This is a genomic window from Streptomyces sp. SirexAA-E (assembly GCF_000177195.2).
Lineage (GTDB): Bacteria > Actinomycetota > Actinomycetes > Streptomycetales > Streptomycetaceae > Streptomyces > Streptomyces flavovirens.
This window is the reverse complement of sequence record NC_015953.1, coordinates 5,251,463-5,364,869: the sequence shown is the minus strand read 5'-3', so window position 1 is coordinate 5,364,869 and position 113,407 is coordinate 5,251,463. Positions and strand designations below refer to the sequence as shown.

The window sequence follows — 113,407 nt, the reverse complement described above, 5'->3', positions numbered from 1 at the left end:
CGGGTGCGCGAGATCTGCGACCGGCACGACGTCCTGCTCGTGTCCGACGAGGTCATCTGCGCCTTCGGCCGGCTGGGCACCATGTTCGCCTGCGACAAGTTCGACTACGTACCGGACATGATCACCTGCGCCAAGGGCATGACCTCGGGGTACTCCCCCATCGGGGCCTGCGTCGTCTCCGACCGGCTGGCGGAGCCCTTCTACCAGGGCGACAACACCTTCCTGCACGGCTACACCTTCGGCGGGCACCCGGTCTCCGCCGCGGTCGCCCTGGCCAACCTCGACATCTTCGAGCGCGAGGGTCTCAACCAGCATGTCCTGGACAACGAGAACGCGTTCCTCACCACGCTGCAGAAGCTCCACGACCTGCCGATCGTCGGAGACGTCCGCGGCAACGGCTTCTTCTACGGCATCGAGCTGGTGAAGGACAAGACGACCAAGGAGACGTTCGACGCCGAGGAGACCGAGCGCGTCCTGTACGGCTTCCTCTCCAAGGCGCTGTACGACAACGGCCTGTACTGCCGGGCCGACGACCGCGGTGACCCGGTCGTCCAGCTCGCGCCGCCGCTGATCTCGGACCGGTCGACGTTCGAGGAGATCGAGGGCATCCTGCGGGGCGTCCTGACGGAGGCCTGGGCGAAACTCTGATCCCGTCGCGGGCGCCGCCCGCGCCGTACCCTACGGTCCACAAAGGTCCGGGCCTCACCCGTTCGAGTGAGAAGGGAGGCGTCCGGGCCGCGTGCTGTCCCGTCACCCCGGCCCGGCTGCCTAGCGTGCCGAGTGACCGATCGGCCATGTCTTCGTTCCCCCGAACGGGGGATGGGAAATCTGATCCGAACCGAGGTGTACGCCATGGTGGTCCCGCCCGACAACGACGTGATCTGGGCCCGTTCCCTGCACCACTCCCACAACGGTTCTCCGGGGCTCGGCGGTGTCTCCCTCGGTGTCCGCGACGGCGAGGTCCTCGCCGTGACCGGCCCGCGCGGCAGCGGCAAGTCGACGCTGCTGCACTGCCTCTCGGGGCAGTTGGTGCCGCAGGAGGGGGAGGTCTGGTTCAACAGTGTCCCCGTGCACACCATGGGCCCCCGGCTGCGCGAACAGCTGCGCCGCGACCGGTTCGGCTGGATCGGCGCCGAGCCGGAGCTGGTACCGGAGCTCACCACCTGGGAGAACGCGGCGCTCCCGCTGCTGCTGCGGGGCGTCTCGCACCGGGCGGCCAAGAAGGCAGCGACCGAGTGGCTGGACCGGCTGGACATCGGCCCGCTCGCCAAGAAGCGGCCGCACTCCCTGCTCCAGTCGCAGCGCCAGCGGATCTCGGTGGCCCGCGCGCTGGCCGCCTCCCCCGCCGTGATCTTCGCCGACGAGCCGACCGCGACGCTGCACCGGGCCGAACGCTCCCAGCTGCTGCGGACGCTGACCACGGCGGCCCGCTCCCACGGCATCACCGTCGTGCTCGCCACCCATGACGCGGAGGTCGCCGCCCTCGCCGACCGCACGGTCTGCCTGCTGGACGGCCGGCGCGTGAACACCGTCGCCCTGCCCGCCGCGCCCGATACGGAAGGCGCCTCGGCGTGCTCGCTCTCCGTCTGACCCGTGGTTCGCACCCCCTGGTCCTGGTGCGGCGGCTGCTGCTCGCCGCCGCGTCGGCCGGGGTGGGCTTCCTCCTCCTGTGCACCCTCGGGTATGCCTCGGGCCACCCGGCGCACGCGTCGAGTTCGGTGCTGCGGCTGCTGTGGTGTGCCGTCCCCCTGGCCGCGACCGTCCAGTTGGCGGTCGCGGTCGCGCGCACCGACCCGAGCACCCGGCCGCGCCCCGGGCTCTTCGCGGCCGGGGTGGGCCCTGCCCGGCTGGGCGCGCTGGCGGCCGTCTCCACGGCGGTGTCCACCACGCTGGGTTCGGTGGTGGCACTGCTCTTCTTCCTCCATCTGCGGGGCGACCTGACCGGGCTGCCGTTCGACGGCGGGGCGGCCGAATTCCTGGGCGCCGGGGCCCCGTTGCCACTGGCTGCGGCTCTGACGCTGCTCGCTCTCGTACCGCTGGTGTCGGCGGCCGCCAGCGGGCTGGCGCTGCGGACGCGGCCCTCCGCCCCGTCGGGGGCACCGGAGGCGGAGGAACGGCTCGCCCCGGCTCCCGCTCCGACGGGGCTTCCGTGGGGCGTGGCCCTCACGGCGGCCGGCCTCGCGGTGGAGGCGTACGCGAGCCGGGGCTCGGCGGGCAATCCGCTCCCGCTGCCCGGGAAGCTGGACTCCACCCCGGCGAGCGTGCTGGTGGGCTGGACCCTCACCGCGATCGGCCTGGCCATGGCGGGTCCGGGCCTGACCTACCTGTGCGGCAAGCTCATCCAGGCGGTGCGCCCGGGGGCCGTACGGCTGCTGGCGGGGCGGGTCCTGATGGGTGAGGCGCGCCGCATCGGCCGTCCGCTCGGCGTCGTCTGCGCGGTGTTGTCCGGTGTGATCGCCGCGTCGGTGCTGTACACCGGTGAGCCGCGCCCCTTCGGCCCGCTCACGGCGCTCGGCGCGGTCCTGGTCCTGGGCTGTACGACGGCCACCCTGCTGACCTCCGCCCTGGAGGCCAGGCAGGCCCGGATCCGTACCACCGAGGCCGTGCTGCGGCTCGGCGCCCCGCCTGCCGCCCTGCGCGCCGCGACGGCGCTGCGCGCGGGCGTACTGCTGGCCGTGTTCGCCCTGCTGACGTGGGTGGTCGCGGAGCTGGCCGCGCTGCCGCTGTCGGGCTGACGGCCGGGCCGCGCGTCCGTGCGCGCCCCGGGATCCGACCCGCCCCGGGGCGGCGGGGTCAGCCCCGGCGCCGGCTCCCCTCCCGGTCCGGGCGCCCCCGTCCGGCGTCCAGCAGCGCCGCCAGCCTGCCGTACGTCGTCTCCCAGGTCCATTCCTCCTGGACCCAGGCCCGGCCCTTCTCCCCCATGGCCGCCGCACACGCCGGGTCCCCCAGCAGCTCGACGAGGCGGGCTGCGACGGCGCCCACGTCGCGGCCGTCCACGACATGGCCGCTCTCGCCGTCGCGCACGGCGTCGGGGGCGCCGCCCGAGTCACCGGCCACGACGGGCAGTCCGGCCGCCGCGGCCTCCAGGAAGACGATGCCGAGCCCCTCGACCTCCAGACCGCGGCGCCTGGTCCGGCACGGCATCGCGAAGACGTCGGCGGCCGCGAAGTACGCGGGCATCGCCGTGTGCGGCCGGCCGCCCGCCAGGACCACGGCGTCCTCGCAGCCCGTGGATCGGGCCAGCCGTCGCAGGGAGCGCCCGTACGGTCCGTCCCCGGCCAGCAGGAGCACGGCGTCCGGGACGGCGTCGCGCACGAGCGGCAGCGCACGGATCAGCGTGTCCTGGCCCTTGCGCGGGACGAGCCGGGCCGCGCAGAGGATCACCGGCCGGCCGCGCAGCCCGTGGGTCGCCCGTACGCTGCCGGGGGCTTCGCGCCCGCCGGGCGCCGGAGTCCGGAAGACCTCGCTGTCCACGCCCGGCACGAGGCGCGCCATTCGGCGGGCGGCGTCCGGTCCGAGGGCGGCGGCGACGGGGGCGCGGGTGGCCGCGCCGAGGTAGGTGACCGTGTCGGTGCGCTCCCCGATCCGGCGCAGGAGCGCCCGCGTACCGGGGGTCCGGGCCCACCAGACCTCGTGGCCGTGCGTGGTGGCGACGATCCGCCGTATCCCGGCCTCCCGGCGCAGCCGGCCCGCCATCAGGGCGAGCGGTGCCGCCGCTCCGAACCAGACGCTGTCGCAGCCGTACCGACGGGCGAGGGCCGCCGCGCGGTCGGCGACCCGTGCCGTCGGCAGCAGGGTCCGCGCGCGGTCGCGTACGACGGGATACCCGAGGGCCGCGTCGTGGGCGGCGGCCCCGGGTTCCGAGGAGGTGTAGACGACGACGCGGTCGGCGGGGAAGCGGCTGGTCATCGCGTGGACGAAGGTCTCGATGCCGCCCTGGCGCGGCGGGAAGTCATTGGTGACGACGAGCGTGCGGGGCATCGGGGGCCCTTTCTCGGGAGGGCGCCGGCACCCCGGAGGTCGCGCCCTCCACGGAGGCTTCCGGCGGGAGGGGTGTGCGGTGCGACGCCAGGACGGCGAGGACCAGCGGGTGGACGAGGTAGCCGAACCGGCTGGCGGGCATGAGCGAGAGGGCCAGCAGGAGTCCGAGCGCGAGCCGCGAGGCGGCGGCGGCCACGGTCCCCGGCGGCCGTACGACGAGCGACACGGCCATCAGCAAGGCGCTCACGGCCAGCAGGAGCACCGCCGCCGCCCGTCCGCCGGGTGCCCGGGTGGCGAGCAGGTGCCCCGGGAGGGGGCTCGCCGCCGTGGAGACGGTGTCGGTGAGCCCGAGCGGGAAGGCGACGACATGGGTCAGGAAGGCCGCCGGGTCGCGGACGACGACCGGGAGGACCAGGACGGCCACCGTCACCGCCCCGGTCACGGCGCACCGCAGGACCGGCCGGCTGCCCTGGTCCCCGTCCCGGCGGCTCCGGGTCCTCAGCAGCACCAGGCAGACCGGGAGAGCGGGCCAGGCCGTCCATTTGAGGGCGGCGGCCAGCCCGAGCACCAGCCCCGCGCCACCGGCCCTCCCCCGGCCGGCCAGGGTCAGCCCGAGGCACATCAGCGCGACGACGGGCAGATCGACACCGCCGACGGCGAGCGGGAGGGCGACGAGCGGGCACGCGGCGGTCCACAAGGGCGGAAGTCCGCGCCCGCACGCGGCGAGAGCGGCGAGGAAGGCGGCACCCGTCCACACCCGGGGATCGGTCAGCGGGCCCGCGCCGAAGAGGGCCTCCGGGATCCCGAAGACCGCCATGCCGGGCAGGTACGGGTCGAAGTCGGCGAGGGCCTCGGGGTGCGGGACGTAGGGGCTTCCGGTGGCGAGCAGCAGGCTCGCGGACCGGGCGACGACCTCGACCTCCAGCTGGGCGCGGCCCGCGGCGAGGAGGATCAGCAGGGGCAGCAGGGCCGCGCCGGAGGCGGCCACGGCGGCGGCCCGGCGGCCCCGGCTCGCGGCGGGGCCGTAGTCGGCGGGGCCGCGGTCGGTGGGGCGGCTCGGGGACAGCCAGGCGGCGGCCGCGTAACCGGCCGCCGCGACGGCCCCCCACACCCGTCGGGGTCCACGGGTGGAGAGCGCGGCCGTGGCGAGGGCGGCGAGCGCGCAGGCCGCCCACCACCACCGGCCGCTCAGGGTTCGTGGGCGGTACCGGGATGCGCCCACGGCCCGTATCCGGCGCCACCGGCCGTTCAGGGCCCGTATCCGGGCCGGGAGCCGGGCCGGTATCCAGGCTGGGGTGGTGCCCGCCTCCTTGTCCTTTTCCTCGCCCGACCCCTTTTCCGGTCCCTTGTCCGATCCCTTGCCCGCCCCCGGGAGAGCCGCTGTTCCGTCCATGCGGCCGACAGTAGAAAAGCCCTGGTGACGGGGCGTCACACCGGAATCCGGTCCTGTCCCTCGACCCGTGGCATGAGACGTCCGGAGAATCTCAACCCGTACTCCGATGCGCGGCCGGGGCCCGTTGCCCAAGAATCGGCCCATGGACAGGACGACCTCATGAGCGACACGGCCACCGAGCGCGGCCGCGGCCCGGCGCCGCACGTGCTGCGGCAGCGGTTGCGCCGGTGGGCCGCGACGCCCGCCTATCCCTGGGTGACGGGCGCCGTGCTGACGGCGTTCGCGCTCGGGGAACTGGCCGTCGTACCGGGATCGCCGGTCACGGTATTCGGGGTCCTGCTGTGCACGCTCTCCACCATGTGGCGGCGCTCCCATCCGGCCGTCGGGTTCCTGACGGTCGGCGCGGCCCTGCTCAGCTTCGCGACGGACGGCAATCTGGCGTACGCCACGATCGCCGGCGCGCTGCTGGGGAGTTACGCGCTGGGCCGCCACCGGGTGCAGCACCCGGCGTTGCTGGTGACGTGCGCGGCGCTGGCCTCCCTCATGGTGAACCTCGTCCACATCGACCGCTGGACGCGCGACGGTTCGCCCGGGCTGCCCGTGCTCCAGGGCGGCGACCGGTTCAGCCTCGGGCTGTACGCGGAGACGCTGGTGCTGACCGTGATGTTCCTCGGCTCGGTCAGCATGGGCGACGCGGTGCGGGCCCGGGAGGAGACCCGGCACGAGCGGGCGGCCGCGCAGTCCAGGCTGCTGGCCGTGGAGCGGCGCCAGGCGGCCGAGGCGGAGCGGGCCGCCATCGCCCGCGAGCTGCACGACATGATCGCGCACTCGGTGTCGATGATCGCGGTCCAGGCCGAGAGCGCCACGTACACCACGCCTGACCTCTCGGAGCCGGCGCGGGACGCCTTCCAGCAGATCGCGGGGACGGCCCGCTCCTCGATGAAGGAGTTGCGGCGGCTGCTCGGGGTGCTGCGGACGGGCACCGAGGGCGTCGTGCCGACGGCGCCTCAGCCGTCGCTGGCCGGGCTGGGTGACCTCGTCGACCAGCACCGTGCCGTGGGCGGCTCGGTCGACCTGCGCGTCGTGGGCGAGCGGACACCGCTTCCGGCGTCCTGGGAGCTGTCCGCGTACCGCATCGTGCAGGAAGCGCTGACGAACGCGCGTCGGCATGCCCCGGGCGCGCACACCACGGTGGAGATCGCCTACCGGCCCGGTCTGCTGGCGATCCGTGTCGGTGACGACGGCCCGGGCCCGTGCGGCGTACCGGACGGTCGTGGCCACGGTCTCATCGGCATGCGCGAGCGGGCGGCGCTGCTGGGAGGCCGCGTCACCGCCGGCCCGGGGCCGGCCGGCGGCTTCCTGGTGGAGGCGGAGCTCCCGTGGTGATCAGAGTGCTCGTGGCCGACGACCAGGCGGTCGTCCGGACGGGTTTCGTCGCCCTGCTCAACACCCAGCAGGACATCGAGGTGGTCGCGGAGGCCGAGGACGGGACCGGGGCCGTCCGCCTCGCCGCCGAGCTCCGCCCGGATCTGGTGCTGCTGGACATCAGGATGCCGGGGATGAACGGCATCGAGGCCGCACGCGAGATCGTGGCGGCCTCGGGCGGAGCGACCAGGGCGCTGATGCTGACGACGTTCGGGCTCGACGCCTACGTGTACGAGGCGCTGGCGGCGGGGGCGAGCGGTTTCCTGCTCAAGGACGCCACCTTCCCGGAACTGCTGCACGGCGTACGGGTGGTGGCGCGCGGCCACGCCCTGCTGGCCCCCGAGATCACCCAGCGGCTCATCGGCGAGTTCGCCCGGCAGCGGATCAGCTGTCCTCCGGACCGCAGCGTCGACGGCCTCACCGCCCGCGAGGTGGAGGTCCTCGTCCTCATAGCGCGGGGCCTGTCGAACGCGGACATAGCCGCCCGTCTGTCCATCACGGACCACACGGTGAAGACGCACATCAACCGGCTGTTCGCGAAGATGGGTCTCCGGGACAGGGCGCAGGCGGTGATCCTCGCCTACGAGCTGGGGCTCGTCGTCGCGGGAGCCCCGGGGCGCGGTGGTCAGGGCTGAGCGGCCGGGGACAGGACGACGGTCTCCGCCGGGTCGAACTCCACGCCGACCACCGCCCCTTCGTGGGGTGTGTCGCGCAGGGTGCAGACGGCTTCCAGCGCGGGCCCGTCGGCCGGGTTCAGGAGCACGGTGACGTGGTGGCCGCGGAAGGTGCGTGCGCCGACGGTGCAGCGCAGTCCTCCGTCCGGGGCGCCGATCCGTACGCCGGCGGGCCTGACCAGCAGGTCGCACCGGCCCTCGGGCGAGCCGTCCGGCACCGGCACCTTGCCCCAGACGGTGTCCGCGAGGGACCCCGTGACCGTCGCCTCCACCACGTTGTCGAAGCCGAGGAACCGGGCGACGAAGGCGGAGGCGGGTCGCTGCCAGACGTCCAGCGGGGTGCCGCTCTGGGTGATCGCGCCGTCCCGCATGACCACCACCCGGTCGGCGAGCGCGAAGGCCTCGCCCTGGTCGTGGGTGACGGCGAGCACCGTCGTACCCAGCCGTCCGAACAGGGAGCGCAGTTCGACGACGAGGCGTTCGCGCAGGCTCCGGTCGAGCTGTCCGAGCGGCTCGTCCAGCATCAGGAGCTTGGGCCGTGGGGCCAGGGCACGGGCGAGGGCGACACGCTGCTGCTCGCCGCCGGAGAGCGCGGCCACGGCACGACGTCCGGCGCCGGGCAGGCCGACCAGGTCGAGGAGTTCCGCGGCCCGGCTCTCCCGTTCGGCGCGCGGGACACCGTGCATCCTCAGCCCGAAGGCGACGTTGGCGGCGACGTCCTGGTGCGGGAAGAGCTGGTGGTCCTGGAACATCAGCCCGACCCCGCGCCGGTGCACGGGCACGGCGGCCTGGTCCGCACCGTCCAGGAGCACCCGCCCGCCGTCCAGCGGCCGGAGTCCGGCGACGGCGCGCAGCAGCGTGGACTTGCCGCTGCCGCTGGGGCCCAGAACGCAGACGATCTCGTGGTCGGCGACCTCCAGGTCGACGGCGTCCAGCGCGGTCCGCTTCCCGAACCTGACGGTGGCCGACTCCAGTGCCAGCATTCTCAGAACTCCCCGGATCGGTCGGTGCGGATTCGTTCGAGCAGCAGCAGCGACACCGCGCAGACGAGCATCAGGATCGTGCTGAGGGCCATCGCCTGGCCGTAGTTGAGCTCCCCGGACCGCCCGAGCAGCCGCGCCACCGCGACCGGGAGCGTGGGGTTGTCGGGCCGCGCGATGAACACGGTCGCGCCGAACTCGCCCAGCGAGACGGCGAACGCGAAGCCCGCCGCGACCAGCAGCGCCCGACGCACCAGCGGCAGGTCCACCTCGCGCCAGGCGCGCAGCGGCGACGCCCCGAGCACGGCGGCTGCCTCCCGCAGCCGTTCGTCCACGGCGCGCAGCACCGGCAGCATGGTCCGTACGACGAAGGGGACGCCGACCAGCGCCTGGGCGAGCGGTACGAGGATCCAGCTCGTCCGCAGGTCCAGCGGGGGCTTGTCGAGCGTGATGAGGAAACCGAAGCCGACGGTCACCGCGGACACCCCGAGCGGCAGCATCAGCAGCGCGTCGAACCCGCGCACCAGCCGGCCGGCCCGCCGGGTGAGGGCGGCGGCGGCCAGTCCGCCGATCACCAGGGCGATGGCGGTCGCGGCCAGCGCGTACCGCAGCGAGTTCCAGATGGCCTCCAGCGGCGGCACCAGGAAGGTGGACCCGCCCGCGTCGGCGGACTGCAGGGCCCGGTAGAAGCCGAGGCCGTACCCGCCGGAGGTGTCCAGGGAGCGTTCCACCAGGACGCCGAGCGGCAGGACGACCAGCAGCGCGACGGTCAGCAGGACCCCGCCGAGCAGGGCCCGCTGCCCGGCGCCGCGCGGCCGCCGGGAGGTCTGCGAGGGATCGACCAGCCGCAGCGCCGTCTCCCGCCGCCGTATGGTCCAGGCGTGTAGGGCGAGGATCGCGCCGACCGCGGCGAACTGGACCAGCGTCAGCACGGCGGCCGTCGGCAGGTCGAGCAGCTGGGCGGTCTGCCGGTAGATCTCCACCTCGAGCGTGGAGTAGGAGGGGCCGCCCAGGATCTGGACGACGCCGAAGGAGGTGAACGTGAAGAGGAAGACCATCAGGGCCGCGGCCGCCACCGCCGGGGCGAGCGCGGGCAGGGTCACCCTCCGCCAGGCGGCCAGGCGGCCGGCGCCGAGCACCCGGGCGGCCTCCTCCTGGCGCGGGTCGAGCTGCGCCCAGAGGCCGCCGACGGTCCGTACGACGAGCGCGTAGTTGAAGAACACGTGCGCGAGCAGGATCGCCCACACCGTGGTGTCCAGCCGGACACCCCACAGGTCGTCGAGCAGTCCCCCGCGGCCCAGCAGCGCCAGGAACGCCGTCCCGACGACGACCGTGGGCAGGACGAAGGGCACGGTGACGACGGCTCGCAGCAGTTGCTTGCCGGGGAAGTCGAAGCGGGCGAAGACGTAGGCGCCCGGCAGCGCGATCAGCAGGGTCAGCGCGGTCGAGGCGAGCGCCTGCCACGTGGTGAACCACAGGACGTCCTGGAGGTCCGGCCGGCTCAGCACCTCACCGATCCGGCCGAACTGCCAGACGCCGTCCGCCTTCAGGCCGCGGCCGACGATGGCCGCGACGGGGTAGGCGAAGAACAGCGCGAAGAAGGCCACGGGCACGGCCATCAGGCCGAGCCGGACCGCGCCGCCCCTCCGCCCGCCCCGCCGTGCGGCGGGCGTGGCTACTTCACGACGATCGAGGACCATGACCGGACCCACTGCTCACGGTTCTCGGCGATCTTGTCCGGGGCCACCGTCGCGGGCTTCTCGGACTCGGCGCCGAACTTCGTGAAGAGCTCGGGCAGCTTCGCGTCCTTCACGACCGGGTTGACGAACATCTTCAGCGGCATGTCCTCCTGGAACCGCTTGCCGATCAGGAAGTCCAGCAGCGCCTTGCCGCCCGCCTCGTTCCCGGCGCCGTCGAGCAGCCCGGCGAACTCGATCTGGCGGAAGCAGGTGCCGGTGGCGACACCGGTGGGCGCCTCGGTGGGCTGCGGGTCGGCGTACAGCACCTCGACGGGCGGGCTGGAGGCGTACGAGACGACGAGCGGCCGGTCGCCGCCCGCCTTCTTCCCACCCGCGGAGCCGGAGAACTCCTCGTTGTACGCCTGCTCCCAGCCGTCGACGACCTTGACGCCGTTGGCCTTCAGCTTCTTCCAGTAGTCCTGGTAGCCGCTGTCGCCGTGCGCGGCGACGGTGCCGAGGAGGAAGCCGAGGCCGGGCGAGGAGGTCGCCGCGTTCTCGGTGACGAGCAGGTTCTTGTAGGCCGGCTTCAGCAGGTCGTCGAAGGACGTCGGCGGGTCGAGCTTCTTGTCGGCGAAGTACTTCTTGTCGTAGTTGACGCAGATGTCGCCGGTGTCGACCGGGGTGACCCGGTGCTTGTCCGCGTCCAGCTGGACGTCGGCGGCGACGCGGTCGAGGCCCTTGGCCTCGTACGGCGTGAACAGCCCGTTGTCCAGGGCGCGGGAGAGCAGGGTGTTGTCGACGCCGAAGAAGACGTCGCCGCGCGGGGATCCCTTGGTCAGGATCTCCTGGTTCAGGGCGGCGCCCGCGTCACCGCTCTTGAGCACCTTGACCGTGTAGCCGGTCTCCTTCGTGAACGCCTTGAGGACGGCGTCCGAGGCGTCGAAGGAGTCGTGGCTCACCAGGGTGACGGTCTTGGAGCCGCCGGCACCGGTGGAGCCGGAGTCGTCGCCGCAGCCCGCCAGCACGGTGACGCCGAGCGCGGCGGCGAGTGCCGTCGCCGCGCACTTGGTGGTGGTGTTCATGTGATTCCTCCTGGGATGACCAGGAAGAGACGCGGCCCTGCCCGCTCGGTGAGCGGGCAGGGCGCAACAGCTTGAGTAAGGTCCGAACTTCCTACCCGGAATGACCCGGGCGAGGTTCAGAGGGTCTGCGGACGACCTGTCCTGGTGCCGCACTCTCAGCGCTGTGGCGCTCCCCTGTCGGAATATGAAGTTGATTTCCCGGCCAGGCTACACCGGCCGGAACGCGTCTCGTTGGCCGGATCGCTTCGCCCCGGTCCGCCCTTGTCAGCGCTCGGCTGCCGCCAGCTGTCCGCAGGCGCCGTCGATCTCCTGGCCGCGGGTGTCCCGGACCGTCACCGGCACGCCGTGGGCCGCGATCGCCTCGACGAACGCCTTCTCGTCCTCGGGCCGCGACGCGGTCCACTTGGAGCCGGGCGTGGGGTTCAGCGGGATGAGGTTGACGTGCACCCGCTTACCCTTGAGCAGCCGGCCCAGCAGATCGCCCCGCCAGGCCTGGTCGTTGATGTCGCGGATCAGCGCGTACTCGATGGAGATCCGCCGGCCGGACTTCTCCGCGTACTCCCACGCCGCGTCCAGGACCTCCCGGACCTTCCAGCGTGTGTTCACGGGGACGAGGGTGTCGCGCAGCTCGTCGTCCGGGGCGTGCAGCGAGACGGCGAGGCGGCACTTGAACCCCTCGTCGGCGAAGCGCAGCATGGCCGGGACCAGGCCCACCGTGGAGACCGTGATGCCGCGCTGCGAGAGCCCGAGCCCGTCCGGCTCGGGGTCGGTCAGCCGGCGGATGGCCCCGACGACCCGCTTGTAGTTGGCCAGCGGTTCGCCCATGCCCATGAAGACGATGTTGGACAGCCGCGCCGGTCCGCCGGGGACCTCTCCGTCGCGCAGGGCCCGCATGCCGTCCACGATCTGGTGGACGATCTCCGCGGTGGACAGGTTGCGGTCGAGGCCGGCCTGGCCGGTCGCGCAGAACGGGCAGTTCATCCCGCAGCCGGCCTGGGAGGAGATGCACATGGTGACCCGGTACGGGTACCGCATGAGGACGGACTCGACGAGCGTCCCGTCGTGCAGCTTCCAGAGGGTCTTGCGGGTGGTGTCGTCGTCACAGCTGATGTGGCGCACCACGGACATCAGGTCGGGGAACATCGCCTCGGCGAGCCTGTCCCGCGACCCGGCGGGGATGTTGGTCCACTCGGCCGGGTCGTGCGCGTACCGCGCGAAGTAGTGCTGCGACAGCTGCTTGGCGCGGAACGGCTTCTCGCCGATCGCGGCGACCGCCTCCTTGCGCTCGTCGGGCGTGAGGTCGGCGAGGTGGCGCGGGGGCTTCTTGGCTCCGCGGGGCGCGACGAAAGTGAGTTCTCCGGGCTTAGGCATGGTTCCTCCAGTGTTACAGACACGCCGAGGTCGTCGAGACCTCCGTCGGCTCGGAAGGGGCGGGGGACCGGGGGGAACCGGGCGCGTCGGCCGTCATCAGGCGACGTCGGCGCCTCTTCGACGGCCCAGGACGGTCCAGGGCCGCCGCGCGGTCCGTGACCGATCGCACGGCCGGCGGAGGGGCCGCTCGGCTGTCCGCGGCGACCTCGGCGGGTGTGCGGGGGCGACGGAACCGGGTAACGTCCCCGACGCCGATGTGCGAGTGAGAGCGTGACGGCCCCTGCCGACGCCCTTCGACGTCGCCTCCCGTCCCCCACCGCTGAATCCGTAGATCACTTCACCTCATTACCGGGAGAACCCGTGACCGTGAGCAAGAACATCAACAACCCCGTAGGAATGGGCGGCGGCCAGCGCAAGAGGCTGTCCCGCGCCGAACGGCAGAACAACGGTCCGCACCGCAACCTCGACCGCCAGGGTGCGGCCGAGCAGAAGGCGGAGCTGGTACGCAAGATGCGCGAGAAGGCAGGCACCGCCGAGGGCGCCGGGCAGGCGGGCGACGACGCCGCACACGGCTGACGCGCCCGCCGCGGGGCGGCACCGTACGGAGCAGGGCCCGGACCGCGACACACGGTCCGGGCCCTGCCGCCGTACCGGACGCGGTGGGTTGCGCCCGGCTCTCGGCCGGTCCCCCGCGTCCCGGGTCATGGGTGCTGATCCATGCCACGAGGGCCTCCCGCTCCAGGAGCGGGAGGCCCTCGTACGGGACGGTGCGGGACCGGCGGGTCAGCCGGCTCCGACGAAGACCACGAGCAGGATCCAGACGATCGGCGCCGTGGGCAGCAGCGAGTCGAGCCGGTCCATGATGCCGCCGTGCCCCGGCAGCAGCGTGCCCATGTCCTTGATGCCGAGGTCGCGCTTGATCATGGACTCGCCCAGGTCGCCGAGGGTGGCGCTGGCGGCCACCGCCAGGCCCATCAGCAGCCCCTGCCACCAGCTGCCGTCGTCGATCAGGAACTGCATGCACAGCGCGCCGGCCACCATGGCGAAGGCCAGCGCGCCGACCAGCCCCTCACGCGTCTTGCCGGGGCTGATGCGGGGGGCGAGCTTGTGCGTGCCGAAGCGCCAGCCCACCGCGTACGCGCCGGTGTCGCTGACCACCGTGAGCAGCAGGAAGGTCAGCACCCGCCAGGCGCCGTCGTCCGCGGTGAGCATCATCGAGACGAACGTGGCGAGGAATGGCACGTAGAACACGGCGAAGACCCCCGCCGTGACATCCCTGAGGTAGTCGGCGGGCGGCTGTGTCATCCGCCAGACGAGCACCGCGAGCGCGGTGAGCGCCATGGCGATCCAGGCGCCCTCCGCACCCCGCACGTAGCCGGCGACCACCATGGCGGCGCCGCCGACGGCGAGCGGGACGAGGGGGGCGTCGATGCCCTTGCGCTCCTTGAGGCGGGAGGTGAGCTCCCAGAGCCCGACCACCACCGCCACCACGACCACACCGACGAAGACGGCCTTCACCACGAAGAGCGAGCCGATGACGACGGCACCGAGCCCGACGCCGACCCCTATGGCCGCGCGCAGGTCACGCCCCGCGCGCTTCTTCTGGGGCGGAGGCGGCGGGGACGGGGTGGACATGGGCTCCTGCGGCTTCTCGTCACGGAACAGGGGACCGCTGACGTGCGCGGCGTCCCTGTTCCGGTCGGCGCGGTCGTCGGTGTCTCTACCTTCGTCGGGAAGGTCCGGCACGATGGGCATGGGCCGAGTCTGCTGGGCGCCGTGCACATCGTGGGCGGGACCCGCCGGGGCGGCCCCCATCTCGGGCGCGCCCCGGTAACCGGCTCCCCGCGGGGCGCCCCAGGAGGAGTCGTTCATCAGACTTCGAGCAGCTCGGCTTCCTTGTGCTTCAGCAGCTCGTCCACCTGGGCCACATACTTCGCGGTGGTGTCGTCGAGCTCCTTCTCCGCACGGCGGACCTCGTCCTCGCCGGACTCCTTGTCCTTGACGAGCTTGTCCAGCGACTCCTTGGCCTTGCGGCGGACGGAGCGGATCGAGATCTTGGAGTCCTCGGCCTTGGTCTTGGCGACCTTGATGAACTCCTTGCGGCGGTCCTGCGTGAGCTCGGGGAACGTCACGCGGATGATGTTGCCGTCGTTGCTCGGGTTGACGCCGAGGTCGGAGTCGCGGATCGCCTGCTCGATGTTGCGCAGCGCGCTCTTGTCGAACGGGGTCACCACGGCCATGCGCGGCTCGGGGACCGAGAACGAGGCCAGCTGGTTGATCGGGGTCAGCGCACCGTAGTAGTCGGCGACGATCTTGTTGAACATCGCCGGGTGCGCGCGGCCGGTGCGGATCGCGGCAAAGTCCTCTTTGGCGACGACGACGGCCTTCTCCATCTTCTCCTCGGCCTCGAGGAGGATTTCTTCGATCACCACGTGCTCCTGCGTGTCTTGGGTGGGCCCGGCATCGTCGGGCCCTGCGGATCCTGCGTCGCGTCCTCACCTGCACGGTGTCCGACCGGCAGGCCGTTGTCCATCCTGTGGGCCGTCAGGCCCGGGTGCTCTCGTCGCTCACCAGCGTGCCGATCTTCTCACCCTTGACCGCGCGGGCGATATTGCCCTCCGCCGTCAGCTCGAAGACGAGGATCGGCAGTTCGTTGTCACGGCAGAGCGTGATGGCGGTGGCGTCGGCGACCTTGAGGTCGCGGGCGATCACCTCGCCGTACTCCAGCGCGTCGAACTTCACCGCCGCGGGGTTGGTCCGCGGGTCGGAGTCGTAGACGCCGTCCACCCCGTTCTTCCCCATGAGCAGCGCCTCGGCGTCGATCTCCAGGGCACGCTGTGCGGCGGTGGTGTCGGTGGAGAAGTACGGCATCCCCATGCCGGCGCCGAAGATCACGACGCGCCCCTTCTCCAGGTGCCGCACGGCACGGAGCGGGATGTAGGGCTCCGCGACCTGGCCCATGGTGATGGCGGTCTGGACGCGTGAGTCGATGCCTTCCTTCTCCAGGAAGTCCTGGAGCGCCAGGCAGTTCATGACGGTGCCGAGCATGCCCATGTAGTCGGACCGCGCCCGGTCCATCCCGCGCTGCTGGAGCTCGGCGCCGCGGAAGAAGTTGCCGCCGCCGATGACGATCGCGATCTCGGCACCGTCGCGTACGACCGCGGCGATCTCGCGGGCGATGGCGTGTACGACGTCGGGGTCGACGCCCAGACCTCCGCCACCGGCGAACGCCTCGCCGGACAGCTTCAGCATGAAGCGTCCGGACACCTTGCCGTCGTCGCGCTTGTGGTCACCCTGGGTGGCGTCCGCGCCGTTGTTCATGGAGATTCTCCTCGTGCACATACGAAGAAGGCCATTGCCGATGGGTCTGTCGTCCCTCAGTGGCAATGGCCTCCTCGTCAGATCTGCGGTCGTCCGGCATGGTGCGGCCGACGACTGCACCAGACCCTATCGGGTCTGCCGTTGTTCGCGGACGGACTCAGATGCCGACCTTGATGCGCGCGAAGCGCGTCAGGCTGACTCCGGCCTCGTCCAGGACCTTCTGGACCGACTTCTTGTTGTCCTTGGCGAAGGCCTGCTCGACGACGACGACGTCCTTGAAGAAGCCGTTGACGCGACCCTCGACGATCTTCGGGAGGGCGGCCTCGGGCTTGCCCTCCTCACGCGAGGTGGCCTCGGCGACACGGCGCTCGTTCTCGACCGTCTCGGCCGGGACCTCGTCGCGGCTGAGGTACTTCGGGGCGAAGGCGGCGATGTGCTGCGCGACGTCCTTGGCGACCTCGGCGTTCTCCTTGTCCAGCTGGACGAGGACGCCGACCTGCGGCGGGAGGTCGGGCATCGTGCGGTGCATGTACGCGGCCACGTAACCGCCGGTGAACTGCGCGAAGCGGTCCAGGACGATCTTCTCGCCGAGGTTGGCGTTGGCCTCGTCCACGTACGCCTGGACGGTCTTGCCGGCCTCGATCTCGGAGGCGAGCAGCGCCTCCAGGTCGGCCGGGGAGGTCGCGGCCACGTGCGCGGCGAGCGTGTTGGCGACGGTCTGGAACTTCTCGCCCTTGGCGACGAAGTCCGTCTCGCACTTGAGCTCGAGCAGGACGCCGGACGTCTTGTCGTCGGAGATCAGGGAGACGACGGCACCGTTCTCGGCGGAACGGCCTTCGCGCTTGGCGACGCCCTTCTGGCCCTTGATACGGAGCGCCTCGACGGCCTTGTCGACGCTGCCGTCGGCCTCGTCGAGCGCCTTCTTGCAGTCCATCATGCCGGCGCCGGTGAGCTCACGGAGCTTCTTGACGTCGGCGGCGGTGTAGTTCGCCATGAGTCTGGGTTCTCTCTCGAAGTCTGAAAGATCTACGGGTCAACGGCGGGGGCGGTGCCTGTGCACCGGCCCCCGCCGTCTTCAGCCGTGACTGACGGGTGTCAGGCCTGCTCGGCGTCCGCGGCCGGAGCCTCGGCGGCGGGGGCCTCGGCAGCGGGGGCCTCGGCCTGCTCGGCGGCGATGGCGGCCGGCTGCGCGTCGGCGTCGGCGTCCTTCTCGGTCTCGACGGAGGACTGGACCTCCGCGTCGTCCTTCTTCTCGCCCTCGAGCAGGTCGCGCTCCCACTCGGCGAGGGGCTCGCCGGCGGCCTTCTCGCCCGGCTTCGAGTCACCGGTGGCGGCACCGGAACGGGCGATGAGGCCCTCGGCGACGGCGTCGGCGATCACGCGGGTGAGCAGGGTGACGGAGCGGATCGCGTCGTCGTTGCCCGGAATCTTGTAGTCGACCTCGTCGGGGTCGCAGTTGGTGTCGAGGATCGCGACGACCGGGATGTGGAGCTTGCGCGCCTCACCGACGGCGATGTGCTCCTTCTTGGTGTCGACGATCCAGACGGCGCTCGGCACCTTCTGCATCTCGCGGATACCACCGAGGGTCTTCTCCAGCTTGGCCTTCTCGCGGGAGAGGACCAGGAGCTCCTTCTTGGTGAGGCCGGAGGCGGCCACGTCCTCGAAGTCGATGAGCTCGAGCTCCTTCAGACGCTGAAGGCGCTTGTAGACGGTGGAGAAGTTGGTGAGCATGCCACCGAGCCAACGCTGGTTGACGTACGGCATGCCGACGCGCGTCGCCTGCTCGGCGATGGCCTCCTGGGCCTGCTTCTTGGTACCCACGAACATGATGGAGCCGCCGTGGGCGACGGTCTCCTTGACGAACTCGTAGGCGCGGTCGATGTACGACAGCGACTGGAGCAGGTCGATGATGTAGATGCCGTTGCGCTCCGTGAAGATGAAGCGCTTCATCTTCGGGTTCCAACGACGGGTCTGGTGACCGAAGTGGACGCCGCTTTCCAGCAGCTCCCGCATCGTGACGACGGCCATGGCCGTACTCCTTGAGGTACTCGGTTGTCGCGAGCGCAGGATTGCGCTCGCGCCTGACGCCCCTACGCGCCGTGCCACAAGGGACCGAGGAGCGCGGCCACCGTCCGCTGAGAGGGAGGTGGCGGGGCGTGCGAAGTCGACCCGGTGACCCGGATCGCCAGAAGAAGTGTACGGGACCCGCCGGGTGCCGGGTGACGGCGATGTCCACAACCGGCCGGTCGTCCACAGATCCGGCCCGTGATCCCCACGGGAGGGCGGGCCGGGGGATCGTCGGGTCATGCGACGAACACGCGAAGTGACGGCGGGCGCGGGCCGGTCGGGGCCTCCCGCACCGGCTGCGACCCGGCGCGGGAGGGGTGCGGGCCACGGGCGCCGTGCGGGCGTGGTGGCCCTGGCCGCGGTTCTGCTGCTGGTGGTTCTGCCGCCGGCGTCGGGGCCGGCCGCCGCGTCGGGCGTCCGGGCCGCCCAGGCGCCCCGGGCGGGTGCGGCAGGGGGGACGCCCGCCCGGGGCGCGGTCCGGTCCGGGGCCGCCTTCGACGGCGGCCGTGCCTGGCCGCTCGCCGGCCGGCCCCGGGTCGTACGGGGATGGGAGCCGTCCGAGAACCCGTACGGCCCGGGGCACCGTGGGGTCGACCTCGCCGCCGGGACGGGCGCCGTGGTGCGGGCGGCCGCGCCGGGCCGGGTCTCGTTCGCGGGGCAGGTGGCGGGGCGCGGAGTCGTCGCGGTCGAGGTGACGGGCAGCGGCGACCCACCGCTGCGCTTCACGTACGAACCGGTGCGGGCGCACGTAGCGAAGGGCGACGAGGTGACGGCCGGGCAGCTGGTGGGTACGACCGGGCCGGGGGCCTCCCATTGCACGGCGCGCTGTCTGCACTGGGGGCTGCGACGCGAGGACACCTACCTGGATCCGCTGTCCCTGCTGCCGCGGTCCTTGCTGCTGCGGGGACCCTCCCGGCTGCTGCCGGTGTTCGGCGTACCGGTACCGCAGGCCGTACCGCAGCCGTCGCGAGCCAGCCGTGCGGCGCCGCGCCGCCGCGGAGCACGCGGCGCACGCGGCGGGCGCGAAAGGCACGGCGGGCACGACGGGCGCGAAAGGCAACGACGGCGGCGAGGGACATGACGGGGCCCAGAGGCGTGGTCGACGCGGGCGCGAGTGGCGTGGTCGACGCGGACACCGGGTTCCGCTCGGGGCCGGGGTCCCGCCGGGAGGGCGGTGTCAGCCCCGCACGCCGCGCAGGACCATCGCCACGGCGGTGTCGGCGACCGAGCCGGGCTCCTCGACACCCATCTCGATACGGCGCACGGCGGCGTCCACCGAGCCCTGGAGCAACATCGCGGCCAGCCTCGGCTCGGTGTGGCCGAGGTCGCCCAGTGCCTCGACGATCATGGCGATCAACCCGCCGTGCGCGGCCCGGATCTTCTCCCGGGCCCCGGCGTCCAGTTCGCTCGCGGAGATCGCGACGACCGCGCGGTGCCGCCGGTCCCCGACCAGGTCGAGTTGGCGGCGCACATAGGCCTCGATCTTCCCCTCGGGGGTGGCCGCGCCGGCCATGGCGTTCTCGACCTCCGCCGCCCACACGGGGAAGTCGACGGCGCAGAGCTCCTCGACCACTGCCGCCCGGGACCGGAAGTACTCGTAGACGGAGGATCTGGCGAGTCCCGTGCGTTCGGCGAGGGCGGGGAAGGTCAGCGCTTCCGTACCGCCCTCGGACAGCAGGGAACGCGCGGCGTCCAGGAGGGCGCCGCGCTGCATGGTCCGGTGCTCGGCCACGGAGGCCGCTCGAATCCTGGGCACCTGACCACTCTACGGCGGCGGGGGTCCGGAGGAAGGTGCCCGTCCCTGACCGGGTGGCCGAAGCCGGTCCGTCAGCGTCCGGCGTCGGCCAGCTTCGCCCGGAGCTGGAGCACCGACTTGGTGTGGATCTGGCTGACCCTGCTCTCGGTGACACCGAGGACGTTGCCGATCTCGGCGAGGGTGAGGCCCTCGTAGTAGTAGAGGGTGACGACGGTCTTCTCGCGCTCCGGGAGTGTGTTGATGGCGCGGGCGAGCATCCGTCTGAGTTCCCGGTCCTCAGCGATCTCGACCGGGTTGTCGGCCGCGGTGTCCTCAAGGGTGTCCATCAGGCTCAGCCGGTCACCGCCCTCCCCGCCGACATGCAGCAGCTCCTCCAGCGCCACCACGTTGGCCAGCGACAACTGGCTGAAAACGGAGTGCAGTTCCTCCAGGGCGATCCCCATCTCGGCGGCGACCTCGGCCTCCGTCGGGGTGCGCCGCAGCTGCGCCTCCAGCGTGGCGTAGGCGCGTTCGACGTTGCGTGCCTTCTGACGCACGGACCGGGGGATCCAGTCCAGGGCCCGGAGTTCGTCGATCATCGCCCCACGGATCCGGGTGATCGCGTACGTCTCGAACTTGATGGCGCGTTCGAGGTCGAACTTCTCGATGGCGTCGATCAGTCCGAAGACCCCGGAGGAGACGAAGTCCGCCTGCTCCACGTTGGACGGCAGCCCCACACTGACCCGGCCGGCGACGTACTTCACCAGGGGCGAGTAGTGCAGGATCAGCTGCTCCCGCAGCCGCTCGTCACCCGTCGACTTGTAGGAACGCCACAACTCGTCGAGCGAGGAGGGGGCAGGAGGGCGCACAGTGCCACGCGCAGCCGGTGGTACTGCCGCGCGGTCAGACCCGGAGGTGTGCTGGGGCATGTGGTGCCTTGAGCCGTTCTGCTGTCTGGTGCTGGGGACGTGTCTCTGGGGCGGGATCCTTGCGAGCGTAGCGTGACTGAAGTGTTGCGGTGTGCACAGGAGCGGGCACCGTACCGTGCGATTCCGGCCCCTGAGACACACCTTCGGACATGGCCGGGGACGGGACGGTCACCGCGCACACCGGCCCCCGCAGCCCCGCCGGGTGCTCCCGAGGTCATCGGCATCACCTTTTCACCCGAATGCTTCAGGTCAAGTACCGCCTCGCCGCACATCCCCATCACGTGGGGGTACGGGCGTCAATCTCCATCCGTCGCCCTGACGTTCGACGAACCCCAGTGAGTGGAGTTCGTACAACCGACCGAGTGCTTCGTCGGTCGACGTCCCTGCGGCACGGGCCACGTCGCGCCCGGCCATCGCCCCCTTCCGGGGCAGGGCGTCCAGGACACGTGCGCAGGCGGCGCCGAGCAGGTCCCGTGGCAGCACGCGGCCTCGCCTGACCGGGGCGAGATCACCGATCTCACCGACCAGCTCGACGACTTCACAGGCGTCGGTGACCAGCACCCCCTCGCCGCGCAGGAGTTCGTGCACCCCGGCGGAGAGTCCGCTCGTGGCGGGCCCCGGCACCCCCATGGTGCAGCGCCCCAGCCGCTGGGCGTTCCGGGCGGTCACCAGCGAACCGCTGCGGTACTCCGCCTCCACCACGACGGTCCCCCGGGTGAGCGCGGCGATCACCCTGTTACGCAGGATGAACCGGCTGCGGGTCGGGTGTTCCGCGGGCGCCAGCTCGCCGATCACCAGCCCCTGCCCCACGATGCGCCCGATCAGCTCCGCGTGACCGCGCGGGTAGGCGACGTCCACCCCGCAGGCCAAGACGGCCAGGGTCGCCCCGCCGGCGCCCAGAGCGCCGCGGTGGGCCGCCCCGTCCACCCCGAAGGCGGCACCCGAGACCACCACCCAGCCGCGCTCCGCCAGCCCCGCGCCGAGGGTGGCCGCCATGTGTGCCCCGTACGGCGTGCAGGCCCGGGCGCCGACCACCGCGACCGAACGCAGGGCCCAGAGGCGGAGGTCGGGGATGCCCCGCACCCAGAGTCCGACGGGCCGCGCGTCCCCCAGATCGTCCAACTGGCTGGGCCATTCCCGGTCGCCCGGACAGACGAAGCGCCCTCCGACGGCGTCCACCGCCGCGAGGTCCCCGTCGGGGTCGGCCGTCGCGGCCCGTAACCGGTAGCCCGTCAGCCGTGGGGCCGTCACGCCCGTGAGCGTGGGGCCCTGGCCGTCCGCGCAGGTCAGGCGGCGCATCAGCTCGACGGCACCGAACTCGCGGAGCCAGCGGCCCCCTCGCTCGTCCCCGGGTTCGAGGACGCGGGTCAGGGCGGCCCGGGCCCGGCGCTCCTGGTCGGGCCCGGCCTGGGGCTCACCGGCCCGTGGCGCACCGGCCCGCGACCCGCCGGCTCCGGTCCCGGCCCCGGCCCCGCTCCGTGGGGCGTTCACGACGCACCGGCTTTCAGTGGCACTCCCCGGTGGATCCCCGTACGCAGCTCCAGAGCCACCGCGATGTCGGAGGCGTCCGGACGGTCGGCGGCCCTGAGGTCCGCGAGCGTCCACGCCACGCGCAGCACCCTGTCCAGCCCCCGGGCTGTCAGCAGGCCCCGCTCCATGTCGCGTTCGGCGGCCATCAGCGCGCCCGGGGCCGCGGTCAGCCGGGTCCGGAGCTCATGGCCGGGTACTTCGCTGTTGGTGGTCCAAGGGGTGCCCGCCAGCCGCTCGGCGGCCCGCACCCTGGCCTCGCGCACCCGCACGGCGACCTCCGCCGAGGACTCCCCCCGGCCGCCGCCCCCCATCAGGTCCGCCCTGCCCACGGGCTCGACCTCGACCCGCAGGTCCACCCGGTCCAGCAGGGGCCCGGAGAGCCGTGCCTGGTAGCGGCGGACCGCCGAGGGCGGGCACTCGCACCCCGCACCCGTCAAGGTGTGCCGCCCGCACGGACACGGATTGGCGGCCAGCACCATCAGGAACCGGGCCGGCAGCCGCACCACCCCGGCTGCACGCGCGACCACCACGTGCCCGGACTCCAGGGGCTGGCGCAGGGCGTCCAGCGCGCGCCCGGAGAATTCGGGCGCCTCGTCCAGAAAAAGGATTCCACGGTGTGCCAGGGAGACCGCGCCGGGCCGCGGCAGCCCGTTGCCCCCGCCGACCAGCGACTGCATGGTCGCCGAGTGGTGCGGGGCGCAGTACGGCGCCCTGGTGACCAGCGGTTCACCCGGGGGGAGGATGCCCGCCACGGAATGCACCGCCGTCACTTCGAGGGATTCCCGCCGGGACAGCGGCGGCAGGATTCCGGTGAGCCGCTCGGCCAGCATCGTCTTCCCCGCCCCCGGCGGGCCGGAGAGGAACAGATGATGCCCACCTGCCGCGGCCACCTCCAGCGCGGTGCGGGCCCGGGTCTGGCCGGCCACGTCCGCCAGGTCGGGCGGCTGCCCCGTCCTCCGTCCACCGCCCGCCACCAGCCCGGTTCCGACACCCGCGCCCGGCAGCATGAGCCCGGCCTGCAGCGGATCCGGCCGGCTCCGGTCGGCGGCGGGCTCGTCCGGCACCGGCTCGTCGGCGAGCACCGCGATCAGCTGACGCAGACTCCGGACGCCGAGGACCGAGACGCCCGGCACCAGCGCGGCCTCTCCTGCGGTCTGCTCCGGGACCACGACCTGGCGGTACCCTGCCTCCGCCGCGGCCAGGACCGCGGGCAGAACACCGCGCACCGGGCGCACCCGGCCGTCCAGGCCCAGCTCCCCGATCATCACCACGTCGGCGATGGCCGCCGGATCGATCCGCTCGGCGGCACCGAGCACCGAGCACGCCACGGCGAGGTCGAACCCCGACCCTCCCTTGGGTACGGAGGCCGGTGACAGCCCCACCGTCAGCTTCTTCTGGGGCCACTCGGCCCCGGAGTTGACGACCGCCGCCCTGACCCGGTCGCGGCTCTCCACCAGGCTCTTGTCCGGCAGTCCGACCAGCGTGAACGCCGCCACGCCAGGCTCCAGATCGGCTTGGACCTCCACCACCACGCCTTCGACGCCCACCAGCGCCACCGAGCACGCCCGCGCGAACCCCATCAGGCCACGCCCCGCACATGCTCGGTGACGGGCGCTCCGCGTCCGGGCAGGACCACGCCGACCAGATCGATCCTGACCCCGCCCGGCGGCGGACCGCCGTGCTGCGCGAGCCAGATCTCCGCCAGTCTGCGCAGCCGGTCGGCCTTGACCGGTGTGAGCGCCTGCATCGGATGCTCGAACGATCCCGACCTGCGGGTCTTCACCTCGCAGACGACCAGCGCGTCGCCGTCCGTGGCGACGATGTCGATCTCTCCCGTGCGACAGCGCCAGTTGCGCTCCACCACGGCCATCCCGGCTTCGGTCAGCAGCCTCGCCGCCAGATCCTCGCCGTACCGCCCGAGTGCCCTCCGTGCGTTCATCCCGGCACCACCTCCGGCACCGACTCTGCCGCGTTCGGCGGAAGCCGGTGGATCTTGGTGGATAACCTCGTCGATGTGGATACTCCGGCCGCCCGCACGAGTGACAGCAAGCCGGAGAAAGCCGACGAAAGGGACTCCGGGAGCCGGAAACGAGCACTTCGGGGGCCGCAGAACAAGCGCCTCACAGGGGACGAGCCGGGCCGGGGCCCGCAGCCCCGTCAGCCGCCCGGAAGCTCCAGGTCGCTCTTGTTGAGCTCCTCGATGTTCACGTCCTTGAACGTGAGCACACGCACCTGCTTGACGAACCTGGCGGGCCGGTACATGTCCCAGACCCAGGCGTCGGCCATGGAGACCTCGAAGAAGACCTCGCCCTGGACGGAGTGCACCTGCATCTCGTAGTCGTTGGTGAGGTAGAACCGACGCTCGGTCTCGATCACGTATTTGAACAGACCGACGACGTCGCGGTACTCCCGGTAGAGCTTCAGCTCCATCTCGGTCTCGTACTTCTCGAGGTCCTCGGCGCTCATGGCATGTTCCCCTTCAGCCGTGCGTCCCACCATTGTGCGTCAGCCGCGACCGCCCCCGGTGGATTAGGCGATTTCGGGGGCGAGAACCAGCGGATCGCGTGGTGGTCCCTCGTCGAGCAGCGTGCGCAGCAGTCCGGCGAGTCTGGTCGGGTACACCGTCTCACGCGTCGCCAGGAGTTCGGCGGAGGTCCACCACCTCAGGCCGGCGACACTGCGCCGTTCCAGCTCGGTGAACCCGCTCCGGTCGGTGACCGTGACCGCTCGCCCGGTCCGCGCCAGGTAGTACCACTCGTCCTGCTCCCAGCGCCGCCCGTCGAACGGGAAGGAGCAGTTCCGGGTCCACAGCAGCGGCCCGAGGGCCACGTCCCTGATCCCGGTCTCCTCGGTGAGCTCCCGCAGCGCGGCCTCCTCCCGGCTCTCCTCACCCTCCAGGCCGCCGCCCGGGGTGAACCACCAGCGCGTCGACGGCTCGTCCGGCTCGAAGCCGTGCAGCAGCAGAATCCTGTCCGCGGGGTCGAGGAGGACGACCCGGGCGACCTTGCGCGTCTCAGCGGCCACCGGTGGACACCCCCGGCCGCTTCCTCCGGCGTCCGGAGCGGGCGGCGAGTGGTCCGTAGGCGGCACCGCCCAGGATGAGCAGGACGCCCGCCACCACCGCGCCGGCCTGGAGGCGCAGCGGCCCCGCGGCGGACACCCCGCCGGGCAGGGCGGCGAAGGCCTCCGGCCGGTCGATCATGCCGTTCAGCGGCCACGCCACCGCGTCCACCCGGGCCTGGACGGCACTACGCGGTACCGCTCCCTGGTCCGCGTCCTGAAGGTGGACCCGTGAGTCCAGCGAGCCGGTGCGCTCGTCGCCCAGGAGGAAGAGCTTGCCCTCGGGCACCTTCGCGGTGAACTCCTGGCCGGAGGCGGGCTTCCGGCTCGACGGGGCCTTGCCGTCCGCCCGCAGATACGGTTCTTCGATGGGCTTGCCGTCGACGGTCAGGCGGCCCGCCGCGTCACAGCAGGCGATCGTGTCGCCGCCCACTCCCACGACCCGCTTCACCATCGGTACGGCACCCCACACCTCGTCGGTGAAGACGACCACGTCGCCGCGCCTCACGTCGTCGCCGCCCACGCGCTCCGCGAGCACCCGGTCCCCGGCGTTCACCGTCGGGGACATCGACGAGGTCGGCACCGTGTACGGCTTGTACACCACTGCCGCCCAGGCGAAGCCGCCGAGGAAGAGCACACAGCCGACGGCCACGGCCAGGTTCGACAGCACACTGCCGAGCCGGCCGCGGCCGTCATCCGTACGTCCTGTTCCGCTCATCCCAGCGCTCCCCCATCGGAGATCGACAATCGCTGATCCGAGTCGGCACCCTACCCGGCGGTACGCCCGCGGGTCAGCCTCCTGCGACGCCAGAACACGAGGGGCAGCGCGCCGGCCACACCGAGTGCACCCGGAACGGCGGCCGCCGCGGCCGCGTTAAGCCCGGGCTGGTCGAAGGTCTTCGGGACCGGCAGGGTCGCCCAGCGGTTGACCGGCCAGGCCACCAGGACGGCCCGTCCGACCACCTCGTCCACGGACACCGTGCCCTGGCCGGGAAGCTCCTGGTGGTAGCGGGAGTCCAGCGAGTTCTGACGGTGGTCGCCCATGACCCAGATACGGCCCTCGGGCACGTGGATCGGCCCGAAGGGCTGGTCGTCGCAGGCGCTGTTGCCCTCGAAGATGAACGACTTGTCGTCCAGGGCCTTGCCGTTGACCGTCACCGGCCCGTTCTTCTTGCACTCCACGGTGTCGCCGCCGACCGCGATGACCCGCTTGATCAGGTCCTTCTCCTCGGCGGACGGCATCAGCCCGATGAAGCTCAGGAACTTCTGCGCCGCGTTCGGCTCGGGCGTCGCCGCGTCCTCGAGCCAGCCGCCCGGGTCGTGGAAGACCACGACCTCGCCACGCTCCGGCTCGGATCCGAACCAGGGCGTCAGCTTGTCCACCAGCACCCGGTCGCCCCGTTGCAGGGTGTTCTGCATGGAGTCCGAGGGGATGGAGAACGCCTGCACCAGGAAGGTCTTGATCAGCAGCGCCAGGATGAGCGCGATGCCGATGAGCAGCGGCAGCTCCTTCCAGAACGAGCGCTGCTTCCTCTGTGCCGTGCTGCCGTCCTCGCCTGGGGAACCGTCGTCCGCGGAGTCTCCGCCCGGGGGCTGCGAACCCGGCGGCTTCGAGCCCGCGGACTCGAAGCCCCGGGGACCGGAGTCCCCGGGTCCGTGGCCCCGGGTCCGGCCGTCACTCTCCGCCCGGCCCGCCGCGTCCGCCGGAAGGCCGCCGTTCGAGGGCCGGTCCTCGGGTCCGTCGTGTCCGGATCGTGCGCCGACCGCCAAATCCCCCACATCCACTCCTCACTCCGTGCCACCGCCCGCGCCCGATTCGGCGCAGGCCCACCACTCCCATAACGAGCGGGAGTTCCGCAGGGATCGGGAGCAGGACCATTCCGTATGGATCCTGGGAGACCACACTATTCGACGGGCCGCCCCCCGCCGCCGCCCCGGCACGCCCGCCGGCCACGGTCGCGTACGTCGCCGGCTCCTCCAGCCTGCGCCAGTGGGCGAAGGGCCAGGCGATCACCACCGCACGTCCGACGACCTGTTCCTCGGAGACCGTGCCTTGGTGCGCCTCGTCGAGGTGGAACCGTGAGTCGGCGGAATTGGAGCGGTGGTCGCCCATCACGAACAGGCGGCCCGGCGGAACCTTTACCTCGAATTGGACCGTGGACGGCTCACTGTCCGGATGCAGATAGGGCTCGTCCAGCGGTACGCCGTTGACGGTGACCTTGCCGTCCGTCCCGCAGCACTTGACCGTGTCGCCCCCGACACCGACCACCCGCTTGATCAGGTCCTGCTCGTCCTGCGAGGGCAGCAGCCCGATGAAGGTCAGCAGTTCCTTGACCTGCTTCACACCGACGGGTGACTCGTCGGCCACGGTCTCCTCCCGGGGCAGCCAGCCACCCGGGTCCTCGAAGACCACGACGTCCCCGCGCTCGGGTGTGGTCCCGAACCACGGTGTCAGCTTGTCCACCAGCACCCGGTCGCCGATCTTGATCGTCTGCTCCATCGATCCGGACGGGATCACGAAGGCCTGGACCAGGAACGTCTTGAGCACCAGTGCGATCAGCAGCGCCACCAGGACGAGGAGGGGTATCTCCTTGATCGCTGACCCGCGTCTGCGGCGCTTCACCTTGCGGGCCAGCTTGCGGCGCTCGGCCCGGGTGGGCAACGAGCGGGGCCCGGCGGGCCCGGCGCCCGTGGCCCCCGGTGAGGAGGCGTCCGGTTCTCCGCGTCCGCGTCCCCGCCTACCCACGGTCCGCGCCCGCCGGCCGTATGCCGGTGAAGGCGTCGGTTCCCTCCAGCGCCCCGATCCTGCCGAGCGGCCAGCCGAACCAGTCGACCCGCCCCACGACCCGGTCGACGGGCACCATTCCACCGCCGGGCTGCCCGAGGTGGTCACGGGAGTCACGCGAGCGGGAGCGGTGGTCGCCCATCATCCACAGGTGGCCGTCGGGCACCACGATGTCGAACGCCACCTGGGAGGGCCGGTCGCCCGGATGCAGGTACTCCTCGTCGACCGGGTCGCCGTCGACCTCGATCCGGCCGCGCTTGTCGCAGCAGACCACGTGGTCGCCCCCCACACCCACCACCCGCTTCACGAAGTCGGTCTCCTCGGGCTCGGCCAGTCCCAGGGACGAGGCCACCCCGCGCAACACCGCGGCGACGGGGTTCTGGCCGGGCGTCTCCTGCACGAAGGAGCCGGTCCCGTCGAAGACCACCACGTCGCCGCGGAGCGGTTCGGAGCCGAAACGGTACGCCAGTTTGTTGACCAGCACCCGGTCCCCCACCCGCAGTGTGGGCTCCATCGAGCCGCTGGGGATGAGGAAGGGCTGCAGCACGAAGGTGCTGAAGAGCAGCAGCGCGGCCGTGCAGAGTGTGCCCAGGAAGGCGACGCGCCTCCAGGAGGTCCGCTCCGCCTCCGGGTCCCGGACATGCGTGAAGCGCGACCCCTCCTCCGTCCCGGCGGCCGGGTCGGAGGAGCGATCGCGCTCCGTGTGCTGTGCTTCGGTGTCCATCGGGGCCGAATCCTATCGGTCCGCGCTGTGGACGCCGGAGGTGAATCAGCGGTCGCGCTTCTCCTTGATCTTCGCGGCCTTGCCGCGCAGCTCACGGAGGAAGTACAGCTTGGCGCGACGGACGTCACCGCGGGTGACGAGCTCGATCTTCTCGAAGATCGGGCTGTGCACCGGGAAGGTGCGCTCGACGCCGACGCTGAAGGAGACCTTGCGGACCGTGAAGGTCTCGCTGACGCCCGAGCCCTGGCGGCGGATGACGATGCCCTTGAACTGCTGGATACGGGAGCGGTTGCCCTCGATCACGCGCACGTGGACGTTGACCGTGTCACCCGGGCGGAAGGCCGGGAGGTCGGTACGGAGCGAGGCGGCGTTGACGCCATCGAGCAGGGAAGCCATGTTGTCTGCTTTCTTCGCCGATGCCACAGGTCATCGACGGGAGAGAGTGAAGTTCGGATGCCGTTCGCGTCGGGCGGGCGTCGTTCCCCCTGTGGCAGGGGCGCACGCCGGACGTACGGCTGGCCTATTCTTCCACGGCCTCGGGCCTGCGCCAAAATCGCCCGCCGGGCTCCGGGGACCAGCCGAGGATCGAGAGGATCTCGCGGTCCTTCTTGTCGAAGCCGGACGCCTCGCACCGCTCGATGAGATCGGGCCGGTTGAGGGCGGTACGGCGGAACGCCTCGTCACGCCGCCAGCGCGCGATCTTCCCGTGGTGGCCGCTGAGCAGCACGTCCGGGATACCGCGTCCGCGCCACTCGGGGGGCTTGGTGTACACGGGACCTTCGAGCAGATCGGCCATCGCTCCGGGGGCGAAGGAGTCGTCCCGGTGGGATTCGGCGTTGCCCAGCACGCCGGGCAGCAGCCGCGCCACCGCCTCCGTGACGACCAGGACGGCGGCCTCCCCGCCGGCCAGGACGTAGTCCCCGATGGAGACCTCCACGACGGGCAGCCGGGTCGCGTACTCCTCGGTCACCCGGCGGTCGATGCCCTCGTACCGGGCGGGGGCGAAGATCAGCCAGGGCCGCTCGGAGAGTTCGACGGCCAGCTCCTGGGTGAAGGGCCTGCCGCTGGGTGTCGGCACCACCAGGGCGGGCGTGTGCGCGCCGGCCTCGTAGCCGTCGGCCAGCACCTCGTCCAGGGCGTCGCCCCACGGCTCGGTCTTCATGACCATGCCGGGGCCCCCGCCGTAGGGGGTGTCGTCCACCGTGTTGTGACGGTCGTACGTCCAGTCGCGCAGGTCGTGGACGTGGACGTCGAGCCGGCCCCGGGAGCGGGCCTTGCCGACGAGCGAGACGTTCAGCGGTTCCAGGTACTCGGGAAAGATCGTGACGACGTCGAGCCGCATCACGCGTCGCCCTTCCGCTGCCCGTCGGCCGGTTCCGCGCCCTGTTCCTCGGCCTGCCCGGCGTCCTGCCCCTCGGCGTGCTCGGCGTCCCGCGCGGAGGCGACGACGGCCTCGCTCTCGTCGATCAGGCCGGGCGGCGGGGTGATCACGGCCCGCTGCTCCTCCAGGTCGATCTCGGTGACGATCTCCTCGACGAACGGGATCATCACCTCGCTGCCGTCCGGGCGCTCCACGATGAACAGGTCCTGCGACGGCAGGTGGCTGATCTCGGTGATCCGGCCGATCTCGGTGCCGTCGGCCAGGACCACGTCCAGGTCGATGAGCTGGTGGTCGTAGAACTCTTCCTCGTCCTCCGGCAGTTGCGCCGGGTCCACCTCGGCGATCAGGAGGATGTTGCGGAGCGCCTCGGCGCCCGTACGGTCGCGGACGTTCTCGAAGCGCAGCAGGAGCCTGCCGCTGTGCACCCGGCCCGACTCGATCGTCAGGGGGCCCTTCTCCGCCGGGTCCGTGGCCAGGACGGCCCCCGGTCCGAGCCGGAGTTCGGGCTCGTCGGTGCGCACCTCGACGGTGACCTCACCCTTGATGCCGTGGGCGCGGCCGATCCGCGCCACTACCAACTGCACGCTGTTTCTCCCGGTGATGGTGTACGTAGGGACGACAAAGGCCGGGGACGGCTCGAAAGCCCTCCCCGGCCCCGGCCGGTGTTCAACTCTTTCAGCGAACCTGGTCCACATCGACGAGGTCGACACGGATACCACGTCCGCCGATGGCACCCACGACGGTACGCAGGGCGCGCGCGGTGCGGCCGTTGCGGCCGATCACCTTGCCGAGGTCTTCGGGGTGGACCCGGACCTCGAGCACACGTCCACGGCGCAGGTCACGCGAGGCGACCTGCACATCGTCGGGGTTGTCGACGATGCCCTTCACGAGGTGCTCAAGAGCCTCCTCGAGCATGCTCAGGCCTCGGTCGACTCGGTGGACGCGGCGTCAGCCTCGTCCGCCTTCTTGTCCGACTTCTTGGCCTTCTGGGTGATGGCCTCACCCTTGGCCTCGTCGCCGTCCGCGCTCAGGGACTCGAAGAGGGCACGCTTGTCAGCCTTGGGCTCCGGCTGCAGCAGCGGCGCGGGGGCCGGAAGGCCCTTGTGGGCCTGCCAGTCACCGGTGAGCTTCAGGATCGCGAGAACCGGCTCGGTCGGCTGGGCGCCGACGGACAGCCAGTACTGCGCGCGCTCCGAGTTGACCTCGATGCGGGACGGGTTCTGCACCGGGTGGTACAGGCCGATCTCCTCGATGGCCCGGCCGTCACGGCGGGTACGGGAGTCGGCGACGACGATGCGGTAGTGAGGCGAACGGATCTTGCCCAGACGCTTCAGCTTGATCTTGACTGCCACGGAAGTGGTGTCTCCTGGTCTCTGACGTGGTTGGGCACAACGAAGATGCCACGTGGGGTTGCGGTACTCGGGTGCCCGACGGACGCGTCAGCCGGAGGAGAGAGGGGTCCTGTGCGGCTGTCGAGTACAGCTAGCCATTGTGCCACACCACATCGGGTCACCCGACCGCGACCGCCGCTTCCGGGATCCGGAAGGGCTTGCCGCACCCGCCGCAGACGATCGGCGCCTGGGCGAGGACCGACGGGACGACCCGGACGTTGCGTCCGCAGTCGCAGACGGCCTTGACACGGACGCCTCCGCCGGAGGAGCCGTGCCGGGCCGCGGGACCGCGGAAGGAGCGCTTGGTGTCGGCGGCCGTGGCCACGGTGTGCGCCTTGAGGGCGCGCTGCAGCCGTTCCGTCGTGGGGCGATATCTGCGTTTGGCCTCGGGATTCAGCGTCACCAACGAGAATCCGCTGCTGGGGTGGGGCTCCTCGACATGGTCGAGGCCCAGCTCCTCGGCGATCGCGAGGAAGCGTCGGTTGTGGTAGCGGCCGGCCCGGGAGGTGTCCCGGACACCTCTCGCGGCGGCGATTCCGTGGACTGCCTCGTGGAGCAGTCGTTCGAAGGAGAGTTCCGCGCCACAGGCGGACGAGGACTCTCCGATCAGGGACTCTGGTGCGGCTAGGTCGGGCAGCTCGGGGTGGTACCGCTGAATGTCGGCCCACGCCTGCGCCAGCTCTGCGGCAAGTACAGGTGGTGTCGTGCTCACGTCGTGACAACGAGCGTGAGTGCTCCGGTGTTCCTATTCCAGGGCATCCCAAATAATTTGCACGTACCAGTCAGTTGCCGCTGATGTGTCCGGACGATGCCGGGTGCGCAGATCTGCGGAGAAGTCACACAGCTCGCACCAAGGCGGTACGTAGCCTCTCGTACGCACCGGCCTGTAGACGGGCACCCACCAGCGAGATTACCCGCCGCCCGGCGGCGCCCCGGACCGGTGCGGGACGGGCGCACCGCGCTCGACGTGCTGCACCGCGTGTGTCGGGTCAGACTGTGACAAGAGCGAGCGGCAGGCGTGCCGTACCCGGCGGCCCGGAGACGGTCCGGGGCCGGGGGGCGCACGACCGGAGCACGCGAGCACGGCATTCCGCCCCGTCAGGCCTCTGGACGGGGCGCCGGATGCGGAGTTCCCTGACATACGGGGGCCGGGCGCACCCGGCACCGACCTGCACATGGGGGACCGTCCACTCGGGCACGACCGACCTCTCGGCGGATTGGGGCGCATTCCATGACACCTACGCTCGTCCGGCACCACAGGTACGCGGATTCTTCCGCTCCGGTGGACTCCGGTACCCGTGCCCGTGACTGGGCCGAGATCCAGGAACGCATGCTGGCACCGCTCTACGAGGCCGTGTTCGACCGGCTGGAGGTCGGGGCCCCGACCCGGATGCTCTCGCTCGGCTGCGGCTCGGGTCTCGCGCTGCTGATCGCGGCGTCGCGCGGGGCGGCCGTCACCGGCGTCGACACCGACCGCGAGCGGCTCGCCCTGGCCCGGGAGCGTCTCGGGCCGGGCGCGGACGGGTCCGAGGCCCGGGCGGAGCCGGCCCGGCGGGCGAGGCTCGTGGAGGACCTGCCCTCGGCGGCCGGTGAGGCGCCGTACAACCTGCTCACCGCCTTCAGTCCGATCGGCTGCGCGGCCGGTGACTCCGAGGGGCTCGCGCCCGCGCTCGCCGAGGCCGTGCCGTTGGCAGCTCGGGGCGCCACCGTGGTCCTGACCGGATGGGGACCGCCGGAACGCTGTGCCACCGCCCCGGTGCTGCGGGTGGCGGCCCGGCTCGCCGAGTCGGCGCGCGCCTCGCGTCCGGGCGGCTGGCGGCCCACGCTGCGGGACGACCTGGAGGAGGTCGCGGCTCGGGCCGGGCTGAAGCCGGACGGTTCGGGCCGGGTGTCCTGTCCCTTCGGCTACGCGGACGTGGACAGCGCGGTGCGCGGGCTGCTCTCGACCGGGCTGTTCGACGCGGCGGTACGGGCGACGGACCGCTCCCAGGTCGAGAAGGAGGTCACGGAGGCCCTGCACCCGCATGTGCGCCCCGACGGCACGGTCTGGATGCCGAACGTCTTCCGCTACCTGGTGTGCGTGGCGTAGCCGGCGCCCCGCCGAGCGGGACGCCCCTTCTCCATGAACCGAACCGGGATCAGCCCATGAACTTCTTGAACTCGTCCGGCAGTTCGAAGTTCTTGTCGTCCTGGGCCGGCACGCCGAACGCCCCGCCCTGCGCCGCCTGCTCGCGCCGGGCCGCCGCGGCCTGCTCCTCGGCCTTGCGCTTCATCGGGTTGCCGCTCTTGCGCTTGCCCTTGGCCTGCTTGACCTGCTTCTTCTGGCGGCCGGGGCCGCCGCCCATGCCCGGCATGCCCGGCATCCCGGGCATGCCGCCGCCCTGGGCCATCTTCGACATCATCTTGCGGGCGTCGAAGAACCGCTCCACGAGGCCCTTCACCGCGGAGACCTCGACACCGGCACCCTTGGCGATACGGGCCCGGCGGGAGCCGTTGATGACCGTCGGCTCGGCGCGCTCCTTCGGGGTCATCGACTTGATGATCGCGGCCATGCGGTCGACGTCGCGCTCGTCGATGTTGTTGATCTGTTCCTTGATCTGCCCCATGCCGGGCAGCATCCCGAGCAGCTTGGAGATGGAGCCCATCTTCCTGACCTGCTCCATCTGCGCCAGGAAGTCGTCGAGCGTGAAGTCCTTGCCCTTGCTCGACGCCAGCTTGGAGGCCATCTTGGCGGCCTCTTCCTGGCTGAACGTCTTCTCCGCCTGCTCGATCAGGGTGAGCAGGTCACCCATGTCGAGGATGCGGGAGGCCATGCGGTCGGGGTGGAAGGCGTCGAAGTCCTCGAGCTTCTCACCGTTCGACGCGAACATGATCTGCTTGCCCGTGACATGGGCGATCGACAGGGCGGCACCACCGCGTGCGTCACCGTCGAGCTTGGAGAGCACCACACCGTCGAAGCCGACGCCGTCGCGGAAGGCCTCGGCGGTGTTGACCGCGTCCTGACCGATCATCGCGTCGACGACGAAGAGGATCTCGTCGGGGCTGACGGCGTCGCGGATGTCCGCGGCCTGCCGCATCAGCTCCTCGTCGATGCCGAGGCGGCCGGCGGTGTCGACGATGACGATGTCGTGGACCTTGGCCTTGGCGTACTCGATGGAGTCCTGGGCCACCTTGACGGGGTCGCCCACGCCGTTGCCCGGCTCCGGCGCGTACACCGCGACGCCCGCGCGGTCGGCGACCACGCTCAGCTGGTTGACGGCGTTGGGGCGCTGGAGGTCACAGGCGACCAGCAGCGGGGAGTGCCCCTGACCCTTGAGCCAGAGGCCGAGCTTGCCCGCGAGGGTGGTCTTGCCGGCGCCCTGGAGACCCGCGAGCATGATCACGGTCGGCGGGTTCTTGGCGAACCGGAGCCGACGGGTCTCGCCTCCGAGGATGCCTACGAGCTCCTCGTTGACGATCTTGACGACCTGCTGGGCGGGGTTCAGCGCCTGGGAGACCTCGACGCCCCGGGCGCGCTCCTTGACGTTGGCGATGAACGCGCGGACGACGGGGAGGGCGACATCCGCCTCGAGCAGGGCGATACGGATCTCGCGAGCCGTGGCGTCGATGTCCGCCTCGGACAAGCGGCCCTTGCCCCGGAGGTTCTTGAAGGTCGCGCTAAGGCGGTCGGAGAGAGTATCGAACACGGCGCTCGTCGGTCCTCAGGGTCGGGGGCGGGGCTGGTCAGTCGCCCTCCAGGGTATCCGGACCCCGGAGACGGCGGAGCCCGCGCCCGTTTCTCGTGACGGACACGGGGCCGTAAGGCGTCAGCCCAGTGCCTTCTCGACCTCCCCCGCGACCTGCGCCGCCCGCTCGGGCACCAGCGGTTCGCCGTCCGGATCCGTGACGTAGAAGGCGTCGACGGCGTTCGCCCCCAGCGTCGATACGTGCGCGCTGCGCACCCGCACGGCGCTCTGTTCCAGGGCCCGGCCGATCCGGTGCAGCAGCCCCGGGGCGTCCTGGGCACGCACCTCGATCACCGTGGCCAGGCGGGAGCCCGCCGGTGCGACGGTCACCCGGGGCGGCGGGGCCTTCACCCCGCGCCGCCGCGGGTAGGCGGCCTCGCGTTCGGCGAGGCGGGCACGGATGTCGAGCGAGCCGTCCAGGGTGCGTACGAGGTCGGCGCGGAGCCGGGCGGCCTGCGGGAGGGAGCCGTACTCGGCGGCGACCCGCCAGCTCAGGACGAGCAGACCGGCCGATTCGCCGAGCTCGGTGGGGAGTTCGACGGCGCGCAGGTCGGCGGAGCGGACGGTGAGCCGGTGCAGGGCGAGGACCCCGGCCGCGGCGGGCAGGACGCCGGGCCGGTCGGGCAGGGCGATGTGGAGCTCGACGCCCACGGGGCCGGGTTCGCCGTCCTGCGGGGCGGGTTCCTGTTCGGTGTGCAGGGCGAGGACGGGCTCGCCGGTACGCAGCGCCTCGACGGCCAGCCGTTCCTGTTCCGCGCTGGGCGCGAGCGGTTCCGGTTCGGTCGGCTCCTCGCCCGCCAGCAGGGCGGCGACGCGCTTGACGAGGTCGGTGACGAGCAGGGCACGCCAGGAGCTCCAGGCGGCGGGCCCGGTGGCCAGCGCGTCGGCCTCGGTGAGCGCGTGCAGCAGTTCCAGGGTGGAGGCGCTGCCCACCGCGTCGGCGACCGCGCGCACGGTCGCCGGGTCGTCCAGATCGCGCCGGGTGGCGGTCTCGACGAGCAGCAGGTGGTGGCGTACGAGGGTCGCGACGACGCCCGTGTCCTGCTTGTCGAAGCCGATCCGGGCGGCCATGTCGCGGGCGATCACCTCGCCCGCCACCGAGTGGTCGCCGGGCCAGCCCTTGCCGATGTCGTGGAGCAGGGCGGCGACCAGCAACAGGTCGGGGCGGCCGACGCGGCGGGTGAGGAAGGAGGCGCGGACGGCCGTCTCGACGAGGTGGCGGTCGACGGTCCAGGTGTGCACGGGGTTGCGCTGGGGGCGGCAGTGGACCCGCTCCCAGTCGGGCAGCAGCCGGGTGACGATGCCTTCGGCTTCGAGCGCCTCCCAGACGGCGACGGTGGATTCGCCGGCGCCGAGCAGGGTGACGAGCTCCTCCCGCGCCTCGGCGGGCCAGGGCACCGGCAGCGGCTGGGCCGCGTCGCGCAGGTGACGGACGAGGTGGCGGGAGAGGGGGAGCCCGGACTCGGCGGCCGCCGCCGCGGCGCGCAGGGTGAGGACGGGGTCCTTGTCGGGGCGCGCGGTGCGGGCGAGGACGACCTCGCCGTCCGCCTCGACGACGCCTTCGGCGAGCGGGGTGCGTTCGGGGGCGGCCTTGGGGCCGCCGAGGAGGGAGCGCAGCCGGGGCCGCGCGGAGCGGGCCCGCAGGACGCGTTCGACCTCGCGCCAGGTGACGTCGGTGGCGTAGGAGACGGTGCGGGCGGCCTCGTAGACCTGGCGCAGCAGGGCGTCGGCGTCGAGGAGGCCGAGGGAGGCGGCGACCTGGTCCTGTTCCTGGAGGGCGAGCCGGTCGGTGGAGCGGCCGGTGGTGAGGTGGAGGGCGTCGCGGGCGTCGAGGAGGGTGCGGCGGGCCTCGGCGAGCCCTTCGCGGGGGGCGTCGGCGACCCAGGAGGCGGCGACGGCGCGCAGCGCGGTGGCGTCGCGGAGGCCGCCGCGTGCCTCCTTGAGGTCGGGCTCCAGGAGGAACTGGAGCTCGCCCATGCGTTCGCCGCGCTCCCGGCAGAGCTCGTCGAGGGCCGGCAGGCGCTTGTGGGCCTGGTTGCGCCAGTCGGCGAGGATCTCGGTGCGCAGTGCGGCGACGAGGCCGAGGTCGCCGACGACGGCACGTGCGTCGAGGAGTCCGAGCTGGACCTTGAGGTCCTCGCGGGCGGCCCTGCGGGCCTCGGCGGGGGTGCGGACGGAGTGGTCGAGGGCCAGCCCGAGATCCCAGGCCGGGTACCAGATGCGGTCGGCGAGGGCGGCGACGGCCGGGGCGTCGGCGCTGCCGTCGTGCAGCAGCAGGAGATCCAGGTCGCTGCGCGGGGAGAGTTCGCCGCGGCCGTACCCGCCGACGGCGACGAGGGCGGCCCCGCGCATCCCGGTCTCGGCGGCGGCGGTGGTGAAGAGCGCGGTCAGCCAGTCGTCGGTGAGCCGGGCGAGGGCGGCACGGCGCGGCGGCCCGGACCGCGCCTCCTGCTGGAGGAGGCGCAGCCGGGCCGCCGCGTAGCCGCTGGGTCCCGAGTCCTCGGATCCGGTGGTCACTTCGGTACGTGTCACCCAGCTGCCTTCCGTCGAGCCGTTCGGTGGGTCTGCGGGTCAGAGCGCGTCGGGGCCGCGTTCGCCGGTCCGTACGCGGATCGCGGTCTCGACCGGGACGCTCCAGACCTTCCCGTCCCCGATCTTGCCCGTCCGCGCGGCCTTGACGACCACGTCGATGAGCTGTTCCGCGTCCTCGTCCTCGACGAGGACCTCGATGCGGATCTTCGGTACGAGGTCGACGGTGTACTCGGCACCGCGGTAGACCTCGGTGTGGCCGCGCTGGCGCCCGTAGCCGCTGGCCTCCGTGACCGTGAGCCCCTGGACGCCGAAGGCCTGGAGGGCCTCCTTGATCTCGTCCAGCCGGTGGGGCTTCACGACTGCGGTGATGAGCTTCATGCGTCCACCTTCTTGTTCGTCGGGGCGGCCGTGGCGCCGGGCGCCGGGGTGGTGGTGCGGGGGGCCGTGCCGCCGCCCGCGCCGCTGAAGTCGTACGCCGTCTCGGCGTGCTCGACCTGGTCGATGCCGGAGATCTCGTCGTCCTCGCTCACCCGCATCCCGATCGTCCTGTCGAGCAGCAGGGCGAGGAGGCCGGAGACGACCAGAGAGTACGCGAGGACCGCGAAGACGCCGACGGCCTGCTTGCCGAGCTGGTCGAGGCCGCCGCCGTAGAAGAGTCCCTTGGCGTCGGACTGGACGCCGCCGGTGGCGAAGAGGCCGACGAGGAGGGAGCCGATGACACCGCCGACGAGGTGGACGCCGACGACGTCCAGGGAGTCGTCGTAGCCGAACCTGTACTTCAGGCCGACGGCCATGGCGCACAGGACACCGGCGACGACACCGACCGCGATGGCACCGAGCGGGCTGACGGAGCCGCCCGCGGGGGTGATGGCGACGAGGCCGGCGACGGCGCCGGAGGCGGCACCGAGGGTGGTGAAGGAGCCGTGGCGGATCTTCTCGTAGGCGAGCCAGCCGAGGACCGCGGCACCGGTGGCGACCTGGGTGTTGAGGAACATGACCGCGCCGACACCGTCGTCGTTGCCCAGCCACGAGCCGGCGTTGAAGCCGAACCAGCCGAACCACAGGAGTGCGGCGCCGAGCATGACGAGCGGCAGGCTGTGCGGCCGCATCGGGTCCTTCTTGAAGCCGACCCGCTTGCCGATGACGAGGATCACGCCGAGGGCGGCGGCACCGGCGTTGATGTGGACGGCCGTACCGCCGGCGAAGTCGATGACCCCCAGTTCGAACAGCCAGCCGCCCGCGCCCCAGACCCAGTGCGCGACCGGGAAGTAGACGACGGTGACCCAGAGGGTGATGAACAGGGCCCAGGAGGTGAACTTGACGCGGTCGGCGAGGGCGCCGCTGATGAGGGCCGGGGTGAGCACGGCGAACATCAGCTGGAAGACGGCGAAGACGTAGACCGGGATGGTGGTCCCGTCCCAGAGCTCGGTGACACCGATCCCGCTGAGGCCGGCGAAGTCGGAGCTCCAGCCGATGACGGAGCCGTTGTCCGTGCCGAAGGCGAGGCCGAATCCGTAGAGCACCCACAGGATCGTGACGATCCCGAGGCTGATGAAGCTCATCATCAGCATGTTCAGAGTGCTCTTGACGCGGACCATGCCTCCGTAGAAGAAGGCCAGACCCGGGGTCATGAGCATCACCAGCGCGGAGCAGATGAGCATGAACCCTGTGTTGGCGGCAGACAGCTGCGGGGCGTCTGCGGCAAGCGTCGTGATGCCTGGGGGCATCGGCGTCTCCTCGTCGTCGGTGCGGCCACGTGCGGGGGTGCGGGACCACGGTGAAAAGGTGCGGGCCGGTTATGCGCCATGAGATTCGCGCAACGCCGTTTCCACGAATGCCGCACGGTGTTTCGCCGCAGTGACGAAGGAGCGTGGTGTGTTACGCCGGAATGAACCGGAAGTGTCTGGACCGGTGTGGTGCTTACCCTGCCCGCGGCGCCGCATACGGTGCGCGGAACCGGCCCGGATCCGCGACGCGACGTGAACCGGCCACGGCGGCCGTCCGCTGACCTGGCGATGGGGGAGCCGAGTCGGGATGTGGGGACGGCTGTCGTGGCCGGTGGTTGCGGGGCCGGCGCCGGGGCGCCGGGGCGGGCTCCGGTACGGGAGCGCCGCCGGTCAGACCGCTTCGGCGGTCTCCGGGAGTTGTTCGGTGAGCAGGTCGGTGAGCCGGGCGACCTCGGGGATGTCGCCGAAGTCCCTGACGGCGGTGTCGACGGTCTTGCGGAGCCGGGTGTTGACGCGCTCGGACCGGACCCGCTTGGCGACGTGCAGGGCCTGGGTGGCCAGCACGGTGGACTTCTCGGGCTCGCGCTGGAGGAGGTGCACGGTGGCCATGCCGATGAGGTTGAGGGCGTAGGACCTCTGGTGTTCGTCGTCCTCGCCGAACAGCTCCACCGCGCGGGCCATGACGGGCTCGGCGAGCGAGGCGTACGTGGGGCTGCGGCCTGCGACGTAGGCGAGGTCGCGGTAGGAGTGCGCGTTCTCGCCGTGCAGCTCGGCGTCGGAGAAGAAGCGGATCCAGTCGGGCTCGGGCGCGTCGTCGAAGGCCGCGTCGGCGAAGGTGTCCTCGGCCATCCGGACCGCGCGCCGGCACTTGCTGGGCTGGCCCATGTTGGCGTAGGCCCGGGCCTCCATCGCATACAGCATGGCCTGGGTGCGGGCGGTCGCGCAGTCGCGGCTGCCGTACTGGGCGAGGTGGATCAGTTCGAGTGCGTCGTCGGGCCGGCCGAGGTGGATCATCTGGCGGCTCATGCTGGACAGGATGTAGGAGCCGAGCGGCTTGTCCCCGGCCTCCTTGGCCGCGTGCAGGGCCAGCACGAAGTACTTCTGGGCGGTGGGCTGGAGTCCCACGTCGTAGCTCATCCATCCGGCGAGCTCGGCCAGCTCGGCGGCGCAGCGGAAGAGCCGCTTGGAGGTCGCCTCGGGGTGGGGCTCCTGTAAGAGGTCGGTGACCTCGTGGAGCTGGCCCACGACCGCCTTGCGGCGCAGTCCGCCACCGCACTGGGCGTCCCACTGCCGGAACATCGCGGTGGTGGACTCCAGCAGATCCAGCTCCGGCCGGGAGAGCTTGGAGGGGCGGGAGGAGGCGGTCTTCTGTTCCGCCTCCGGCTGCGCTCCGGGGGTGACGGGCACCAGCCAGCGCTGCATCGGCTCGATGAGGGTGGGCCCGGCGGCCAGGGCGAGGGAGCTGCCGAGGAAGCCGCGCCGGGCCAGCATCAGGTCGCTGCGGGAGAACTCGCTGAGCAGCGCCACGGTCTGCGGGCCCGCCCAGGGCAGGTCCACCCCGGACACCGAGGGCGACTGGTGGGCGGAGCGCAGCCCGAGGTCCTCGACGGGGACGACGGTGCCGAAGCGCTCGGAGAAGAGCTCGGAGAGGATGCGCGGAATGGGTTCGCGCGGCTGCTCGCCGTCCAGCCAGCGCCGCACCCGTGAGGTGTCGGTGCTGATGTGGTGGGCGCCCATCTGACGGGCCCGGCGGTTCACCTGGCGGGCGAGCTCGCCCTTCGACCAGCCGCTGCGGACGAACCACGAGCCGAGCTGCCCGTTCGGGCGCTTTCCGGCATTCGTCTCGCCTGCGCCGCTGCCACTCACTGGAACGCCCCCATCCCGCTGGAATCCTTCGCGCGAACCTCCGTCAGAATGCCGTGTCCCGTCCCTGCCCGTACGGCGATTGCCCACCGCCGGACCGGACATCGGGTTGCCCGTGGCATACCCACGGACGCACATGCAATTGCAGGCTCGGTACCGACAGTAACGCCTCGGTCACCGCTGACGCGAGGGGGTGGCGGAAACGCCACCATTCGCCACCCCTTCGGATGAACGCGCCGGGGACCAGCCGCGATTCACTTGACAGAGCGCGATCAGTGACAGGCGGAGTGAAGCATTCAGGGGCGCGCGCAGCCACGGGCGCACACCCCCCGCACCTCCACCACGCGCTGCGGAACCGCCGGCGGCGACGGAGGACGTTCGGGGCTCCGGTCGTAACCACCGGTGAGTCGGACCCGTTGGAGGGGGCATGGGCTTCACGATCGGCGGCATCCGCGAGATGCGCCCCGGATCGCGGCGCCGCGGCCGTACGGCCGGGGCGACCGCGGTGGCCGAGTACACGGGGCTCCGGGGCTGGGCGGTCGTCCCGGGCACCCGGGCCGCGGCGGGGATCTGCTCCTGCGGGGATCTTTGCTGCGCCGCCCCCGGCGCGCACCCGCTGGACTTCTCCCTCGAGGTCCCCGCGGGCGCCACCCTCCGCGCGGCCGCGGACGCCTGGGCCGAGGTGCCGGGCGCCTCGTTACTGCTCCCGGTGGGCCGTGCGTTCGACGTGCTCGACGTCGCGGAGGCGCCCGGCCGACGCGCGCTGGTCAGGATGGAGCGGATGGGCCTGCCGCTCGGCCCCGTGACGGTGACACCCGACGGGCGTACCCAGTTCTTCGTCGCCCCCGGCGCCGCGGCCCAGTTACCCGGGCTGCTCTACCGGATGGGCTGGGACGACGCCGACCTGGACCTGCGCGCCCTGGGACCGGGCAGCTTCGTCACCGCCCCGCCCTCGGACCTCGGCGGCCTCGGCCCGGTCCGCTGGCTGCGCCCACCGCCGCCGGACACGTCGGTCACTCCCCCGCACGCGCGCCTGCTGCTGGGCACCCTGGCGTACATATGCCATCGCCTGTGACGGCCGAAGGGCGGTGAGCCCCCGAGGGGGTCCACCGCCCTTCCGGCGATCGGGGTCGTCGGTGCGGTCAGTCGCCGATCAGCGCGTCGACGAAGGCACCCGGTTCGAACGGGGCGAGGTCGTCCGGCCCCTCACCGAGGCCGATGAGCTTGACCGGGACGCCCAGCTCGCGCTGGACGGCGATGACGATGCCGCCCTTGGCGGTGCCGTCCAGCTTGGTCAGGACGATGCCGGTGATGTCGACGACCTCGGCGAAGACGCGGGCCTGCACGAGGCCGTTCTGCCCGGTCGTGGCGTCGAGGACGAGGAGGACCTCGTCCAGCGGCCCGTGCTTCTCGACGACCCGCTTCACCTTGCCGAGCTCGTCCATGAGGCCGGTCTTGGTGTGGAGTCGGCCCGCGGTGTCGATGAGCACCACGTCGGCACCCTCGGCGATGCCCTCCTTCACCGCGTCGAAGGCGATCGAGGCGGGGTCGCCGCCCTCGGGCCCGCGGACGGTACGGGCGCCGACGCGCTCGCCCCAGGTCTGGAGCTGGTCGGCGGCGGCGGCGCGGAAGGTGTCCGCGGCGCCGAGCACGACGCTGCGCCCGTCGGCGACCAGCACCCGGGCGAGCTTGCCCGTCGTGGTCGTCTTGCCGGTGCCGTTGACCCCGACGACCATCACGACGCCGGGCGTCTCGGCGCCGCCCTCGGTCTTCACCTCACGGTCGAAGTCGGGGCCGAGCAGGGCCACGAGCTCCTCGCGCAGCAGCGCGCGCAGTTCCTCGGGCGTACGGGTACCGAGGACGCGGACCCGCTCGCGCAGCCGCTCCACCAGCTCCTGGGTGGGGGCCACGCCGACGTCGGCCGTCAGGAGCGTGTCCTCGATCTCCTCCCAGGTGTCCTCGTCGAGGTTGTCGCGGGACAGGAGTGCGAGCAGCCCCTTCCCGAGGGAGTTCTGCGAGCGGGCGAGCCGGGCGCGCAGGCGCACCAGCCGGCCGGCGGTGGGCTCGGGGACCTCCAGCGCGGGGGTCTCCGGTTCGAGGACGACCGGCTCCTCCTCGACGGGAGTCCCGGCACCGGGGAGACCGACCTCCTCGATGGGGCGCCGCGCTTCGTCGCGCGGCGTCTCGGCCTCCTCGCCGACACGGGGCTCGGCGGGAGGAGTGAGGGTCGGCGTGCTCGACGGCGCCGAGGGCGGCAGCTGCTTCTTCTTGCGGCTGCTGACCACGAGCCCGCTGATCAGGCCGACCGCGACCAGGGCGATGACTACAGCAAGGATGACGATTTCCATAACCCGTCCAGTATCGGCCACAGAGGTCCCTCCGGCGTGGTTCCGGAGTGGCGCCCGGACCGACCACGCGGGGCTTATGCACCTTTTGGAGGCAAAAGGGCGACCTGCCGGTACGCTGCTGCGCGTGGAGAACCGCGGTCTGGACCCCGTCCCCGACGACGAGCGCACCGGCCGGGTCCGCGCCCTCTTCCCCACCTGGGTGACGGCCAACATGACGGTGCTGCTGCTGACGGTGGGGGCCGGGCTGACCGTCTTCAACGGCCTCAACTTCTGGCAGGTGCTGACCGTCGCGGTGACCGCTCCCCTGCTCGCGTTCGGGCTGGTGGGCCTGGTCTCGATCGCGGGGAAGCGCGGGGGCGCCCCCGGCATGGCGCTGTCGAGGGCGGTCTTCGGGCAGCGCGGCAACCTCCTGCCCGGCGCCCTGTTGTGGGTGGCACGCTGGGGCTGGGAGACCGTCAACGCCGTCACCGGCGCCTACGCCCTGCTGGCCGTGCTCGATCTGGTGCTGGACGTCCGGCGGACGAGCACGCTCGCACTGTCGACGCTGACCGCCTTCGTCGCCGCCGGCTTCCTCGTCTCGGGGCTCGGCATCCGCGCGCTGCGGATGTGCTGCGGGGCCTCGGCGTACCTCTTCGGTGGCGCCAGCCTCCTCGTGCTGGTCCACCTCGTCGTCACCACACCGTGGCAGGCCGTCCTGGACCGCCCGGCGGGTTCGGCGGCGATGACGGTCGCCGGGGTGGGGACGCTGGCCGCCGGGGGCATCAGCTGGGTCCCGTCCGGCCCGGACTTCGCCCGGTATCTGCCGCGTTCGGCTTCGGGCGGCGCGATGGTGGGCGCCACCGTGGCCGGCGCGGTGATCACCGTGGCCCCGATGGTGACGATGGGCGCGGTGATGGCGGTGGGCGCGCCGGACCTGGCGGTCACGAAGGACCCGGTGGCCTTCATCGGGGAACTGCTGCCGGTGTGGATCTCGGTGCCGTACCTGCTGATCGCGGTGGCCGGGATGGTGATGATCAACGCGATGTCGATGTACTCGGCGGGTTTCACCGCCCAGACGCTCGGCATCGCCCTTCCGCGCACCCGGGCCGTGGGCGTCAACGCCCTCATCAGCGTCCTGCTCGGCGGGTGGCTGATGGTGGTGGCGGCGGACTTCCTCGACGCCTTCCTCGCGTTCCTGACCCTGCTCGGTGTGACGTTCTCCGCCTGGATCGGGGTGTTCGGCGTGGACCTGCTGTACGGGCGCGTGTACGACGCCGAGGCCCTCATGGACACCACGTCGCGCAGTGCCTACTGGTACACGGCCGGCTTCCGCCTGTCCGCGGTGACCGCCTGGGCCACCGCCCTCGTCGTGGGGCTGCTCTTCGTCAAGGCGCGGTGGCTGACCGGCCCGTTCGCCGGCACCTGGATCGGGCGCAACGGCCTGGGCTGGGCCGCGACGGTGCTCGTCGCGGCGGGGATGTACGCACTCCTGCGCCGCCCGGCCGCCCGGGCGGACGCCGCGGGATGACAGAGCGCTGCCCCGGTCCGGCGGGTGCCGGACCGGGGCAGCGTTCCCGGAGCGAGGAGAGGGACAGCGGGGATCAGCCCATCTCCTCCAGCGCCTTGCCCTTGGTCTCCTTCACGAACTTGAGCACGAAGGGGATCGAGAGCGTGGCGAAGCAGGCGTAGATGATGTAGGTGCCCGACAGGTTCCAGTCGGCCAGGCTCGGGAAGCTCGCGGTGATGGCCCAGTTGGCGATCCACTGGGCGGAGGCGGCGACACCGAGCGCGGCGGCGCGGAGGCGGTTGGGGAACATCTCGCCGAGGAAGACCCAGACGACGACACCCCACGACAGGGCGAAGAAGAGCACGAACACGTGGGCGGCGATCAGGGCCACCGTGCCCTGGGTGGTCGGCAGCTTGCCGTCCACCAGGTCGGCGGAGAAGGCCCAGGCCTCGAACGCCAGCGCGACGGCCATACCGGTCGAGCCGATGAGCGCGAGCGGCCGGCGGCCGATCCGGTCCACCATGATCATCGCAATGACGGTGCCGATGATGTTGATGATCGACGTGGTGAACGAGTAGAAGAAGGAGTCCGTCGGGTCGATGCCCACGGACTGCCACAGCGTCGCCGAGTAGTAGAACGCCACGTTGATGCCGACGAGCTGCTGGAAGACCGACAGGCCGATACCGACCCAGACGATCGGCAGGAAGCCGAAGCGGCTGCCCAGCAGGTCGCTGAACTTCGACTTGTGCTCACGGCGCATGGCCGTCTCGATCTCGTTCACCCGGGCGTCGAGGTCGATGTTCTTGCCCTCGACCTCTTCCAGGATCTTGCGCGCCCGGTCCCGCTTGCCGACCGAGATCAAGAAGCGCGGCGACTCCGGGATCGCGAAGGACAGCAGCCCGTAGAGGATCGCGGGCACGACCATCACGCCGAGCATCCACTGCCATGCCTCGAAGCCGAGGATCTTGCCGCGCTGGTCGCCGTCCGCGATCTGCAGGATGCCGTAGTTGACCAGCTGCGAGATGGCGATACCGACGACGATGGCCGCCTGCTGGAAGGAGCCGAGCCGGCCGCGGTAGGCGGGCGGCGAGACCTCGGCGATGTAGGCCGGGCCGATGACCGAGGCCATACCGATCGCGAAGCCGCCGATGATCCGCCACATGGCGAGGTCCCAGAGGGCGAACGGCAGTGCGGACCCGACGGCGCTGATGGTGAAGAGCACCGAGGCGATCTGCATGCACCGGATGCGGCCGATCCGGTCGGCGATGCGCCCGGCCGTGGCCGCGCCGATCGCACAGCCGATCAGGGCGATGGCGATGACCTGGGCCAGCGTGCCGGACCCGATCTCGTACCGGTCCCTGATGGCCTCGACGGCGCCGTTGATCACGGAACTGTCGTAGCCGAAGAGGAAGCCGCCCATCGCTGCGGCCGCCGTGATGAAGATGACATGCCCGAGGTGGTCCGGATGGGCCGCTCGGGCCCCGGACTCCGGTCCGTGCGCTGCGCTGGTCACATGAACTCCTGTTGCCTGGCCGCACCGTCAGGCGTGGGGGGTGAACCCTCCCAGTGGCGCACAACTCTCGCCCGACCACCACTTGAAGGTAAAAACGACATTGCAGAGATTATGCGTTCAAGTTTCGAAGTCAAGAGCCGGGGTCGACCCGTGTCGGGACAGTCGAGTACCCAGGAGTGCCGAGAAAGCGCGTTGAAACATTGAAGATTCTGTGAAGGCTGCGTAAGGGAACTCAAACGGCCGAACCTGGCCGTCAGCGCAGGCGCTGGCTGATCACCTTCGACACGCCGTCACCCTGCATCGAGACGCCGTAGAGCGCGTCGGCGACCTCCATCGTCCGCTTCTGGTGCGTGATCACGATCAGCTGGGAGCTCTCCTGGAGCTCCTCCATGATCCGGATCAGCCGCTGCAGATTGGTGTCGTCGAGCGCCGCCTCGACCTCGTCCATGACGTAGAAGGGGCTGGGCCTGGCCTTGAAGATGGCGACCAGCAGGGCAACGGCCGTAAGGGATCTCTCACCGCCGGAGAGCAGGGAGAGCCGCTTGACCTTCTTGCCCGGAGGCCGTGCCTCGACGTCCAGACCGGTGGTGAGCATGTTGTCGGGGTCGGTCAGGACGAGCCGGCCCTCCCCGCCCGGGAAGAGCCGGGCGAAGACACCCTCGAACTCGCGGGCGGTGTCCCGGAACGCCTCCGTGAACACCTGCTCGACGCGCTCGTCGACCTCCTTGACCACCTGCATCAGATCGGCCCGCGTCTTCTTCAGGTCTTCGAGCTGCTCGGAGAGGAACTTGTGCCGTTCCTCCAGCGCCGAGAACTCCTCCAGGGCGAGAGGATTCACCTTCCCGAGTTGCTGGTACGCCCGTTCGGCCGCCTTCAGCCGCTTCTCCTGCTCGGCCCGGACGAACGGCACCGGACGGTTGCGCGGGTGCTCCGGGTCCTCCGGCAGCTCCTCGCCGTCGGCCGCGGGTGACGGCGGCACCGGCTGGTCGGGGCCGTACTCGGCGGCCAGCCCCGCCGGCTCCACCCCGAACTCCTCCAGCCCCTTCGCCTCCAGCTGTTCCATGCGCAGCCGCTTCTCGGCGCCGAGCACCTCACCGCGGTGCACCGAGTCGGTGAGCCGGTCGAGTTCGCTCTTCAGGTCGCGGCCCCGGCCGCGTTCGGCCGTCAGCTCCCGCTCGCGTCCGGCCTTCGCCGCCTCGGCCGACGTGCGCTCCTGATCGGCCCGTACGACGGACACCTCGACGTGGGCGAGCAGTTGCCTGGCGCCGGACGCCACGGCGGCGGCCACCTCGGCCTCGTGGCGCAGCCGGGCCCGCCGCCGCTCGGCCCGGGCGCGGGCCTCCCGCTCGGCCCTCGCCCCGCGGTCGAGGGCGTCGGCACGTCCGGCCAGCGCCTTGACCCGCTCCTCGTGGGTGCGGACCTGGAGGCGGGCCTCCATCTCCGTCTGGCGCGCGTTGGCCCCGTCGGCGGCGAGCCGGTCCCGTACCGAGGTGTCGGGCTCCTCGTCGACCGGGGCCTCCTGGGCGACCAGCAGCCGTTCCGCGAGCTCCTCGGCCTCCTCGGTGGCCCGTTCCAGGGCCTCCTGGGCGCGGGCGGCGGACGCCGTCATCCGCTCGGCCTCCCCGGCCGCGCCCCGGGCCTGGCCGGCCAGCCGTCCGAGCTGCTGGGAGACCCCGGACCTCTCCCGCTCGGCTGCCCTGCGCCGCTCCCCCAGCTCCTCGGCGCGGCCGGCTCCCTCGGTACGCCGTGCCGCCGCGCGCCGCTGCTCCTCGGCGAGCTCCTCGCACCGCACGGCCAGCTCGGCCAGCTCGGCGGCGGCCTCGTCCACGGAGGCCCGCACCTCCAGGAGGCTGGGCGCCCCGGCGGACCCGCCGTGTGCGAAGTGGGCCCCGAGCACATCGCCTTCGGCGGTCACGGCGGTCAGCCCGGGGTGGGCTGCGACCAGGTCCTCCGCGTCCTCCAGGGTGCCGACGACGACCATGTCGCGGACCAGTCGGCGTACGGCGGCCATCAGTCCGGCCGGGCCCCGCACCAGGCCGGCCACGGCGGGGGCCGCCGGTGCGGTGGCGGCGGGCGCCTGTCGTCCGGCGGTTTCCTGGGCGCCGGACGTCTGCCCCGGCAGCCGGTCCGGGGCGGCCGTCGTCTCGGGCCGGTGTTCCGGCGGGGCCCCCTGTGCCTGTCCGGGCAGAGCCGGGCGGTCCTCGGGCCCGTGCCCGGAGGCAGGCACCTGGCCGGCGGCACCCGTCTCCTGGGCCACATGTCCCGCCTGTCCCGCCTGTCCCGCCTGTCCCGCCTGGGCGGGCAGTTGTCCGCCGGCCTCGCCCAGCAGCAGCGCCGCACGTCCCGCGTCCTGCTTGCGCAGCAGCCGGATCGCCTCGGCCGCCGTCGCGGGGTCGCTCACCGCGACCGCGTCGGCCGCCGCCCCCAGCGCCGCCGCGACCGCGACCTCGTGCCCCGGGGCCACGGTGAGCAGTTCCGCGGCCGGGCCGAGCACTCCTGACAGCCGGTCCCGCGCGCCGAGCAGTACGCCGGTGCCGTCCTTGCGGCGCAGGCCCAGCGAGAGCGCCTCGTGACGGGCCGCCACGGCGGCGCGCCTGCGCTCGGCCGCGGTGGCCGCCTCACGGGCGTCGCCGAGCGCCGACTCCGCCTCGTCCAGCCGGCGTTTGGCGTCCTCGTGGCGCTCCGCCAGCTCCAGGTCCTCGGCGTCCAGTCCCTCGACCTCGGCCTGGAGTGCTTCGTACTCCTCCTGGGCCGCGGCCGCCCGCTGCCGCGCCTCGTCCCGGGCGGCCGCCAGCCGGTCGATCTCCGACTGCGCCGAACCGGCCCGGCTGCGGGCCGCGTTGACCTGCCCGGTCAGCCGGGCCAGGCCCTCGCGCCGGTCGGCGATGGCGCGGGCGGCGTCCCTGAGCCGGCGCTCCTCGGCGGCCAGTTCGCGTTCGAGTTCCGAACGGTGAGCGGTGGTGTCGTCCAGGGCGTGCTCCGCGGCTTCCAGGGCCGCTTCCAGCTCGGCCTCCTGCTCGCGGATGCGGGCGGCCTCCCGCTCCATGTCCTCCGGGTCGCGTCCGCGCCTCTCCTCCTCGGGAGCGGCGGTGGCGCTCTTCACCCGGGCGTCGGCGAGCGAGATCGTCCCCCGGACGCGCTCGGCGAGCTGGGAGAGCTCGTACCAGGTCTGCTGGGCCCGCTGGAGCCGTGGCGCCAGCCGCCGTACCTCGTCCTCCAGGTCCGCCTCCCGGGCGAGCGCCGCCTTCAGGTCGGCCTCGGCGGCCTCCCTGCGCCGCTTGAGGGCCGCCTCGTCGGCGATCTCACTGCGCAGCGCCTCCCGTAGCCGCACCAGGTCGTCGGCGAGGAGGCGCAGCCGGGCGTCGCGCAGGTCGGCCTGGATGACGGCGGCCCGGCGGGCCACCGCGGCCTGCCGGCCGAGTGGCTTGAGCTGGCGCCGCAGCTCGTCGGTCAGGTCCTGGACGCGGGCGAGGTTGGCTCCCATCGCCTCCAGCTTCCGCAGCGCCTTCTCCTTGCGCTTGCGGTGCTTGAGCACTCCGGCCGCCTCCTCGATGAAGGCGCGGCGGCCCGTCGGATCGGCGTGCAGTACGGAGTCGAGCCGGCCCTGCCCGACGATGACGTGCATCTCCCGGCCGATACCGGAGTCGGAGAGGAGTTCCTGGATGTCCAGGAGCCGGCAGGTGTCCCCATTGATCTGGTATTCGCTGCCGCCGTTGCGGAACATGATCCGTGTGATCGTCACTTCGGCGTACTCGATAGGCAGCGCGCCGTCGGAATTGTCGATGGTCAGCGAGACTTCGGCGCGGCCGAGCGGTGGCCTTCCCGTCGTTCCGGCGAAGATCACGTCTTCCATCTTGCCGCCGCGCAGCGATTTGGCGCCCTGCTCGCCCATGACCCAGGAAAGGGCGTCCACCACATTGGATTTGCCGGATCCGTTGGGTCCCACGACGCAGGTGATCCCCGGTTCGAACCGCAGGGTCGTGGCGGAGGCGAACGATTTGAAACCACGCAGGGTCAGGGCCTTGAGGTGCACGCCGCCGGACTCTACCTTTCACTCTCGGTTTCACCGATGAAGGTGCAGGGCACATCAGACGGTAAGCGAAGGGCGACGGCCCGCGGACGGCCGGGGGGCAAAAGAAAAAGGGACGCCGAGGCGTCCCTTGTAATGGTTACGCAAGCCTGCGTGACGGATCGCGGGCGGGCCTGAACACGAGGGGACCTCGACGTCCAGGGCGATTCCGTGACGAAGACATGTAGGTGACGAGGATGCGCGGCTGACACGGTGTCCCGGCGGGTGGGCCTGCCGGGACGGCGAGCGGATCAGGTCAGCGCGGGCTCCGCCTGGGGTACGTCGATGTCGATGCTGTCGAGCAGCGACTCCTGGTGCTGAGCGGCGGCGTTGAGCGCGTCGTTCTCACTCTGGATCCGTACGAGCTCGGATTCCAGGTCCTGGACGCGCTGCTGGAGCCGTCGCATCTCGGCGAGGAGTCGCGGGTCGGAACCGCCGACGTAACCGAGAAGCGCCTTTGCCATGATGGATGGTCCTCCACAATGAGTGACCGACCGATGCGGTGTGGGTCGTGAGGGATTCGCACCCGCGGTGCTCGGTTTCGCCCTGCCGTCACTGCGGTCCGCTGTGACGAGAGCTCCGCCGAACAGGTAAGGTGCGCGGGGTTTTCAGCGTCTCACCAAAAGGTTTGACGGTCAACACGATCACACCCCGTGGAGGCGGGGCTCCCGGGGGCACGCCGCCCGACGATCACCGGGCGCGGCTCTCCTACGGGGTCCCGAGGGGCGTGGAGATCTTCGTCAATGCCGCAGCCTGGCACGTCTTCCCGTTCTTGGCAACCATGGGTCGCTCCCGGGTCCTTTCGCAGGTCATTTCGGGTGCGGGCGCCCTCGGGGCGGCCCGGTCACCTTTCGGCACCCACCGGATACGCACGGGATTCGCGCCGGCCCCCGAGGCCATGATCAGCGGATCGCGAATCCGTCGTAACCGCCGCGGGGCGTGTCCCAGATCTCAGTGACTCCGTCCACGTGTCCGGGCGTGTCGTCGGAGGCGAGCCATTCCAGCAGACGGTGGCAATTCTCACGTGGCCCTTCCGCCACGACCTGCACCCGACCGTCCTCGAGATTGAGGGCGAAGCCGGTGAGACCGCCGATCTCCAATGCGTTTGCCCTGGTGAACCAGCGAAATCCCACTTGCTGTACTCGGCCGCGTACCCAGACGACAAGGCGTGCTTCTTCGTTCATGCCCGAACGCTAACCGGGCAATTGCTCAAGAGGCACGTCACCCCTATGGCCCATGGCGTACAGTCCCGTCGCACACGGCTCACTCGAACGGGTGAGTACGAGAGCAAACACGGGACGTCGAGGTGGACGCCCGGAGGACGAGGAAGGCACAGCGCATGGGACGCCATCGACGCGCGGGCGCCGCTCCCGCCGCTGAACAGGACGCGGCCGGTGCGGTGGGCGGACGCCGGGGGACCCGCCCGGACCGTGGGAAGAAGCGGACCGGCCTGCCGCTGCGCGCCGGTCTCCTCGGGGTCTCCGCGGCGGTGGCCGTCGGCGCGGTCGGGGTCGCCTCGGGTCTGCTGCCCGGTGGCGACACCTACAGCGTCAGCGGTGACACCTCGGCCGATCCGTACCGCACGGCCGGGGCCCCCGACCTGCTGACCCAGGGCGGCTCCTCCGAGTCCCCGGCTGACCGCACCTCCGCCTCGGCGTCCGCCGAGGCGGACCGGGGCGCCGGCCGGGCCGCGGCCCCCGCCAAGTCCTCCGCCGGCACTGCGGGCAAGCCGTCCGCCGACGCCTCCGAGCAGAGCACGAAGCCGTCGGCGGCCCCCACGACGGCGGCTCCCTCGAAGACGTCCGAGCGGACGACGGCGGCACCGCGGTCCGAGGCGCCGAAGAAGAGCACGAGCCCCAGCGCCGAAGCACCGTCCGCGCCACGGACGGCGTCCGCCTCACCGAGCAGCCCGGCCGCCTCGCCGTCGGCCCCGGCCGCCACCACCGCCCAGGCCGCCGTGCTCTCCCTCGTCAACCAGGAACGCGCCAAGGTCGGCTGCAGCCCGGTCACCGCCGCCGCCTCCCTGACCGCGCTGGCCCAGGACTTCAGCGAGGACATGGCCGCCCGCGACTTCTTCGGCCACACCGACCCCGACGGCGCGACCCCCTGGGACCGTGCCGACGCGGCCGGGGTGTCGGGGCTCGGCGGCGAGAACATAGCCCGCGGCCAGGCCGACGCACAGGCCGTGATGGACGCCTGGATGGCCAGCGACGGACACCGCGCCAACATCCTCAACTGCGACTACACGACCCTCGGCGTGGGCGTGCACTTCGGTCCCGGCGGCCCGTGGTGGACGCAGGACTTCGGGTTCTAGGGCGTGTCCGCCGTCAGCCCCGTCAGGCGGGGCGCGGCGGGCGCTGGCAGCGCGGGCAGTAGTAGCTGGAGCGGTTCATCCACGGCCGGCGCCGCATCGGCGTCCCGCAGCGGTGGCAGGGCTCGTCCTCGCGTCCGTACGCGTCCAGTGAGCGGTCGAAGTAGCCGGACTGGCCGTTCACGTTGACGTACAGGCTGTCGAAGCTGGTGCCGCCCTGGGCCAGGGCCTCGCGCATCACGTCCCGGACGTGGCCCAGCAGCTCCGCCGTCCTCGGCCGGGTGAGGGTCGCGGTCGGCCGCTCGTAGTGCAGCCTGCTGCGCCAGAGCGCCTCGTCGGCGTAGATGTTGCCGACGCCGCTGATCAGGGACTGGTCGAGCAGTGCGCGCTTGACCGTCGTACGCCGCAGCCGCAGCGCGGTGTGGAAGGCGGCGTCGTCGAAGGCGGGGTCCAGCGGGTCGCGGGCGATGTGCGCGATGACGTCGGGCAGCCCGTCCGGGGTGTTGTCGTGGAGCGAGAGGCCCCCGAAGGTCCGCTGGTCGACGAAGCGCAGCTCCGTGCCGAGGTCGTCGGCGAAACGGACCCGGATGCGCAGGTGCTTCTCGTCCGGCGCCTCGGACGGCTGGACGAGCAGCTGGCCGCTCATGCCGAGGTGGCCGAGCAGCGAGGCGGACACCTCGTCCAGCGGGATCCACAGGTACTTGCCGCGCCGCATCGCGGTCCCGAAGCGCAGCCCCCGCAGCCGGGCCGCGAAGTCGGGGCCGCCCGCGATGTGCCGGCGGACGGCACGCGGGTGCAGGACGTCCACGTCCTCGACGGTGCGCCCGGAGACCCAGCGCTCCAGCCCTCTCCGTACGACTTCGACCTCGGGCAGTTCGGGCACGGCGGCGCTCCTCGGGGAACAGGACGGGACAGCGAGAGCCCCCCGGCGCATGTGCACCGGGGGGCTTTCGACAGGGGTCAGGCCGGAGCGGCGTCCGCCCGGGGCGGGTCGGCGGCAGGGGTGTCGGCGGCCCCTGCCCCGGCCGCGGACTTCCCCGCGGCCTCCCGCTCCTCGGCGGCGGCGCTGATCTCACGCCAGGCGGACTCGGCCGCCTGCTGCTCCGCTTCCTTCTTGCTACGGCCGGTGCCGGTGCCGTACGAGACACCACCGACGCGAGCGGCAGCAGTGAAGGTCTTCTCGTGGTCCGGTCCGGTCTCCGTGACGAGGTACTCGGGTACGCCGAGGCTCTCGCTCGCGGTGAGCTCCTGGAGACTGGTCTTCCAGTCCAGGCCGGCCCCGAGGTTCGAGGACCTGTCGATCAGCGGGTCGAAGAGCCGGTGCACCAGCTCCGAGGCCGCGTCGAGACCTTGGTCGAGATAGACGGCGCCGATCACCGCTTCAAGGGTGTCGGCGAGGATGGAAGCCTTGTCCCGGCCACCTGTGCCCTCTTCACCGCGGCCGAGCCGGATGAAGGAGCCGAGGTCGAGCCCGCGGCCCACCTCCGCAAGCGCACGCGAGTTGACCACCGCGGCCCGCAACTTGGCCAGCTGGCCTTCGGGCAGGTCGGGGTGGGTCCGGTACAGCGTGTCCGTGACCACCAGGCCGAGCACCGAGTCCCCGAGGAACTCCAGCCGCTCGTTGGTGGGCAGACCGCCGTTCTCGTACGCGTACGAACGGTGGGTCAGCGCACGCACCAGAAGGGCGGACTCGAGGTGATACCCGAGCCGCCCTTCCAGAAGCGTGTGGGACGAGGCTGTGTTGATGTTGTCTGCCTGCTTCTTGGCGCTGGACAACTCAGACATCGGGCCTCTCACCAGCCGCTCAGACCTCGAGGACCTGGCGCTTGTTGTAGGTGCCGCAGCTCGGGCACGCGATGTGCTGCAGCTTCGGCTCCTGGCAACGCTCGCACGAAACCAGGGTGGGGACCGCAGCCTTCCACTGCGACCGGCGGTGGCGCGTGTTGCTGCGCGACATCTTCCGCTTCGGAACAGCCACGGCTACTTCTCCTGCTTCTCGTCGACGCCCGGTTCGGCGCCGCCCATGTTGTCCTTCTCGCCGTCCTGAACGGTGTCGGCGAGTCCTTGCAGTGCCGCCCAACGGATGTCGACGGCATCGTGGTGGTGGCCCGGATTCTCGTCCAGCCTGATTCCGCACTCGGAACACAGACCGGCACAGGTCTCCTTGCACACCGGCTGCAGCGGCAGTGCGAGCACCACCGCGTCACGCAGCACAGGCTCGAGGTCGAACAAGCCGTCCTCGAGGAAGAACCTGTCCTCGTCGTCCTCGGCGTCGTCGACCGGGTCCGCGCTGCCGCGGTTCCGGTCATCGGCGTCAGGGTACGAGAACATCTCCTGGAAGTCCGCTTCGACCTCCAGGGTCAGCGGCTCCAGACACCTTACGCACTCCCCTTCGGCCGCCGCACGGGCGGTGCCTGTGACGAGCACCCCTTCCATGACCGATTCGAGGCGGAGGTCCAGCACCAGGGGCGCGTTCTCCGGCACACCGATGACCCCGTCGATACCGAGGTCCTTCGGCGCTTCCACCGTGCGGGACAGCCGCTTCATGGCACCTGGACGCCGACCCAGCTCGCGCGTATCGAACACGAGGGGGTTGCGGTGGTCGAGGTGGCCGTTCAGGGCTTCTCCTGCTTTCGAAAGATCATGTGCGACGTGCTGCTCGGGGAGGGCCGCCCCGCTCCGGGAGGAAGCGGGCAGGCCGGATCGCGGACATAGGCGCGACCGAAGAGCCAGGATACTGGACGTACCGCCCAGCTCCCAATCCGGTCCTTCCGGTCCGCCGGCCTACCGGATCAGCGCCCCTGTTCGTACCGGCGCAGCTGGTCCAGGTCGATCATGCTCGTGTCGAACAGGCTGGTCTCGTCGAGCACGCCCTCGCCCTGCTGGACGGGGGCCTGGGGCTGCTGCGCCCAGCCGTAGTCCTGCTGCTGGTTCGGGTCGTAGGCCTGCTGCTGGTAGGCGTAGGGGTCGGGCTGCTGCTGGTAGCCGTAGCCCTCCGGCTGGAGCGGCTGGTCCTGGTAGGCGTAGGTCTGCGCGTACTGCGGTTCCGGCTGGGCCTGGGCCGGGAAGGCCGGCTGCGCGGGGTCCTGGTAGTCGGCCGCCGGGGTGTAGTCCGGCTGCGCGGGCTCGGCGTACGCGGGCTGCTGCGGGGTGTGCCGCGGCTCCGGGGTGGCGATCTCGGCGAGGCCGGCCCAGTGGTCCTCGTCGCTGGTGTGCAGCGCGCCGCCCGCCGCGTCCTGGGCGGCCATGTGCGCACCGAGCTCGTCGGTGGCGACCCGGCCGTGCAGCTTCTGCCGGCCGCGGCCGACGGCTTCCAGGGTCTTGGCGAGCACGGCCTCGAAGGCACCGAACTTGGCGTCGACGTACTCGTCCGCGCGCCGCCTGAGGGTCTCGGGGTCGCCGCTGCGCTCGGGCGCCTCGGCGTAGTCCGGGTCCTCGTAGCCCTCGGCGTCGATCCCCTCGCCGCGGCCCAGCAGCTTCTCCCGGCCCCGGTCGACGGATCCGATGGTCTTGGTGAGGACGACCTCGAAGTTGGCGAGCTTGCTGTCGACGTACTCGTCCGCCTCGCTGCGGACCTCGTCGGCCTCCCGGCGGGCCGCGGTCAGGATGCGGTCGGCCTCGGCCTGGGAGCGGCGGGCGATCTCGGTGTCGGCGATCAGCGATCCGCGCTCGGCGCGGGCGGACTGAAGGATCCGCTCGGCCTCCTGCCGGGCCTGCTCGACGACCTGCTCACGGCCGCCGAGGACCTCCTCGGCGTGCGCGAGCGAGCCGGGCAGGGCGTCGCGCACCTCTTCGAGCATCGCGAGCAGGTCGGCGCGGTTGACCACGCAGGACGCCGACATGGGCATGGAACGGGCGTTCCCGACCGTTTCGACGATCTCGTCGAGCTTCTTCTGCACGTCCACCGTGTGCTCGCCACTCTCTGCTGCTGTTGGAGACGGACGGGACGACTGTAAGGCCAGGAGCCTCCCGTCCGACACCTGGTGACGGGGCGTCAGCGGTTCACGCGCGGCCGATGCGTTCCACGAGGGCCTGGTGGACGGTCGGCGGCAGCAGGTGGGACACGTCCCCGCCCCAGGTGGCGACCTCCTTGACCAGGGAGGACGACAGGAAGCTGTACGTCGGGTTCGTCGGCACGAAGAGCGTCTCGACCCCGGAGAGGCCGTTGTTCATCTGGGCCATCTGCAGCTCGTAGTCGAAGTCGCTGACGGCCCGCAGGCCCTTCACGATCGCCGGGATGTCGCGCTCCTTGCAGAAGTCGACCAGTAGACCGTGGAAGGACTCGACCTCGACGTTGCCGAAGTCGGCGGTCACCTCGCGGATCAGGTCGATCCGCTCGTCCACCGTGAACAGCCCCTTCTTGGACTGGTTGATCATCACGGCGACGTGGACGACGTCGTACAGCTTCGAGGCTCGACCGATGATGTCGAGATGTCCGTTGGTGATGGGGTCGAACGACCCGGGACAGACGGCGCGGCGCAACGTGTTTCCCTCGCTCTCCGGTGCGGTCATCGTGCGTCTTCGCACGTAGAGGCGGCGCGACCGTACCAAAACGTCGCCTCGCCGTAACGACGGGCCCGCAGTGGCTCGAATCCCTCGGGCCAGTTGAATTCTCCGCCTCTGGTGCTCCGTTCCACCGTGACGAGGGCGCCGCCCGTGAGCCACCCCTGAGCACGGAGTGTGAGCAGGATCTCGCGAAGATCGGCATCACTGGCGGCGTACGGCGGGTCGAGGAAGACCGCGTCGTAGGGGTCGGCGGGCGCCGGTCCCGTCACGGTCGTCTCCGCCTTGCCGGTCCGCACCTCGGCGCCCGGCAGTCCGAGGGTCCGGACGTTCTCGCGGACGGTGCGCGCGGCCTTGGCGTCGGCCTCGACGAGCAGGACGTGGACGGCTCCCCGGGAGAGCGCTTCGAGTCCCACGGCGCCGGAGCCCGCGTAGAGGTCGGCGACGCGGATGCCGTCGAGGGTGCCCAGGAGCGCTTCCCAGGTGGAGAAGAGGCCTTCGCGCGCCCGGTCGGAGGTGGGGCGGGTGCCGGTGCCGGGCGGGACGGCCAGGCGGCGTCCGCCGGCCACGCCTGCGATCACGCGGGTCATGGGTGTCTGGTCCTCGGGGGTCGCGGGCGGCACGCCGGAGTGGGACGCGTGCCGTGCCCCCACGATATGGCGTCGGGGCCGGCCCGGCGCTGGTCACCCCTTGTCGAGGTACTCCTCTCGGTCCTTGTCCAGAAGGGCGTCCAGGGCGGTGCGCAGCTCCGGGAGCCGTTCCAGGTCGGGGTCGGCGGCGACGACCCGGACGGCCTCCTCGCGGGCCGCCGCGATGACCTCCTCGTCGTCGATGACGCTGAGCACCCGCAGGGAGGAGCGGACGCCGGACTGGGCCTGCCCGAGGACATCGCCCTCACGGCGCTGTTCGAGGTCGATCCGGGAGAGCTCGAAGCCGTCCAGGGTGGCGGCGACCGCCGAGAGCCTGGCCCGGGCTGGGCTCGCCTCGTGGGCCTCGCTGACCAGCAGGCACAGGCCGGGGGCCGAGCCGCGACCGACACGTCCGCGCAGCTGGTGCAGCTGGGAGACGCCGAAGCGGTCGGCGTCCATGATCACCATGGCGGTGGCGTTGGGGACGTTCACGCCGACCTCGATGACCGTCGTCGCGACCAGGACGTCGGCCTCTCCGGCGGCGAACCGGCGCATCACGTCGTCCTTGTCGTCGGGGGGCATCCTGCCGTGCAGCACCTCGATCCGCAGGCCGGCGAGCGGGCCCTTCGCGAGCTGCGCGGCGATGTCCAGCACGGCGAGCGGCGGGCGCTTCTCGGCGTCGTCCGCGGGGGCGCTCTGCTTCCTGCCCTTCTTCTTCTCCGCCTCGTCGGCGTCGTCGCCGATGCGGGGGCACACGACGTACGCCTGGTGGCCGCCCTCCACCTCCTCGCGGACGCGCTCCCAGGCGCGGTCGAGGAAGTGGGGCTTGTCCTTGGCGGGGACGACGTGGCTGGCGATGGGCGAGCGGCCGGCCGGCAGCTGGTCCAGGACGGAGGTCTCCAGGTCGCCGAAGACCGTCATCGCGACCGTGCGCGGGATGGGGGTGGCCGTCATGACGAGCAGGTGCGGCGGCTGCTTGCCCTTGGAGCGCAGGGCGTCGCGCTGTTCCACGCCGAAGCGGTGCTGTTCGTCGACGACGACGAGGCCGAGGTCGTGGAACTTCACCTTGTCCTCGATCAGGGCATGGGTGCCGATGACGATCCCGGCCTCGCCGGTGACCAGGTCGAGCAGGGCCCGGCGGCGGGCCGCGGTGCCCATGGAGCCGGTGAGCAGCACCACCTTGGTGCCCCGATCCGAGCCGCCGAGCGCCCGCCCGTCACCCGGCCGACGTCCCTCGTCGAGAGGCGCTTCGCGCCACAGCCCCCAGTTCTCGGCCAGCTCCCCCATCATCTCGGTGATCGAGCGGTGGTGCTGCTGGGCGAGGACCTCGGTGGGGGCGAGCATCGCGGCCTGGCCGCCGGCGTCGACGACGCGGAGCATGGCGCGCAGGGCGACGAGGGTCTTGCCCGACCCCACCTCGCCCTGGAGCAGCCGGTGCATGGGGTGTTCGGTGGCCAGGTCCCCGAAGATCTCGCCGGTGACCTTCTGCTGGCCCTCGGTGAGGGTGAAGGGCAGTACGGCGTCGAAGGCGTCGAGCAGGCCGTCGGGCACCGGACGGCGGGCGACGGCGGGGAGCTGGGTGTCGGCGAAGCGGCGGCGGGCGAGGGCGACCTGGAGGACGAAGGCCTCGTCCCACCGCAGCCGTTCCCGCGCGGCGGCGATGTCCGCCTTGGTGTGCGGGCGGTGGATCCTCAGCAGCGCCTCGGGGAGGGGGAGGAAGCCGCGTCCTTCCCGCAGGGAGGCGGGCAGCGGGTCGACGGCCTCCTGGGCGCTGGGCAGGACGGTGTCCACGGCCTTGGCGATCCGCCAGGAGTCGAGCTGCTTGCAGGCGGGGTAGATCGGCAGCAGCTGTCCGGCGAAGGCGTCGACGGCCTCGGTCGCCTCGTCCTCGGCCTGGGCGTCGAGGAGCTGGTAGGTGGGGTGGGCGAGCTGGAGCTTGCGGTTGAAGACCGAGACCTTGCCCGCGAACATCGCCCGGCGGCCCGGCAGCAGCTCCTTGTGCGGTTTGTGGACGCCGTGTCCGAAGAAGACCAGCTGGAGCCGTCCGCTGCCGTCGGTCAGGGTGACCTCCAGGCGCTTGCCGCGACCGCCGTTGAACGTCATGACGCGGGCGTCGGCGACCTGGGCGACGACCGTCACGTGCTCGTCCAGCGGGAGGTCGGTGAGCGCCGTGAGGCGGCCCCGCTCCTCGTACCGGCGCGGGTAGTGGTGCAGGAGGTCACCGACCGTGTGCAGGTCGAGGTGTTCCGCCATCACCTTGGCGGTGGGTCCGCCGAGCAGCTTCTTCAGTGGTTCATCGAACGCAGACACGCGCTCCATTGCACACCACGGCACTGACAAACGCGGTGAGGGCCGCTCACTCCACGCCGATCAGCAGGGGCGCCGTCCGGGGGCCGCCCCGGTAGATCACGGTGTCGACGGCGAGGTGCCCTTCGCGGACGTGCTCCTCCAGGAGTGCGGCCAGGGCGTCCGGCATCTCCTCGCCGAGTACCAGGGTGACGAGTTCGCCGCCCGCCGACAGCATCCGGTCCAGGACGGTGCGGGCGGTGCCGGTGACGTCGTCGCCGATGACGGCGACGTCGCCGTCGATCAGGCCGAGGACGTCACCGGCCTGGCAGATGCCGGCGGTGGTCCAGGACTGCCTTTCGGCGACGGCGAGTTCGGCGTACCGGGTGGCGCCGGCCGCGGCGGTCATCGCCACCACGTCCTCGTCGAAGCTGCGATCGGGCTCGTGGACGGCGAGGGCGGCGATGCCCTGGACGGCGGCCCGGGTGGGGATCAGGGCGACGCGTACGCCTTCGGTCCGGGCCTGTTCGGCGGCGGCCGCCGCGGTGTGGCGCAGTTGGGCGTCGTTGGGCAGCAGGACGACCTCGCGGGCGTGCGCACGGCGGATCGCGTCGACCAGTTCGCCGCTGGCGGGCGGTTCGCCGGGGCGGGCGAGAACGGTGGTCGCCCCGGCCTCGGCGCACAGGCCGAGGAGGCCGTCGCCGGGGACCACCACGACGACGGCGCGCTGGGCCGGTTCGCGGTGGGCGCGGATCCGGTCGGCCGCGAAGTGGGTGATCCGGATGCGGTGGGGGCGGCCCGCCTCGACGCCGGCCTCCACGGCGGCCCCGGCGTCGTCGACGTGGACGTGGACGTTCCAGAGGCCGTCGCCGCCGACCACCACCAGGCAGTCGCCGAGCGCGTCCAGCCGGGTGCGGAGCCGGCCGACGGCGTCGTCGGAGGCTTCCAGCAGGTAGATCACCTCGAAGGCGGGTCCGCCCTCCGGGTCCGCCTCCGCGCACGCGCCGGTGAGCGGGGGGCCCGCAGGGACCAGCGGGGCCGGGCCGGCCGGGGCCCGCCCGCCGACCGCCTCCAGCAGGGCACCGAGGACCGTCACCAGTCCTTGCCCGCCCGCGTCCACGACTCCGGCCCGGCCGAGGACGGCCAGCCGCTGGGGGGTGTGCGCCAGCGCGGTGCGCGCCCCGGCGTACGCCGCGTCGGCCACGTCCGTGAGGTCCGCGGCCGCGGCCGTCGCTCCGGCGGCCTCGGCGGCGGCGGAGGCGACGGTGAGCACGGTGCCCTCCACGGGGTGGGCGACGGCGAGCCGGGCCGAGGCCGCGGCCTCGGCCAGCGCCCGGCGCAGGTGGTCCGCGTCACCCGCCGCGGCCAGGACGCCCGCCATGCCGCGCAGCAACTGGGCCAGGATCGTCCCGGAGTTCCCCCGGGCACCGATCAGCGCCCCGTGCGCCATGGCGCGTACGACGTCGGCCAGGGCGGGCGCGGTGGTGCCGGTCTCATGGGCGGCGAAGACGGCTTCGACGGCCGCCGCCGCCGATTCCACGGTCAGGTAGAGGTTGGTCCCGGTGTCCCCGTCGGCCACGGGATACACGTTGATGGCGTCGATCGCCTCGCGCTCACGGCCCAGTGCCTCCAGGGCCAGGGAGCACCAGGCGCGCACCGCTACGGCGTCCAGGGCCTCGGGGGGCTGCGGCACCGTGGGTCCTCCTTGTGGCGGCCGTGGGGGGCTGGGCTGCACCGCAGGTTAGCCCCCGGGTCCGGTCCCGGCCGGGGACAGGGGCGGGCGGAGGCGGTGGCGAGCCGTGGTAGTTTCGTATCTCCGGAGCAGGCGGGGTATGCTGCTTCGGTTGCCCGGCGCAAGTCGGGCCATTCCTCCGGTACCGCCACTTCAGTAAAATGATTCCGGCGCGCCGGAATTCACTGTAAGTGCATCTGAAGTCTTTGGAGTGACCCGTGGCTGCCAACTGCGACGTTTGCGGCAAGGGGCCGAGCTTCGGCAACAGCATTTCGCACTCGCACCGCCGTACGTCCCGTCGCTGGAATCCCAACATCCAGCGCGTGCGTGCCGTGGTCGGTCGGACGCCGAAGCGGCTCAACGTCTGCACCTCGTGCATCAAGGCCGGCAAGGTCGCGCGCTGACGTTCCCGTCGTAGCGCAGCCTTCCGGTTGCCCGAAAAGCCGGTCCATCTCGGTGGACCGGCTTTTTGCTGTCCCCGTCCGGGGAGGGTCAGACGGTGGCGCGCGTCGCCCAGCCGTGGTGGACGGGTCCGATCCCGGCGCCCAGCGCGAATCCGGCCCGGATCGCGCCGGTGACGTACTCCTTGGCGCCCCGTACGGCGCTCGGCACGTCCTCTCCCCTGGCGAGCAGGCAGGCGATGGCGGAGGCCAGGGTGCAGCCGGTGCCGTGGGTGTGGCGGTTGTCGTGCCGGGGGGCGCGGAACCAGTGTTCCTCGCTGCCGTCCGTGAGCAGGTCCACGGCCTCGCCGGGGAGGTGGCCGCCCTTGACGACGACCCAGCGCGGCCCGTGGGCGAGGATCCGGTCGGCGGCCTTCCGCATGCCCGGTTCGTCGGTGACGGTGAGGCCGGTGAGCTGGGTCACCTCGTCGAGGTTCGGGGTGGCCACCGTGGCGACGGGCAGCAGCTTCGTGCGGACGGATTCGAGGGCCTCGGCGGCGAGCAGCGCGTCCCCGTGCTTCGAGACGCCGACCGGGTCGACGACCACGGGGGCGCCGGTGTCCGCGAGGAGCGCGGCGACGGTCTCCACGAGCGCGGTCGAGGAGAGCATGCCGGTCTTCACGGCCTGCACGCCTATGTCGTCCACCACACTGCGGTACTGGGCCCGTACGGCTTCGACGGGGAGTTCCCAGGCGCCCTGCACGCCCAGCGAGTTCTGGGCGGTCACCGCGGTCAGCACGCTCATGCCGTGCGTGCCGAGGGCCAGCATCGTCTTCAGGTCGGCCTGGATGCCGGCACCGCCGCCGGAGTCCGATCCGGCGACGGTGAGCACGCGGGGCGGTACAGCTGTCGATACGGTCATGGACCGGAATCTACTGGGCGTCCTCGATGGACCCGAAATGGTCCCAGCCGCCCTTGCTCGTCCAGGGCGCCCCGTCGACCGTGACCTGGGGCAGCGCCGAGGGGTTGAGGACTTCGCCGATCACCCTCCAGCGGGCCGGGAGCTTCACGTCCGGCGGGAACGTCGCCACGATCGCGTGGTCCTCTCCCCCGGTGAGCACCCATTGCAACGGGTCGACGCCGACGGCCTGGCCGATGTCGGACATCTGCGAGGGGATGTCGATGAGCCCTGACCGCAGGTCGATCCGGACCTTGCTGGCCTCGGCGATGTGACCGAGGTCGGCGACGAGTCCGTCGCTGACGTCGGTCATGGCGGTGGCGCCCAGTCCGGCGGCCGCGGGGCCCGCGTGGTACGGCGGTTCGGGGCGCCGGTGGGCCTCCACGAAGGCGCGCGGCGAGCGGAAGCCCCGGGAGAGCACGGCGAATCCGGCGGCCGACCAGCCGAGCCAGCCGGTGACGGCCACGACGTCGCCGGGCCGGGCGCCGGACCGGGTGACGGGTTCGTGGTTGCGCAGGTCTCCGAGCGCGGTGATCGAGACGGTGATCGTGTCGCCGCCGACGACGTCCCCGCCGACCACGGCCGCACCGGCGACCTGGCATTCGTCCCGCAGCCCGTCCATCAGCTCGGCGGCCCAGGTGACCGGGAGGTCGGCGGGGACGACGAGGCCCAGGAGCAGTGCCGTCGGCACCGCGCCCATGGCCGCGATGTCGGCGAGGTTCTGTGCCGCGGCCTTGCGGCCGACGTCGTACGCCGTCGACCAGTCGCGGCGGAAGTGCCGGCCCTCCAGCAGGATGTCCGTACTGGCCACGACCCTGCGGTCGGGGGCGGCCACGACCGCGGCGTCGTCGCCCGGTCCCAGCCGTACCGCCGGAGTGGTGGTGAGCCGGGAAGTGAGCTCTCTGATGAGCCCGAACTCCCCCAACTCGCCCACGGTTCCCTTCACCGAGTCTCACCTCTCATGTATCGCACCGGAGATCTGTCCGGGCTGCTGCAGCGGCCGGAGGCCCGGACCCCGGGCGGGCCTTCGGCGGGTGCGGGCGGCCCCGGGACGTAAGGGCACCGCTGTCCCTCCTCTGCTCCACCGGGCTTGCGGTCGCGAGCCCTCACTGCTGTCGGTACCGTCAAGTGATACGTCAACTTCCGCGGTCCGTACGCCACGCCCCGGGTGCCGGCCGGCCCGTAGGTCTCCCCGTGGCACGCGGTGACGCGATAACGTGGCGTCCCTTTCCCCCACATGATCCTCGTGGCCGCCCTGGAGGTTCCGTGGTACAGGCGTACATCCTCATTCAGACCGAGGTGGGCAAGGCGTCGACCGTCGCCGAGACCATCGCGAAACTTCCGGGAGTGATCCAGGCAGAGGACGTGACAGGTCCCTACGACGTGATCGTGCGCGCGCAGTCCGACACGGTCGACGCGCTCGGCCGCATGGTGGTCGCCAAGGTCCAGCAGGTGGAAGGCATCACCCGGACCCTGACCTGCCCCATCGTGCACCTCTGACCCCCGTCTACGCTGGTCCGGTGACGCCTATCCGCCGCCGGTCCCGTTCCGCACGCCTCGTCCCGTCCGTCGCCCTGGCCGTCGTGGCCGCGGCGGGCTGTTCCGCCGGTGGCGGCCGGCCCTCGGTCACGGTTCCCACGCCGTCGTCCGAGGCCGCCGCGTACTGCGAGGCGCTGCACAAGGAGTTGCCGAAGACCGTCGACGACCTGGAACGGACCGACCCCGAACCGGACTCGGCGCTGACCGCCGGATGGGGGGACGGGGCGATCGTACTGCGCTGCGGCGTCCCCCGGCCCGCGAAGATGGACGATGCCCAGTCCAAGGGGATCGACGCGGACGGCGTCAACTGGCTGCTGGAGCAGCCGGATGACGCCGGTCCGCGGTTCACGACCACCTACCGCAAGGCGTATGTCGAGGTGACGCTCGGGACGCGGTACGCCCATGACATCACCCCGCTGTCTGCGTTCGCCGGCCCGGTCGCCCGGACGGTTCCCGAGAGCCTGTGAGGCGCCTCAGCGCAGTCCGGTGGAGCGGTTCAGCGCCGCCTGGATCAGCCGGTCCACCAGCTCCGGGTAGCTGACGCCGCTCTCCTGCCACATCCGCGGGTACATGGAGATCGGGGTGAACCCGGGCATCGTGTTGATCTCGTTGATGACGAACGTGCCGTCCTCGGTGAGGAAGAAGTCGGCGCGCACCAGGCCTTCGCAGGAGGCGGCCTCGAAGGCGTCGACGGCGAGCCGGCGCACCTCGGCGGTCTGCTCCTCGGTGAGCGGCGCGGGGACCAGTCCGGCCGCCGAGTCGATGTACTTGGCCTCGAAGTCGTAGAAGTCGTGCGCGGTGACCGGCGGGATCTCGGCGGGCACGCTGGCGCGCGGGCCGTCCTCGAACTCCAGCACGCCGCACTCGATCTCCCGGCCCCGCAGCAGCGACTCCACCAGGAACTTGGGGTCGTGGCGGCGGGCCTCCTCGATCGCCTCGTCCAGGCCGGAGGGGTCGTCGACCTTGGTGATGCCCATGGACGAGCCGCCGCGGGCGGGCTTGACGAAGAGCGGCCAGCCGTGTTCGGCGGCGAACTCCATGATGCGCTTGCGGGCGGCGGGGCGGTCCGACTCCCACTCGCGGGGGCGGACGACCTCGTACGGGCCGACCGGCAGCCCGAAGGAGGTGAACACCCGCTTCATGTACTCCTTGTCCTGGCCCACGGCCGAGGCCAGGACCCCGGCGCCGACGTAGGGGACGCCGGAGAGCTCCAGGAATCCCTGGAGGGTGCCGTCCTCGCCGTAGGGCCCGTGCAGCATGGGGAAGACGACGTCGACCTCGCCCAGCACCGTGGGCACCGCGCCGGGTTCGCCGACGACGACGTCGCGGTTGCCGGGGTCGACGGACAGCGTCACGGCCCCCTCCGCGGACTGAGCGAGCCGGTCCACGTCGGGGACCTGCCGGTCGGAGATGGCCATGCGGGCCGGGTCGTCGGCCGTCAGGGCCCATCGTCCGTCCCGGGTGATGCCGATCGGCAGGACGTCGTACTTGGTCCGGTCGAGGGCGCTCATCACGGCGCCGGCCGTGACGACCGAGATGCCGTGTTCGGAGCTCCGGCCGCCGAACACGACGGCCACGCGCGGCTTGCGGCGCTGTTCGGAGCTCTGTCCGGAGCTCGCGGGGCTCTGTCCGGCTCCGACGGGGCTCTCAGGGCTCTGGGGGAGGTTCTCGCTGCTCATATCGCGTTGAGGGTACCTGCTGGTAGGTCCTGTCCGGCGGATCAGGCCCTCGGGACGGGCACGTCCGTGCTCAGCGCCGCTCGGGCTTGGCGCTGCGTGACATCAGCTCCTTCAGGGCGACCAGCGGGGGCTTGCCCTCGTGGACGATCCCGACGACCGTCTCGGTGAGCGGCATGTCGACGGCGTGCCTGCGCGCCAGATCCAGCACCGACTGGCAGGACTTGACGCCTTCGGCGGTCTGCTTGGTGACGGCGACGGTCTCCTGGAGCGTCATCCCGCGGCCGAGGTTGGTGCCGAAGGTGTGGTTGCGCGAGAGCGGCGAGGAGCAGGTGGCCACCAGGTCGCCGAGTCCTGCCAGTCCGGAGAAGGTCAGCGGGTCGGCGCCCATCGCCAGGCCCAGCCGGGTGGTCTCGGCGAGGCCGCGGGTGATGAGCGAGCCCTTGGCGTTGTCGCCCAGGCCCATGCCGTCGGCGATGCCCACGGCGAGACCGATGACGTTCTTGACGGCGCCGCCGAGTTCGCAGCCGATGACGTCGGTGTTGGTGTACGGGCGGAAGTACGGGGTGTGGCAGGCGGCCTGGAGCCGCTGGGCCACGGCCTCGTCGGAGCAGGCGACGACGGCGGCGGCGGGCCGGCGTTCGGCGATCTCCTTGGCGAGGTTGGGACCGGTGACGACGGCGACGCGGTCCGGGCCCACGCCGGTCACGTCCGCGACGACCTCGCTCATCCGCTTGGCGGTGCCGAGTTCGACGCCCTTCATGAGGGAGACGAGGACGGTGCCGGGCTCCAGGTGCGGCGCCCAGGCCGCGAGATTCGCGCGCAGGGTCTGCGACGGCACGGCCAGGACCGCGAAGTCGGCGCCGCGCAGCGCCTCTGCGGGGTCGGTGGTGGCCCGGACCGAGGCGGGCAGTTCGATTCCCGGCAGGTAGTCCGGGTTGGTGCGGGTCCGGTTGACCGTGTCGACGACGTCGGCGCGGCGCGCCCAGAGGGTGACGTCGCAGCCGGCGTCGGCGAGGATCATGCCGAAGGCCGTACCCCAAGAGCCGGTTCCGAAGACGGCTGCCTTCGCGGGGTGCGTCACGTGGATCCCTTTCCCTCTGCCTTGCGCCGCTGTTCAGCACGGGCCTTGCGGTGATCGTAGAGCTCGGCGGGTGCCTTCTCGCCGCGTACGTCCTCCAGCTGCGCGGTGATCGCGGCCATGATGACCTCGGTGGCCTGCCGCAGGACGTCGGGGGTGGGTTCGAGGTTGTAGAAGCGGGACAGGTCGACCGGGGGGCCGGCCTGCACCCGCAGGGTCTTGCGGGGGAACAGCCGGAGCTTGTTCTCCTTGGCGTAGGGCGGCATCGCGAGGTTGGCGCCCCACTGGGCGACGGGAATGACCGGCGCCTTGGTCATCAGGGCGACGCGGGCCGCGCCGGTCTTGCCGGCCATCGGCCACATGTCGGGGTCGCGGGTCAAAGTGCCCTCGGGATAGAACGCCACGCATTCGCCGCGTTCGATGGCGGCCACGGCGGCGCGGAATGCGTCCAGCGCGTTGGTCGTCTCGCGGTAGACGGGGATCTGGCCGGTGCCCCGCAGCATCATTCCGACGAAAGGCGCCCGGAACAGCCCGGCCTTCGCGAGAAGCCGCGGCACCCTTCCGGTGTTGTACTGGTAATGCGCGTACGAAAGCGGGTCGAGATACGAGTTGTGATTGACCGCGGTGATGAATCCGCCATCGGCCGGAATGTGTTCCATTCCCCGCCAGTCGCGCTTGAACAGAACCACCAGGGGTGGTTTTGCGATGACCGCCGCCAGGCGGTACCAGAAGCCGATTCTGCGGCGGGACACTCGAACGCCTTCCTCTAGGGCCGGGTCTCTGCCCGGTTCGCGGCGGTGCTGTGCCGGCCCGGGCCCCTGCTGTGTGGAGAACACCGTACGCCTCGCCCGCCGGGGCGGACCGGCGGGCCGTCGTACCGGCAGGCGAGAATAAGTCCTGATGCGTACGGAGGGGGAGATCGCCACGAACACCGACCCGACCGGCTCCTGGTCCCTGGTCGTCCCGTTGAAACCGCTCGCCCGCGCCAAGAGCAGGCTGGGGCGGGCGGTCGGCGGCGATCGGGCGCGGCTGGCACTGGCGTTCGCACAGGACACGGTGTCCGCCGCGCTGTCCTGCCCGGCGGTGCGCGATGTGGTGGTCGTCACGGACGATCCGGTGGCGTCGGCGGCGCTGACCGCGCTCGGCGCCCGTGCGGTGGCGGACGTTCCGGCGGCGGGGCTCAACGCCGCGCTGGAGCACGGCGCGCGGTCGGTGCGTGCCCGGCGCCCGGCCGCGGCGGTGGCCGCGCTCAACGCGGATCTGCCCGCACTGCGCCCGGAAGAACTCGCTCGCGTTCTCGATCGTGCCGCCGCTTTTCCCCGTGCGTTTGTCACCGATGCCCAGGGAATCGGCACGACATTTCTTTCCGCCGCCCCGGGCGTGGAATTGCGGCCGGCCTTCGGTGGCGCTTCCCGGGCGCGGCACCGGGCGTCGGGCGCGGTGGAGATCCCGGCAGCCGGTGTCGACTCGGTCCGCAGGGACGTCGACACCGGGGAGGATCTGCGGGTGGCGCTGGAGCTGGGGGTGGGGCGCTGGACCGCCGCCCTGCGCCCCGCGCCGGCCGCGGAGGTCCAGGACCGGTCGGCGCCGGACGGCCCCTGAGACCTGTCCCGTCGTGCCGGGCGGGAAAGCCCTTAGGCTGGGCCCATGCAGGCGACCTCGTTCACGTACGACTCCGCGACCCGGTCCGGCAGTGTCCTGCTGGACGACGGCACCCCGGTCGACTTCGACGCACCGGCCTTCGACGCGGGCGGCCTGCGGCTGTTGCGCCCGGGCCAGCGGGTGCGGATCGAGACCGAGGGCGCGGGCGCGTCGCTGCGCATCACGCTGGTGACCCTGCAGACGTTCTGAACGGGCGGTGACAGCCCGCGGGCCGGGCTCCCCGAGGGGAGCCCGGCCCGGCGCGTTTCGAGCTACGAGCGGTGCCTGCCCGGTCTCACTTCTTGCGGGTGGTGGCCTTCTTGGCGGCCGTCTTACGGGCGGTGGTCTTCTTGGCGGGAGCCGTCTTCGCCGTGGTCTTCTTGGCGGGCGCGGTCTTGGTGGCGGTCGCCTTCTTGGTGGCGGTCGCCTTCTTCGCCGGGGCGGTCTTCTTCGCCGTGGCGGTGGTCTTCTTGGCCGCCGGGGCGGTCTTCTTCGCCGTGGTCTTCTTGGCGGCGGGGGTGGCCTTCTTCGCCGCAGCGGTGGTCTTGCGTGCCGTGGCCTTCTTGGCGGTGGCCTTCTTCGCGGCCGCCTTGGCCGTCGTGCGGGTGGAAGAACCGCCCGAGAGGCTGCCCTTGGGCGCCTTCTTGACGGAGACCTCGCCGCCCTTGGGGAGCTTCTTGGAGCCGCTCACCAGGTCCTTGAACCCCTGGCCCGCGCGGAAGCGGGGCACGGAGGTCTTCTTGACCCGTACGCGCTCGCCCGTCTGCGGGTTGCGGGCGTAGCGGGCCGGGCGGTCGACCTTCTCGAACGAGCCGAAGCCGGTGACCGAGACCCGGTCCCCCGCGACGACCGCACGGACGATCGCGTCGAGCACCACGTCGACGGCGTCGGCGGCCTGCTGCCGGCCGCCGACCTTGTCGGCAATCGCTTCTACGAGCTGCGCCTTGTTCACGTCTTCCCCTTCGGAGACATTGCCGGAACGAAACTGTTCAGGCGTTTTCGCACGTTAGGCAGATATATACCGCAAATCAAACACGAAACGGGCTAATCACCCTAGTGCCGCAACGAAGTCGACCGCCGCGCTGTTCCGCGGAGTCAGTCACCTTCGGGGAATCGGCCCTCATCGAGGTCCTTCATCAACCGGTCCAGACGCCTTGCCGCGCCCGGGAGATCGTGCTTAGCCGCGGCCGTGACGACCAGCAGCTTCCGGGAGAGCGCCATCCGTACGCCCTCCGGGACTTGCAGTGCACGCACGCGTGCGTGCGCTTCCTTCAATCGGTCGGCGACGAGGCCATAGAGCTCGAGTTGGCTGTCGCGTTCCATGCACCGATTGTGCCATCTGGGGCGAGTTGTCGCCCGAGGGGGTCTCAACAAGCGACTGCGCCCCCTGCCGGGAGGCAGGGGGCGCAGTTCTGGAAAAGCGCTGATCAGGCCTGGATCGTCTGCGGTTTGAAGGACGGACGGGCCGCCTCGTAGGCGGCGATGTCCGCTTCGTTCTGAAGGGTGAGGCTGATGTCGTCGAGGCCGTTGAGCAGGCGCCAGCGGGCGTTCTCGTCGAGCTCGAAGTCGGCGGTGACACCGGCCGCGAGGACCTGTCGCTTCTCCAGGTCCACGGTGACCTCGGCGGTCGGGTCCGCCTCCGTCAGCTCCCAGAGCCGGTCGACGACCTCCTGGTCCAGTACCACGGTCAGCAGGCCGTTCTTCAGCGAGTTGCCGCGGAAGATGTCGGCGAACCGGGAGGAGATGACGGCCTTGAAGCCGAAGTTCTGCAGGGCCCAGACGGCGTGTTCGCGGGACGATCCGGTACCGAAGTCGGGGCCGGCCACCAGGACCGTGGCACCGCTGCGCTCCGGGCGGTTGAGGACGAAGTTCTCGTCCTTGCGCCAGGCTTCGAAGAGGCCGTCCTCGAAGCCGTCGCGGGTGACCTTCTTCAGCCAGTGCGCGGGGATGATCTGGTCGGTGTCGACGTTGCTGCGGCGCAGCGGGACGGCACGGCCGGTGTGTGCGGTGAATGCTTCCATGGCTATCGGACTCCGGCGGGCGTACGGGTGTCGGACAGGTCGGCGGGCGAGGCCAGATGGCCCAGTACCGCGGTGGCGGCGGCCACCTGCGGGGACACCAGGTGGGTGCGGCCGCCCTTGCCCTGCCTGCCCTCGAAGTTGCGGTTGGAGGTGGAGGCGGAGCGCTCACCGGGGGCCAGCTGGTCGGGGTTCATCCCGAGGCACATCGAGCAGCCCGCGTGCCGCCATTCGGCGCCGGCGGCGGTGAAGACCTTGTCCAGCCCCTCCTCGACGGCCTGCAGGGCGACCCGGACGGAGCCCGGGACGACCAGCATCCGTACGCCGTCGGCGACTTTGCGGCCTTCCAGCACCGAGGCCGCGTTGCGCAGGTCCTCGATGCGGCCGTTGGTGCAGGAACCCACGAAGACGGTGTCCACGCCGATCTCGCGCAGCGGCTGCCCGGCGGTCAACCCCATGTACTCCAGGGCCTTTTCGGCGGCGAAGCGCTCCGATGCGTCCTCGTACGAAGCCGGGTCGGGGACGCTCGCCGACAGCGGCGCGCCCTGTCCGGGGTTGGTGCCCCAGGTGACGAACGGCGCCAGCTCGGCGGCGTCGATGAGGACCTCGGCGTCGAAGACCGCGTCGTCGTCGGTGCGCAGCGTCTCCCAGTACGCGACGGCGGCGTCCCAGTCCTCGCCCTGCGGCGCGTGGTCGCGGCCGCGCAGGTAGTCGAAGGTGGTCCGGTCCGGGGCGATCATGCCCGCGCGGGCACCGGCCTCGATCGACATGTTGCAGATGGTCATCCGGGCCTCCATCGAGAGCTTCTCGATGGCGGAACCCCGGTATTCGAGGATGTACCCCTGGCCCCCGCCGGTGCCGATGCGGGCGATGATGGCGAGGATGAGGTCCTTGGCGGTGACGCTGTCGGGCAGTTCGCCCTCGACGGTGATCGCCATGGTCCTGGGCCGGGCCATCGGGAGCGTCTGGGTGGCCAGGACGTGCTCGACCTGGCTGGTGCCGATGCCGAAGGCGAGCGCGCCGAACGCGCCGTGGGTGGAGGTGTGCGAGTCGCCGCAGACGACCGTGGTGCCGGGCTGGGTCAGACCCAGCTGCGGGCCCACCACGTGCACCACGCCCTGCTCGACGTCGCCGAGCGGGTGCAGCCGCACACCGAAGTCGGCGCAGTTCTTGCGCAGGGTCTCCAGCTGGGCGCGGGAGACCGGGTCGGCGATCGGCTTGTCGATGTCGAGGGTCGGGGTGTTGTGGTCCTCGGTCGCGATGGTGAGGTCGAGCCGCCGGACCGGGCGCCCGGCCTGGCGCAGACCGTCGAACGCCTGCGGGCTGGTCACTTCGTGCAGCAGGTGCAGATCGATGAAGAGAAGGTCGGGCTCGCCCTCCGCGCGCCGGACGACGTGGTCGTCCCAGACCTTCTCCGCGAGTGTCCTACCCATCGCTTTCCCTCCGGCCGGCGTCCTCGCCGGCCCAACTAGAGATTTCGGGTGCGCCACCGTCCGGACCCCCGAGCGGGGCGGCGACTGCGAGCCGTGATGAGGCCGCTGGTACAGGTTCGCAACTTCTGGGGAAAATTGAACTTGCGTTTCACAGAGTGAGACGCGAGTATCGTCGTATGGACAACTCTAGCGGCGTCGGCGTTCTCGACAAGGCAGCTCTGGTATTGAGCGCCCTGGAGTCCGGTCCGGCCACCCTCGCCGGACTGGTCGCGGCGACAGGGCTCGCACGGCCCACGGCACATCGTCTGGCCGTGGCACTCGAACACCACCGCATGGTGGCGAGGGACATGCAGGGCCGTTTCATTCTCGGCCCGCGGCTGGCGGAGCTCGCCGCCGCGGCCGGCGAGGACCGCCTCCTGGCGACGGCGGGACCCGTACTCACACATCTGCGGGACATCACCGGCGAGAGCGCCCAGCTCTACCGACGCCAGGGCGACATGCGCATCTGCGTGGCGGCGGCGGAACGGCTGTCCGGACTGCGGGACACCGTGCCGGTCGGCTCCACGCTCACCATGAAGGCGGGTTCCTCCGCGCAGATCCTGATGGCGTGGGAGGAGCCGGAGCGTCTGCACCGGGGCCTGCAGGGCGCCCGGTTCACGGCGACGGCCCTCTCGGGCGTACGGCGGCGTGGCTGGGCCCAGTCGATCGGTGAGCGCGAACCGGGCGTCGCCTCGGTCTCCGCGCCGGTGCGGGGCCCGTCGAACCGGGTGGTCGCGGCGGTCTCCGTCTCCGGGCCGATCGAGCGGCTGACCCGCCACCCGGGCCGGATGCACGCCCAGGCCGTCATCGACTCGGCCGCGCGGCTGAGCGAGGCCCTGCGCCGCACGGGCTGAGCCGCCCCCTCCCCCGCCCCTCATTTCTCCCGGACCGCCCCAGCGCCGTGGCGGCCCCTTGGCCCCTGTCCTTTCCTTTCCGGTGTCCCCCTGCGCGGCCTCTCCTCCGGTGCCCACCTCCCGGACGCCTCCGGTGACTTCTCCCCGGACGGCCCGCCGCCGCGACACCGGCCCGCGCAGGACGCCGCCCACGAGCCGGACCGTCCGATGATTGGATGGCGGCACCGGCCGGAGGGCCGGCGCAAGGAGAGGCGCGGGACGTGCGACTGTCGGAACTCAGCGAGCGGAGCGGCGTGTCGACCGCGACGATCAAGTACTACCTGCGCGAGCGGCTCCTTCCCGCCGGCGCCCGGATCACCGCGACCCAGGCCGAGTACGACGAGAGCCATCTGCGCCGGCTGCGCCTGGTGCGGGCCCTGCTCCAGGTCGGCGGGCTGCCGGTGGCCACCGCCCGCGAGGTGCTGGCCCACGCCGACGACGCCTCGCTGGGCCGCACGATGCGCCTGGGGGCGGCGCTGTGGGCGCTGCCGCACGGGCCCGAACCGGACGAGGACGCCCCGGAGACGGTCACGGCGCGCGCCGATGTGGCCCGGCTGTTCACGGAACTGGGCTGGACGACCACCCAGGAGATCGGCGAACTCTCCCCCGCGCACCGCTCGCTGGTGGCCTCGCTGGCCACCCTGATCCGCCTCGGCCACCCCTGCGAGGTGGAGTACCTCGCCCAACAGGCCCGCGCCATGCGGGAACTGGCGGTGTGGGACCTGGACTCGCTGGAGGAGTACCCCACCGAGGCCGAGCAGGTGGAGGCCGCCGTGGCGTCGGCGGTGCTGTACGAACCGCTGCTGTCCTCGTTGCGCAGGCTCGCGCAGGCGGAGGAGGCGGCGCAGCGCTACGGGATCACGTGAGCGGTGCCTCGGGGTCGCGGGGAACAGCGGGAAGGCCCCCCACCGAGGTGGAGGGCCTTCCCGAACTGCTCTGTTGTACCCCCGACCGGATTCGAACCGGCGCTACTGCCGTGAGAGGGCAGCGTGCTAGGCCGCTACACAACGGGGGCTTGGTACTTCGATCCTGCTGTACTGCGCTGGGCTACCAGGACTCGAACCTAGAATGACGGTACCAGAAACCGTAGTGTTGCCAATTACACCATAGCCCACTGAAACGCAACCCCTGGAGGCTTTGTCTCTGTCTGCGCTTCCCGGCCGGATCTTTCGGCCCGCTCGGGCGGCGCAGGAAGAACATTACCTGAAGGTGTCCGGCGCTCCAAAACGGGTATCGCCCGCCAGCAGGCCGGGAAGCTCGTCCAGGCCGGTGATACGGGCGAGGTCGGGGCGTCCGCCGCGCCCGTCGCGGTCGAGCCAGATCCCGGTGAGCCCGGCGGCCACGGCGCCCGCCGCGTCGATGTCGGGTTCGTTGCCGACGTACGCCACCTCGCGCGGGTCGAGGGCCAGGGCCTCGCAGGCCGCGTGGAAGGCCGCCGCGTCCGGCTTGGAGACCCCGATCTCCACCGCGCACACCACGGCCTCGAAGCGGTCCCGCACGCCGAGCGCGCGGAGCTTGCGGTCCTGGTTGTGGATGCTGGAGTTGGACAGGACGGCGTGCCGGAAGCTCCCGGCCAGCCGGTCCAGCACCGGCAGGACGTCCGGGAAGAGCGCCCAGGCGGCCTCGTAGTGCGCGGCGTGCCGGCCGAACCACGCGTCGGCCTCGCCGTCGCTCAGCCACCGCCCCAGGAACGCCCGCACCCGCTCGCGGCGCTGTCCCTGGAAATCGACCTCCCCGGCGGCGAAGCGCGCCCATTGCACGTCCGTGATCGCCTTCCAGGCGTCGAGGGCCCGCTCCAGGGAGGCGTACCCCTCGGGGAAGCCCTCGCGCTCCAGGTGCGCGCGCATGCCGGTGCGGTCGGCCCCGGAGTAGTCGAAGATCGTGTCGTCGATGTCCCAGAGGACCGCACGGATCGCCATGCGGCGAACCTACCCCGCCCCGCCGCCCCGCCACCGGGAACGCCGGAGGCCGGGACTCCCCCGTGGGGGACCCCGGCCTCCGGCGCGCGTACGGGCGTCGCTACGCGGCCAGCTTGGCCAGCGCCGCGTCGATGCGGGCGATCGTCTTCTCGCGGCCCAGGATCTCCAGGGACTCGAAGAGCGGCAGGCCGACCGTGCGGCCGGTGACGGCGACGCGGACCGGGGCCTGCGCCTTGCCGAGCTTGAGGCCGTGCTGCTCGCCCGCGGCCAGGACGGCGGCCTTGAGCGCCTCGGCGTTCCACTCGGCGGCGAGCAGTTCGGCACGGGCCGTGACCAGGAGGGCGTCGGAGCCCTCCTTCATGGCCTTGTTCCAGGACGCCTCGTCCTCGACCGGCTCGTCCAGGAAGAGGAAGTCGACGTTGGCCGTGATGTCCGAGAGAACCGTCACACGCGTCTGGGCGTGCGGGGCGATCTCGGCGAACTGCTCCGCGTCGAACGCCTCGGGGGCCCACGGGGCGAACGGGGCCTTCAGCCAGGGGCCGCACGCCTCGGTGAACGCCTTCACGTCCATGGCGCGCAGGTGCTCGGCGTTGATGTGCTCGCACTTCTTCAGGTCGAAGCGGGCCGGGTTGGCGTTGACGTCCGCGATGTCGAACGCGGCGACCAGCTCGTCGCGGGTGAAGATGTCGCGGTCCTCGGCGATCGACCAGCCGAGCAGCGAGAGGTAGTTGAGCAGCCCCTCGGGCAGGAAGCCACGCTCGCGGTAGAGGTTGAGGGAGGCCTGCGGGTCGCGCTTGGACAGCTTCTTGTTGCCTTCGCCCATGACGTACGGGAGGTGCCCGAAGGCGGGGATCTCCTTGGCGACGCCCAGCTCGATCAGGGCCCGGTAGAGCGCGATCTGGCGCGGGGTGGAGGAGAGCAGGTCCTCGCCGCGCAGGACGTGGGTGATCTCCATCAGGGCGTCGTCGACCGGGTTGACCAGCGTGTAGAGCGGGGCCCCGTTGGCGCGGACGATGCCGTAGTCCGGGACGTTCTCCGGCTGGACGGTGATCTCGCCGCGGACCAGGTCGGTGAAGGTGATCGCCTCGTCGGGCATCCGGAAGCGCACGATCGAGGTGCGGCCCTCGGCCTCGTACGCGGCCTTCCGCTCGTCGCTCAGCTCACGGCAGTGGCCGTCGTAGCCCGAGGGCCGGCCGGCCGCGCGGGCGGCGTCACGGCGGGTGTCGAGCTCCTCGGTGGTGCAGTAGCAGGGGTACGCGTAGCCGCCGTCCAGGAGCTTGGCGGCGACGTCCTTGTACAGGTCCGTCCGCTGCGACTGGCGGTACGGGGCGTGCGGGCCGCCGACCTCCGGGCCCTCGTCCCAGTCGAGCCCGAGCCAGCGCATCGAGTCGAGCAGCTGCTCGTACGACTCCTCGGAGTCGCGGGCCGCGTCGGTGTCCTCGATGCGGAAGACCAGGGTGCCCTGGTGGTGCCGGGCGAACGCCCAGTTGAACAGGGCGGTGCGGACCAGGCCCACGTGGGGGTTGCCGGTCGGGGAGGGACAGAAACGGACGCGAGGGGGTACCCCCTGTGCGAGCGGAGCCGAGAGCTTGGGGGAGGGTGCGTTAACCACGCTTGATCACCTTGTTGGTGAGAGTGCCGATGCCTTCGATGGTGACGGCGACCTCGTCGCCGACGTGCAGGGGGCCGACCCCTGCGGGGGTCCCGGTGAGGATCACGTCGCCCGGCAGCAGCGTCATGGCTTCCGTGATGTGGACGACCAGGTCCTCGACGGAGCGGATCATGTCGCTCGTACGGCCGAGCTGGCGCTGTTCGCCGTTGACCGTGGCCTGGATCGCCAGGTTGCCGGGGTCGAGGTCGGTCTCCACCCAGGGGCCGAGCGGGCAGGACGTGTCGAAGCCCTTCGCGCGGGCCCACTGCGCCTCGCGCCGCTGGACGTCGCGGGCGGTGACGTCGTTGGCGCAGGTGTAGCCGAAGACGACGTCCTTGACCCGCTCACGCGGAACCTCGCGGCACATACGGCCGATCACCACGGCCAGCTCGGCCTCGTGGTGCAGTTCCTGGGAGAAGGAGGGGTACTCGACGGCGTCGCCGGAGCCGATCACCGAGGTGGTGGGCTTGAAGAAGGCGACGGGTACGTCCGGTACCTCGTTGCCCAGCTCGGCGGCGTGCTCCGCGTAGTTGCGGCCGATGCCCACGACCTTGTTGGGGAGCACGGGGGGCAGCAGCCGGACCTTGTTCAGCGGGACCTTGGTCCCGGAGAGCTCGAAGTCGGTGTACGGGATGCCCTTGATGATGTCGAGGACGAGGTCACCGGAGTCGATGTCCCCTTCGCCCTCGACCGCGCCGAAGGCGACATTGCCGTCGATGGAGAACCTGGCGATGCGCACGGGATGCTGTCGCCCCTCACTTGCTGGCTGGCTGAAGACTGACGCTCCAGGCTAGCGCGGGTGAGGGCCGCCGCCTCGCCGATCGTCCGGCGGTCGCGGCGGGACGTGCACCGGGGCGGCGCGGCGCGGACACCGCCTCGCGGGGGCGCCGTTCGGCCGGATCCGGTACCCGCGCAAAGCGTCAGGCTAAACATCCGATTCCCCACGGAAGCCGCAGTGAGACGACGATCATGATGTGAGTTTGCTCACGAACTTGCTGACAAAGCACCCATTCCGGGCCATCGTTCACGCGTCGCGAAACGGACATTGCGTGCCTGAATCCCGCATTCCGCTCCCGATCATGCCGTCTGGGACACGCGTCACCCCTCAGGAATCCGCCCCTTTGCGACCGGTTTGACCATGAAAGCTCTGTACGGCTTGTCACGCACTCATCACACGGCGTCATCCAGGTCACAGCCCGGTACACGGGCCTTGTTGGAGATCCGCCACTGTGCTGGAATTCCACGCACCGCCGCGGGTTTCAGGGCCCAGCGCGCAGGGGCGCAACGCAGCGCCGAGTGGCGGCGGGAGGGGGAAGTACGCCGGTCACTCACGACCACCATGGGGCGCGTCCAGCGCCCCACGACGCCGACACCGTCCCGCCGCTCCACGCGGGGGGACGCCTGGTCCAGAGGTTGCGACGCTAGTGCAGGGACGTTTCAAGAGGGATGGCATGGGGTCTCCCCAGCCCCGCCAGGGCCGAGGGGAAGCTCCGGCGGATCAGGAGCCGCGCGGCGGGAACGACCGCGCCTCCTCCGCCCAGCACGCCCAGAACCCCGGTCCGTCCGGCGACGGCGGCGAGCGCGCGCAACGCCCGGGAACCACGACGAGCGACAGCACGGAGACGACCCCGCCCCTCAAGCCCGTGGGCCCCCCGTCCACCGGTTCGCGCATTGCTCTGCGCAACTGGAGGATCAGCACGCGTCTGGTCTCCCTGCTCGCCCTGCCCGTGGTCGCGGCGACCACGCTCGGCGGTCTGCGGATCAACGAGTCCATGAACGACATGGACCAGTTGGAGCACATGCAGCTGCTCACCGAGATGACCAAGCAGGCGACCCTCCTGGCCAACGCGCTCCAGAACGAGCGCGACCAGTCGGCCGGCCCGCTGGCCAACGGCGGCAAGGCGACCGACTACAAGGTCACCGAGCCCCGCAAGCGCACCGACCGGGCCAAGTCCACCTTCCTCGACGCCACCGACAAGATCGGCAACACCCCGGGCGACGAGGCGCTGGACAGCATCCACGCGAGCGTCAGCCAGATCAGCAACCAGCTCGGCGACCTGACCAGCATCCGCAAGGACGCCTACGCCGCGGACTCGCCCAGCCTCAACACGGTGGACCGCTACAGCCAGCTGATCTCCTCGCTGCTGAGCCTCTCGCAGGACATGGCGCAGGCCACCAGCAGCCCGGACATGATCAAGCGCACCCGTGCCCTGGCGGCGTTCTCCTCCGCCAAGGAGTACGCCTCGGTGCAGCGCGCCGTCATCGCCGCGGCCCTGCCCGCCAGTGACAACGCCAAGGGCAAGCTGGACGACAACGACCAGGCGTTCGGACGGAACGCGCTCGTCAAGGAAGCCCAGTCCAAGCAGACCTTCGAGACGACGTACGAGAGCACCGGCAACAGCTCCACCGAGCTGATGGCGTCGCTGGAGAACGGCAACCCCGAGATCACCGCGGCCGACATGTACGCGAAGAAGGTGCTCGACAGCCCGCTGGGCATGGAGGGCAGCAAGACCTCGCGCACGTACATGGACTGGTACGACCAGAGCTCCAACAAGATCCAGGCCATGAAGACCATCGAGGAGACCCTCCTCAGCGAGATGGAGACCAAGGCCCGTGAGCTCCGCGAGAGTTCGCAGCGTGAGGCGATCCTCAACGGTGCCGTGATCCTCATCGTCCTCGGTGTGTCGCTGGTCGGCGCCTTCGTGGTGGCGCGGTCCATGATCCGCTCGCTGCGCCGGCTGCAGGACACCGCGACCCGGGTCGCCCAGGACCGTCTGCCCGAGCTCGTCAAGCAGCTCTCCGAGTCCGACCCGCAGGACGTCGACACCTCCGTCGAGTCCGTCGGTGTGCACTCCCGGGACGAGATCGGCCAGGTGGCCGCGGCCTTCGACGACGTGCACCGCGAGGCGGTCCGCCTCGCCGCCGAGCAGGCCCTGCTGCGGGGCAACGTCAACGCGATGTTCACCAACCTCTCGCGGCGTTCCCAGGGCCTCATCCAGCGTCAGCTCTCGCTGATCTCCGAACTGGAGTCCCGCGAGGCCGACCCGGACCAGCTGTCCTCGCTCTTCAAGCTCGACCACCTCGCGACCCGTATGCGCCGTAACGGTGAGAACCTCCTCGTCCTCGCGGGCGAGGAGCCGGGCCGCCGCTGGACCCGCCCCGTGCCGCTGGTCGACGTGCTCCGTGCCGCCGCCTCCGAGGTGGAGCAGTACGAGCGCATCGAACTGGCCGCGGTGCCCGCCACCGAGGTGGCCGGCCGCGTCGTCAACGACCTCGTGCACCTGCTCGCCGAGCTGCTGGAGAACGCCACTTCGTTCTCCTCCCCGCAGACCAAGGTCCGCGTCACCGGTCACGCGCTGCCCGACGGCCGGGTGCTCGTGGAGATCCACGACACCGGCATCGGGCTCTCCCCGGAGGACCTGGCCGCGATCAACGAGCGGCTGGCCTCCCCGCCCACGGTGGACGTCTCCGTCTCCCGCCGCATGGGTCTGTTCGTGGTCGGCCGGCTCTCCCTGCGTCACGGCATCCGCATCCAGCTGCGGCCTTCCGACTCCGGTGGTACGACCGCGCTGGTCATGCTGCCGATGGAGGTCGCGCACGGCGGCAAGCAGCCGCCGTCCAAGCAGGGTCCGGGCCAGCAGCCCGGCGGCGCTCCGGGCGGACTGCTCGGCGGCGGTGGCGCGGGGGCGGGTACGGGTGGCCAGCGCGCCGGTCTCGGCAGCGCCCCGGCGGCGCCCGCCAAGGGACTGGGCGCCGGTGCCCAGCGCGGTCAGGTCGGCGCGGGCGCACCCCGGGCGGCACTGCCCTCACGGGACGGCGGACCGCGTCAGCCGCAGCAGGGCCCCGGTCAGCAGGGACCCGGTGTACCGGGCCAGGGCCGGCACGACGCGCCGCGTCAGGGCGGCGGGCTCTCCGGTGCCTTCGGCGGCGGTGCCCGCACGGGCGCGCGCGGCCAGCAGGACCCGTCGGCCGGTGCCGACTCGGGTCGGCCGAACCTGTTCGGTCACTCGGGTCCGGGTCAGCAGGGGCAGCAAGGCCAGCAGGGCCAGAGCGGCCTGCCCGCCCGGCAGGCCCGGCACGGCCAGGGCGACCAGGGCGGCTTCCAGCAGCCCGGTGACCAGAACGGCTACCAGCAGCAGCCCGGTGACCGGAACGGCTACCAGCAGCCCGGCGACCAGGGCGGCTTCCAGCGGCCCGGCGACCAGAGCGGCTACCAGCAGCCCGGCGACCAGGGCGGTTACCAGCAGCCCGGCGACCAGGGCGGTTACCAGCAGCCTGGCGCCCCGGCCCGGAGGCTTCCGGCCGCGGGCGGTCCGCGGGCCGAGCTGCCCGGCGGCACCCCGCAGCCGCAGCGCCCGCAGGGCACCAGCTGGGGCATGGAGGAGCAGGGCGGTCCCCGGCGTACCCCGCTGGACGCGCCGCGCGGTCACGAGGAGCTTGACGCCGGCCGGATGCACCCCGGCGGACCCGGCCCGAACCAGCCGTTCGGCGGGCCCGGTCAGCAGCAGCCGCTGGACGACCGTCAGAACCCGGCCGCCACGGCCGAGTTCGCCCGTCCGGACTTCTCGGCCCCGCAGGCTCCCCAGGCGCACCAGGCTCCGCAGCAGGGTATGGACCCGGCGAGCACCGCCCAGTTCGCCCGCCCGGACTTCGGCGCTCCGCTCCCGCAGGACCAGGGTTACGGTGCCCAGGCTCCGCAGATACCCGCGCCGCAGCGGCACGACGTCGCGGACTTCGGCGCACCGCGTCCGCCGGCCCCGCCGATGGGCGAGCAGCAGCGGCCCGCGCTGCCTCCGCAGCAGCAGGAGGCGCTGCCGCCGGCCGGCCCGGGCGACGGGCGTACGCCGCTGTACGACACGCTGGAGACCAACTGGTTCCACGGTCCGCAGGGTGGCGGACAGCCGCCCACCGAGCCGCAGGCACCGGTCGCTCCGGAGCCCGTCGGCAACCAGGCTCCGCCCATGCCTCGGCGTGGTGCGGCGGACACCGCGGCCACCAGTTCCTGGCGCGCCTCGCCCAACGACGAACTCGTCCGGCAGGCGGAGCGGGTCAAGAAGCCCGCGGCCGGCGGGATCACCACCTCCGGGCTGCCCCGCCGGGTCCCACGTGCCAATTTGGTGCCGGGCACTGCTCAGCAGCAGAATCATCAGTCCGGACCTCAGGTTTCGCGTGCGCCGGATGACGTACGCGGCCGTCTGACCAATCTCCGCCGGGGCATCCAGCAGGGACGGCAGGCCAACAACGGCCCGTCGACCGGCAGTTTCCAACTCGGCCCCACTCACCAGCAGGAGCGTTAGTTGAGCCCCATGAGTCAGGCCGCGCAGAATCTGAACTGGCTGATCACCAACTTCGTGGACAACACCCCTGGGGTGTCGCACACGGTGGTGGTCTCCGCGGATGGCCTGCTGCTGGCGATGTCCGAAGGTTTCCCGCGCGACCGCGCCGATCAGCTGGCGGCCGTGGCCTCCGGTCTGACGTCGCTGACGGCGGGCGCCTCCCGGATCTTCGAAGGCGGCGCCGTGAGCCAGACCGTCGTGGAGATGGAACGCGGGTTCCTCTTCCTGATGTCCATCTCGGACGGCTCTTCACTGGCCGTCCTCGCGCACCCGGAGGCCGACATCGGTCTCGTCGGGTACGAGATGGCGCTCCTCGTCGACCGCGCGGGGACCGTCCTCACCCCCGACCTCCGCGCCGAACTACAAGGCAGTCTGCTCCACTAGGCGGCCGAACGGTTATGACCTGACACGATCCACCCAGGTACTACCCGAAACCCTCACCCGTCCGGCCGCCACAGTCCCCCCACCGGCCCTTCCCGACGGCAAGGCGACATCCTGCTGTCACGCCCGGAGGATTCATGACCCCGCCACCCGCCTCACCGGATCCGTACGGCGCGCTGCATCACGCGTCGTACGACGGTGAAGGCGACCAGCCGCTGGTCCGTCCCTACGCCATGACCGGCGGCCGGACCCGGCCGCGCTACCAGCTCGCGATAGAGGCGCTGGTCAGCACCACGGCAGACCCCGCTCACCTCGGGACACTGCTGCCCGAGCACCAGCGGATCTGCCACCTCTGCCGCGAGGTCAAGTCGGTGGCCGAGGTCTCGGCACTGCTGTCCATGCCGCTCGGCGTGGCCAGGATCCTGGTGGCGGACCTGGCGGAAGCCGGCATGGTGGCCATCCACCAGCCGGGCAACGGAGAGGCCGGCGGCGCGCCGGATGTGACACTGCTCGAAAGGGTGCTCAGTGGACTTCGCAAGCTCTAGCGGCGGTACGGGCCGTGCCACCACCTCGGCGAAGATCGTGGTGGCAGGGGGCTTCGGCGTGGGTAAGACCACGTTTGTCGGTGCCGTTTCGGAGATCAATCCGCTGCGCACCGAAGCCGTGATGACGTCCGCGTCCGCGGGCATCGACGACCTCACCCACACCGGGGACAAGACCACCACCACGGTGGCCATGGACTTCGGCCGCATCACCCTGGACCAGGACCTGATCCTCTACCTGTTCGGCACCCCCGGACAGGACCGCTTCTGGTTCATGTGGGACGACCTGGTCCGCGGCGCCATCGGCGCCGTCGTCCTCGTCGACACCCGCCGCCTCGCCGACTGCTTCCCCGCCGTCGACTACTTCGAGAACAGCGGCCTCCCCTTCGTCATCGCCCTCAACGGCTTCGACGGACACCAGCCCTACACCCCCGACGAGGTCCGCGAAGCCCTCCAGATCGGGCCGGACGCACCGATCATCACGACGGACGCCCGGCACCGCGCGGATGCCAAGAGCGGCCTGATCACGCTGGTCGAGCACGCCCTGATGGCCCGGCTCAAGTAGGTCCAAGTCGTTAGCGATCTACGGAAGTTGTTGTAGCGGGTAGGGGGCGGCCTGTGTCGTTTGACACGATCCGCCCCCGCCTTCATAACGTTTCGACAGAGAATTGGCCCGACATCGATACCCGACGCAGCCGAGCGGTACCACTGCGCTCACATGAGCCCCGCCTTTTGACGGGGCTCGCTCTTTATGCCCGTTTTACGTGCGGTGTGCGCCACCCGGAATCGCGCGTTCCGACTGTTTGGAACGGGACCCGTCCACGTGCTGCAATGCCACGACTACCGAGTAGTACGGCCCTGAACGAATAATCCGGCACATCCGAGGTGCCGGCGCCGAGAGGTTGTTGGTCGAGTGAGGCGAAGCAACGAGGGCTCCGCGGCGCAGCCGGAGCGGGGCAACTTCACCCCTCCGCCGCGTGCGGCCGGGGCGCCCGCGGTCACATCCGACACGGCAGAACCCGCAGGTGGCAGCACCAGCCGGATGTCGCCGCGCAACTGGCGTGTGCCCACCCGGCTGAACGCGATCCTGCTGATCCCCGCGCTGGTGGGGCTCGTCATGGGCGGGTTCCAGGTCAAGGGCTCGGTGGACACCTGGAACGAGGCCCAGGACGCCGAGAAGACGGCGCAGATCGTCCGCGCCGCCTCGGTGTACGGGCAGGCGCTGCTGAACGAGCGTGACCTCACCGCGCAGCCGCTGCTGTCCGGCGACCGCTCCGCCGGCGCGGTGGAGGAGGCGCGTTCCGCGACCGACGAGGCCGCCACCGCGTTCGACGCCGCGGTCCGGAACATGCCCGACAAGCAGGGCCTGGACCGCCGCCTCAAGCTGTTCAAGGCCGAGGAGCCGCTGCTTCCCACGCTGCGCAAGTCCGCCTACACCGCGGCGATGGACCCGGTGAAGACGGAGGAGGGCTACACCAAGGTCCAGCACTCGCTGATGGAGTTGTCCAACGAGCTCGGCCTGGGCACCGGCAACATCACGAGTTACGGCCGTACCGTCTACGCGCTCGAACTGGCCAAGGCCGCAGAATCGCTTCAGCGCTCGATCGGCACGCACCTGCTGGTGCGCCCGAGCAAGAAGGACGGCGCGTTCAAGGACCAGGTCACCGCGTTCAGCTCGTACAACTACCTGGAGCAGATCGCCCTCGGTGAGTTCACCTCCGGTGGTACGGACGCCGACGCGGCACGCCTCAAGGAGGTCATGACCGCGAAGGCCGCCGAGGGCGCCGAGCAGCTCAAGGAGGCGCGCGCGTCGGCCGAGGCCGCCGGTGAGCCGTTCGTGATGCCGCCGAGCGTCGACGGTTCGGTCTTCGACGGCATGGCCCAGCAGATCGGCCAGGGCCAGGACCCCGAGCAGCTGAAGGCGAAGGGGATCACCCCGGAGACCTGGATAGCGGCGGCCACCGCCAAGTTCGACGGCTACACCACGGTCGAGAACGAGCTCGTCGACAAGGCCGTGACCGAGGCCGCGGACATCTCGGCCGACGCCCGCAACGACGCGATCATCAACGCCTCCATCGTGATCGTCGCGCTGCTGGCCGCGTTCGTGATCGCCGGCCTGATGGCCCGCCAGATGAGCCGCTCGATGCGCCGGCTGCGTACCGCCGCGTTCGGGATCGCCGAGCAGCGCCTGCCCTCGCTGGTCGACCAGCTCTCGCGGACCGAGCCCGGCCGGGTGGACACCCGGGTGCAGCCGATCCCGATCAACACCCAGGACGAGATCGGCGAGGTCGCCCGCGCCTTCGACCAGGTACACCGCGAGGCGGTCCGGCTCGCGGCCGAGCAGGCCATGCTGCGGGGCAACGTCAACGCGATCTTCACCAACCTCTCGCGCCGCAACCAGTCGCTCATCGAGGGCCAGTTGACCCTCATCACCGACCTGGAGAACAACGAGGCCGACCCGGACCAGCTGGAGACCCTCTTCAAGCTGGACCACCTCGCCACACGCATGCGCCGCAACGGTGAGAACCTCCTCGTCCTCGCGGGCGAGGAGCCCGGCCGCCGCTGGAACCAGCCGGTGCCGCTGGTGGACGTGTTGCGGGCCGCCTCCTCCGAGGTGGAGTCCTACGAGCGCATCGAGCTGACGGGCGTACCGGAGAGCGAGATCCACGGCCAGGCCGTGACCGACCTCGTGCACCTGCTCGCCGAGCTGCTGGAGAACGCGACCACGTTCTCCTCGCCGCAGACCAAGGTGCGGGTCACCGCGACCCGGCTGCCCGACGGACGCGTCATGGTCGAGATCCACGACAAGGGCATCGGCCTCACCGCCGAGGACTTCGCCGACATCAACCACAAGCTGGCCAACCCGCCGACGGTGGACGCCGCGGTGTCCCAGCGCATGGGCCTGTTCGTGGTCGGCCGGCTGGCCGACCGGCACGGCATCCGGGTCCAGCTGCGCCCCTCGGGCGAGCAGGCGGGAACCACGTCGCTGGTCATGCTGCCGGACGCCATCACCCACGGCGGCGGTGGCGAGACGGCCTCGGAGAACGACTTCACCGTCTCCTCGATCATTCCCGAGCAGCAGCAGGCGCAGACGTTCGAGCCGGTGTCCCAGCAGGCCCCGATGCGTACGGCCGCCGAACTCGGCTTCGACGACTCGCGCTACGAGACCCCGGCGGCGGACGCCCCGCAGCTGGACCCGGTCAACCGGTCGCTGATGCGTGAGGAGCGCCGGGCCGCGCTGGAGGCGCAGACCGGTGGCGAGCACTCGGAGTTCCAGGACGGCCCCGCGGCGCAGCAGGCCTACCCGCAGGACCAGTTCGCCCAGGAGCCGTACGCGCCGGAGCAGTACGCCCCGCAGGAACAGCGGGGTTACCCGCAGCAGGGCTACGACGGCGGTTACGACCCGTACCCGGCCCAGGGCGCATACCCGCAGCAGGACCAGCTGCCCCAGCATCTCGCACAGGGGCAGCAGGGCGGTTATCCGGAAGCCGCCTACGCGCCGGCCGAGGCCCAGTCCGAGCCGTACGCCGACCCGTTCGCCACGCAGGAATCCCGGTCGCCGCAGGGCGACTGGGCCGATCAGGGCGCCTACCAGGGTGGCTACGAGCCGCTCGGGCTGCCCGAAGCGGAATCCGTGCCGGGCCTTCCCGCAGCGGCTCCGGACGCCGGTCCCGAGCTGACCGAGGCGGGGCTTCCCCGCCGGGGTTCGGGGCAGCAGCACTGGCAGCCCACCGGGCGCGGAAACGATCAGCCCGTCGCCCCCGAGCAGCCGCGCCCGCCGCAGGAGCAGGAGCCGCAGGCGGACGGGGCGGGCGGGAACGGCACCGACGACTGGCGTTCGGCCAACGACGAGCGCTGGGACCGGGCCGAGAAGCTCCGGGACCCGAAGGCGGGCGGAATCACCCCCTCCGGTCTCCCCCGGCGGGTGCCCAAGGCCAACCTGGTCGAGGGAACCGCCGAGCAGACCCAGCAGGGCGGCCCACAGGTCTCCCGCGATCCCGAGGAGGTCCGGGGCAGGTTGAGCAACCTGCGCCGCGGCGTGCAGCGGGGCCGTACCGCAGGGTCGGACACAAGTACTACCTACAACCAGGAGCGTTAGTGTGAGCCCGATGAGCCAGGCGGCGCAGAATCTCAACTGGTTGATCACCAACTTCGTGGACAACACCCCCGGGGTGTCGCACACGGTGGTGGTCTCCGCCGACGGACTCCTGCTGGCGATGTCCGAAGGTTTCCCGCGCGACCGCGCCGATCAGCTGGCGGCCGTCGCCTCCGGTCTGACGTCGCTGACGGCGGGCGCCTCCCGGATCTTCGAGGGCGGTGCCGTCAACCAGACCGTTGTGGAGATGGAGCGGGGGTTCCTCTTCATCATGTCCATCTCCGACGGTTCCTCACTTGCCGTTCTCGCCCACCCGGACGCCGACATCGGCCTGGTTGGGTATGAAATGGCACTTCTCGTGGACCGTGCGGGAAGTGTTCTGACCCCGGACCTCCGAGCGGAACTGCAGGGCAGTCTTCTTAACTGACAGACAGACAGTGCGTTTCTCGTCACCGCGCCATAAGGTGCGGTGACGCGGCACCACTGGGACAGTGACGGGCAGTCGGAGGAGGAAACGTGACAGCACCCACAGGAGGACACCCTTACGAGGGTGGTCGGCACGTTCCGGGTGAGCAGGGCGACAGCCGTTTCGACACCCCCTCCGTGCCCGGCGGACAGGGCCCCGACCCGTACCAGCCGTACCGGCAGCCGCAGCAGGACGGCGGCTGGCCGCCTCGGCAGGCTCGGCGCGCCCAGGACGACGACTGGCCGCAGCAGCAGCCCGGTTCCGGGTGGCCGCAGCAACAGCCTCAGCACCAGCCGGATCAGCAGCCGCACCACCAGCAGCAGCCGCCGCAGCGGTACGACATACCGCCGGCGCGTATCCAGCCGGTGCAGCGGCAGGCGCCCGAGCCGTCGGCGCCCGCGGCGCACAACCCGTTGGTCCGTCCGTATGCCATGACCGGCGGCCGGACCCGGCCGCGTTACCAGCTCGCCATCGAGGCGCTGGTCAGCACCACGGCAGACCCCGCCCGGCTGCAAGGGCAGTTGCCCGAGCACCAGCGGATCTGCCGGCTCTGCATCGAGATCAAGTCGGTGGCCGAGATCTCGGCCCTGCTCTCGATCCCCCTCGGCGTTGCCCGGATCCTCGTCGCCGACCTGGCCGAGGCCGGACTCGTCGCTATCCATCAGCCCGGCGGCGACGAGGCCGCCGGCGGCCAACCAGATGTGACACTGCTCGAAAGGGTGCTCAGTGGACTTCGCAAGCTCTAGCGGCGGAGCGGCCCGCTCCACTACCTCGGCGAAGATCGTGGTGGCAGGGGGCTTCGGCGTGGGTAAGACCACGTTTGTCGGTGCCGTTTCGGAGATCAATCCGCTGCGCACCGAAGCCGTGATGACGTCCGCGTCCGCGGGCATCGACGACCTCACCCACACCGGGGACAAGACCACCACCACGGTGGCCATGGACTTCGGCCGCATCACCCTGGACCAGGACCTGATCCTCTACCTGTTCGGCACCCCCGGACAGGACCGCTTCTGGTTCATGTGGGACGACCTGGTCCGCGGCGCCATCGGCGCCGTCGTCCTCGTCGACACCCGCCGCCTCGCCGACTGCTTCCCCGCCGTCGACTACTTCGAGAACAGCGGCCTCCCCTTCGTCATCGCCCTCAACGGCTTCGACGGACACCAGCCCTACACCCCCGACGAGGTCCGCGAAGCCCTCCAGATCGGACCGGACACCCCCATCCTGACGACGGACGCCCGGCACCGCGCGGACGCCAAGAGCGCGCTCATCACGCTGGTCGAGCACGCCCTGATGGCCCGGCTGCGCTGAGACCACGGCTCCACGGCGAAGGCCCCGTACTCCTCGAGGAGTACGGGGCCTTCGCCGTGATGCTTGTCCCTCAGGCCATCGACGGGCCTGAGGGGCTGTTCTCAGCCCTGCCAGCTGTGCGGGGCGCGGAAGCCGGGGGTGCGCTCCAGCCGACGCCAGCCGGCCGTGCTGCGGCCACGGCGGGCGGGGGCCTCGGGGAGGCTGGCGGCACGGGCGAGCAGGACGGCGGTGATGGCGGCGAGTTCCTCGGGGCCGGCCTGGCCCTTCTCGACGCGCAGCACGGACTCGGCGGGAGTGGCGCTCATGGGGTCTCCGTCTTCTGGGCAGTGGGTCCGGGGCGTGGCAGGGTCGCTGTGGCGGCCCGGACTACTGCGGGGGGTTGCCGTGCTTGCGGGACGGCAGGTCGGCGTGCTTGTTGCGGAGCATCGCGAGCGAGGCGATCAGGACCTCGCGCGTCTCGGCCGGGTCGATGACGTCGTCGACCAGTCCGCGTTCCGCGGCGTAGTAGGGGTGCATCAGCTCGGCCTTGTACTCCTTGACCATGCGGGCCCGCATGGCCTCGGGGTCCTGGGCGTCGGCGATCTGACGGCGGAAGATGACGTTGGCGGCGCCCTCGGCGCCCATCACCGCGATCTCGTTGGTCGGCCAGGCGTAGGTGAGGTCGGCGCCGATGGACTGGCTGTCCATGACGATGTACGCGCCTCCGTAGGCCTTGCGCAGGATCAGCGAGATCCTCGGCACGGTGGCGTTGCAGTAGGCGTACAGGAGTTTGGCGCCGTGCCGGATGATCCCACCGTGCTCCTGGTCGACGCCGGGCAGGAAGCCGGGTACGTCCAGGAGAGTGACGATCGGGATGTTGAAGGCGTCACACATCTGGACGAACCGCGCGGCCTTCTCGGACGCCTCGATGTCCAGGACACCGGCCAGGGACTGCGGCTGGTTGGCCACGATGCCGACGACCTGGCCGTCGAGCCGGGCCAGGGCGCACACGATGTTGCGGGCCCAGCGCTCGTGGACCTCCAGGAAGTCGCCGTCGTCGACGAGCTCCTCGATGACCTTGTGCATGTCGTACGGCCGGTTCCCGTCGGCCGGGACCAGGTCCAGCAGGACGTCGCCGCGCCGGTCGGCCGGGTCGTCGCTGGGGACGACCGGCGGGTTCTCCCGGTTGTTGGAGGGCAGCATCCCGATCAGGTAGCGCACCTCGGCGATGCAGGTCTCCTCGTCGTCGTACGCGAAGTGCGCGACGCCCGAGGTCTCGGCGTGCACGTCCGCGCCGCCGAGGCCGTTCTGCGTGATCTCCTCGCCGGTGACCGCCTTGACGACGTCCGGTCCGGTGATGAACATCTGCGACGTCTCACGGACCATGAACACGAAGTCGGTGAGGGCGGGGCTGTAGGCCGCGCCGCCGGCGCACGGGCCGAGCATCACGCTGATCTGCGGGATGACGCCGGAGGCCCGGGTGTTGCGCTGGAAGATGCCGCCGTAGCCGGCGAGCGCGCTCACACCCTCCTGGATGCGGGCGCCGGCGCCGTCGTTCAGCGAGACCAGCGGGGCACCGGCCGAGATGGCCATGTCCATGATCTTGTGGATCTTGGTGGCGTGGGCCTCGCCCAGGGCTCCCCCGAAGATCCGGAAGTCGTGCGCGTAGACGAAGACGGTGCGGCCGTCGACCGTGCCCCAGCCGGTGATGACACCGTCGGTGTACGGCTTCTTGGCCTCCAGGCCGAAGCCGGTCGCCCGGTGCCGGCGCAGCTGCTCGACCTCCTTGAACGAACCCGGGTCCAGGAGCAGCTCGATGCGTTCCCGGGCCGTCAGCTTGCCCTTGGCGTGCTGTGCCTCGGTCGCCCGGTCACTCGGTCCGCGCCGCGCCTGCTCGCGCAGTGCCAGCAGTTCGGCCACCCGGCCTCGGGTGTCGCTCGGCTCGCCCGGGATTTCGTCCACAACGGTCATGCATCGACCCTACGAACCCGACCATGAAACCGCGCCGTCGACTCCGAACAGTCTCCTGCCCCGTTTCCTGGTGGCACCTGACAGAAGCGGCACGCCGTGCAGCCCATCCGCCAGCTCAGGGCGCGCTTTCGTTGTGGGCCTCCGACAAAGCCGCCGATGTGGCGTGGGGCACATCGCATGCCACGCGCCACGCCGCCTCCCGCACCGCAATGGCAGAGGGGCGGCGCCACGGACGGCGCCGCCCCCGCGTCGGTCAGGCGGTCATCCGCCGCAGTGGAAGCGGGCGGAGCCCCAGTCCGCGTGGTCGTTGCCGTTGCCGTCGCCGCCGTCTCCGACGACCAGGTCGACGTACTTCGCGCCGGTGACGTCGGCGTCGAGCGCGTACGCCGGGTCGGCCGCCGTCAGCACCGGTGACGCCGTCTTCTCCGTCCCGTCCGCCTCGACGGAGAAACGCACCGTACCGCGTGAGGTCTGGGCGTCGTCCACCCCCACCTCGGCGGTGAAGGAGGTGCACCGCCCGCCCAGGTGGTAGCGGATCCTCGCCGGGGCGTGGGTGCCGAGCCCCTTCTCGTAGCCGACGCCGCCGATCTTCAGCGGGGTGCCGTCGCCGCCGCCGGCCTCGCCGTTGGACCGGTCCCGCTCGACCGGCCCCCAGCCGTTCTCGGCGGACGTCCAGTCCAGGTCACTGGCCCAGCTGTCGGTCGTGGGCGGCGGGGGCAGGGTCCGGACGGTGCTGCGCGCCTCCAGGGCGCGCGTGGTGCCGCCCACCGTGTACGCGCCGGTGGCCTCCAGCTCGTACGCCTGGTACGCGGCGTCCACGGGGGGCGTGACCTGCCAGGCGGCGGCGGCCTCGGCGCCCGCGGCGACCGAGTCGAAGGCGACGGGGCCGGTCGCCTTCGCGGTCCAGCCCTCCGGGACGTCCAGGTCCAGTTCGACGCCGGTGGCCGCATCCGTCTCGTGGTTGGTGAAGGCGGCCTTCACCTCATGGGCGGCGCCGGGCTCCAGTGCCTGCGATCCGGCGGTCAGGGACAGGGTGGCGCAGGCGGCCCGCTCGGCGGCCGGGACGGGACCGAGGTCGGTCACGGTGAAGGCGTCGAGGACGAAGTCGGCGCCCTCGGGAGCGCCCGCGAGCTTGCGCAGCCCGGTCCAGGTGTCACCGCAGCCGGCGGTGAGGGTCTCGGTGAAGTGGCCCGTGGTCCGCTGCTGCCCGATGGGGGTGCTCCGGGTCTCGGTGGAGGTCGGGGCGGTCCCGTCGCCGGTCCGGTCGTAGCCGTCGACCCAGGCGTAGGCCCCGGCGTGGCTGGACTGGTAGTCGAACTCGACCCGGTAGCGGTGGCCGTCGGTCAGGGGCGCGGTCCAGGGCGCGGTCCGGTAGACGAGGCCCTCGTTCTCCTCGTGGGCCTTGAGGGACTCCTTGCCGCCGAGCACGTCGTCGACGAGCTTTCCGTTCCAGCCGGCCTGGGTGTAGGGGGCGTGCAGCTGGGAGATGCTCGTGCGGGGGTCGGTGGAGCCGCCCGCGCCGCCCTTGAGGAAGGGGCCCCAGCCCTGGTCGACGTCCTCGAAGTCCTCGTACACGACGGTGTCCCGCTTCGTCGCCGGGTCGTTGGCGACGATCCGCACGTCGTCGGTCCGCACGGTGGCCACGGCGCCCTCGGCCGCCTCGACGCGCAAGGTGGTGCGGCCGTTCGCGGGGGCCGTGAAGGTGACCTTGGCGCGCTGGAAGTAGGTGCCGTGCCAGTCGGACGCGGCGACCTGGTCCTTGACGGTGGACCGGTCCACCGAGACGGACCTGCCTCCTGCCGACAGGGTGGTGTGCCGGGTCTTGCCCGGCTGGACCTCGACGAGCGCGGAGGCGGTGTAGCGCGCGCCCGGATCGAGTCCGGTGATCTTCTGCGAGAGCGCCGCCTTGCCGGTACCGGAGAGCTTCGCGCTGTTGCGCCCCTGGCCGTCGGTGTCCCGGGTGACGGTGCCGGTCTTCGACCAGGCGCCGAGCTTCGCGTCGTTGAAGCCGGGGTCCTCGACCGGGGTGCCCTCGCCCCACTTCGGGGCGGCGGCCTTCGGGGCCGCGGAGGGGTAGAGGACGTACGGCCGCCCCGCCTCGGCGTCGAGGGTGATCCTCCCGTTCACGGGGCGGACGGTGCCGGTCTTCTTCCGGCCGTTGTCGGTCAGCTCGTAGACGGTGTAGGCGCCCTTGCCGGGCACCGCCCAGCTGCTGGTGCCGCCGTCCTCGCTGTAGTGGTACAGCTTCTTGCCGCCGTCCCAGGGCAGCAGGTAGTCACCGCCGGAGAGGACCTTGCGGCCGTGGTCGTAGAAGGTCCGTTCGCCGTTCTCGACGGTGCCCCGCAGCCCGCCGGTGAGGGTGATGTCGTCGCCGTCCCAGCGCGTGATCTGCTGCTGCTGGAGGTACTTGGCGGGGAGGTTGCGCTGCCAGATGTTGGCGGTGAAAGCGTTCCAGTCGGTCTCTCCGGTCCAGCCCTCGAAGTCGACGAGCGCGCTCTGGCCGAGGACCGGGTCGTTGTTCCAGACGTCCTTCTCGCCGTTGCGGATGAACCTGATGATCTTGGAGTTCAGCCCCTTGTTGGTGGCGCCGCCGTAGTCGAGGTCGTTGGCCCAGTGCGACCAGAGCGAGCCGCGCTCGAACTTGTCGGCCCATTCGGTGCCGACCTTCCAGCCCTGCTGCTGGACGGCGCGCAGGGTCTTGTCCGCGATCCAGCCGTGCGAGTAGTAGACGTCGATGTAGAGGAAGGCGAGGTTCTCGTCGGTCTCGTCGCGCAGCCGCTGGAAACGCTCGGCGAGGTCCCCGCTGTTGATGTCGCGGCGCTGGTCGATGTAGTAGCTCTGGTTGAGCCAGTTCCAGCCCGGGGAGTCCTTGTCGACCAGCTCCTCGTCGAACGCCTTGGCCTCGGGGTAGGCCTCGGTGGCGTTGACGTGGACGCCGAAGGTGGCGCCCCACTTCTCGCCGTCCTTCAGCAGTGTGTTCAGGTCCTTGAGCCCGCCGGCCCGCTTGTTGTAGTTGCCGCCGTAGTCGGGGTGGGCGGAGTCGTGGCCCTCCGAGCCGTAGCCCTTGAGCAGGGCGAGCTGGCCCAGACCGTCCGTCGCCAGCGAGATCCGCTTGACGTCGTCGAGGGTGCGCAGGAAGGGGTGGGTGGCCTGGCTGGCGAAGTTGAACGGGATGTGGGTGACGACCCGGTTCGCGGTGTCCTCGGAGCCCGGTGCCTTGACTCCGATGGACCGGAAGGCCACCGCCCCGTCCTGCCAATCGACGGCCTTGTCGCCGTTGGCGTCGGGCGTCACGACGACCTTCGCCCAGGGGAGGTTCTCCCCGCTCTCCGGCTTCGGCGCGCCCTCGCCGCGGTAGGTCCACCGGCCGGACCACACCCCGACCCGGACGCTGCCGTCCTCGGCCTTGCGGGCCTGGTGCCAAAAGCGGGCGTCGTCGCCGCCGGTGGCGCCCGAGGGCTTGTCGTAGCTCGAGTTGGACTCGACGGCCGCCGCGAGCCGGCCGGTGTTGGCCAGCGCGTACGAGGCGCCGACCGGTGAACTGTCGGCGGAGGTACGGTCGGTGACCTTCGCGAAGACGTCGGCGGTCCTGGTGGAGTCCGGATCGAGCTGGGTGAAGGCGGTGGCGGCGCCGGTCTCGGTGGACGCCACGGAGATCAGGTCGTGCCCGGGTATGTCGATGGTGCCGACCCGGAAGGCCCCGGTGTCCCGGACGCCGGTCACCCGGAAGGTGGTGACGCGTCCGGTGACGGAGAGGGAGGCGTCGATCTCGACACCCGGCAGGTCGTCGAAGACCAGGGTGTAGCGGGCGGTCGAAGCGGTGAAGGCGGGCGCGCCCTTGAGCTTCACGGGGTGTGCGGTGCCGTTGAGGGTGACCGCGGTGACCGGCCGGGTGCTGCCGGTCAGCCGGGCGCCGCCCGCCCGGTCGGTGTACGTCAGCACGCGCGGGAAGTCCCGGGCGACGGCGACGGAGAGCTGCGCGGAGGTGAGGACGGCGGCGGACGCGGTGCCGGTCTCGGCCGGTGTCGCGGGGGGTGGCGGGCCTGCGGCCGAGGCGGGCAGCGCGCCGCCCACGAGGGCCAGGACGGCGGCGGAGGCGGCGGCCACGGCCGCCGAAGGGAATCTGAGGGACATGGGCAACGAGTAATCCCGTTCCAGGTCCGGGGGTCAACGGTCCGCAGCTCAGCGGGCCGTACCAGTCCAACAACCGTTGTCCGTTAGTCCAAGTCACCCGTCCCGCACCCCTGTCGGCCCCCTGGGCCGGCTCGTGTCCGCCGAGTGGGCACGGCGGAGGCGTTCGTCGGATCATGGCGTCGGGTTGTGAAGAAACCTCGCCTCTGAGAGCGCTCTCAGACATAACTCTTGACGCTTGCCGTGCGCATGGCGAGAGTGGTGCGCATCGCAGACGGCCCCCACGCGTGGCCTTCCCTCCGACCCCGTCTGCCGCCCCCACACCTCGGGAGTCCCTTCGTGATTTCGCGCAGAATGTTCCTGACCGGCGCCGCCGCCTCCGCGACCGCGCTCACCTATCCGCTCTGGGGCACCGCCCTGAGCCCGCGCACGTCGGCGGCGGCCGCCACGTGCGAACTGGCCCTCGAGAACCGTTCGTTGCCCGGTACGGTGCACGCCTACGTCACCGGTCACGAGCAGGGCACCGACAGCTGGGTGCTGCTGCGGGCCGACGGCAGCGTGTACCGCCCCGAGTCGCCGGGCGCTCCGCAGACCCCTCTGCCGGTGGACTGCGCCATCCCGCTGAACGGCGCCGGCGCCGGCCCGGTCGTCCTGACGCTGCCCCAGATGTACGGCGCGCGGGTCTACTTCGTCCGTGACGACAAGCTGGACTTCTACCTGAACCCGGGCCCCTCGCTGGTCGAGCCGGCCTTCGCGACGCCCACCGACCCGAACTACGGGCGCACCTGGTCGTTCTGCGAGTTCACCTTCAACCCGCAGCAGCTGTACGCGAACATCAGCTACGTCGACCTGGTCACCGCCCTGCCGATCGGCCTGACCCTGGAGGGCGACTCCACCCACACCGTCGCCCCGCTCCCGGACGGCGCCGTGCAGCGCATCGCCGACGACCTGACGGCCCAGGCGGCCGCCGACGGGCAGCCGTGGGACAAGCTGGTCACCCGTGGCTCGGACGGCCAGGTGCTGCGGGTCGTCTCGCCGCAGAACCTGATGGCGCCGTACTTCGACCGGCCCGACGAGATGCCGTTCCGGGACCTGTTCGCGGCCCAGATCGACGAGGTCTGGGAGAAGTACCGCTCCACCGACCTGCGGATCGACCTCCAGGGCGGCCGGGGCACCCTGGCGGGCCGGGTCAGCGGGGACACGCTGACCTTCGAGGGCGGACACACCTTCTCCAAGCCCACCTCGAAGGACATCTTCACCTGCAACCACGGTCCGTTCACGAACAACCCGAGCGACTCGGACGACAAGAAGGCGCTGCTGGCCAGGATCGCGGCGGGCTTCAACCGGTCGATCATGCTGAGCCACCCCAGCCAGCCGAACGGCACCTCGGTGGCGGACTACTACCAGGACGCGGTGACCAACCACTGGTCGCGGGTCGTCCACGCGAACTCCCCCATCGGGTACGCGTTCCCGTACGACGACGTACGCCCCGACGGTGAGCCGGACGTCTCGGGCGCGGCGAACGACGGCAACCCCCGGCGCTTCACGGTGAGCGTGGGTTCCTGACCGGTTCTTCCGGTACCCGGCCGACGGGCCGGACGGGCCTCGTACCCGTTCCGGCCCGTACGGCCCAGCCGGGCCTGCGGACCCGGCGGGGGTGGCGGATCGTTGGTGGATGCCCCCTCTCGACGCGACGCCCGCCCCCGAGCCCGGTACCCGGACCCTCCTGCACGGTCTGCGGCTGATCGACGGCAGCGGCCGTCCGCCGGTGCCGGAGGCCGCCCTGCTGATCGAGGACGCGACGGTCCGCTGGGCCGGACCCGCGCACGCCCTGCCCACGGACCTCGCCCCGTCGACACGGGTGGATCTGGGCGGACGGACCGTGTGCCCGGGATTCATCGACAGCCACGTGCACTTCGCCCTGCCGGGGCCCGCCGGCAACCCCCTCCAGGGCCTGTACGAACTGCCCAGCTACCGGACCCTGAAGGTCCTGGACCGGCTGCGCGCCACCCTGGAGAACGGCGTCACCACCGCCCGCGACCTGATGGGTCTGGACGCGGGCTTCCGGCAGGCGGTGGCGGAGCGGAAGGTCCCCGGCCCCCGGCTGCTGGTGTCGGTCACCATGCTCAGCCAGCGCGCCGGACACGCCGACTTCACCCTTGCCGGGGGCATCAACGGGCTGGCCGTCGCCGTCGCCTTCCCCGAGAGCCCGCGCAGCCTGGTCGGCTCGGTGGACGACATGCGGGCCCGCGTGCGCGACCTGGTCGCGGTGGGCGCCGACTGCGTCAAGCTCGCCACGAGCGGCGGTGTCACCTCTCCGCACGACCGGCCGGAGTGGCTGGGGCTGCGGCCGGAGATGATCCGGGCCGCGGTCGAGGAGGCCCAGGCCTACGGCGGGCTGCCGGTCGCCGCGCACGCCATCGGCCGGCCCGGCATCGAGGCCGCCGTACGCTCCGGCGTCACCAGCATCGAACACGGCTACGCCCTGGACGACGAGCTACGGGCGGAAATGGTCGATCGCGGCCAGTACCTGGTGCCGACGCTGCTGGAGACGACGCAGGACCTGGACCCTGCGCGCACCTCCCCGTCGGCGTACGAGAAGGGAGTGCGCTGGCATCGGACCGCTCAGGAGTCGGTGGCCCGGTCGGCGGCCGCCGGGGTCCGGATCGCGATGGGCACCGACAGCGGGCTGGCCGTCGGCCACGGCCACAACCTCAAGGAGCTGGGGCTGCTGGTGGACATCGCCGGGCTGACCCCCATGGAGGCGATCGTGGCCGGGACCGCGACGGCCGCCCGGCTGTGCGGGGTGGGCGAGGTGACCGGCACCCTGGAGGCGGGCAAGGCCGCCGACCTCGTGGTCACGGACGTCGACCCGTTGGCCGACCTGGCCTTGCTGGGCGAGCCGGACCACATCCTGGCGGTGGTGAAGGAGGGCCGGCTCGCCGTCGACCGGGCGGGCCTCTTCGGCGGCGGAACCCTGCCGGCGCTCTGCCCCTGAGCCGCCCGCCCCGTACGCGACCGTGCCCCCGGCCGGCCCTTGAGTTCCGGTGACCGGGGGCACGCTCATGCGTCCGGTCAGCAGCCGCCGCAGTTGTGGTACGTCACGTCCCAGTGGTTGCCCTCGTCCGCGTAGACGTTGCCGGATCCGGACCGGTACTGGGGGGCACCGTCGCCGCGCAGTCCGATGTAGGTGAAGGCGCTCTTGACGTAGTTGGTCAGGCAGGTGCTCTTGCCGAAGTCGAGCTTGTAGCCGTTCCAGTGCGAGTAGGTGCCGCTCGCGTGCCCGGTCTCGGTGCCGCCGGTGATGTTGAGCGCGCAGCCCGTGGCGCTCTTGAGCGTCTGGGCGCCCTGGGCGGTCGGCAGGTTGAGCTGGTCGAAGGACGTGCAGGTCGAGACGTTGCGGTTGGAACAGCCGCCCGACGACGACCAGGTGATCCCGGAGGAGCTGAAGCGGGAGGTGGCCTGGGCGTGCGTCAGCTTGGTGACGGCGTGGGCCTCGGTCGTACCGCCGGCACCGAGGACGCCGACGCCGGGTGCGAAGAGGACACCGAGGACGAGGGCGAGGGCGGTCAGGGCCGAGCGGAGTATCGGACGGGTCAGCATGGGGGAGATTCCTCCTGCTCATGACAAATAGGGGGACGTGCGCTGCCGTGCCGTGCGGGTGGGGCAGGGAGATCCTGCCCGGTTCTACGCGCGTCCGCCAGAGGGCGGGAACCACCGATACGGCACCCGGAACGCACCGCCGGAATCGACCGTCACACTGATGTTGAACTTTGAACAAAACCGGTCTACAGTCGAAGTCGTTGAAGCTTAAACAACAACTTCGACGGCCGCTCGTCTGCACACGTCCCCCGAGGAGGAGCCATGGCTCTGTTCAACCGCAAGAACAACGACGCCCCGTCCACCACCGCCACCCTCGCCGTGGACCCGGCGCCGGCCGCCCTGACCGGCGACTACACCATCGACCCGGCGCACAGCAGCATCGGCTTCACCGTGCGCCATGCCATGGTCACCAACGTGCGCGGCTCCTTCGGTGAGCACGAGGGCACGCTGAAACTGGACGGCTCCGACCCGTCCCGCTCCTCCGCCTCCATCGACGTCAAGATCGCCAGCGTCGACACCGGCATCGCCGACCGCGACGGTCACCTGGTGAGCGGCGACTTCTTCGACGCCGAGACCTTCCCCCTGATGACGTTCCGCTCCACCTCGGCGGAGCAGCTCGGCGGCGACACGTACCGGATCACCGGCGACCTCACGATCAAGGACGTCACGCGCCCGCTCTCCATCGACCTGGAGTTCAACGGCTCCGCCACGGACCCGTACGGCAACCAGCGCGTCGGCTTCGAGGGCGGCGCCGAGATCCTGCGCTCGGACTGGGGCCTCACGTACAACGCGGCGCTGGAGACCGGCGGTGTGCTGGTCGGCGACAAGGTCAAGCTGACCTTCGACATCTCCGCGATCAAGGCCACCCCCCAGGCCTGACCCCCCGGACGACGCCGAGCGCCCGCCTCCGCCCCTCATGGGCAGGGCGGGCGCTCGGCGTGCCCGTCTGCGGTCGGCCCCCTGGCAGAGCCGTCGCGGACCGACGAGGGGGTCGCCTCGCGCCGCCTCGGGTTCTGCGCGCCCGTCGGTGAAGCCGACTCCGCTGTAGCCGCCGTGCCGGGTCACGCCGTGCGGCGGACCTTCAGCGCGTTGTCCGTGCGGGTGGTGGGGTTGCCGTCCGGGTCGTTCTGGACGCGTTCGTGCTCGTCGCTGAGCAGGACCTCCCAGGCGCCGTCCGGCAGTTCGAGGGAGGCCAGCACCTCGTCCGGGGTCGGGAACCGGACGCCGGGGTCCGGGTTGTGCTCCCAGTGCGGGAAGCCGGCGTGTCCGACGACCAGGAGTACGCCTCCGGGGGCGACGGCCCGGGCCGCCCGGTGCAGGATCGCCTCGCGCGGCAGCTCACCCATGGAGTGCAGGAACTGCGCCGAGACCAGGTCGAACTCCCCCTCCGGGAAGGTCGCCCCCAGGTCGTGCCACTGCCAGTCGACGCGGTCGGCCACCCCGGCCTCGGCCGCGTGGGCGGCCGCACGCTCCAGAGCGACCCGGGAGATGTCGGTGGCGGTGACCTTCCAGCCCCACCGCGCTAGCCAGACCGCGTCGGCGCCCTCACCGCAGCCGAGGTCCAGGGCGCGCCCGGGCTTCAGGCCCTCCACCTCGCGTACCAGCACGGTGTTGGGGTTGCCGCTCCAGATCCGCTCGCTCTCGCGGTAGCGGTCGTCCCACATCTCGGCGTCGGTACGGGCCGTGGTGTCGTCGCTGGTCATCGTGTCTCCGTAAGTCCGTGACGGCTGTCGCCGAGCACGCGCTCGGCGACCTGGCGCTCGGCCTCGGCCGAGAAGGGCAGGGGGCCGCGGCGGGCCTCGACCGCGCGCCGGGTGTCCTCGGTCACGAGGTCCATGTTGATCATCGAGGCCGCCTTCAGTCCTGCGGCCGCCGAGCCGATGACCTGTTCCATGGGGTTGGCGACGTTGCCCGCCACCCATACCCCGGGGATCTCGGTGGCCCCTGCGGGATCGGCGGCGACGTGCGAACCGATCACGTGCCCGGCCACCTCCATGGCGGTCGGGGCGAGCCCGAGGGTCTCCAGGACCCCGGACCGCGCGGTGAAGCGGGGCTGGACCACGACCGCCTCGCGCGGGATGACGGCGCCCGAGGCCAGCCGGACCCCGGTGATCCGGTCGTCCGTCACCTCCAGCGCGACCACCTCGCCGTCCGCCACGGCGATGCCCCGGGCGGCGAGCTGCTCGTACTCCTCGTCACCGAAGTCCACCGCGGTGTGCCGGAACAGCACCACGTCGTCGGTCCACTGCCGCCACAGCAGCGCCTGGTGCACGGCCATCGGGCCGGCCGCCAGGATGCCGACGGGCCGGGCCCTGACCTCCCAGCCGTGGCAGTAGGGGCAGTGCAGCACGTCGCGGCCCCAGCGCTCGGCCACGCCGGGTACCGGCGGCAGCTCGTCCACGAGTCCCGTGGTGACCAGCAGCCGACGCGCCTCGACGGCGGTCCCGTCCTGCTGTACGACCCGGAACCCGCCGCCCGGCAGCCTCCGGGCCGCCACGGCCTCGCCCTCGACGATCTCGGCACCGTAATCGGCCGCCTCCGCGCGGCCGGTGGCCAGCAGTTCCAGGGGCGGAACACCCTCACGGCCCAGGTAGTTGTGCGCGTGGGACGCGGGCGCGTTGCGCGGGCTGCCCGCGTCGATCACGAGCACCGAACGCCGGGCCCGGGACAGCGCGAGCGCCCCGCTCAGCCCGGCCGCCCCGCCACCGATGACCACCACGTCGTACCGCTGATCTCTGTCGATCGAATCGCTCATGCGAAACACCTCCGTCTACGGCAGAGAGTGCGCCCGCGACCCCGATTCGACAAACTTGCTTGCCGAAGCGGCAAACTCGCACCACACGATCTTCCCGGGGTCCCGCTCCCCCACGCCCCACGCGTCGGCGAGTGCCCCGACCAGCACGAGTCCGCGCCCGCCCTCCGCGTCGGGGAAGAGGTCCGCGGCCGGGCGGACCCGGCCGCCTCCGCTGTCGTGGACCTCGATGCGCAGGCCCTCCCCCCAGGTGATCCCGACCTTGAAGCCCCGGCCGGGCGGCACGCCGTGCACCAGCGCGTTGGTGGCGAGTTCGGTCACGCAGAGCAGTACGTCGTCGACGGGCAGTCGACGGCCCGATGGTTCTGCTGGAGACACCCGACCACGATCAACTGGCCTACGTGGAAGGGCAGCGCGTCAGCTTTCTGATCGATGACCTGGACGAGGTCAGCGTGCCGCAACAGGAATACGGGATGCTTCGTTCGCAGGCGCTTTCCCCGGAGGAGAGCATGCGCCCGCCAGCCGGCTGCCGCCCACGGGCGCCCTCGCCCTGCCGGTCCCACGTGACCTTCTGTCATTCTGCTTGCCATGTCCGCACGCAATCGACGGCTGCCCCGGCACCGCGCCTGGCCCCTGACCGCCACCGACGTCAACGAGTGTCTCGGCTCGTTCATGTCGCATGTCACGGACCTGCAGTTCCTCACCGGGCATGACAGCGGGACCATCGTCCTCGGGGCGGCATGGGTCGCTCCGGACCCGCACAACTACGGCCACGGCGTCCATCCGGACGCGGTCGGCTTCCGGGTCGACGTCCACCCGGTCGATGCCGCCGACCGTGCCGCCACCCGCGCCGTCCTGCGAGCGCACGCCCTCCCGCAACTCCACGCGTGGATCGCGCAGGGGATCGCCGCCGACGACACCTGGCAACTGACCCCTCACCGGCACTACTGGCGGCTCACCGACGGCCACCTCACCCATCGCGACGAAGCGTGACCCGAGTCCGGTGGCCGCCGTCGGGCCGCCCACCGACGGCCATAGGGCCCGGAGCGGCAGCCGAAGCCCCTGTCGGCGTTACCAGATCCGCCCCTCAGGAAGGCGGGCCACGCCGGGGGCCGACAGGTGCAGGACCTCGTAGCGTTCGGTGGCCGCCTCGTCCGGGGCCACGGCGTCCTCCCACAGGACGAACCGCATCAGGTGCCAGGACTGCGGGTCGAAGGCGAGAGCGGCGGTGTGTACGTCCTCACGGCGGGCGACCCCCCGGAGTTCCGCGGTCTCGTGCTCGATCAGCGCGGCCAGGCCGAGCCCGGTGCCGTCCGGGTCGGAGCCGGCCGGGACCGGGGTGAGGCGGCGCGAGGCGGCCCGGGGGGTCGCCGTGCGGGCGGGGCCGGTGTGGCAGGCGACGCCGGTCCAGTGGTGGACGGCGGGGCGGCCGAAGTCACGGACGATGTTCTGGAATCCGCCGCCGCCGACGAGGAAGTGGGCCATCGCGCCGGTGTCGTTCCACAGGTAGAAGGGCGCGTACTGGTTGACCGGCGAGCCGTCGACGCCACGCTCGCGGATGACATAGGCCTTCAGTCCCAGTCCGGGGCGGTCGTCGAGGAGGTGGCCGCCGACGGCCACCCGCTCGCGGATGATCCCCATGTCGTAATCGGCGGGCAGGGTGATCTCGTACTGCTTGGCATACATGGACGGTGCTGCCTCTCTCGGTCGGGTCAGGGGTCAGGCCGACGTGGTGCGTCCGGCCAGCAGCCCCAGCGCCCCGGCGACCGCCTGGTCGAACGGGTCGACGGAGTCGGCGGCGCGGGCCAGGACGTAGCCGCCCTGGAGGACCGCGACGATGGTCGCGGCGGTGGTCTGCGGGTCGAGTGCGGCGTCCAGTCCGCCGTCCCGGCACCCCTCGGCGACGACCTCGGCGAGGCGTCCGCGCAGCCAGGCGAGGGTCTCCTCGACGGGGGCCCGCAGGACCGGGTCGGCCATCAGGTCGGGGTCCTGGGTGAGGCCGCCGATCGGGCAGCCCTTGAGGACCTCCCGCTCACGGAGCAGGTAGGCGGTGATCCGTTCGACGGCGGTGCCGGGGGTGGAGAACTGCGCCTCGGCCTTGGCGCGCATCTCCTCGGCGGTCCGGGTGATCGCGGCCAGCGCGAGATCGGGCTTGCCCGCGAAGTGGTGGTACATGCTGCCCTGGCCGGCTCCGGCCCGCTGCTGGATGGCCTTGGGGCTGGTGGCGGCGTAACCGCGCTCCCACAGCAGCTCCCGGGTGCTTTCGATGAGGCGTTCCGCAGTGCTCGTACCCATGCTGTACATACTAGTAGGTACAGCATGGGTACGAAGAAGGGCGGCACTGTACGTGCCGCCCTTCTCGACCGGTGTCCGGTGTGCCTACTTCATCTTCTCCGCGAAGAGCGGGACCACCTTGTCCAGCGCGTACACCGTCGACAGCACCGAGTCGGTGGCGAACGCCTGGCTGAGGCCCTCGTCGTCGAAGACGAGGGAGTGGCCGGCCTTCACGGACGGGACCGCCTTGTACAGCGGGTCGTTGCTGATGTCGGTGGCCGGGATGCCGATGGGCGACATCACCGTCAGGTCGGCGTCGAGGAGGTCCAGGTTCTCCTTGGATATGGAGACGGAGAAGCCCTTGCCGGCCTTGGCCTGGATGGCCGGGCTGTTCTTGAAGCCGAGACGCTCGACGAAGTCCATGCGCCCGGTGCCGGAGACGTAGGCGCCGTAGCCCTCGGAGGTGCGCGAGCCCAGCGCGATCGTGCTGCCCTTGAACTCGGGGTGCGCCTTCGCGGCGGCCTCGAACTTCGCCTCGGTGTCCGCGATCAGCTTGTCGCCCTTGTCCTTGACGCCCAGGGCGGCCGAGATCATCTCGGTCTGCTTCTCCCAGGAGATCATGTACTGGTCGCCGCCCTTGGGCACGCCCACGGTCGGGGCGATCTTGCTCAGGGTGTCGTACCGCGTCTTGTCGCCGCTGGACTTGGTGTCGAGGATCAGGTCCGGCTGGAGGGCCGCGATCTTCTCGTACTCGGGCTCCATCGTGCCGATGATCTGCGGGGTCTTGTCGTACTTGCCCTTGGCCCAGGGGCCGACGCCCTCGCCGCCGAACGCCAGCCAGTCGCTCGCGCCGACCGGCTGTCCGCCGAGCGCGAGGACCGTCTCCGCGTCGCCCCAGCCGAGCGCGACGATGCGCTTGGGGGCCTTGTCGACGGTGACCTCGCCGAACTTCGTCGCGACCTTCGCGGGGAAGGCGCCGTCGGCGGCGCCGCCCGAGGAGGAGGCGGACGCGGAGCTGTCGGAGTCGTCCGAGGAGCCGCACGCGGACAGTCCCACGAGCAGGGCCGCGACGGCACCCGCCATGAGTACGGGGGTGCGGCGGGGGCGCCGGGCGCGGGGGGTGCGGGAGACGGAATCGTTCATACCCATTAGGTTAGCCTCACCTAAAGAGGACGATGCCGCCGGGGCCCCCTCCCCCGCCTCAGGCGGCCGCGCCCTTGACGTGGTGGCGGCCGAGGGGGACCACCATCGGTGTCGCCGACGCCGGGTCGTCCAGGACGGTGCACCGCATCCCGAACACCTCGCCGACCAGTTCCTCGGTCACGATGTCGCGGGGCCGGCCCTCGGCGACGATCCGGCCGCCCTTCATGGCGATCATGTGGTCGGCGTACCGGCAGGCCAGATTCAGGTCGTGCAGGACGGCGACCATGGTGACGCCGCGCTCCCGGTTGAGGTCGGTGAGCAGGTCGAGGACGTCCAGCTGGTGGCTGACGTCCAGGAACGTCGTCGGCTCGTCCAGCAGGAGTATGTCCGTGCGCTGCGACAGCGCCATGGCGATCCACACCCGCTGGCGCTGGCCGCCCGACAGCTCGTCCACCGGGCGGTCGGCCAGTTCGAGGACGTCGGTGGACAGCAGTGCCCGCGCGACCGCCTCGTCGTCCTCGGCGGTCCACCGCCGGAACCAGCCCTGGTGCGGGTACCGGCCGCGGCCGACCAGGTCGGAGACGGTGATGCCCTCGGGTGCGGAGGGGCTCTGCGGGAGGATGCCGAGGACGGCGGCGACCTCCTTCGTCGGCATCTCCTGGATGCTCCGGCCGTCCAGCAGCACGCTGCCCCCGGTGGGCGGGAGCAGCCGGGCCATCGCCCGCAGCAGGGTGGACTTCCCGCAGGCGTTGGGGCCCACGATGACGGTCACCTGTCCGGGCGGGATGCTCACGTCCAGGCCGGTGACGATCTCCCGGTCGCCGTAGCCGAGCCGGACGTCTTGGGCTTGGAGGGTGTGCTCAGCCACGACCGGGCCACGCCTTTCCTTGTCGTCGTCAGGGGTCGCCATGTCAGCCTCCGGCGCCCACGCGGTTGGCGCGGGCCAGGAGGAGCAGCAGGTAGGGGGCGCCGATGATGCTGGTGACCACGCCCACCGGAAGCTGGACCGAGGGCAGCAGGTGCTGGGCGGCGAAGTCGGCGACCAGGACGAGCAGCGCCCCGGTCAGCGCGGAGTGCACCAGGGCAGCGCCCCGGCCCGGTACCAGGCGGCGGGCGATCGGCGCGGACACGAAGGCCACGAACCCGACGGGCCCGGCCGCCGCGGTGGCGACGCCCGCGAGGGCGACCGCGCAGCCCAGGAGCGCCAGCCGCCCGGGTTCGACGCGGGCGCCGAGCCCGGCCGCCGTGTCGTCGCCGAGCTGGAGGGGGCCCAGTGTGCGGGCGGCGAGGGCGGTGGCGGGCAGGAGGACGGCGAGGGCGATCAGCAGGGGCCACAGCTGGTTCCAGGAGCGGCCGTTGAGGCTGCCCGTCAGCCAGCGGAAGGCCTCCTGCGCGTCCGTGGTGTCCGAGCGGGCCATGACGTACCAGACGACGCTGGTCAGACCGGTACCGACGCCGATGCCGATCAGGACGAGGCGCTGGCCGGCGATGCCTTGGCGCCAGGCGAGCAGGTAGATGGCGGCGCCGGAGGCCAGCGAGCCGATCAGGGCGCTGGCGGACAGGGCGAGGCCGCTGACCTGGAAGAGCAGGGCGGCGGTGACGGCCACCGCGCTCGCCCCGGCGCTGATGCCGATGATGTCGGGGGCTGCCAGCGGGTTGCGCAGCAGCGACTGGAAGACGGCTCCGGAGAGCCCGAAGCCGATGCCGACGAGGATGGCGAGCAGGGCACGGGGCAGCCGGAGTTCCAGGACGACGAACTGCGAGCCGCCGTCGCCGCCTCCCAGGAGGGTGTCGACGACCTTGCCCAGCGGCATCACCATGTCGCCGACGCAGAGCGAGAGGGCGAAGACCGCCACCACGCACACCACCAGGGCGGCTCCCACGAGCACGGAGCGCCTCAGCCCCCGGCCGCGCACCGCGGAGACGGTGCGGACCGCGTCGGCGAGGCGGGCGTCGGCCGCGTCCTCGAGTCGTGTCCCGGTCAAAGTTCCACCTGCTTCCTGCGCCGGACGAGCCAGATGAAGGGGACGCAGCCGATCGCGGCCGTGATCACGCCCACCTGCACCTCGCCGGGCGGGGCGATGACCCGGCCGATGATGTCGGCGACGAGGAGCATGATCGGGGCGAGCACCATGCTGTACGGCAGCACCCAGCGGTAGTCGGGCCCGGTGAGGAGCCGGGCGGCGTGCGGGACGGCGAGGCCGACGAAGCCGATCGGGCCCGCGACCACCGTCGCCGCCCCGCACAGCAGCACCACGACGAGCGCGGACACCAGCCGGGCGATCCCGACGCGCTGGCCGAGGCCGCGCGCCAGGTCGTCGCCGAGGGACAGGGTGTTGAGCTGCGGCCCCAGCACCAGTGCGAGCACCACGCCGACGGCGATGAACGGCGCCACCTGCCACAGCACCTCGGAGTCGCGGGCGGTCAGCGCGCCGAGCTGCCAGAAGCGGAACCGGTCGTAGCCCTCGCGGTCCTGGAGCAGGACGGCGCTGGTCACCGAGGTGAGTACGGCGCTCGTCGCGGCCCCGGCCAGGGCCAGCTTCACCGGGGTAGCCCCTTCCCTGCCGAGCGAGCCGACGCCGTACACCAGGAGCGCGGCGAGCAGGGCGCCGAGGAAGCCGAACCAGATGTACTGGGTGGCGACGGTGAAGCCGAGGAAGCTGATCGAGCACACGACGGCGACCGAGGCACCGGCGTTGATGCCGAGGAGCTGCGGGTCGGCGAGCGGGTTGCGGGCCACGCCCTGCATGACCGTGCCCGCCAGGCCGAGCGCGGCACCGGCCAGCAGTCCGGCCACGGTGCGCGGGATGCGCACCTCCTGGACGATGAGCTGGCCCTTGACCGAACGGTCCGGGTCGAAGACCCCGTGCAGCACGTCCTGGAAGGAGACGTCGCCCGCGCCGACGGCGAGGCTCGCCAGGACGGTCAGCAGGAGTACGGCCAGGCCGAGGAGGAGTCCCAGGGCGAGGACGGGGCGGCTGTGCGTGCGGCGTCGCCGCGGTGTGCGGACCGCCTCCTGCTGTTCCTTCGCGCCCTGGAGGACCGGGCCGCTCACGGCCCGGTCACCGCGGCGGACGGCATACGGTTGCGCACTGTCCCTCACCCTTGTTCGTCGCTCCGGGCTCACCCGGGCCCCGGCCGCCGGAACGGCACCCCGGGACGGGGAGCATACGGGAGCATAAGTAAGGTGAGCCTAACAGCGCCAGGCCGGTGCTCCGCCGCCGAGCCCCCCACAAGGTACGGAGAAACTCTTGTCGAACGCCGCGCCCGCGGCCGCCTCCGCCTCCACCCCCGCCGGGGACCCGTTGGCCGGAGCCGTGCCCCTGCAGTCGGCCGACGAACTGCGTGAGATCCTGGGTGACCCGTGGCCCCTGGTCATCGACAAGGTCCATGCCGAGCTCACGGAGGCCGACATCGACCTGCTGGCCCGCGCTCCGTTCTGCGCCGTGGCCACCTCGGACGCCGACGGCAACTGCGACACCTCGCCGCGCGGCGGGGAACCGGGCTTCACCCGGGTCCTCGACTCCCGCACCCTGGCACTGCCGGACCTGCCGGGCAACCGGCGGGGCGACAGCTTCCACAACATCCTGTCCAACCCGCACGTGGGGCTGCTGTACCTCATACCGGGCGCGATGACGGTCCTGCGGATCAACGGCCGCGCCCGCATCCTCACCGACGCCCCCTTCTTCGACGCGATGGCGGTGAAGGGGCGGCGTCCCGCTCTCGCGCTCGTCGTGGAGACAGACGAGATCTATCTGCACTGCCCCGCGTCGATCAAACGCTCGGGGCTGTGGGCCCCGGACACCTGGGAGGGCGCGGCCCCGGCCTGACCGGGCACCGCGCGGGCGCGGACGGGCGGCCGGCTCAGAACCCGCCGCCGTCGAATCCGCCGCCGCCTCCGAATCCGCCGCCGTCGCCGAATCCGCTCCCCCCGAAGCCGGAGGAGTCGAAGTCGGAGCCGGAGAAGTCGCCTCCGCCCCAGTCACCGCCGCCCATGCCGGCGCCGAAGTCACCGCCGCCGTACTCGGCCGCGTAGGCGGGGGTCGAGAGCATCGAGCCGAGCATCGTGCCGACCAGCAGGCCGGGCAGCAGTCCGCCGCCGAAGTAGCCGCCGGCCCAGGGTCCGTACGCCGGTCCGGCCTCCCAGTACGGGCGTCGGGAGCCGTCGCCCACGTCGACCGTACGGCTCATCGGGTCCTCGCCCTCGCGGAGCCGGACCTCGTCCGCACCGCAGACGGGGACCTCCCGGGCGGTGCCGCCGGACGGCCTCCACACCACGTCGGCGACCGACGGGCCGTGCCGGGGGTCGAAGAAGCAGGGCGGCCGGCGGGCGGGGAGCTCGCGGTGGTTGCGCCGGGCGTCCAGGACGGCGAGCGAGTAACGGCCGTCCTCCAGGGCCTGGGTCACGCCCCGGACGTCGGAGGGACGGCGGGCGGCGGCCATGCGGGACTTGGCGTCCTCGTAGGAGTCGAGCGCGCGCTCGTAGTCGGCGCGCATCGCGTCGTCGGCGCCCGCCTCCGCCGGGTGGAAGTCCAGGCGGTCCAGGGTCTCGCCGTAGGAGGTGATGTCCTCGTCCACGACGATCCGGAGCTTGTCGAGGGAGGTCCGCTCCTCCTCTTCCTGGCGTTTGCGGTTGCGGCGGACGACCGTGTACGCGGCGGCGCCGCCGACGACGGCGACCCCGCCGAGGACGATGAGCCCGGCCACCGGGGCGGCGCCGCGCGCACCGCCGTCGTTCGTCCCGCCGGACCAGGAGGCGGGGGCGCTGCCCCGGGCCTGTTCGACGGCGCGGTCGACGAAGGCATCGAGCTGGGCGGCGGCGTCGGTGTCCGTGCCGGGTGCCTTGACGGCGGTGGTGAGGTTGGCGACCGCCCGTACCGGCATCACCTGCGGGTCGGCCCCGGCGTCGAACCCGTCCCCGAGGCGGACGGCGTAGACGCCGGTGATTCCGGTGTCGGTCCGCAGGTTCTGGAGGAGGTCGTCCGGTGGGTAGGCGGACGACTGGGGCAGCACGGCCACGAAGACCGGCTTGTCGGCGTCCTCGATCTTCTTCTCGAGCGCCTTTTCCTGGGAGGGGGAGAGCTGGTCCGCTGCTGCCGGGTCCACGTACACGGGGCCCTGGCGCAGGGCGCGGGCCGCGTCGTCGAGGGTGGCGGGGGCGGCGGCCGGGGCGGCGGGGGACATCGCCAGCACGGCCGCCGAAAGTATCAGCAGCAAACCAGCCCACAGGGGGACGAGCAGCCTCTTCCGCATATATCAAACGTAACCCGGGCGGGTGACGAACGCGTCACCCGCCCGGGTCCGTCCGGCCTGCTACGCCGCTCGGTAGGCGGTGCGCAGCTCGGCGACGGCTCCGGTGAGGTCACCGGTGAGCAGCAGGTGGTCGGCCTCGGCGAACGGCTTGGACACCTTCGCGGTCAGCTTCCCGCCGGTCTTCTGCTGGACCATGAGCCGGGCCTGGTCCACGATCGCCTTGCCCGCCGGAGTGCTGCCGAGCCCCGCCTTCTGGGCGACCTGCGCGGCGACGGCGAGGGCGGCGAGGGTGAGTTCGCCGCCACCGGGCGCCTTCTTCAGGGTGGTCAGTCCCCAGCCGTAGGGGAACTGCGGGTCGTACGCGCTGTCGCCGACGTTGATCGGCAGCTGCGACTCGGACTTCGGCCACGTCACCGGGAGCTGGCCGGTGAAGGCCCGCTTGCCGTAGAGGACGTCGGCGACGCCGTCGCCCTCGGTACCGGGCAGCCAGGAGGCGACCAGCGCGTCGATGTCACCGAGCCGGTCGCCGATGAGCTGGGGGCGTCCGGAGACGATCAGGACCGCGCACCTCATGGCGGCGCAGACCGTGTCGACGGCCTTCTGGTCGGCGTCGCCGAGCTCCAGGTCGTGGCCGTTGCCGACGTCACCGATGCCCTCGGCGTAGGGCGTCTCGCCGACGACGACCACGCCGACGTCGTAGCCGTCGGTGGGGGCGGAGGCGTCCTTCGAGTACGTGGGCTTCGCACCGGTCTTCCTGATGCCCTCCAGGATCGTGGTGCCTTGGGTGGTGGCACCGGAGGCGCCCTGCCAGCTGATGGTCCAGCCGCCGGCCTGATTGCCGAGGTCGTCGGCGTTCGACCCGGCGACGTACACCTTCTGCGAGGTCTTCAGCGGGAGCAGTGCGCCGTCGTTCTTCAGCAGGACCTGGGACTTGGCGGCGGCCTCACGGGCGACCGCGCGGTGCGCCGGAGAGCCGACCTCGTCGAGGTGGGCGGGGTCCGCGTACGGCTTCTCGAAGAGGCCGAGGCGGAACTTCTGGGTCAGGATCCGGGAGACCGCGTCGTCGATCCGGGCCTGGCCGATCCGGCCGGCGGCGACCTCGTCCTGGAGTGTCCTGGTGAACTGCTGGTAGGCGGTCGGGACCATGATCATGTCGAGCCCGGCGTTGACCGAGGTGCGCACGTCGCTCGCGTAGTCGCCGGGGATCTGGTCGATGGCCTGCCAGTCGCTGACGACGAAGCCTTCGAAGCCCATCCGGTCCTTGAGCACGCCGTTGATCATCTCGGCGTGCGCGTGCATCTTCACCGGTCCGACGCCGTCGCCGATGACGTCCAGCGACGAGTAGGACGGCATGACGGTGCCGACGCCCCGCTTCACGGACTCGGCGAACGGCGCCAGGTGGACGGCCTCCAGCTCCTGCCGGGTGACCTTGGTGACGCCTTGGTCGATGGTGTACGACCCGGTGGTGGAGGAGCCGAACTCGGTGCCGCCGTCGCCGACGTAGTGCTTGGCGGTGGCCAGCACCTTGTCGTCGCGGGCCAGGTCCCTGCCGGAGGCGTGGCCCTGCATGCCGGTGATGACGGTCTCCATCGCCTCGACCAGGGCGGGGTCCTCGCCGTACGCCTCGTAGGAGCGGCCCCAGCGTTCGTCGCGGGTGACGCAGACGCAGGGGGCGAAGTCCCACGGGACGCCGGTGGCGCGGACCTCGTTCGCGGTGACGGCGCCCGTCCTCTCGGCGAGCTTCGGGTCACGGCCGGCGCCGATGCCGATGTTGTGCGGCATGATCGTCGAGCCGACGACGTTGTTGTGGCCGTGCACCGCGTCCACGCCGTAGATCAGCGGGATCTGGAAACGGGTGGCCTGCGCCCGCAGCTGGTAGCCGTCGATCATCTTCGCCCAGGCCTCGGGCGTGTTCGGGGTGGGCACGGACCCGCCGCCGGAGAGCAGCGAGCCGAGGTCGTAGGCGGCGATGTCGCCCTGCGACGACAGGGCGTTGCGCTCGGCCTGGGTCATCTGGCCGGCCTTCTCGGCGGGCGACATCCGCGCCAGCAGGTCCTTGACCCGCTTCTCCACCGGCAGCTTCGCGTCCTGGTACGGCAGCCCGTGGGCGTCGATGACGACCTGCGGGTTCTCCTTGGGCGGCTTCGCCCCGGTGACGGTGAGTTCCAGCGGGATCGTCTTCGCCGCGCCCGGGGCCTCGGCCTCGGCGGTGGCGACGGAGACGGTGTGCGTGGTGCCGGAGGCGGTGCCCGCGGGGAAGGTGTGTGTGCCGCTGACCGGTGTGTAGTCCGTGCCCGGCTCGGCGGTGCCGCCCCGGGTGGTGTAGGCAACGGTGACGGGCTCCTCCAGCGGTCCCGATCCGGTGGTGGCGACGGAGATCCCGATGTCCGCGGTGCCGCCGTCCTTGACCGGGTGGACGGCGGAGCCGACGACGACGCTCGCCTTCAGGGCCGGGTCGGCCTTGCCGTAGAGCTCCACGGCGTCCATGGCGAAGGAGCCGGGGGCGCCGGTGGGCAGGGTGAGGGCGTAGCCCCACATCTCGTCGAGCCCGAGGACCTGGTCGATGCCGCCGACGGGCTGGTAGTCCGCGCGGTAGACGAAGTCGGCGAAGGGGATCTCGACCTGGTGCCACCCCTCCCAGTCGTCGGTGAAGGAGGTGGTCCACAGCTCGGAGGCGCCGCCGTGCGCGCCGCCGTCCTTGATCTCGAAGTG

At 71.7% G+C, this 113,407-nt stretch carries 105 protein-coding genes, 2 tRNA genes, 1 pseudogene and 1 riboswitch (2 of these 109 cut by a window edge); of the genes and pseudogenes, 32 read left to right on the top strand and 76 right to left on the bottom strand.

Annotation, left to right across the window (positions count from 1 at the left end):
- From SACTE_RS24070 to SACTE_RS24060, 3 genes are all read left to right on the top strand, one after another.
- Positions 1–648, top strand: the 3' end of a protein-coding gene (locus SACTE_RS24070) for an aspartate aminotransferase family protein (RefSeq protein ID WP_026358921.1). The gene continues 732 nt to the left of window position 1, outside the view; only the last 648 of its 1,380 coding nucleotides appear in the window; its start codon lies off the left edge, out of view; its stop codon occupies positions 646–648.
- Between the two features lie 204 nt (positions 649–852).
- Positions 853–1,590: an ATP-binding cassette domain-containing protein gene (locus tag SACTE_RS24065; protein ID WP_014048619.1), complete on the top strand. Its 738-nt coding sequence runs from the start codon at positions 853–855 to the stop codon at positions 1,588–1,590.
- Positions 1,572–2,735 carry a hypothetical protein gene (locus SACTE_RS24060; RefSeq protein WP_014048618.1) on the top strand — a complete coding sequence of 388 codons (1,164 nt, stop codon included), beginning with the start codon at positions 1,572–1,574 and terminating at the stop codon, positions 2,733–2,735. The genes SACTE_RS24065 and SACTE_RS24060 overlap by 19 nt, the downstream gene beginning before the upstream one ends.
- Positions 2,736–2,793: 58 nt before the next feature.
- Here the strand turns inward: SACTE_RS24060 and SACTE_RS24055 are convergent, their stop codons facing one another.
- Both SACTE_RS24055 and SACTE_RS24050 read right to left on the bottom strand, forming a co-directional pair.
- Entirely contained in the window at positions 2,794–3,981 is a 1,188-nt protein-coding gene (locus tag SACTE_RS24055) for a glycosyltransferase family 4 protein (protein WP_014048617.1), read from the bottom strand.
- Positions 3,953–5,374, bottom strand: a complete 1,422-nt coding sequence (locus SACTE_RS24050) for a glycosyltransferase 87 family protein (protein WP_014048616.1) — start codon at positions 5,372–5,374, stop codon at positions 3,953–3,955. Before SACTE_RS24050 ends, SACTE_RS24055 begins: the two co-directional genes overlap by 29 nt.
- Before the next feature lie 159 nt (positions 5,375–5,533).
- Between SACTE_RS24050 and SACTE_RS24045 the strand changes: the two genes are divergently transcribed.
- Together SACTE_RS24045 and SACTE_RS24040 are read left to right on the top strand one after the other, a co-directional pair.
- Positions 5,534–6,760, top strand: a complete 1,227-nt coding sequence (locus SACTE_RS24045; RefSeq protein ID WP_014048615.1) for a sensor histidine kinase — start codon at positions 5,534–5,536, stop codon at positions 6,758–6,760.
- Positions 6,754–7,434: a response regulator transcription factor gene (locus SACTE_RS24040; RefSeq protein WP_014048614.1), complete on the top strand. Its 681-nt coding sequence runs from the start codon at positions 6,754–6,756 to the stop codon at positions 7,432–7,434. Before SACTE_RS24045 ends, SACTE_RS24040 begins: the two co-directional genes overlap by 7 nt.
- Here the strand turns inward: SACTE_RS24040 and SACTE_RS24035 are convergent.
- The 4 genes from SACTE_RS24035 to rlmN form a co-directional block, all read right to left on the bottom strand.
- The gene (locus tag SACTE_RS24035) at positions 7,425–8,456 is read right to left on the bottom strand and encodes an ABC transporter ATP-binding protein (protein WP_014048613.1); all 1,032 of its coding nucleotides are present in this window, start codon (positions 8,454–8,456) and stop codon (positions 7,425–7,427) included. The two genes, SACTE_RS24040 and SACTE_RS24035, sit on opposite strands and share 10 nt — an antisense overlap.
- Positions 8,457–8,458: 2 nt before the next feature.
- On the bottom strand, positions 8,459–10,072 hold the full coding sequence (locus SACTE_RS24030; protein WP_019992279.1) for an iron ABC transporter permease: 1,614 nt from the start codon (positions 10,070–10,072) through the stop codon (positions 8,459–8,461).
- A gap of 56 nt (positions 10,073–10,128) precedes the next feature.
- Positions 10,129–11,214 (bottom strand): thiamine ABC transporter substrate-binding protein, encoded by a 1,086-nt coding sequence (locus SACTE_RS24025; protein WP_014048611.1) that lies wholly within the window; start codon positions 11,212–11,214, stop codon positions 10,129–10,131.
- Between the two features lie 70 nt (positions 11,215–11,284).
- Positions 11,285–11,400, bottom strand: a riboswitch (TPP riboswitch).
- Positions 11,401–11,478: 78 nt separating this feature from the next.
- Positions 11,479–12,585 carry a 23S rRNA (adenine(2503)-C(2))-methyltransferase RlmN gene (rlmN, locus tag SACTE_RS24020; protein ID WP_014048610.1) on the bottom strand — a complete coding sequence of 369 codons (1,107 nt, stop codon included), beginning with the start codon at positions 12,583–12,585 and terminating at the stop codon, positions 11,479–11,481.
- Positions 12,586–12,945: 360 nt separating this feature from the next.
- On the opposite strand from rlmN, the gene SACTE_RS24015 reads away from it, so the two are divergent.
- Positions 12,946–13,161, top strand: coding sequence for a DUF6243 family protein (locus SACTE_RS24015; RefSeq protein WP_014048609.1), 216 nt, complete (start codon positions 12,946–12,948; stop codon positions 13,159–13,161).
- 207 nt (positions 13,162–13,368) lie between these two features.
- Here SACTE_RS24015 and SACTE_RS24010 read toward each other — a convergent pair whose 3' ends face one another.
- From SACTE_RS24010 to rpsB, 5 genes are all read right to left on the bottom strand, one after another.
- A complete protein-coding gene (locus tag SACTE_RS24010) occupies positions 13,369–14,457 on the bottom strand; it encodes a phosphatidate cytidylyltransferase (protein WP_014048608.1) in 1,089 nt (362 codons plus the stop codon).
- A complete protein-coding gene (gene frr, locus SACTE_RS24005) occupies positions 14,457–15,014 on the bottom strand; it encodes a ribosome recycling factor (RefSeq protein WP_014048607.1) in 558 nt (185 codons plus the stop codon). The genes SACTE_RS24010 and frr overlap by 1 nt, the downstream gene beginning before the upstream one ends.
- Before the next feature lie 115 nt (positions 15,015–15,129).
- Positions 15,130–15,906, bottom strand: a complete 777-nt coding sequence (pyrH, locus tag SACTE_RS24000) for a UMP kinase (RefSeq protein ID WP_014048606.1) — start codon at positions 15,904–15,906, stop codon at positions 15,130–15,132.
- 157 nt (positions 15,907–16,063) lie between these two features.
- Complete coding sequence (tsf, locus tag SACTE_RS23995; protein ID WP_014048605.1) at positions 16,064–16,900, bottom strand: translation elongation factor Ts; 837 nt, start codon at positions 16,898–16,900, stop codon at positions 16,064–16,066.
- Between the two features lie 101 nt (positions 16,901–17,001).
- Positions 17,002–17,934, bottom strand: coding sequence for a 30S ribosomal protein S2 (gene rpsB / locus SACTE_RS23990; RefSeq protein ID WP_014048604.1), 933 nt, complete (start codon positions 17,932–17,934; stop codon positions 17,002–17,004).
- A 277-nt stretch (positions 17,935–18,211) separates the two neighbouring features.
- Here rpsB and SACTE_RS23985 point away from each other — a divergent pair, with 277 nt between their 5' ends.
- Positions 18,212–19,054: a M23 family metallopeptidase gene (locus tag SACTE_RS23985; protein ID WP_014048603.1), complete on the top strand. Its 843-nt coding sequence runs from the start codon at positions 18,212–18,214 to the stop codon at positions 19,052–19,054.
- A gap of 96 nt (positions 19,055–19,150) precedes the next feature.
- Here SACTE_RS23985 and SACTE_RS23980 read toward each other — a convergent pair whose 3' ends face one another.
- The 17 genes from SACTE_RS23980 to SACTE_RS23900 all read right to left on the bottom strand — a co-directional run bounded on the left by SACTE_RS23980 (position 19,151) and on the right by SACTE_RS23900 (position 32,220).
- Positions 19,151–19,705 (bottom strand): TetR/AcrR family transcriptional regulator, encoded by a 555-nt coding sequence (locus SACTE_RS23980; protein WP_019992281.1) that lies wholly within the window; start codon positions 19,703–19,705, stop codon positions 19,151–19,153.
- A 95-nt stretch (positions 19,706–19,800) separates the two neighbouring features.
- Positions 19,801–20,637 (bottom strand): RNA polymerase sigma factor WhiG, encoded by an 837-nt coding sequence (whiG, locus tag SACTE_RS23975; protein WP_014048601.1) that lies wholly within the window; start codon positions 20,635–20,637, stop codon positions 19,801–19,803.
- A 249-nt stretch (positions 20,638–20,886) separates the two neighbouring features.
- Positions 20,887–22,128, bottom strand: coding sequence for a DNA-processing protein DprA (gene dprA / locus SACTE_RS23970; protein ID WP_014048600.1), 1,242 nt, complete (start codon positions 22,126–22,128; stop codon positions 20,887–20,889).
- A complete protein-coding gene (locus tag SACTE_RS23965) occupies positions 22,125–23,747 on the bottom strand; it encodes a YifB family Mg chelatase-like AAA ATPase (protein WP_014048599.1) in 1,623 nt (540 codons plus the stop codon). The genes dprA and SACTE_RS23965 overlap by 4 nt, the downstream gene beginning before the upstream one ends.
- A complete protein-coding gene (locus tag SACTE_RS23960) occupies positions 23,747–24,106 on the bottom strand; it encodes a YraN family protein (RefSeq protein ID WP_014048598.1) in 360 nt (119 codons plus the stop codon). The genes SACTE_RS23965 and SACTE_RS23960 overlap by 1 nt, the downstream gene beginning before the upstream one ends.
- A gap of 218 nt (positions 24,107–24,324) precedes the next feature.
- Positions 24,325–24,633, bottom strand: coding sequence for a DUF2469 domain-containing protein (locus SACTE_RS23955; protein WP_003965949.1), 309 nt, complete (start codon positions 24,631–24,633; stop codon positions 24,325–24,327).
- A 63-nt stretch (positions 24,634–24,696) separates the two neighbouring features.
- Positions 24,697–25,191, bottom strand: a complete 495-nt coding sequence (locus tag SACTE_RS23950) for an NUDIX hydrolase (protein ID WP_014048597.1) — start codon at positions 25,189–25,191, stop codon at positions 24,697–24,699.
- Positions 25,181–25,945 carry a signal peptidase I gene (lepB, locus tag SACTE_RS23945; RefSeq protein WP_014048596.1) on the bottom strand — a complete coding sequence of 255 codons (765 nt, stop codon included), beginning with the start codon at positions 25,943–25,945 and terminating at the stop codon, positions 25,181–25,183. Before lepB (SACTE_RS23945) ends, SACTE_RS23950 begins: the two co-directional genes overlap by 11 nt.
- Positions 25,946–25,995: 50 nt before the next feature.
- Positions 25,996–26,997, bottom strand: coding sequence for a signal peptidase I (lepB, locus tag SACTE_RS23940; RefSeq protein ID WP_014048595.1), 1,002 nt, complete (start codon positions 26,995–26,997; stop codon positions 25,996–25,998).
- Complete coding sequence (lepB, locus tag SACTE_RS23935) at positions 26,903–27,973, bottom strand: signal peptidase I (protein WP_014048594.1); 1,071 nt, start codon at positions 27,971–27,973, stop codon at positions 26,903–26,905. Before lepB (SACTE_RS23935) ends, lepB (SACTE_RS23940) begins: the two co-directional genes overlap by 95 nt.
- Positions 27,966–28,736, bottom strand: coding sequence for a signal peptidase I (gene lepB, locus SACTE_RS23930; protein ID WP_014048593.1), 771 nt, complete (start codon positions 28,734–28,736; stop codon positions 27,966–27,968). The genes lepB (SACTE_RS23935) and lepB (SACTE_RS23930) overlap by 8 nt, the downstream gene beginning before the upstream one ends.
- 45 nt (positions 28,737–28,781) lie before the next feature.
- Positions 28,782–29,132: a 50S ribosomal protein L19 gene (gene rplS / locus SACTE_RS23925; protein ID WP_014048592.1), complete on the bottom strand. Its 351-nt coding sequence runs from the start codon at positions 29,130–29,132 to the stop codon at positions 28,782–28,784.
- A 124-nt stretch (positions 29,133–29,256) separates the two neighbouring features.
- Positions 29,257–30,078: a tRNA (guanosine(37)-N1)-methyltransferase TrmD gene (gene trmD, locus SACTE_RS23920; RefSeq protein ID WP_014048591.1), complete on the bottom strand. Its 822-nt coding sequence runs from the start codon at positions 30,076–30,078 to the stop codon at positions 29,257–29,259.
- Positions 30,078–30,701 carry a ribosome maturation factor RimM gene (gene rimM / locus SACTE_RS23915; protein ID WP_014048590.1) on the bottom strand — a complete coding sequence of 208 codons (624 nt, stop codon included), beginning with the start codon at positions 30,699–30,701 and terminating at the stop codon, positions 30,078–30,080. The genes trmD and rimM overlap by 1 nt, the downstream gene beginning before the upstream one ends.
- A gap of 91 nt (positions 30,702–30,792) precedes the next feature.
- Positions 30,793–31,032, bottom strand: a complete 240-nt coding sequence (locus SACTE_RS23910) for an RNA-binding protein (protein ID WP_014048589.1) — start codon at positions 31,030–31,032, stop codon at positions 30,793–30,795.
- Positions 31,033–31,034: 2 nt separating this feature from the next.
- Positions 31,035–31,469, bottom strand: coding sequence for a 30S ribosomal protein S16 (gene rpsP, locus SACTE_RS23905; RefSeq protein WP_014048588.1), 435 nt, complete (start codon positions 31,467–31,469; stop codon positions 31,035–31,037).
- Between the two features lie 157 nt (positions 31,470–31,626).
- Positions 31,627–32,220: a hypothetical protein gene (locus SACTE_RS23900; protein ID WP_014048587.1), complete on the bottom strand. Its 594-nt coding sequence runs from the start codon at positions 32,218–32,220 to the stop codon at positions 31,627–31,629.
- Between the two features lie 519 nt (positions 32,221–32,739).
- On the opposite strand from SACTE_RS23900, the gene SACTE_RS23895 reads away from it, so the two are divergent.
- On the top strand, positions 32,740–33,597 hold the full coding sequence (locus SACTE_RS23895) for a methyltransferase domain-containing protein (protein WP_014048586.1): 858 nt from the start codon (positions 32,740–32,742) through the stop codon (positions 33,595–33,597).
- Positions 33,598–33,646: 49 nt separating this feature from the next.
- On the opposite strand, the gene ffh is transcribed toward SACTE_RS23895, so the two are convergent.
- The 5 genes from ffh to SACTE_RS23870 form a co-directional block, all read right to left on the bottom strand.
- Positions 33,647–35,194 carry a signal recognition particle protein gene (ffh, locus tag SACTE_RS23890; RefSeq protein ID WP_014048585.1) on the bottom strand — a complete coding sequence of 516 codons (1,548 nt, stop codon included), beginning with the start codon at positions 35,192–35,194 and terminating at the stop codon, positions 33,647–33,649.
- A gap of 120 nt (positions 35,195–35,314) precedes the next feature.
- Entirely contained in the window at positions 35,315–37,765 is a 2,451-nt protein-coding gene (locus tag SACTE_RS23885; protein ID WP_014048584.1) for a [protein-PII] uridylyltransferase, read from the bottom strand.
- Positions 37,766–37,804: 39 nt separating this feature from the next.
- The gene (locus tag SACTE_RS23880) at positions 37,805–38,143 is read right to left on the bottom strand and encodes a P-II family nitrogen regulator (RefSeq protein ID WP_014048583.1); all 339 of its coding nucleotides are present in this window, start codon (positions 38,141–38,143) and stop codon (positions 37,805–37,807) included.
- Entirely contained in the window at positions 38,140–39,492 is a 1,353-nt protein-coding gene (locus SACTE_RS23875; RefSeq protein WP_014048582.1) for an ammonium transporter, read from the bottom strand. Before SACTE_RS23875 ends, SACTE_RS23880 begins: the two co-directional genes overlap by 4 nt.
- Before the next feature lie 390 nt (positions 39,493–39,882).
- The gene (locus SACTE_RS23870; protein WP_014048581.1) at positions 39,883–41,358 is read right to left on the bottom strand and encodes a hypothetical protein; all 1,476 of its coding nucleotides are present in this window, start codon (positions 41,356–41,358) and stop codon (positions 39,883–39,885) included.
- A 424-nt stretch (positions 41,359–41,782) separates the two neighbouring features.
- Between SACTE_RS23870 and SACTE_RS23865 the strand changes: the two genes are divergently transcribed.
- Entirely contained in the window at positions 41,783–42,430 is a 648-nt protein-coding gene (locus SACTE_RS23865; RefSeq protein WP_014048580.1) for a bifunctional DNA primase/polymerase, read from the top strand.
- A gap of 67 nt (positions 42,431–42,497) precedes the next feature.
- Here SACTE_RS23865 and ftsY read toward each other — a convergent pair whose 3' ends face one another.
- On the bottom strand, positions 42,498–43,703 hold the full coding sequence (ftsY, locus tag SACTE_RS23860; protein ID WP_014048579.1) for a signal recognition particle-docking protein FtsY: 1,206 nt from the start codon (positions 43,701–43,703) through the stop codon (positions 42,498–42,500).
- Between the two features lie 124 nt (positions 43,704–43,827).
- On the opposite strand from ftsY, the gene SACTE_RS23855 reads away from it, so the two are divergent.
- Positions 43,828–45,210: a cytosine permease gene (locus SACTE_RS23855; RefSeq protein WP_019992287.1), complete on the top strand. Its 1,383-nt coding sequence runs from the start codon at positions 43,828–43,830 to the stop codon at positions 45,208–45,210.
- Between the two features lie 73 nt (positions 45,211–45,283).
- Here the strand turns inward: SACTE_RS23855 and SACTE_RS23850 are convergent, their stop codons facing one another.
- The 4 genes from SACTE_RS23850 to SACTE_RS23835 form a co-directional block, all read right to left on the bottom strand.
- Positions 45,284–46,702, bottom strand: a complete 1,419-nt coding sequence (locus tag SACTE_RS23850) for a sugar porter family MFS transporter (RefSeq protein WP_014048577.1) — start codon at positions 46,700–46,702, stop codon at positions 45,284–45,286.
- A gap of 253 nt (positions 46,703–46,955) precedes the next feature.
- Positions 46,956–50,735, bottom strand: a complete 3,780-nt coding sequence (locus tag SACTE_RS23845; protein ID WP_014048576.1) for an AAA family ATPase — start codon at positions 50,733–50,735, stop codon at positions 46,956–46,958.
- 287 nt (positions 50,736–51,022) lie between these two features.
- A complete protein-coding gene (locus SACTE_RS23840; RefSeq protein ID WP_014048575.1) occupies positions 51,023–51,235 on the bottom strand; it encodes a hypothetical protein in 213 nt (70 codons plus the stop codon).
- 438 nt (positions 51,236–51,673) lie between these two features.
- Positions 51,674–51,955 carry an acylphosphatase gene (locus tag SACTE_RS23835; RefSeq protein ID WP_014048574.1) on the bottom strand — a complete coding sequence of 94 codons (282 nt, stop codon included), beginning with the start codon at positions 51,953–51,955 and terminating at the stop codon, positions 51,674–51,676.
- Between the two features lie 155 nt (positions 51,956–52,110).
- Here SACTE_RS23835 and SACTE_RS23830 point away from each other — a divergent pair, with 155 nt between their 5' ends.
- Positions 52,111–53,085, top strand: a complete 975-nt coding sequence (locus SACTE_RS23830) for a CAP domain-containing protein (RefSeq protein ID WP_014048573.1) — start codon at positions 52,111–52,113, stop codon at positions 53,083–53,085.
- A gap of 22 nt (positions 53,086–53,107) precedes the next feature.
- Here SACTE_RS23830 and mutM read toward each other — a convergent pair whose 3' ends face one another.
- The 9 genes from mutM to SACTE_RS23785 all read right to left on the bottom strand — a co-directional run bounded on the left by mutM (position 53,108) and on the right by SACTE_RS23785 (position 62,193).
- Positions 53,108–53,965: a bifunctional DNA-formamidopyrimidine glycosylase/DNA-(apurinic or apyrimidinic site) lyase gene (gene mutM / locus SACTE_RS23825; protein WP_014048572.1), complete on the bottom strand. Its 858-nt coding sequence runs from the start codon at positions 53,963–53,965 to the stop codon at positions 53,108–53,110.
- A gap of 77 nt (positions 53,966–54,042) precedes the next feature.
- Positions 54,043–54,867, bottom strand: coding sequence for a ribonuclease III (gene rnc, locus SACTE_RS23820; protein ID WP_014048571.1), 825 nt, complete (start codon positions 54,865–54,867; stop codon positions 54,043–54,045).
- Positions 54,868–54,886: 19 nt separating this feature from the next.
- Entirely contained in the window at positions 54,887–55,060 is a 174-nt protein-coding gene (rpmF, locus tag SACTE_RS23815) for a 50S ribosomal protein L32 (RefSeq protein ID WP_003965982.1), read from the bottom strand.
- Between the two features lie 2 nt (positions 55,061–55,062).
- Positions 55,063–55,668, bottom strand: a complete 606-nt coding sequence (locus tag SACTE_RS23810) for a DUF177 domain-containing protein (protein WP_014048570.1) — start codon at positions 55,666–55,668, stop codon at positions 55,063–55,065.
- 206 nt (positions 55,669–55,874) lie between these two features.
- On the bottom strand, positions 55,875–56,987 hold the full coding sequence (locus tag SACTE_RS23805; RefSeq protein ID WP_014048569.1) for a hypothetical protein: 1,113 nt from the start codon (positions 56,985–56,987) through the stop codon (positions 55,875–55,877).
- A gap of 97 nt (positions 56,988–57,084) precedes the next feature.
- On the bottom strand, positions 57,085–57,564 hold the full coding sequence (gene coaD / locus SACTE_RS23800; protein WP_019992291.1) for a pantetheine-phosphate adenylyltransferase: 480 nt from the start codon (positions 57,562–57,564) through the stop codon (positions 57,085–57,087).
- Between the two features lie 26 nt (positions 57,565–57,590).
- Positions 57,591–58,175, bottom strand: coding sequence for a 16S rRNA (guanine(966)-N(2))-methyltransferase RsmD (gene rsmD, locus SACTE_RS23795; protein WP_014048567.1), 585 nt, complete (start codon positions 58,173–58,175; stop codon positions 57,591–57,593).
- A 93-nt stretch (positions 58,176–58,268) separates the two neighbouring features.
- Positions 58,269–60,533: an ATP-dependent DNA helicase RecG gene (gene recG / locus SACTE_RS23790; protein WP_014048566.1), complete on the bottom strand. Its 2,265-nt coding sequence runs from the start codon at positions 60,531–60,533 to the stop codon at positions 58,269–58,271.
- A 37-nt stretch (positions 60,534–60,570) separates the two neighbouring features.
- Positions 60,571–62,193, bottom strand: coding sequence for a DAK2 domain-containing protein (locus tag SACTE_RS23785; RefSeq protein ID WP_014048565.1), 1,623 nt, complete (start codon positions 62,191–62,193; stop codon positions 60,571–60,573).
- A gap of 257 nt (positions 62,194–62,450) precedes the next feature.
- Here SACTE_RS23785 and rpmB point away from each other — a divergent pair, with 257 nt between their 5' ends.
- On the top strand, positions 62,451–62,636 hold the full coding sequence (gene rpmB / locus SACTE_RS23780) for a 50S ribosomal protein L28 (RefSeq protein ID WP_003965989.1): 186 nt from the start codon (positions 62,451–62,453) through the stop codon (positions 62,634–62,636).
- A gap of 88 nt (positions 62,637–62,724) precedes the next feature.
- Here rpmB and thiD read toward each other — a convergent pair whose 3' ends face one another.
- Complete coding sequence (thiD, locus tag SACTE_RS23775; RefSeq protein WP_014048564.1) at positions 62,725–63,534, bottom strand: bifunctional hydroxymethylpyrimidine kinase/phosphomethylpyrimidine kinase; 810 nt, start codon at positions 63,532–63,534, stop codon at positions 62,725–62,727.
- A 10-nt stretch (positions 63,535–63,544) separates the two neighbouring features.
- Positions 63,545–64,516 carry a thiamine-phosphate kinase gene (locus SACTE_RS23770; RefSeq protein WP_014048563.1) on the bottom strand — a complete coding sequence of 324 codons (972 nt, stop codon included), beginning with the start codon at positions 64,514–64,516 and terminating at the stop codon, positions 63,545–63,547.
- 320 nt (positions 64,517–64,836) lie between these two features.
- On the opposite strand from SACTE_RS23770, the gene SACTE_RS23765 reads away from it, so the two are divergent.
- Positions 64,837–65,070: an Lrp/AsnC ligand binding domain-containing protein gene (locus SACTE_RS23765; protein WP_014048562.1), complete on the top strand. Its 234-nt coding sequence runs from the start codon at positions 64,837–64,839 to the stop codon at positions 65,068–65,070.
- 20 nt (positions 65,071–65,090) lie between these two features.
- Positions 65,091–65,576: a DUF3515 domain-containing protein gene (locus tag SACTE_RS23760; RefSeq protein WP_014048561.1), complete on the top strand. Its 486-nt coding sequence runs from the start codon at positions 65,091–65,093 to the stop codon at positions 65,574–65,576.
- Positions 65,577–65,582: 6 nt separating this feature from the next.
- Here the strand turns inward: SACTE_RS23760 and SACTE_RS23755 are convergent, their stop codons facing one another.
- The 3 genes from SACTE_RS23755 to SACTE_RS23745 form a co-directional block, all read right to left on the bottom strand.
- On the bottom strand, positions 65,583–66,788 hold the full coding sequence (locus SACTE_RS23755) for a D-alanine--D-alanine ligase family protein (protein ID WP_014048560.1): 1,206 nt from the start codon (positions 66,786–66,788) through the stop codon (positions 65,583–65,585).
- Between the two features lie 70 nt (positions 66,789–66,858).
- Positions 66,859–67,869 (bottom strand): NAD(P)H-dependent glycerol-3-phosphate dehydrogenase, encoded by a 1,011-nt coding sequence (locus SACTE_RS23750; RefSeq protein ID WP_014048559.1) that lies wholly within the window; start codon positions 67,867–67,869, stop codon positions 66,859–66,861.
- Entirely contained in the window at positions 67,866–68,618 is a 753-nt protein-coding gene (locus SACTE_RS23745) for a lysophospholipid acyltransferase family protein (RefSeq protein WP_014048558.1), read from the bottom strand. Before SACTE_RS23745 ends, SACTE_RS23750 begins: the two co-directional genes overlap by 4 nt.
- A 148-nt stretch (positions 68,619–68,766) precedes the next feature.
- On the opposite strand from SACTE_RS23745, the gene cofC reads away from it, so the two are divergent.
- A complete protein-coding gene (cofC, locus tag SACTE_RS23740; protein ID WP_014048557.1) occupies positions 68,767–69,468 on the top strand; it encodes a 2-phospho-L-lactate guanylyltransferase in 702 nt (233 codons plus the stop codon).
- Between the two features lie 45 nt (positions 69,469–69,513).
- A complete protein-coding gene (locus SACTE_RS23735; protein ID WP_014048556.1) occupies positions 69,514–69,717 on the top strand; it encodes a hypothetical protein in 204 nt (67 codons plus the stop codon).
- Between the two features lie 85 nt (positions 69,718–69,802).
- Here SACTE_RS23735 and SACTE_RS23730 read toward each other — a convergent pair whose 3' ends face one another.
- The 4 genes from SACTE_RS23730 to leuC form a co-directional block, all read right to left on the bottom strand.
- Positions 69,803–70,459 (bottom strand): HU family DNA-binding protein, encoded by a 657-nt coding sequence (locus SACTE_RS23730; RefSeq protein WP_014048555.1) that lies wholly within the window; start codon positions 70,457–70,459, stop codon positions 69,803–69,805.
- A gap of 143 nt (positions 70,460–70,602) precedes the next feature.
- Positions 70,603–70,830 carry a hypothetical protein gene (locus SACTE_RS23725; protein WP_014048554.1) on the bottom strand — a complete coding sequence of 76 codons (228 nt, stop codon included), beginning with the start codon at positions 70,828–70,830 and terminating at the stop codon, positions 70,603–70,605.
- Between the two features lie 104 nt (positions 70,831–70,934).
- A complete protein-coding gene (gene leuD, locus SACTE_RS23720) occupies positions 70,935–71,528 on the bottom strand; it encodes a 3-isopropylmalate dehydratase small subunit (RefSeq protein ID WP_014048553.1) in 594 nt (197 codons plus the stop codon).
- Positions 71,529–71,530: 2 nt separating this feature from the next.
- Positions 71,531–72,958: a 3-isopropylmalate dehydratase large subunit gene (gene leuC / locus SACTE_RS23715; protein ID WP_014048552.1), complete on the bottom strand. Its 1,428-nt coding sequence runs from the start codon at positions 72,956–72,958 to the stop codon at positions 71,531–71,533.
- 176 nt (positions 72,959–73,134) lie between these two features.
- Between leuC and ndgR the strand changes: the two genes are divergently transcribed.
- Positions 73,135–73,851 carry an IclR family transcriptional regulator NdgR gene (gene ndgR, locus SACTE_RS23710; protein ID WP_014048551.1) on the top strand — a complete coding sequence of 239 codons (717 nt, stop codon included), beginning with the start codon at positions 73,135–73,137 and terminating at the stop codon, positions 73,849–73,851.
- A gap of 260 nt (positions 73,852–74,111) precedes the next feature.
- The gene (locus SACTE_RS23705; protein WP_014048550.1) at positions 74,112–74,756 is read left to right on the top strand and encodes a MerR family transcriptional regulator; all 645 of its coding nucleotides are present in this window, start codon (positions 74,112–74,114) and stop codon (positions 74,754–74,756) included.
- 76 nt (positions 74,757–74,832) lie between these two features.
- Here the strand turns inward: SACTE_RS23705 and SACTE_RS23700 are convergent.
- The 5 genes from SACTE_RS23700 to SACTE_RS23680 form a co-directional block, all read right to left on the bottom strand.
- A tRNA-Glu gene (locus tag SACTE_RS23700) sits at positions 74,833–74,905 on the bottom strand.
- Positions 74,906–74,932: 27 nt separating this feature from the next.
- Positions 74,933–75,004: transfer RNA gene (locus tag SACTE_RS23695), tRNA-Gln, on the bottom strand.
- A gap of 85 nt (positions 75,005–75,089) precedes the next feature.
- The gene (locus SACTE_RS23690) at positions 75,090–75,809 is read right to left on the bottom strand and encodes an HAD family hydrolase (RefSeq protein ID WP_014048549.1); all 720 of its coding nucleotides are present in this window, start codon (positions 75,807–75,809) and stop codon (positions 75,090–75,092) included.
- A 100-nt stretch (positions 75,810–75,909) separates the two neighbouring features.
- On the bottom strand, positions 75,910–77,421 hold the full coding sequence (gene gltX, locus SACTE_RS23685) for a glutamate--tRNA ligase (RefSeq protein WP_014048548.1): 1,512 nt from the start codon (positions 77,419–77,421) through the stop codon (positions 75,910–75,912).
- Complete coding sequence (locus tag SACTE_RS23680) at positions 77,414–78,199, bottom strand: fumarylacetoacetate hydrolase family protein (protein ID WP_014048547.1); 786 nt, start codon at positions 78,197–78,199, stop codon at positions 77,414–77,416. Before SACTE_RS23680 ends, gltX begins: the two co-directional genes overlap by 8 nt.
- Before the next feature lie 712 nt (positions 78,200–78,911).
- On the opposite strand from SACTE_RS23680, the gene SACTE_RS23675 reads away from it, so the two are divergent.
- The 8 genes from SACTE_RS23675 (at position 78,912) to SACTE_RS23640 (ending at position 89,589) form a co-directional block, all read left to right on the top strand.
- Positions 78,912–82,757 carry a nitrate- and nitrite sensing domain-containing protein gene (locus SACTE_RS23675; protein ID WP_014048546.1) on the top strand — a complete coding sequence of 1,282 codons (3,846 nt, stop codon included), beginning with the start codon at positions 78,912–78,914 and terminating at the stop codon, positions 82,755–82,757.
- Positions 82,758–82,766: 9 nt separating this feature from the next.
- Positions 82,767–83,180 (top strand): roadblock/LC7 domain-containing protein, encoded by a 414-nt coding sequence (locus SACTE_RS23670; RefSeq protein WP_019992295.1) that lies wholly within the window; start codon positions 82,767–82,769, stop codon positions 83,178–83,180.
- Positions 83,181–83,314: 134 nt separating this feature from the next.
- Positions 83,315–83,722, top strand: a complete 408-nt coding sequence (locus SACTE_RS23665; RefSeq protein WP_003966010.1) for a DUF742 domain-containing protein — start codon at positions 83,315–83,317, stop codon at positions 83,720–83,722.
- Positions 83,703–84,284 carry an ATP/GTP-binding protein gene (locus tag SACTE_RS23660; protein ID WP_003966011.1) on the top strand — a complete coding sequence of 194 codons (582 nt, stop codon included), beginning with the start codon at positions 83,703–83,705 and terminating at the stop codon, positions 84,282–84,284. The genes SACTE_RS23665 and SACTE_RS23660 overlap by 20 nt, the downstream gene beginning before the upstream one ends.
- Before the next feature lie 348 nt (positions 84,285–84,632).
- Entirely contained in the window at positions 84,633–87,818 is a 3,186-nt protein-coding gene (locus tag SACTE_RS23655; RefSeq protein ID WP_014048544.1) for a nitrate- and nitrite sensing domain-containing protein, read from the top strand.
- Positions 87,819–87,828: 10 nt separating this feature from the next.
- Positions 87,829–88,242: a roadblock/LC7 domain-containing protein gene (locus SACTE_RS23650; RefSeq protein ID WP_006127847.1), complete on the top strand. Its 414-nt coding sequence runs from the start codon at positions 87,829–87,831 to the stop codon at positions 88,240–88,242.
- A gap of 89 nt (positions 88,243–88,331) precedes the next feature.
- Complete coding sequence (locus tag SACTE_RS33435; protein ID WP_014048543.1) at positions 88,332–89,027, top strand: DUF742 domain-containing protein; 696 nt, start codon at positions 88,332–88,334, stop codon at positions 89,025–89,027.
- Positions 89,008–89,589 (top strand): ATP/GTP-binding protein, encoded by a 582-nt coding sequence (locus SACTE_RS23640; protein ID WP_014048542.1) that lies wholly within the window; start codon positions 89,008–89,010, stop codon positions 89,587–89,589. The genes SACTE_RS33435 and SACTE_RS23640 overlap by 20 nt, the downstream gene beginning before the upstream one ends.
- A gap of 101 nt (positions 89,590–89,690) precedes the next feature.
- Here the strand turns inward: SACTE_RS23640 and SACTE_RS23635 are convergent, their stop codons facing one another.
- The 3 genes from SACTE_RS23635 to SACTE_RS23625 form a co-directional block, all read right to left on the bottom strand.
- A complete protein-coding gene (locus SACTE_RS23635) occupies positions 89,691–89,894 on the bottom strand; it encodes an acyl-CoA carboxylase subunit epsilon (RefSeq protein ID WP_014048541.1) in 204 nt (67 codons plus the stop codon).
- A gap of 61 nt (positions 89,895–89,955) precedes the next feature.
- Positions 89,956–91,539 carry an acyl-CoA carboxylase subunit beta gene (locus SACTE_RS23630; RefSeq protein ID WP_014048540.1) on the bottom strand — a complete coding sequence of 528 codons (1,584 nt, stop codon included), beginning with the start codon at positions 91,537–91,539 and terminating at the stop codon, positions 89,956–89,958.
- 261 nt (positions 91,540–91,800) lie between these two features.
- A complete protein-coding gene (locus SACTE_RS23625) occupies positions 91,801–95,673 on the bottom strand; it encodes an endo-alpha-N-acetylgalactosaminidase family protein (protein WP_014048539.1) in 3,873 nt (1,290 codons plus the stop codon).
- Between the two features lie 351 nt (positions 95,674–96,024).
- Between SACTE_RS23625 and SACTE_RS23620 the strand changes: the two genes are divergently transcribed.
- A complete protein-coding gene (locus SACTE_RS23620) occupies positions 96,025–97,236 on the top strand; it encodes a glycoside hydrolase family 64 protein (RefSeq protein ID WP_019992297.1) in 1,212 nt (403 codons plus the stop codon).
- 109 nt (positions 97,237–97,345) lie between these two features.
- A complete protein-coding gene (locus SACTE_RS23615; RefSeq protein ID WP_014048537.1) occupies positions 97,346–98,668 on the top strand; it encodes an amidohydrolase family protein in 1,323 nt (440 codons plus the stop codon).
- Between the two features lie 77 nt (positions 98,669–98,745).
- Here SACTE_RS23615 and SACTE_RS23610 read toward each other — a convergent pair whose 3' ends face one another.
- Positions 98,746–99,273 carry a hypothetical protein gene (locus SACTE_RS23610; RefSeq protein WP_014048536.1) on the bottom strand — a complete coding sequence of 176 codons (528 nt, stop codon included), beginning with the start codon at positions 99,271–99,273 and terminating at the stop codon, positions 98,746–98,748.
- A 261-nt stretch (positions 99,274–99,534) separates the two neighbouring features.
- Between SACTE_RS23610 and SACTE_RS23605 the strand changes: the two genes are divergently transcribed.
- The gene (locus SACTE_RS23605; RefSeq protein WP_014048535.1) at positions 99,535–100,152 is read left to right on the top strand and encodes a YceI family protein; all 618 of its coding nucleotides are present in this window, start codon (positions 99,535–99,537) and stop codon (positions 100,150–100,152) included.
- A gap of 182 nt (positions 100,153–100,334) precedes the next feature.
- On the opposite strand, the gene SACTE_RS23600 is transcribed toward SACTE_RS23605, so the two are convergent.
- The 3 genes from SACTE_RS23600 to SACTE_RS23590 are packed head-to-tail and all read right to left on the bottom strand — an operon-like array spanning position 100,335 to position 102,403.
- Positions 100,335–100,976 carry a class I SAM-dependent methyltransferase gene (locus SACTE_RS23600; RefSeq protein ID WP_014048534.1) on the bottom strand — a complete coding sequence of 214 codons (642 nt, stop codon included), beginning with the start codon at positions 100,974–100,976 and terminating at the stop codon, positions 100,335–100,337.
- Entirely contained in the window at positions 100,973–102,028 is a 1,056-nt protein-coding gene (locus SACTE_RS23595; protein WP_014048533.1) for an NAD(P)/FAD-dependent oxidoreductase, read from the bottom strand. Before SACTE_RS23595 ends, SACTE_RS23600 begins: the two co-directional genes overlap by 4 nt.
- Positions 102,029–102,043: 15 nt before the next feature.
- The gene (locus SACTE_RS23590; protein ID WP_014048532.1) at positions 102,044–102,403 is read right to left on the bottom strand and encodes an ATP-binding protein; all 360 of its coding nucleotides are present in this window, start codon (positions 102,401–102,403) and stop codon (positions 102,044–102,046) included.
- Here SACTE_RS23590 and SACTE_RS35170 point away from each other — a divergent pair.
- Both SACTE_RS35170 and SACTE_RS23585 read left to right on the top strand, forming a co-directional pair.
- A pseudogene (locus SACTE_RS35170) lies at positions 102,373–102,738 on the top strand (Scr1 family TA system antitoxin-like transcriptional regulator); the annotation flags it as partial. The gene SACTE_RS23590 and the pseudogene SACTE_RS35170 sit on opposite strands and share 31 nt — an antisense overlap.
- Entirely contained in the window at positions 102,698–103,018 is a 321-nt protein-coding gene (locus SACTE_RS23585; protein ID WP_226995241.1) for a hypothetical protein, read from the top strand. The pseudogene SACTE_RS35170 and the gene SACTE_RS23585, both read left to right, overlap by 41 nt.
- Positions 103,019–103,096: 78 nt before the next feature.
- Here SACTE_RS23585 and SACTE_RS23580 read toward each other — a convergent pair whose 3' ends face one another.
- The 6 genes from SACTE_RS23580 to SACTE_RS23555 form a co-directional block, all read right to left on the bottom strand.
- Entirely contained in the window at positions 103,097–103,711 is a 615-nt protein-coding gene (locus tag SACTE_RS23580; protein WP_014048530.1) for a DUF4865 family protein, read from the bottom strand.
- A 33-nt stretch (positions 103,712–103,744) separates the two neighbouring features.
- Positions 103,745–104,329: a TetR/AcrR family transcriptional regulator gene (locus SACTE_RS23575; RefSeq protein ID WP_014048529.1), complete on the bottom strand. Its 585-nt coding sequence runs from the start codon at positions 104,327–104,329 to the stop codon at positions 103,745–103,747.
- A gap of 75 nt (positions 104,330–104,404) precedes the next feature.
- On the bottom strand, positions 104,405–105,442 hold the full coding sequence (locus tag SACTE_RS23570; RefSeq protein ID WP_026358925.1) for an iron-siderophore ABC transporter substrate-binding protein: 1,038 nt from the start codon (positions 105,440–105,442) through the stop codon (positions 104,405–104,407).
- A 58-nt stretch (positions 105,443–105,500) separates the two neighbouring features.
- On the bottom strand, positions 105,501–106,352 hold the full coding sequence (locus SACTE_RS23565) for an ABC transporter ATP-binding protein (protein ID WP_014048527.1): 852 nt from the start codon (positions 106,350–106,352) through the stop codon (positions 105,501–105,503).
- A 1-nt stretch (position 106,353) separates the two neighbouring features.
- A complete protein-coding gene (locus SACTE_RS23560) occupies positions 106,354–107,427 on the bottom strand; it encodes an iron chelate uptake ABC transporter family permease subunit (RefSeq protein ID WP_014048526.1) in 1,074 nt (357 codons plus the stop codon).
- Complete coding sequence (locus SACTE_RS23555; RefSeq protein ID WP_019992300.1) at positions 107,424–108,497, bottom strand: iron chelate uptake ABC transporter family permease subunit; 1,074 nt, start codon at positions 108,495–108,497, stop codon at positions 107,424–107,426. Before SACTE_RS23555 ends, SACTE_RS23560 begins: the two co-directional genes overlap by 4 nt.
- A gap of 196 nt (positions 108,498–108,693) precedes the next feature.
- Between SACTE_RS23555 and SACTE_RS23550 the strand changes: the two genes are divergently transcribed.
- Positions 108,694–109,272, top strand: a complete 579-nt coding sequence (locus SACTE_RS23550) for an MSMEG_1061 family FMN-dependent PPOX-type flavoprotein (protein WP_014048524.1) — start codon at positions 108,694–108,696, stop codon at positions 109,270–109,272.
- Between the two features lie 34 nt (positions 109,273–109,306).
- Here SACTE_RS23550 and SACTE_RS23545 read toward each other — a convergent pair whose 3' ends face one another.
- Together SACTE_RS23545 and SACTE_RS23540 are read right to left on the bottom strand one after the other, a co-directional pair.
- Entirely contained in the window at positions 109,307–110,695 is a 1,389-nt protein-coding gene (locus tag SACTE_RS23545; protein WP_014048523.1) for a hypothetical protein, read from the bottom strand.
- 60 nt (positions 110,696–110,755) lie between these two features.
- Positions 110,756–113,407, bottom strand: the 3' portion of a protein-coding gene (locus SACTE_RS23540) for a glycoside hydrolase family 3 N-terminal domain-containing protein (RefSeq protein WP_014048522.1). It continues 435 nt past the right edge of the window; 2,652 of the gene's 3,087 nt are visible here — the last part of the coding sequence; its start codon lies beyond the right edge, outside the window — the gene reads right to left on this strand; it ends in the stop codon at positions 110,756–110,758.

Bases quoted from the DNA above. Each gene is read 5' to 3' on its own strand.
- rpsB (WP_014048604.1), bottom strand. From the start codon at position 17,934: ATGGCCGTCGTCACGATGCGGGAGCTGCTGGAAAGCGGCGTCCACTTC.
- SACTE_RS23955 (WP_003965949.1), bottom strand. From the start codon at position 24,633: ATGAGCGCCGAGGACCTCGAGAAGTACGAGACCGAGATGGAGCTGAAG.
- SACTE_RS23570 (WP_026358925.1), bottom strand. From the start codon at position 105,442: ATGAACGATTCCGTCTCCCGCACCCCCCGCGCCCGGCGCCCCCGCCGC.
- SACTE_RS23835 (WP_014048574.1), bottom strand. From the start codon at position 51,955: ATGAACGAAGAAGCACGCCTTGTCGTCTGGGTACGCGGCCGAGTACAG.
- SACTE_RS23725 (WP_014048554.1), bottom strand. From the start codon at position 70,830: ATGGAACGCGACAGCCAACTCGAGCTCTATGGCCTCGTCGCCGACCGA.
- leuC (WP_014048552.1), bottom strand. From the start codon at position 72,958: ATGGGTAGGACACTCGCGGAGAAGGTCTGGGACGACCACGTCGTCCGG.
- SACTE_RS24025 (WP_014048611.1), bottom strand. From the start codon at position 11,214: ATGAACACCACCACCAAGTGCGCGGCGACGGCACTCGCCGCCGCGCTC.
- lepB (WP_014048596.1), bottom strand. From the start codon at position 25,945: ATGAGCGGAACAGGACGTACGGATGACGGCCGCGGCCGGCTCGGCAGT.
- SACTE_RS24030 (WP_019992279.1), bottom strand. From the start codon at position 10,072: ATGGCCGTGCCCGTGGCCTTCTTCGCGCTGTTCTTCGCCTACCCCGTC.
- SACTE_RS23675 (WP_014048546.1), top strand. From the start codon at position 78,912: ATGGGGTCTCCCCAGCCCCGCCAGGGCCGAGGGGAAGCTCCGGCGGAT.
- cofC (WP_014048557.1), top strand. From the start codon at position 68,767: ATGCGTACGGAGGGGGAGATCGCCACGAACACCGACCCGACCGGCTCC.
- SACTE_RS23545 (WP_014048523.1), bottom strand. From the start codon at position 110,695: ATGCGGAAGAGGCTGCTCGTCCCCCTGTGGGCTGGTTTGCTGCTGATA.
- SACTE_RS23610 (WP_014048536.1), bottom strand. From the start codon at position 99,273: ATGCTGACCCGTCCGATACTCCGCTCGGCCCTGACCGCCCTCGCCCTC.
- ndgR (WP_014048551.1), top strand. From the start codon at position 73,135: ATGGACAACTCTAGCGGCGTCGGCGTTCTCGACAAGGCAGCTCTGGTA.
- rlmN (WP_014048610.1), bottom strand. From the start codon at position 12,585: ATGCCTAAGCCCGGAGAACTCACTTTCGTCGCGCCCCGCGGAGCCAAG.
- SACTE_RS24010 (WP_014048608.1), bottom strand. From the start codon at position 14,457: ATGAACGACTCCTCCTGGGGCGCCCCGCGGGGAGCCGGTTACCGGGGC.
- SACTE_RS23635 (WP_014048541.1), bottom strand. From the start codon at position 89,894: ATGAGCGCCACTCCCGCCGAGTCCGTGCTGCGCGTCGAGAAGGGCCAG.
- ftsY (WP_014048579.1), bottom strand. From the start codon at position 43,703: ATGGAAATCGTCATCCTTGCTGTAGTCATCGCCCTGGTCGCGGTCGGC.
- SACTE_RS24055 (WP_014048617.1), bottom strand. From the start codon at position 3,981: ATGCCCCGCACGCTCGTCGTCACCAATGACTTCCCGCCGCGCCAGGGC.
- SACTE_RS23690 (WP_014048549.1), bottom strand. From the start codon at position 75,809: ATGGCGATCCGTGCGGTCCTCTGGGACATCGACGACACGATCTTCGAC.
- SACTE_RS23615 (WP_014048537.1), top strand. From the start codon at position 97,346: ATGCCCCCTCTCGACGCGACGCCCGCCCCCGAGCCCGGTACCCGGACC.
- SACTE_RS23985 (WP_014048603.1), top strand. From the start codon at position 18,212: ATGCGACGAACACGCGAAGTGACGGCGGGCGCGGGCCGGTCGGGGCCT.
- SACTE_RS23670 (WP_019992295.1), top strand. From the start codon at position 82,767: ATGAGTCAGGCCGCGCAGAATCTGAACTGGCTGATCACCAACTTCGTG.
- SACTE_RS23630 (WP_014048540.1), bottom strand. From the start codon at position 91,539: ATGACCGTTGTGGACGAAATCCCGGGCGAGCCGAGCGACACCCGAGGC.
- tsf (WP_014048605.1), bottom strand. From the start codon at position 16,900: ATGGCGAACTACACCGCCGCCGACGTCAAGAAGCTCCGTGAGCTCACC.
- SACTE_RS23840 (WP_014048575.1), bottom strand. From the start codon at position 51,235: ATGGCAAAGGCGCTTCTCGGTTACGTCGGCGGTTCCGACCCGCGACTC.
- pyrH (WP_014048606.1), bottom strand. From the start codon at position 15,906: ATGAACAACGGCGCGGACGCCACCCAGGGTGACCACAAGCGCGACGAC.
- SACTE_RS24065 (WP_014048619.1), top strand. From the start codon at position 853: ATGGTGGTCCCGCCCGACAACGACGTGATCTGGGCCCGTTCCCTGCAC.
- SACTE_RS24045 (WP_014048615.1), top strand. From the start codon at position 5,534: ATGAGCGACACGGCCACCGAGCGCGGCCGCGGCCCGGCGCCGCACGTG.
- SACTE_RS23620 (WP_019992297.1), top strand. From the start codon at position 96,025: ATGTTCCTGACCGGCGCCGCCGCCTCCGCGACCGCGCTCACCTATCCG.
- SACTE_RS24050 (WP_014048616.1), bottom strand. From the start codon at position 5,374: ATGGACGGAACAGCGGCTCTCCCGGGGGCGGGCAAGGGATCGGACAAG.
- SACTE_RS23960 (WP_014048598.1), bottom strand. From the start codon at position 24,106: ATGAACGCACGGAGGGCACTCGGGCGGTACGGCGAGGATCTGGCGGCG.
- recG (WP_014048566.1), bottom strand. From the start codon at position 60,533: ATGGAGCGCGTGTCTGCGTTCGATGAACCACTGAAGAAGCTGCTCGGC.
- SACTE_RS23895 (WP_014048586.1), top strand. From the start codon at position 32,740: ATGACACCTACGCTCGTCCGGCACCACAGGTACGCGGATTCTTCCGCT.
- whiG (WP_014048601.1), bottom strand. From the start codon at position 20,637: ATGCCCCAGCACACCTCCGGGTCTGACCGCGCGGCAGTACCACCGGCT.
- SACTE_RS23665 (WP_003966010.1), top strand. From the start codon at position 83,315: ATGACCCCGCCACCCGCCTCACCGGATCCGTACGGCGCGCTGCATCAC.
- SACTE_RS23575 (WP_014048529.1), bottom strand. From the start codon at position 104,329: ATGTACAGCATGGGTACGAGCACTGCGGAACGCCTCATCGAAAGCACC.
- SACTE_RS24035 (WP_014048613.1), bottom strand. From the start codon at position 8,456: ATGCTGGCACTGGAGTCGGCCACCGTCAGGTTCGGGAAGCGGACCGCG.
- leuD (WP_014048553.1), bottom strand. From the start codon at position 71,528: ATGGAAGCATTCACCGCACACACCGGCCGTGCCGTCCCGCTGCGCCGC.
- rplS (WP_014048592.1), bottom strand. From the start codon at position 29,132: ATGGCTTCCCTGCTCGATGGCGTCAACGCCGCCTCGCTCCGTACCGAC.
- SACTE_RS23735 (WP_014048556.1), top strand. From the start codon at position 69,514: ATGCAGGCGACCTCGTTCACGTACGACTCCGCGACCCGGTCCGGCAGT.
- rsmD (WP_014048567.1), bottom strand. From the start codon at position 58,175: ATGACCCGCGTGATCGCAGGCGTGGCCGGCGGACGCCGCCTGGCCGTC.
- SACTE_RS23755 (WP_014048560.1), bottom strand. From the start codon at position 66,788: ATGAGCAGCGAGAACCTCCCCCAGAGCCCTGAGAGCCCCGTCGGAGCC.
- SACTE_RS23965 (WP_014048599.1), bottom strand. From the start codon at position 23,747: ATGGGGTTCGCGCGGGCGTGCTCGGTGGCGCTGGTGGGCGTCGAAGGC.
- SACTE_RS23625 (WP_014048539.1), bottom strand. From the start codon at position 95,673: ATGTCCCTCAGATTCCCTTCGGCGGCCGTGGCCGCCGCCTCCGCCGCC.
- SACTE_RS23595 (WP_014048533.1), bottom strand. From the start codon at position 102,028: ATGAGCGATTCGATCGACAGAGATCAGCGGTACGACGTGGTGGTCATC.
- trmD (WP_014048591.1), bottom strand. From the start codon at position 30,078: ATGCGGCTCGACGTCGTCACGATCTTTCCCGAGTACCTGGAACCGCTG.
- SACTE_RS23910 (WP_014048589.1), bottom strand. From the start codon at position 31,032: ATGCTCGAGGAGGCTCTTGAGCACCTCGTGAAGGGCATCGTCGACAAC.
- SACTE_RS23880 (WP_014048583.1), bottom strand. From the start codon at position 38,143: ATGAAGCTCATCACCGCAGTCGTGAAGCCCCACCGGCTGGACGAGATC.
- SACTE_RS23605 (WP_014048535.1), top strand. From the start codon at position 99,535: ATGGCTCTGTTCAACCGCAAGAACAACGACGCCCCGTCCACCACCGCC.
- lepB (WP_014048593.1), bottom strand. From the start codon at position 28,736: ATGGACACCGAAGCACAGCACACGGAGCGCGATCGCTCCTCCGACCCG.
- SACTE_RS23865 (WP_014048580.1), top strand. From the start codon at position 41,783: ATGGGCTTCACGATCGGCGGCATCCGCGAGATGCGCCCCGGATCGCGG.
- SACTE_RS23580 (WP_014048530.1), bottom strand. From the start codon at position 103,711: ATGTATGCCAAGCAGTACGAGATCACCCTGCCCGCCGATTACGACATG.
- SACTE_RS23875 (WP_014048582.1), bottom strand. From the start codon at position 39,492: ATGCCCCCAGGCATCACGACGCTTGCCGCAGACGCCCCGCAGCTGTCT.
- rnc (WP_014048571.1), bottom strand. From the start codon at position 54,867: ATGTCTGAGTTGTCCAGCGCCAAGAAGCAGGCAGACAACATCAACACA.
- SACTE_RS23600 (WP_014048534.1), bottom strand. From the start codon at position 100,976: ATGACCAGCGACGACACCACGGCCCGTACCGACGCCGAGATGTGGGAC.
- SACTE_RS23830 (WP_014048573.1), top strand. From the start codon at position 52,111: ATGGGACGCCATCGACGCGCGGGCGCCGCTCCCGCCGCTGAACAGGAC.
- SACTE_RS23650 (WP_006127847.1), top strand. From the start codon at position 87,829: ATGAGCCAGGCGGCGCAGAATCTCAACTGGTTGATCACCAACTTCGTG.
- thiD (WP_014048564.1), bottom strand. From the start codon at position 63,534: ATGACCGTATCGACAGCTGTACCGCCCCGCGTGCTCACCGTCGCCGGA.
- SACTE_RS23585 (WP_226995241.1), top strand. From the start codon at position 102,698: ATGTCGCATGTCACGGACCTGCAGTTCCTCACCGGGCATGACAGCGGG.
- SACTE_RS23565 (WP_014048527.1), bottom strand. From the start codon at position 106,352: ATGGCGACCCCTGACGACGACAAGGAAAGGCGTGGCCCGGTCGTGGCT.